A 99910-nucleotide genomic window follows, 5' to 3' on the forward strand; every position below is an offset into this window, starting at 1 on the left:
GCGACAAATTCCATTTCGGGCGTGATGATGCCTTGGCGTGCATAATGGAGCTGGGTTACGTTTCTGCCTGCTTTGGCGCGGCGTGGGCGGGTGATTTGGTTGAAACGCAGATGGGCGGTTTGCGGGTCGTGCGCGCGTTCGATGCCGTATTCGCTGGAAAGCTTGGGCAGGATTTCTGTATCGCCGCGTTCGTCCAGCCATGCGGTGCGGACGTGCGGCAAACCTTGTTTCAGGTCGATGTGTGCCGCCGGATCGCCGTATACGCCGCTGGTGTCATAGACGGGAATCGGCGGGTTGGCTTCCGTGCCTTGCGCCGTGTAGGTGTCGTCTTGACGGATTTCGCGCAAAGGCACGCGGATGTCGTCGCGGCTGCCTTGCAGATACACGCGTTCCGAGTTCGGATATTTGAAGCGGATGCCGATGTCTTCGCTCAAGTCGGCAAGCTCACGCGCTTCGTTGCCGGAGGTTTTGGCGGTTTTCTTTGGCGTAGTCATAAAAAATGCTCCTGTTTTCTCGTTTGAAAAGAAGAAACAGGAGCGTTTTGCTTTTTCAGACGACCCCATATCAAAAAAGGTCGTCTGAAAGACAGAATCCGTGAAAACTCCCCACGCAGGTATTATCCCGATCGGGTGTAAAGGGTATTTCTCAGCCGCCTGAACATCAGGCAGCACCCCTGTTTCGTAAGAGAAGGATTATAAACCACGATTGGGGTTTATTGGAAATCTTAACAGGATTGACATCGGTATTTTAAGGAATGAATTGCTTGAATATCGAGGGGATAGCTATATTGTGTTTCCATAAATCGAAACGTCGTCTGAAAAGCAGGACAACTTTTTCAGACGACGTTTGGTATGGCACAAATTTAGGATAACGGGTTCCGTTACCCTAAATCTACCGCTTATTTATTGTTCGGATGGGATTCCATCGGCGCAGACAAAGGCAGTTCGGGCATGGTGCGGGCGGAGTCGGAAACGCTGCCGGACAGTGTTTTCAGGAAGGCAACGATGTTTTCAGTTTCTTCCGGAGTCAGGTCTTTACCCAGCTGCGCTTTACCCATGATGGTAACAGCTTTGTCCAATTCCCAAACGCTGCCGTTGTGGAAATATGGATAAGTTTTGGCGACGTTGCGCAAGCCTGGTACGCGGAAGAAGAATTCGTCTTCAGCTTTTTTGGTTACGTCGGCACGGCCTTTGTCGTGTTTCGGATCTTCGATGAATTTCCAGTACGGTCCTTCAACCAAACCGAATTTTTGGAAGGTTGCGCCGCCGAGGTTGACGCCGCTGTGGCAGGCGATACAGCCGTTGTCCATAAAGGCGCGCACGCCTTTGCGCTCTTGCTCGTTCAGGGCGTTGACGTTGCCTTTGAGGTAGTCATCCCATTTGGTCGGTGTCAGCAGGGTGCGTTCGAATGCGCCCAGTGCGGCGGTAATGTTTTTGAAGGAAACTGCGCCGTCTTCGGGGAAGGCGGTTTTAAACAGTTCTTGATATTCGGGGATTTTGGCAATTTTGGCAGCGGCTGCTTCTTGTGAGTCGTTTGCCATTTCCACAGGGTTCACCAACGGTCCGCCGGCTTGCTCTTCAACGTCGGCCGCGCGGCCGTCCCAGAACTGCATGCCGAGCAAGGCGGCGTTTAAAGCGGTCGGGGAGTTGCGTCCGCCGAACTGTCCTTTATGACCTTGGCTGGTCGGCAGGTTGTCCACGCCTGCGGTGGCGAGGTTGTGGCAGGAGTTGCAGCTTACGGTATTGCCTTTGGAGAGGCGTGGCTCATACCATCATAATTGATGGCCGAGTTTGACTTGTTCTTCAGTAAACGGGCGCAGTTTCTGCATTTCTTCGGCACTCGGCAGCGGTTTGAAGATGCCTTGTGCGCGTTTGAGCAGCTCTTGATCTTCAGGAGAAGCATTGCTGTCAACGGCGGCTTGGGACGACGCTGCTGAGGCAGCCGAAGCAGCGTCAGGGGTCGTCTGAACGGCAGAGGCTTCGGTCGGGGCGGAAGCAGGTTTTTGTTCCTTGCTTTCCTGTCCGCCACAGGCGGCCAATGCGGATAAAACGGCAAGCGACAGGAGTAGTCGGGTGTTGCGGTAGTTCATGGCGTGTTCCTTTTTTGTAGTGGATATTATTATGAATAAGTACCGTTTCCGTTAATTGCCGTGATGGATGGCGGACGAAAATAGGGAGTGGTATTTCGCTTTATTTGCGTCCGTTTGATATGTCCGGCTTTTTTATCCCTGAAGTATAGACGGTAAGTACGGTTCGACCTTTGCTGTAAATCAACATCAATTTTTCAATAGTGATAGGCAATATATGCGATAGCTGCCTACATCTCCATGCGTTTTTCATGTTGAATAGGTCTCTATCGCTTGCACTGCCAAGCCGATTGGTTTAAATTAAACGACAATTTACCGTTGGAAGACATACAATGAAAATCACCGTCATCGGCGCAGGTTCTTGGGGTACAGCCCTTGCCCTGCACTTTGCCCGCCACGGCAACGAAGTCGCCCTTTGGACACGCAATCCCGAACAAGTCCGTACATTGCAGGCAGAACGTGAAAACAAACACGGCTTGCCCGGTTTCCCTTTCCCTGAATCCTTAACCGTTTACGCTGATTTGGGTGATGCACTCAAAGACAGCGGGCTCGTCCTTGTCGTAACTTCTGTCGCAGGTTTGAGAAGCAGCGCAGAACTCCTCAAACAACACAATGCCGACCATATCCCTGTCCTTGCCGCCTGCAAAGGCTTTGAACAAGACACAGGGCTATTGACCTTCCAAGTATTGAAAGAAGTATTGCCTGAGAACAAAAAAATCGGCGTGCTGTCAGGTCCGAGCTTTGCCCAAGAACTCGCCAAACAACTGCCTTGCGCCGTGGTTGTCGCCTCAGAAAATCAGGAATGGATTGAGGAATTGGTGCCGCAACTCAACACCAACGTAATGCGCCTTTACGGCAGCACGGACGTTATCGGCGTGGCTGTCGGCGGTGCCGTCAAAAACGTGATGGCAATCGCCACCGGTCTTTCCGACGGTCTCGAATACGGGCTCAATGCGCGTGCGGCGCTGGTGACGCGCGGTCTCGCCGAGATTACCCGTCTTGCCATGGCTATGGGTGCGCAGCCCAAAACCATGATGGGGCTTGCCGGCATCGGCGACCTTATCCTGACCTGTACCGGCGCGCTTTCGCGCAACCGCCGTGTCGGTTTGGGTTTGGCAGAAGGCAAAGAACTGCATCAAGTGTTAGTGGAAATCGGCCATGTTTCCGAGGGCGTCAGCACCATCGAAGAAGTGTTTAACACCGCTGTGAAATACCAAATCGATATGCCCATTACCCAAACCCTGCTGCAACTCATCCGCAAGGAAATGACCCCGCAGCAAGTGGCAGAAAGGCTCATGGAGCGCAGCGCGCGCTTTGAGTAAGATCGAACGGCAAAGGTCGTCTGAAAACATCAAGCTAAAAAGTTTCAGACGACCTCAAGATTCGGCAGCGATTGACATCCCTGCATCATCATCCTAATATCCTGACCGCCTGCCACCATGCGGCAATACGGAAGCCTATACATGAATCAATCACTCGACACCTTGGAAGTCAGCGTTTACCAGCTGGCCCAAAAATTTGAAACCCTTGTTGGTGAAAACCGCCGCCTTAATGAAGAAATCGACCGCCTCAAGCTCGAGCATGAACAACAAAAGCGCGAACACGAAGCCGCCGTTGACGAATTGAGCGAAGCGTTGCTCGTGCAAGTCGGCAAACTCAAAGAAGACCTTCAAGGCAAAATCGACAATCTTAATGCCGAAAAAGAACAATACCGCAGCGCGTTGGGGCAGACTGCAGAAAAAATCCGCCAGCTCATTTCCCGCCTGCCGCAAGAAACGCAATCATAAGGACACGCCATGAGTATCGAACAAGTCAGCCTCGACATCATGAATGTCAATTTCACCATCAACACCCCGAGTGAAGAAAAAGATACCCTGCTCCAAGCTGTTGATATGCTCAACAAAAAAAGTGCCGCCATCAAAGAGAGCGGACGCATTGTCGGCAGTGATAAAATCGCCATTATGACCGCGCTCAACGTTGTCCACGACCTCCTTAAAATCACACTCAAAGACGATTTGGCAATAGGTGAATTTGAGCGTAAAATAACCGACATGAACAACGCCTGCCAAAAAGCTTTGGCGCGGTTGGAACAAAACTGATTTTTCTTTTTCCCTGCGGTGTCCGCGAAGGCATATATTCCTTTGAACCAATAAGTTCGCTTAAGGTTGCCGGGAGTTGCAGTGGGCGCGAGCGTCTATCCTTAGATGCACCCGAAACTGCCCGAGGTGACCGCCTTGTCAACAAGGTTCAAGCGGATTCAGCCAAAACGGCTCTCGCGGGGATTCCCATATCAAGCCATGCCCGATTGCGGCATGGCTTTCATTTATCATCGGCTTCGACGTCGTCTGAAAAACCAAACTTAAAATCAAAAAACATATCCCGATATTTTGAATCAACAGCAATGTTTTCCAACCTAAAAACAACATTTCCCAATGCATAAAAACGCCATCATAGAAAAAACACTTTCAGACGACCCCAATCCGATTGACAAAAGCCAATCCCATCTTTAAAATTCACAACTTTCTATATCTATCTGGATTTCCACTATGAAAACCTTTTCAGCGAAACCCCACGAGGTGAAGCGCGAATGGTTCGTTATCGACGCCCAAGACAAAGTTCTGGGTCGCGTTGCAGCCGAAGTCGCACACCGTCTGCGTGGCAAGCACAAACCTGAATACACCCCCCACGTTGACACCGGCGACTACATCATCGTCATCAACGCGGACAAACTGCGTGTAACCGGTGCCAAATTTGAAGACAAAAAATACTTCCGTCACTCCGGCTTCCCCGGCGGTATCTACGAGCGTACTTTCCGTGAAATGCAAGAGCAATTCCCGGGTCGTGCTTTGGAACAAGCCGTAAAAGGCATGCTGCCTAAAGGCCCATTGGGTTACGCCATGATTAAAAAACTGAAAGTGTACGCTGGTGCAGAACACGCCCATGCCGCACAACAACCCAAAGTTTTGGAATTGAAATAAGGACACGACATGAACGGTAAATACTACTACGGCACAGGCCGCCGCAAAAGTTCAGTGGCTCGTGTATTCCTGACTAAAGGTACCGGCCAAATCATCGTAAACGGTCGCCCCGTTGACGAATTCTTCGCCCGCGAAACCAGCCGCATGGTTGTTCGCCAACCTTTGGTCCTGACTGAAAACGCTGAAGCGTTTGACATCAAAGTCAACGTTATCGGCGGCGGTGAAACCGGTCAATCCGGCGCTATCCGTCACGGCATCACCCGCGCCCTGATCGACTTCGACGCTGCGCTGAAACCTGCCTTGTCTCAAGCCGGTTTCGTGACTCGCGATGCTCGTGAAGTTGAACGTAAAAAACCAGGTCTGCGCAAAGCACGCCGCGCAAAACAATTCTCCAAACGTTAATTCGTTTTTGGAATCTCAAAAAGCCCTGCAATGCAGGGCTTTTTTGTGTGAAGCTCGTGACATCTAAGTATTGAAACTATTAAAAGAATAATGAAACCCTCTCCAAAAAATGGATTTCAATAAGTAGGAGATGCCTGTTTTTAAGATGCAGGTATGTAATAGAAATGTTTGGGATGCTGCTGTGAATTTTAATTTCATGAAGCTACATTTAATGAAGTGTTGTAAATTAACTAATATGAATAATAGAAAATGTACCGTTTATCCAAATAAACTAACGTTTATCTTACATTCTGAGCAATTTATTCAAAAAATTTCACTTCTTAACAGCATTTAATACTAAGGCTTGTATAATGCAAAGTGCTGACACACACTGCTCTTTTATCCCTTTTGGGCGGTGCAGCAAGTAAGACGTTTTCCCGCAATGTATTGGCCATTCATACTTCTCCCTTGGTATGAATGGTTTTTTTTATCTAAGTTTTTTATGTTGCCTTATGAAGATGAAGAGGTCATCTGAAATATATTTTCAGACGACCTTTGTGATTTTGTATCCCGCCTTATTTGAAAAATTGTCCGCAGCATGCCTTGAATTTTTTTCCTGAACCGCAGATGCAGGCTTGCTTCATTGTCGGGAGTGCAACGGTTGGATCAATAAAGTACCAGTATCCGTCAATATTGACGAATGTAGATAGTTCATGATGGCATGCCGTTTCAGCTCCATCTTGAAAATGGGCATTAAATTCAACTTGGGCGTGGCGTTTGCCGATGAGGGTATGGTGGATTACTTCTAATCCCAGCCAAAAGGTTCCTTGACTCCATTGCTGCATTTCTTCTTGATTCAGCAGATTTTGCTGGGAGGGAACTGTGGTGGCAACGATATAACCAATATTATGTAACACATAGGCACTGTATCTTGAGCGCATCAATTTTTCGGCAGTTTGCGGATGAGATTGATGAGTATGGAAAGGGTGGCAGCATTCAGCGTAGGGTAGGGAAGAAGAACATGGACAAGGGGTAGGGGGCATGGAGGATGTCCTATTAATGTTTTTATTTTATTGAGAGAATAAAAGTCTATTTGGCAAGTCGTCTGGAACAAAAAATATCCGAAATATTCATTTATTCGGTATTATTTATTGCGTAGGAACATTATTTTACAAGGTTTTTTGATACAATACCTTAGCTCCGTCCCGACAATGCCGGAATGCTATTCCTGCGTCCGCTCGGACGGTCTGCCATAAATAAAACAGTTATTTCCCGCCAAACATCAAGGCCGCCCGCTCTATGCACGAAACTTTTTCCCTCGCACCCATCGTTATCGTCCTCCTCGTTTCCGTCATTACGGTGATTTATTGCCGTAAATTCAACATTCCTTCCATGCTCGGTTATCTTTTGGTTGGTTTTATCGCCGGTCCGGGTATGTTGAAGCTGATTCCGCAAGGCCATGCTACTGATTATCTGGGCGAAATCGGTATCGTATTCCTGATGTTCAGTATCGGTCTCGAATTCTCCCTACCCAAGCTCAAAGCCATGCGCCGCTTAGTGTTCGGGCTGGGCGGTTTGCAGGTCATTGTGACCATGTTGTCGATTATCGGCATTTTGATGTTGATGGGCGTCAGCTTTAATTGGGCGTTTGCCGCAGCAGGGGCGATGACCATGTCGTCCACGGCAATCGTCAGCCGCATCCTGTCCGAGAAAACCGAATTGGGACAGCCGCACGGTCAAATGGCAATGGGCGTCTTGTTGATGCAGGATATTGCCGTCGTACCACTGATGATCCTGATTCCCGCGTTGTCAGGAAAGGGCGATGAAGGCAGCCTGTGGGCGGCGCTCGGTCTTGCCGGATTGAAAATGCTGGTCACGCTGGGCGTATTATTCGTCGTCGGTAGCAAGGTGATGTCGCGCTGGTTCAGAATGGTCGCCAAACGCAAGTCGTCTGAATTGTTCATGATCAACGTCTTGCTGGTAACCTTAGGCGTAGCTTATCTGACCGAACTGGAAGGCTTGTCGATGGCATTGGGCGCATTCGTCGCCGGTATGCTGCTTTCGGAAACGGAATACCGTTTTCAGGTGGAAGACGACATCCGCCCGTTCCGCGATATTCTGCTTGGTTTCTTCTTTATCACGGTCGGCATGAAACTGGATATCCAGGCTTTAATCGGCGGCTGGCAGCAGATTCTGATTTTGCTGGCAATCCTGCTGGTATTGAAAGCATTGGTCGTCTTTTTCATCGCTTTGCATATGAAGCATCCGATTGCGGACAGCTTGAAAACAGCCCTCTATTTAGCACAAGGTGGCGAATTTGGTTTTGTGATGTTAAACATCTCCAGCAAAATCAATATGGTGTCGCCAGAGCTGGAACAGGCGGCTACGGCAGCGATTCTGTTGTCCATGATTATCGCCCCATTTATCTTGGGAAGCAGCGATGCTATCGTCAGCCGTTTTGTCAAATCAAGCTGGGATATGAAGGCATTGGATTTGCACAGCATGTTGGTAGAAACCATGAGCAAATCCGACCACGTCCTGATTATCGGTTTCGGACGCGGCGGTCAGACCGTCGGACGCGTCTTGGCTCAGGAAAACATCCCCTACTTCGCCCTCGACCTTGATATCGGCAGGGTTCAGGTGGCGCGCAATGCGGGCGAGCCAGTTTCGTTCGGCGATGCCAAGCGGCGGGAAGTCTTGGAAGCCGCAGGTTTGGAACGCGCCAAAATGGTGGTTATTACCCTGAACAATATGCACGAAACTCAGCATGTTCTCGACAATATCATGTCCTTGCATCCGAGTATGCCTGTGTATGTTCGGGCGACCAATGACGATTACGTTAAAATCTTCACAGATATGGGCGCAGAAGAAGCAGTATCCGATACCAAAGAAACTAGCTTAGTGCTGGCAAGCTACGCCATGTTGGGCAATGGCGCGACATACAGCCACGTTTATCAAACCATTACCAACATCCGACACAGCCGCTACGCCTCTCTGGAAGGCTTGTTTGTCGGCAGCGATGATGAAAACGGATTCGGTGAAGAAGGCAAATCCATATGCCGCCACGCCTTCCCCCTGACCGGCGAAGCCTACGCCATCGGCAAGACCATCCGTGATTTGCCTTTGGATAACGCCGGCATCAAACTTCTATTTATCCGCCGAAACACAAGCAGGATAGAAAACCCCGACTTGGATTTCCAGCTTCAACCAAATGATATTTTGGTCGTCGCAGGCCGACAAGAGGAAATTATTTCTTTTGAAAACTGGAGTTTGCAAGGAAATACCTGATACACTGAAAAATAAAGCTTGCGTGGCGGATGCTTTTTTGATTTAATAGCGTCTTCGCAAATGCAGCGACAAGGGTGATTAGCTCAGTTGGTAGAGCGTCTGCCTTACAAGCAGAATGTCGGCGGTTCGACTCCGTCATCACCCACCAAGTTTCCTTTCATTGTTGCAAAACAATGATGCGCGGTGGTAGCTCAGTTGGTTAGAGTACCGGCCTGTCACGCCGGGGGTCGCGGGTTCGAGCCCCGTCCGCCGCGCCAAATTTCAAAAATACTGACATCGTCGGTATTTTTTATTTTCGGGTGATTAGCTCAGTTGGTAGAGCGTCTGCCTTACAAGCAGAATGTCGGCGGTTCGACTCCGTCATCACCCACCAAGTTTCCTTTCATTGTTGCAAAACAATGATGCGCGGTGGTAGCTCAGTTGGTTAGAGTACCGGCCTGTCACGCCGGGGGTCGCGGGTTCGAGCCCCGTCCGCCGCGCCAAATTTTAAAAATACCGGCTTTTGCCGGTATTTTTTACGTGTAAGAAACGAACGTGGAGAGGGCTGCTATTGGGCCTCAGGCGACATCTTATAGAGATTTCACTTTAAAGCAGGATAGGGTAGAGAAGTGGTCGGCTGTATAGAGAGTCTGCAGTTGATTACCTTGTGCTTTCGAACCTTAGTAAATCGTGTTCTCTTTGAGTTAAGGTGAGGTAACGTTGTTTTGGTTTGAAGTTAAACCATTGTAGGTTCTAATTTTGTTTAAGGTCGTCTGAAAAACAGAAATCCATACCGGATTATGCTTTTCAGACGACCTTTATGATTGGTAGGAACGATAGACTTTCCAAGCCTGACGTTTAACGCCACGCGGCGACAAACTCGTTCCAATGCTGCTTGTCCTGAGCCTGTCCGGTCAGGTAATGCTTCAGCCGTTTGACTTCCACTTCATACTCGTCCGCGTCCAAAGCGCCGCTCATCAGGCGGAAGCGCAAGAACATTAAATAAGTGTTTGCCGCATCGGTTTCGCAATAATCGCGGATGTCTTTCAGACGACCTGCGTGGAACGCCTCCCAAACTTTGCTGCCGTCCATGCCCAGTTTGCCAGGGAAGCCGCAAAGTTTCGCCATATCGTCCAGCGGCACATTGGCACGCGGTTGGTACAGGGCGAGCAGATCCATCAGGTCGCAATGGCGGTTGTGGTAGCGGCTGATGTAGTTGTTCCACTTGAAATCACGGCTGTCGCCGAAATCGCCCTCGCCCATATCCCAATAACGCGCCGCCGCAATGCCGTGTATCAGCGCGCGGTAATGCAGGACGGGCAGATCGAAGCCGCCGCCGTTCCAACTGACCAATTGCGGCGTATGGCTTTCGATAAGGTCGAAAAATTTGGCGATCATTTCCTCTTCGCTGTCGTGCATTTCGCCTATGGTGCCGACGTGGATTTTGTCCTGCCCCCAACGCATACAGCAGGAAATGGCGACTACTTGGTGCAGGTGGTGCTGCATAAAGTCAGAGCCGTTTTGGGCGCGGCGTTTCTGCTGGGCGAACAAGACCACCTCGTCGTCCGGCAAAGAAGCAGGCAGGTCGTACAACAGGCGGATGCCGTTCACATCAGGTACGGTTTCAATATCGAAAGCCAAAATCGGGGTCATGGGCGACTCCTCAAATTCAATCAAAACAGATTAAAACAGACAACAGGATAACGGCATTGTGGCATGTTTCCGCATTTATTGACAGTCAAATCACACCGCCGCCCCACCATTCCATCTGCCTGTACACCTACCCAAAACACCGTCAAAACAGTAAAATCCCCCTTTTATCCCAATTCGAACCATAAGCCATGCTCACCTTCCAACAAATCATCTTCAAACTGCAAACATTCTGGGCAGACAAAGGCTGCACCGTCATCCAACCTTTCGACATGGAAGTCGGCGCCGGTACTTCCCACCCCGCCACCTGCCTGCGCGCGCTCGGCCCAGAGCCTTGGTTTGCCGCCTACGTCCAACCCAGCCGCCGCCCCAAAGACGGCCGCTACGGCGACAACCCCAACCGCCTGCAACACTATTACCAATTCCAAGTCGCCCTCAAACCCGCTCCCGCCAATATCCAAGACCTCTATCTCGACTCCCTGCGCGAATTGGGCATCGACCCAAAAGTCCACGACATCCGCTTTGTTGAAGACGACTGGGAAAACCCCACCCTCGGCGCATGGGGCTTGGGCTGGGAAGTCTGGCTCAACGGCATGGAAGTGACCCAGTTCACCTACTTCCAACAAGTCGGCGGCATCGACTGCACGCCTGTACTCGGCGAAATCACCTACGGCATCGAACGCTTGGCGATGTACCTGCAAGGCGTGGAAAACGTCTATGACCTCGTTTGGGCAAAAACGCTGGACGGCAACACCGTCACCTACGGCGACGTGTACCACCAAAACGAAGTCGAACAATCCACCTACAACTTCGAATACAGTGATGCCGACTGGCTGCTGCGCCAGTTCAACGACTACGAAGCGCAAGCCAAACGCCTGCTCGCCGAAGAAAACGCCAGCCTCGCCCTGCCCGCCTACGAGCTTGTCCTCAAAGCCGGACACACTTTCAACCTCTTAGACGCACGCGGCGCCATTTCCGTTACCGAACGCGCCACTTACATCGGCCGCATCCGCGCCCTCAGCCGCACCGTAGCGCAGAAATACGTCGAAAGCCGCGAGAAACTGGGCTTCCCGTTGATTAAAAAATAACGATACGTCGTCTGAAACAGGTTTTCAGACGACCTTTATTGCGTATCCATTAATACAGGCCGTACGGCATATGCAGGATTTATAAGCAGCGCCTACGGACAAACAGAAAGTCTCACATGACAACCCAAACCCTTTTAATCGAACTCCTTACCGAAGAACTTCCCCCCAAAGCCCTGAATAATTTAGGCAACCACTTCGCCGCTTCTGTTGCCGAAGGCTTGGAAAAAGCGCAACTGATTGACGGCGCAGCCGAATATACCGCCTACGCCTCGCCGCGCCGTTTGGCCGTTCAAGTTAAAAACGTGAAAGCCGTTCAAGCCGATCAGAAAATCGTGAAAAAAGGCCCTGCCGTGGCGAATGCCATGAAAGATGGTGCGCCGACCAAGGCTTTGGAAGGTTTCGCACGCGGCGCAGGCGCGAAAATCGAAGACTTGACCATCGTCCACGACGGCAAGCAGGATGTGTACGCTTACGAATACATCCAAACCGGCAAACCGTTGGGCGAACTTTTGGAAGACATTATCAATCAAGCCGTTAAGAAACTGCCGATTCCGAAAGTAATGCGTTGGGGCAGCAGCACGTTTACCTTCGTGCGCCCCGTTCACGGGCTGATTGTGCTGCACGGCGGCGACATCGTGAACGTCAGCGTTTTGGGTCTGCAAAGCGGCAATCAAACCTTGGGACACCGCTTCCTGTCCAGCGGCGAAATCACTATTACAAACGCCGACAGCTACGCCGCACAAATGCGCGAGCAAGGCAAAGTCGTTGCTTCGTTTGCCGAGCGCAAAGCCGTGATTCAGACGGCTTTGAACGAGCAGGCAGGTCGTCTGAAAGCCACCGTAGCCGCCGATGAAGCCCTGCTGGACGAAGTGACCGCGCTGGTTGAATGGCCTGTGGTATTGGAAGCCGGTTTTGAAGAACATTTCCTCGCCGTGCCGCAGGAATGCCTGATTCTGACCATGCAGCAAAACCAAAAATACTTCCCGCTGCTCGACCAAAACGGCAAGCTGATGAACCGCTTCCTGCTGGTCTCCAACCTGCAAACCGAAGACCCGTCGCACATCATCCAAGGCAACGAACGCGTTTTGCGCGCGCGCCTGTCTGATGCCGAATTCTTCTACAAGCAAGACCAGAAAGCGACTTTGGAAAGCCGCCTGCCCAAGCTGGCAAACGTGGTGTACCACAACAAAATCGGTTCGCAAGCCGAACGCATCGAACGCCTGCAAAGCATCGCCGCCCACATCGCCAAAGCTTTGGGCGCAGATGCCGCCGCAGCCGAACGCGCCGCGCGTTTGGCGAAAGCCGACTTGGTGACCGAAATGGTCGGTGAGTTCCCCGAACTGCAAGGCACGATGGGCAAATACTACGCCCGCTTAGACGGCGAAACCGAAGAAATCGCCGAAGCCGTCGAGCAGCACTATCAACCGCGTTTTGCCGGCGACAACCTGCCGAACGGCAAAGTCGCCACCGCCGTGGCGCTGGCCGACAAGCTGGAAACCTTGGTCGGCATTTGGGGCATCGGCCTGATTCCTACCGGCGACAAAGACCCCTACGCCCTGCGCCGCGCCGCCTTGGGTATTTTGCGGATGCTGATGCAGTATGGTTTGGACGTAAACGAGCTGATTCAGACGACCTTCGACAGCTTTCCCAAAGGTTTGCTCAACGAGAAAACGCCGTCTGAAACCGCCGACTTCATGCAGGCGCGCCTTGCCGTGTTGCTGCAAAACGACTATCCGCAAGACATCGTCGCCGCCGTACTCGCCAAACAGCCGCGCCGTTTGGACGATTTGACCGCCAAACTGCAAGCCGTTGCCGCGTTCAAACAACTGCCCGAAGCCGCCGCGCTCGCCGCCGCCAACAAACGCGTGCAAAACCTGCTGAAAAAAGCCGATGCCGAGTTGGGCGAAGTCGATGAAAGCCTGCTGCAACAAGACGAAGAAAAAGCCCTGTATGCTGCCGCACAAGACTTGCAGCCGAAAATCGCCGCCGCCGTTGCCGAAGGCAATTTTCAGACGGCCTTGTCCGAACTGGCTTCCGTCAAACCGCAAGTCGATGCCTTCTTCGACGGCGTAATGGTGATGGCGGAAGACCCCGCCGTAAAACAAAACCGCCTGAATTTGCTGAACCGTTTGGCAGAACAGATGAACGCGGTAGCGGATATTGCGCTCTTGGGTGAATAATATATAGCCGTAAACAAAGGTCGTCTGAAAACGGACAAGCAGCTTTGCCCAACGTTTTCAGACGACCTTTTTGATTGTTTCAGGTTTGCGGTTGTGGGGTAGGTGGTAGGTAACGGATTTATAGTGGATTAACTTTAAACCAGGACGGCGTTACCTCGCCTTAGCTCAAAGAGAACGATTCTCTAAGGTGCTGAGGCACCAAGTGAATCGGTTCCGTACTATATGTACTGTCTGCGGCTTCGTCGTCTTGTCCTGATTTAAATTTAATCCACTATAATTAAACGTTGATTGACTATACATGATTGACTTTGAATGATTCAAACTCAAAGGGTCGTCTGAAAACGGATTTCAGACGACCCTTTCGCTATGTGGCAAACACGCTTGGAGGATTTGCGCAGATAGGCCTTAAACTTTGGTTTCTTCGGCTTGCTGTGCTTCTTGAGCGGTTTGTTCCGCCTTAATCGCTTCCAATGCGGCGAATTGTTCGGCGACACCTTGTTCAATTTTCGACAGGCTGGCGGATTTTGCTTCGTGGTAGGCTTCTTCTAAGGCGTAGCTGAAGCCGACATCGTCTGTGCCGCCGTGGCTTTTGATGACGATGCCGCGCAGGCCGAGCAGAATGGCGCCGTTGAATTTGCGCGGATCCAGTTTGCTTTTCAAGCCTTTCAGGGCGGGGAGGGCGGCGACGGCGGCCATTTTGTTGAACAGGTTGCGTTGGAATTCCTGACGGATGGCTCCGCTCATGAATTTGACCGCGCCTTCGATGGTTTTGAGCATGATGTTGCCGACAAAGCCGTCTGCGACAATCACGTCGGCTTCGCCGTACAGGACGCCGTTGCTTTCAATGTTGCCGATGAAATTCAGTTTGCTGCTTTTGAGCAGTTTGAAGGTTTGTTTGACGGTGTCCGTGCCTTTGATGTCTTCGGTGCCGACGTTAAGCAGGCCGACGCGCGGGCTGCCTTTTTGCGGGTAGAGGGCTTGGAAGAGTTCGTTGCCGATGATGGCGAACTGTACGAGCTGCTCAGGCGTGCAGTCGACGTTTGCGCCCAAATCGAGGGCGAGGGTCAGGTGTTCGCTGTCTGAGGGCAGGAACTTGGCGATGGCGGGGCGGTCGATGCCGGGAATGGTTTTGAGGACGAAGCGGGCGGTTGCCATGAGCGCGCCGGTGTTGCCGGCGGATACGGCGGCTTGCGCGTTGCCTTCTTTGACTTGGTTGATGGCAATGCGCATGGAGGAGTCTTTTTTATTTTTCAGGGCAAGCTGAGGGGCTTCGTCCATGCCGACGACTTCGGAGGCATGGAGTACGGTAATGCGCTCCATCGGCGCGTTGGCTGCGGAGAGGGCTTGGCGGACGGCGGATTCGTCGCCGACCATAATGAGGTGTACGTCTTGCTGCTGTTTCAAAAAGGCAAGTGCACCGGGGACGGTAACTGCGAGACCTGAGTCGCCGCCCATGGCATCTACGGCCAATGTAATCATGTTGTTCTCCGGTTTGTGCTGTGAAGCGGAAGAGGGACGGTGTCGGCTGCCTCTGTGGGTTTGTTCGGCTTCACAGTCGGTTTCAGACGACCTTTTTGCGATACGCGGTACGGGGTCGTCTGAAAAGGGGTGTATGTGTGGTCGTGGGCTTCGGATTGAAGGGTTGCGTTCCACATTCTAATGCGTTTTATGAAGATGCGCTGAAAAGAGGCAAAATCTCGTTTTGTCGGTGTTCTACGGATTTCGCTTTTACCGTTTCGGGAGAAGGCGGGCTTCTCCGTCGCGGGCTTATTTTTTGCCTTCGGCGGCAAGGCGGTTGTGTTCGTCGATGTCGAGTGCGTCCCAAGGGTAGTTGATCCACCAGTCTTCTACGGTAAGGCCGCTGAAGTAGGGGATGCCTTCGGGGATTTTGCCGACTTTGGCTTTGATTTTTTCGTGCAGGACGGCAACACCGATGGTGCCGAAATCTTCTTTTTGCAACTCGGTCAGGCAGAATTCCATGGTCACGCGGCTGTCGTCGACTTCATCGACTACGAGCACATTCTTGCCTTTCAACGCGTCAGGCACGGGGTCGAGCCATTGGACTTTTTTGACTTCTTCCGTTACCTGTCCTTCGTTGTCGCTGTCGTAATAGGCGGTGGTTACGGCGTAAATCGGGATTTCCAAAAAGCAGCGCAGCATACGGGCGGGGATGAAGCCGCCGCCGCCGATGGCGATCATGGCATCGTATTTGACGCCGGAGTTTTGGATTTTTTCCGCCAACGCTTTGATAACGCGGTGGATGTCGTCGTAGGTGTACCAGATTTTCTGTTTCATGGCGATTCCCGATTCAATGGGGTGTATCAGTTTGAACTGCAAGGATTTTGTGCTGCATTTTGAAGTATGAGCAGGCATGGAGTCGGGCAGTTCGGATGTAATGTAAAAAAGCCAGCATTGCATGGCAATATTCTGGCTTTTTCAGTCAGTCGAATAAGATTATTCGCCTTTGGCTTTCACTACTTTACGGCCGCGGTACATACCGTTGGGGGAAATGTGGTGCGGGCGGTGTACTTCGCCGGTTACGCTGTCAACAGACAGAGAAGGCGCGGTCAAAGCGTCGTGAGAGCGGTGCATACCGCGTTTGGAAGGGGATTTTTTGTTTTGTTGAACGGCCATTTCAAGCTCCTAGATAAATAAAACTGTGTCCTGATTAACTGCTTTTCAAACCTGCTAAAACAGCAAAAGGGTTGGGTTTGTCCTGATTGACTTGTTCCAGCGCGGCATTGTCGCAGTTTTCGTGGCGCGGGGAGAAGGGGAGCGACATTAGGATTTGGTCTTCCACCAACCCGCGTACGTCGAGTTCTTTCTCAATCGGCATGCCTTCCAACTCTTCGTCGGCAAGCATTGCTTCATCCAAGTCCTCTTCGTTGGCGAACAAAACAATACGGCTGGTTTCGTCGAGCGTAAACGGCATGGGGCGGATACATCGTTGGCAAATCAGCGGCATATCGGCTTTGACGTTCAAATCGAGAAACAAACGCTGCAGTCGGTCGCGTCCGCCGCTCAGCGTAAACGACACTTTGGTCTGTTTGTCGGCCGGATAATCGTGCGAACGGACTCGTTCGTCCAATTCCTCAAGCAGGAAGCTGCCTTGCAGGGTCTGCTTTTCGGAGGCGAAAACTTCTGGGTCAATCAAATTAGGGTCTGACATAAACGGGGTATGATATAATTTCGACAGTCTAACGTCAATATTTTTAAGCAAAATATGAGTGCAAAACTGCCTTTGATATTGGGTTCGGGTTCGGTGTTCCGCCGCGCGCAGCTCGAACGTTTGGGTATTGATTTTCAAACTGCCGCGCCTGATTTCGACGAAACGCCTGCTGCGGGTGAAAACGCGGCGGATACTGCCTTGCGTTTGGCGGAAGGGAAGGCGCGTTCGCTGGCGGCTCGATTTCCTGCCGCGTTGGTGATCGGCGCGGATCAAGTGGCGTGGTGCAATGACCGCCAGTTGGGCAAACCGATGAACGTCGCAAATGCACAACAAATGCTCAGGGATTTGAGCGGCAGAAAGATTGAATTTTACAGCGCAATCGTGCTTTTGAATACTGCTTCGGGACGCATTCAGCGCCATGTCGATAACACGTCGGTTGTGATGCGCGTGCTGACAGACGGGCAGATTGAGCGTTATCTGGCGCGCGAGCCGGATGCGGTTTACTGCGCGGGTGCGGCGAAGAGCGAGGGCTTGGGCGCGGCGTTGTTAGAGCGCATAGACAGCAGCGACCCGAACGCGCTTATCGGTTTGCCCATCTTCAAACTGGTCGAGTTTTTAAAAAACGAAGGCGTAGAAGTCATTTAGGTCGTCTGAAAACAGCCGTTTGACGGTTTCAGACGACCTTCCGTATAGGAAACACCATCATGTCCCCGATTCTTTACCTGATCCCCACCCCTTTGGGTGCGCCCGATACACCCTGCCTGCTGCCGCACGAACAGACGCAGATTACCGGATTGACCGATTTCGTGGTTGAGGCCGAAAAAACCGCCCGCGCCCATTTGAAACATTTGGGCATCACGACCCCCATCCGCGAGCTGAACCTGCAAACCCTCAACGAACACACCGACCTGAAAACCCTGCCCGAGCTTCTGAAACCTTTGCAGGAAGGGCGCAGCATGGGCATCCTCAGCGAAGCGGGTTGTCCCGCGGTTGCCGATCCCGGCGCGAATTTGGTGGCATTGGCGCACCGACACGGCTATGAAGTCCGTCCGCTGGTCGGCCCGTCCAGCCTGTTACTCGCGCTGATGGCGTCGGGGGCGAACGGGCAAAATTTCGCGTTCAAAGGCTATCTGCCGTCCGAGAAAAGCGAGCGTATTGCCGCTTTGAAGAGCTTGGAACAGCGTTCGCGCCAGCAAAACGAAACCCAACTTTTCATCGAAACGCCTTACCGCAACGACGCGCTGCTTGCCGATGCACTGGAAACCCTGCATCCTGAAACCCGTCTCTGCACCGCAACCGACCTGACTTTGCCGACGCAGGAAATCATCAGCCAAACCGTTGCCGCTTGGCGGAAATCGAAAACGCTGCCGAATTTAAAAAAACGCCCGACAATATTTGTGTTGCACGCAGGTTAGGGAAGTAGGGGCGGGCGGTTGGATGAATTAGAGCCCGCCATACTGGAAAAGGTCGTCTGAAACCTTCCAGATAAGGTTTTCAGACGACCTTTGTTTTATCTAAAGCTTATCCCTGCTTCAACATCATGCTGCCCATTTGACCCAGCCCATCGCCCAAGTCAGCAGAATCAATCCGCCGAAGACGATGCGGTAATAGGCAAACGGAACATAGTTTTTGCTGGACACGAATTTCAATAGCGATTTAATCGCCAAGAGGCCTGCCAAGAAGGCAGCGATGAAACCGACGGCAATCAGGCCGACATCCTGCAAAGTAAAGAGTTTGTAGTGTTTCAATACGTCATAGCCGGTGGCGGCAATCATCATCGGCACGGCGAGGAAGAAAGAAAATTCGGTCGCAGCTTTGCGCTCGATGCCCCACAGCATACCGCCCATAATCGTACTGCCCGAACGCGAAGTCCCCGGCACCAGCGCGCAGATTTGGGCGCAGCCGACCACAAGCGCGTCGATCGGGCGCATTTCGTCCACACTTTTGACTTTCGGTTTGATTGTGCTTTGGCGTTTTTCGACCCATAAAATAAAGAATCCGCCCAATACCAACATGGTGGCGACGGTAATCGGGTTAAACAGATATAATTTAATTTGTTTGCTAAACAGCAAACCTACGACTGCCGCTGGCACGAACGCGACGGCAAGGTTCAACACGAAGCGGTTGGCGGTGCGGTCTTTGCCCAGTCCGGATAAAACGGAGGTAAAACGTTGACGGTATTCAAAAATCACGGCAAGTACCGCGCCCAGTTGGATGGCAATTTCAAATACTTTGCCGTTGCTGTGGAAATTGAGCAGGTCGCCCAATACAATCAAGTGGCCGGTACTTGAAATCGGCAGAAATTCCGTTAAGCCTTCCACAATGCCCATAATCAGGGCTTTTAATAAAGTCAAAATGTCCATATTGCTTTCTTTTTTGGTTTTCAGACGACGTTTGCCCGTCTGGATTTCAGGATGAAGCGGTATCGGAATCGGAAAAATGCTGCGGTATGACGGTATTTGCCCCATCCCTTAGGAGTATCGTTTTTATGGATTTTACGCCACCCAAAACAAACAGACAGTTCGGAAACCGCCTGTTTTTTTGCGGTCATTCCGAAACTGCCTGGCTAAATTCCGTCAGCGCGCGGCTTTGCCGGAACGCTCTTGGCGGACTTTGTTAATCAGCTCGCCTATGATTTTCTGCCCATTCGCCCAATCGCTGCTGAATATGACCCGATATTTGCCGCCGACGATGACGTCCGGCGTGCCGTCGATACGGTAAGTCTCGGTCAGGCTTTGCATTTTTTTAGCGGCTGCGAGGCTCGCGGGTGCGTCGTATGCGGCAATCAGTTTTTTGCTGTCAAAGCTTTTTTGTGCCGCCGCCCAGCTTTTGAAAGTGGCGGTATCTGCCAAATTGATTTTCTGTTCGTGTACGGCTTTGAATATAGCGGGGTTTGCCTGATACTTCAAACCCGAAGCGTTAACCGCCGCGGCAACCCGCGCCAAGCCCAGCATTTCAGGCATCCAGACGACGTGTTCGGTACGCAGGTAAACGTCTTTCGGGAAAGTTTTGCTGTATGACAGTAAGACGGGATCAAAGTTTTGGCAATGTATGCAGAAATAGCCGAAAAATTCCAAAACTTCGATTTTGGATGCGTCTCGTTGCGGAATCGGTTTGTTCAAAACCGTGTAATCCACACCTTCGACCGCAGCCTGCGCGCTTGCGGAAAAGGCAAGCGCGAGGCTGAGGAGGACGGCTGCCGGTTTGGTTGTCCGTTTCATTGCCGCCTCCTTATTGTGCCGAACGCATCAGGCTGTTGATATTGTGTTTTTGCAAGTCTTTCTGAACGTTTTTCGCGGCTTCAGACGACATGCTGTTGCTTTGTACGCGGTAAACGGTTTTGTCGCCGTTGGTGCGCTCGACTACTTTGGACGAAATGCCCAGCATGGCGAGTTTGGCACGTTGCGCGTCGGCGCTGTTGCGGTCGGCGTACGAACCCATTTGCAGGATGACTTTTTTACCGCCTTCCGCAGTTTTGGCTTCGGCTTTGGCGTTGTCGGCTTTGGCGGTTTGTTTGTCCGCTTCGGCTTTTTTCACTTCTTTCGCCGCGCCTTTATTTGCTTCCTGACGGGCTTTTTCGATGCTGCCGCTGTTCAGGATTTGCTCGGGGGTCGGTTTGTTGGTTTTGGCCGTTTCGGTTTTCTTGGCTTCGGCGGCTTTCTTCTCTGCCGCTTTTTTCTCGGAAAGTTTGCGTTCGGCGCGCGCTTTTTGTTTGTCCGTCAACTCGGCTGCCTTTTTGGTTTTATCGGCGGCTTCTTTGTCGGCTTTTTCTTTTTCTGCGCGTTTTTTCGCAAGCTCTGCCTTTTTCTCGGCGAGTTTTTGTCTCAACTCGCGTTCGGCAGCGTCTTTGTCTTCTTTTTCAGCTTCGCGCAGGGCTTTTTCTGCTTCGCGGGCTTCGTCTTCCGCTTCATGGACGGCACGCTCTTTTTCCGCTTTTTCTTTGTCCGCGCGTTCTTTCTCGGCTTTGGCTTTATCTGCCTTTTCTTTCGCTTCTTTGTCTGCGCGTTCTTTTTCTTTGGCCGCCGCATCGTCGTCGGCTTCGCTGCGTTTCTGTTCGGGCTTGGCTTCTTCTGCCGGACGCTCTTTCTCTACGGGAACGACGACAGGCTGTTCTTCAGTCTCAGGCTTGGATTCAGGTTTGGATTTTTCCTGCGGCTTGAGGATTTCAGGCTCGGTTTGCTGTTTTTGAGGCTCGGTCGCGCCCTTGAAGGCGTTCGGTGTGTCTTGATTCAGAAAATACAGGATGCCCCCGATCACGCCGGTGGCGAGGATGAGGCCGAAGAAAAAGCCGAAAAGGCCTTTGCCGTATTGAGTGTTCTTATTCATGAGATACCTATATTGATGATGCCGTTCAGACGACCTTTTGGCGGCAGAGGAATCTGCTGCTGCCATCGGCAGGGACGGGTCATTTTATCAATATCCTTTATATTGGGCAAAAATGCGCCGTTTGTTTACATGGTTTTTACGAAAACCGCCGTGATGTTAGGACGCGCTGACAATTGACCGACGACAGGCTTCTTTTGCCCGAACAGAATACTCCGCATTGGACACACCAGCAAGATACCCGGCCCGTCTAAACTTTTATAGTGGATTAACTTTAAATCAGGACAAGGCGACGAAGCCGCAGACAGTACAGATCCGATTCACTTGGTGCTTCAGCACCTTAGAGAATCGTTATCTTTGAGCTAAGGCGAGGTAATACCGTACCGGTTTAAAGTTAATCCACTATACTTTGAATCTTCCGTTTTCAGTACCCAAGGTCGTCTGAAAAACCTTACAACGCGCGGCGGAAGCTGACGGCTTTCAAAACATGGCTTCTGCCGACTTCTTCATCGCCCGCCAAATCCGCCAATGTACGCGCCACGCGCATGATGCGGTGGAAGCTGCGGGCGGAGAGGGAGAGTTTTTCCAACAGGCTGCCCAAGGCTTCCTGCGCTTCTTTTTGGATGCGGGCGGACGTGTCGAGTTCACTGACGCTCAAGGCGGCATTCACTTTGCCTTGCCGCGCATATTGTTTGTCGCGGGCGGCGATCACGCGCGCCAACACGACGGCGCTGCTTTCCCCCGCTTCCTGCTGCATCAGTTCGGCAGCGGACAGGCTGGGGACTTCGATGGTCAAATCGATGCGGTCAAGCAACGGCCCGGAAATTTTACTGCGGTAACGCGCCACGCTTTCAGGCGTGCAGCGGCAGGGTTTGACGGGATGCCCGAGATAACCGCACGGACACGGGTTCATGGCGGCGACAAGCTGGAATTTGGCGGGATAGACGGCTTGGCGCGCCGCACGGGAAATGTGGATTTCGCCGTTTTCCAAAGGTTCGCGCAAAACTTCCAAAACTTTGCGGTCAAACTCGGGCAGTTCGTCCAAAAATAAAACGCCGTGATGCGCCAATGAAATTTCGCCCGGACGCGGGTCAGAACCGCCGCCGACCATGGCTGCCGAGCTGGCGCTGTGGTGCGGGCTGCGGAAAGGACGGTTGCTGTCGAGTTGTTGCTGATGATTGGGCAGGAGCGAACGCAACGCCCATACTTCGACCAATTCGTCTTCGGTCAAAGGCGGCAGAATGCCAGGCAGCCGTTGGGAAAGCATGGATTTGCCCGTTCCCGGCGGGCCCATCATCAAGAGGCTGTGTCCGCCCGCGGCGGCGATTTCCAAAGCAAGGCGGGCGGTGTGTTGACCTTTGACATCGATGAGGTCGGGCAGTTTGGCGTTTTCAGACGACCTCTGCGGGACTTGGCAGGCGGTTTGCGCCAAAGGTTCGATGCCGTTCAAATGGGCGGCGACCTCACCTAACGAACGCGCGCCGTAAACGGTAATGCCGCGCATCACGGCGGCTTGTTCTGCATTTTCCTGCGGCAGGACGAAAGAACGCCCAGCCTGCATGCCCTGCCACGCCATCGCCAACGCGCCGCGCACGGGGCGCAACATGCCGGAAAGCGCCAATTCGCCGGCAAACTCGTATTGCGCGAGCTTTTCAGGTGCGATTTGTCCGGATGCGGCGAGGATGCCCAGCGCAATCGGCAGGTCGAAACGTCCCGATTCTTTGGGCAGGTCGGCGGGGGCGAGGTTGACGGTGATTTTTTTGGCAGGGAAGTCGAAACCGCTTTGGATGATGGCGGCGCGCACGCGGTCGCGGCTTTCTTTGACTTCGGTGTCGGGTAATCCGACGATATTGAAATGAGGCAGGCCGTTGGCAAGGTGGGCTTCCACTTCGACCAACGGCGCATTCATGCCGCTCAAGGCGCGGCTGTAAACCAAGGCAAGCGACATGTTTCAGACGACCTTATTCGCCGGCTTCGGTTTGCTGTTTGATTTCGGCGACGGCTTCTTCGGCTGCGGCTTCGGCAGCTTCCAATGCAGTCTGCTCAGGCTCTTGCGCGGCTTCGAGTTTTGCCAGACGTTCTTCCAGCTCGACCAATTTGGTGCGGGTTTTGATCAACACCTGCTGCTGGATGTCGAATTCTTCGCGCGTAACCAAATCCATACGGTTGAACGCGCTGCCGAGCATGGCTTTGACGTTTTTCTCCATGTCTTTGGCGGGGCTGTTGGCGATGGTTTCGCTGATTTTTGCGCTGACTTCTTCAAAGAGTTGTTTGCCGAACATAATCCGTATCCTTTATATCAGAATATATAAAATCCAAGCGTATTGTATAAGGAAAAAGGTCGTCTGAAAACGGGCATTCTGCTGCCGCGCCTTTTCCCTTCCAAACATCGCCCGCGTGTAGCAAATGCCCGCAAAATCGCTCAATCTTGCGGGCATTTTTGAAACGGCTTTTGCCGCCTGTTTCGATATTCGGCGTATTTTAACGCTCGACGCGGGCATCAAAAATCGGCAGCCACCACGCACCGCCGGTAAAGCCTTTGCACGAGCCGGTAGTGTGTTCCTCGCTGCGGACGAAGCTCTTGCCGTCCCACACCGCCGCATTGCTTGTCCAGCAGTCGCCTATGCCGCGGCCTTTGAAGCTGCCGCTGAGGGTGGCTGTTTTCTCGTCGAATCCGCCGTGCCCGCCGTATACCATCGGCGGGAGCACTTGTTCGATTTTGGTCAACTCTTTATCGGCAATGGCATAGTAGCCGCTGGTTTGATAAGCACCGCCGATACAGATGGCCGAAATCAACACCTGACGATCGTTGAGCGGATGGACATACAGGCTGCGGTTCCAACCCATTTGCTCTTTATTATGCAGGGCGTAACAGTAATTATCTTCGCCTTCGGAAACGCGGTTGCTGTTGCGCAGCAGCTTCATGACGGCGCTGTGGCGCGGTGTGTCTTGCTCCAGTATATCGCCTGCTGTTTTCGGTACGGCAACGGCGCGGATGACGGGCTTAGGCTGCGGGCTGAGGACTGTCTGACTGCTGTTGCCTTTGCGTATCAGCGCGGAAGGCGTATTCAGACGACCTTGGAATTCGTCCGCTTTCAACATTGCCGCCGCCGCGCCTTTGTCGGACAAGTGCCATTCATATTTTCCCGCGCGGATGCTGATTTTGCTTTCTTTTTTCAATGCTTCGAGCAAGGCGTTGGTTTGCGCGCTGCTCAATTTGCCTGTGCCTTTTTTGTTCAACGCCAATTTGCCCAGTGATTTGCCGTTCAGTATCAATTCACTGCGGGCTGCCACACGGGCGAGTTGACGCTCATCGTCGTTAAACGGCAGCAGGGAAACTTCGCCGGCTACGGCGGCGTTCGCCCCCGCTTTTCGGGTAAACAAGATGGAAACCGGCGTTTCTGTTTCGTCCGCCTGATATCCGGCAAGACGGCATGTGCCGGTATTGTCGCAAGCGATGTCCCAGTCTTGGTAATTTTGATAAAAGCCTTGGGGCGGAGCGGCCAGTGCGGTGACGGGCAAAACAGCCAGCAGCCATTTTTTCATGATGTATTCCTTCAGTTTTATTTTATAGTGGATGGGTAAAAGATGGCGCGGCAAGGAAACACAGTGCCGCGCTGCTTTTTTTGTAAAACATATGATGCGTCGTTTGCCAAAAAGTTTTTGACTCGGGACGGCAAAGGTCGTCTGAAACTCCCTTTCAGACGACCTTTTTTAAGATATACAGGCTGCGTGTTTAATCATCGTTGTAATCGTAGTAATCATTGTACCAATCGCGGTATTTACGATAGTGGTGTTTATGTCTTTTGTAGCGTGCCTCACGGTAGTAAGGATCGTCATAGTCGTAATCATCACGATCGTAGCGGTAGTCGCGGTAACGGCGGTCGTACCAATAGTTGTCGTTGTCTTTCTGGTTCATTTTTTTATTTCGATAGGCGTATGCATTACCTGCCAAACCACCTGCTACCGCGCCGATGAACGCACTTTGTTCATCGTTACCCAATAGTCCGCCTAAAGCTGCGCCTGCTGCTGCACCGATAAGGGTAGCTTTTCTTTGGTTGTCAGTGCCCCTAGCTTCCGCATTGATGGAGGGGAGGCTGAGGCTGGCGGCGAGTAATACCGCCATAAGTGGTTTCATAGTCATTGTTTCGTCCTTTCGTGAAACACGGCAGGTGCCGGAGAATGGTCGGCATTATAGTCATTCTTTTGTTCGCCGTTCATTTTTCTGTAGAAAATTAGCGTAAACAAATGTTGTTTGTTGAGGCGCGATTGCTTGGTTGATGGATTGGAAGTCTTAACTATATTGGATTTGGCGGTAACAAAACGCCCCGAAGCCGGTATGCGGTTTCGGGGCGTTTGGGTTTCAGACGACCTGTACGGTGTCTGCAACACTTATTTGAAAAAGCCTATTCTTCAGGCAGCCGCCATACGGACAGAATGAATCCGCCCCAGATGACGACGAGTGCGATAATCATCATGATGATGGCTGAGGTACTCATTCTTTATCTCCTTGTTCATGTTCGTGTTCGTCTTTGACGTTGAAGTTTTGACCATGTTTCCAAGGCAGAAGCGACAGTACCACGGAGATGACAATCAGACCGATCGACATGCCCCAGCCGAAGATATTGAGGAAATCGCTGGGATATTTCGAGTAGTTTTCTTTAAGCAGGCCGATTGTGTCTTGGTACAACATATAGCCGAGCATGGCAACGGTAAAGATGACGCAGGCAGTCCAAATCGCGCCGACGCGGACGGAGGAGAGCGCGTTCAGGTGGTTGCGCAGCTCGGGCAGTTTGCGCAGGACGATGATGGCCAAAACATAGACGAAGCCGGCGGCGACGATGCCGTAGGTGTTGACGAATTTGTCCAATACGTCCAAAACGGGCAGGCCTGTGGTCGTGCCGAAGAGCAGGGTGGAGATAATGCCCATCGGAATGCAGACGAGCAGGGTAGCGTTGACGCGGCCGATGTTCAATTTGTCCTGAATGGCGGCAACGATAACCTCGACGATGGAAATCATCGAGGTAATGCCTGCGAATACCAGCGAACCGAAAAACAATACGCCGATCAGCGCCCCCATCGGAGCTTGGTTGATGATGGTCGGGAAGGCGATGAAAGCCAAACCGATGCCGCTGGAAGCCACTTCGCTGACGGCTTGCCCTTTCGCTTGCGCCATAAAGCCCAGCGCGGCAAATACGCCGATACCGGCGAGCAATTCAAAGCTGCTGTTGGCAAAGCCGACAACCAAGCCGGTACCGCCCAAGTCGGTTTTTTTCTTCAGATAGGAAGAGTAAGTCACCATGATGCCGAAGCAGATGGAGAGCGAGAAGAAAATCTGACCGTATGCGGCGACCCAGACTTTCGGATCGGAAAGTTTCGACCAGTCGGGCGTAAACAGCGCGTCCAAACCCTTAGCCGCTCCCGGCAGCGTCAGCGAGATGCCGACCATGATGATGAACATAATCAAAAGCAGCGGCATGAAGAACGACGATGCGCCCGCCACGCCTTTTTGTACGCCTAAAGCCATGATGATGCAGGTAAACAGCCATACGCCGATCAGCGGGCCGACGACTTTACCGACAAAATCCAAGCCCAAGGCTTCAGGACCTGCCATGTTCAAAAAGTCTTTAAAGAAAAACGCTTGCGGATCCGCGCCCCATGCGGCGTTCAGCGAGTAGTAGGCATAGCTTGCCGACCAGCCGATGATGACTGCGTAGTAGATACAGATGATGACGTTGGTCATCACGTTCCACCAGCCCACAGGCTCGAACCAGCGGCCGAGGCGGCGGAAAGCCAGCGGAGCGGAGCCGCGGTAGCGGTGGCCGATGGCGTAGTCGAGCAGCAGCAGCGGGATGCCGGCGGTCAAGAGCGCGACCAGATAGGGTAGGAGGAACGCACCGCCGCCGTTTTCGAAGGCGATGTAGGGGAAGCGCCAAATGTTGCCCAGGCCGACGGCAGAGCCGATAGCGGCAACCATAAACGCGCGGCGGTTGCTAAACGTCGCGCGTTCGTTTGTTTTGGAATCAGACACGTTGATACCTCTTGCTTTGATGTGGTATGAAAACAGCCGCTTGGCGGCTTACGGTTATAGAAATGAGGTCTGACAGGGGTAATGTCGTCTGAAAAAAACAGTCGGCTTGTGGCCTTTGTTTACAATCTATGGCTGTATCGTAAAAAAATTTAACAGGCTTGGCAAGCGGAAAACAGATTTAAGTTGCGTTTCGGGCAGTTCTGGGAATTTCAGACGGCCTTGCATTGCCCAAGGGCAGGGTGAGTTGCCGGATGTGGACGTTATTGTTTTTTGCGTTTAGGGCTTGTTGTGCAATTTGGTATGAATCCGAATACACATTCCTTTTTAAGGAATGACGTAAAAAATAAAAGGTCGTCTGAAAACCGATTTCAAAGTTTCAGACGACCTTTTATCTTTTCCGGAAAACCTAGCTTATCCTCTGCGCAATATGGCGTTGTTGACGTATTTTTGGATGCCGGTGGCAATAGCGTCGGCGCATTGGCGGCGGAAGGAGTCGCTGCCGAGCAGCCGCTCTTCGGTCGGGTTGGACAGGAAGGCGGTTTCGACGAGGATGGATGGGATGTCGGGCGCGCGCAGGACGGCGAAGTTGGCTTCGTCAACGCGGCCTTTGTGGAGTTGGTTGAGTTTGCCCAATTCGGTCAGGACGGAATGTCCGAGTTTGCGGCTGTCGCGCATGGTGGCGGTTTGGGTCATGTCGAGAATGGCGTTATCGACGCTGCGGTTGCCGCTTTTAAGGACGCCGCCGATGGCGTCGGCGTTGTTTTGGGTTTGGGCGAGGAATTTGGCGGCGGAGCTGGTCGCGCCTTTGGTGTTGAGCATATAAACGCCGGTACCGCGCGCAGACGGGCTGGTGAAGGCATCGGCGTGGATGGAGACGAACACGTCGGCATTGCGGGCGCGGGCTTTGGCGACGCGCACGCCCAACGGGATAAAGATGTCTTCGTTGCGGGTCATGTAAACGGTGTAGCCTATGCTTTCGAGGCGGTTTTTGGTTTCGCGGGCGATGGAGAGGACGACGTTTTTCTCTTTCAAGCCGCTGGGTCCGATGGCGCCGGGGTCTTCACCGCCGTGACCGGGGTCTAACATGACGACGGGACGGCGTCCGCCGCGGTTGGAGCGGGGAGGTGCGTCTTGGGCAATGTTCGTGCGATCGGTAGGACGTTGTGTCTGCAGGCGTTTCGGCGGGTTGCCGTTGAGCAGCGCCATCATCGGGTCGTTGGCATCGACGCCGTGCGGATAGAGGTCGATGACGAGGCGGTTTTTAAAGCCGCCGACCGGAGCAAGCGAGAAGACTTGCGGATGGGCGTTTTGCTTGAGGTCGATGACGACGCGTACGGTCGTCGGGGTGTTTTGTCCGGCGCGGATGCTGCGGATATAGGGGTCGTCGGGCAGGACTTTGCCGGAAATGCCTTGCAGGACGCTGTTGATGTTGGCGTTTTGGATGTCAACGACGAGCCTGCCGGGGTTTTCCAAGGCGAAATGCTGATATTGCAGGGCGCGCGAGCTTTCGATGGTGATACGGGTATAGGCATGCGAAGGCCAAATACGGGCGGCGACGAATTGGGCGGGCGGCGCGGCTTTGGCGAGGGCGGAGGCAATCGGCGTGAGGGTGAACAACAGTCCGGCAGTTTGGCGGACGACTTGTCTTCGTGTCAGTTTGAATTTAACCATGCTTCTAAACTTTTTTGTCCGTTGGCGGTGTGTGCGGTAGCGGTGCAGGCCCTGCCCTGCGCGGCGTGATTCAGGGATACGGTGATGTCTGCGGTCGGTGTGAACGCGCCGCCTTGTTGCGGCCATTCGATGATGCAGACGCTGTCAGGGGAGAACAGGTCGTCCAAACCCGCATCTTCCCATTCTTCGGGCGAGGCAAAGCGGTAAAGGTCGAAATGATGGAGCGTGAACGCTTCCAGCGGGTAGGATTCGACAATGGCGTAGGTCGGGCTTTTGACCGCGCCGGTGTGTCCGAGTCCGCGCAGGATGCCGCGCGTGAACGTGGTTTTCCCCGCGCCCAAATCGCCTTGCAGATGGATGACCAATGGCGCGCGCAGCGATTTTGCCCAACTTTCACCCAGCTTGAGTGTGGACTCTTCGTCGGGAAGCCGGCGGGAAAAGGTTGCGCCCTCGCTCATGAAATCAGCCTTGTCGTGTTCTAGAAACCTTAATTATGCTGGATTTACGGGCATTTGCAAACATAAGGGAGGATAAAGTTAGATAAAGATGTTCAATCGGCATCTTTGCCGTCTGCCGTCCAAACGCCGCAGAGGTCGTCTGAAAATACCGTTTCCGCACAACTCAAACCCTTTCAGACGACCCCGTCTCTGTTAAGCCTTGCGCCGAACGTGTACAATCCGCCCCATCATACCTAATCCGTACAAACCGCATCATGACTATCAGCAAACAACGCCCCATCGGCGTTTTCGATTCCGGCGTCGGCGGCCTGACTAACGTCCGCGCCCTGATGGAACGCCTGCCGATGGAAAACATCATCTACTTCGGCGACACCGCCCGCGTTCCCTACGGCACCAAATCCCGCGCCACCATCGAAACCTTCGCCATGCAGATTGTCGATTTCCTGCTGGAAAACGATGTTAAGGCGCTCGTCATCGCGTGCAACACCATCGCCGCCGTTGCCGGACAAAAAATCCGTCAAAAAGCAGGCAATATGCCCGTATTGGACGTGATTTCCGCCGGCGCGCAGGCCGCCCTGAACACCACGCGCAACAACAAAATCGGCATCATCGCCACCAATACCACCGTCAACAGCAACGCCTACGCCCGCGCCATCCACGCCCAAAACCCCGACACGCTCGTGCGCACGCAGGCGACGCCGCTGCTCGTGCCGCTGGTGGAAGAAGGCTGGCTTGACCATGAAGTAACCCGCCTGACCGTACGCGAATACCTCAAACCGCTTTTGGTGGACGACATCGACACGCTCGTCCTCGGCTGTACCCACTTCCCGCTGCTCAAGCCCCTAATCGGCAAAGAAGCGCAAAACGTCGCCCTGGTCGATTCCGCCATCACCACCGCCGAAGCGACCGCCCAAGCGCTCGCCCAAGCGGGCCTGCTCAACACTGAAAACGACAGCCCCGACTACCGCTTCTACGTCAGCGACATCCCCCTGCGCTTCCGTACCATAGGCGAACGCTTCCTCGGACGCAGTATGGAACAAATCGAAATGGTCTCGCTGGGATAAGGCATATCCCGCATACCAAAACGAGAGGTCGTCTGAAAACCCGTGTTTCGAGTTTTCAGACGACCTTTTTGCTATTGGTTTCAGTGATACAAGAAAGTTGAAAGGAAAAGAGAATTAAGAAAGATGTGATGTACAATTACATCCTAAATTGTTTTTGATGGAATAATTTTTTTGAAGGGAGAAATGATGAGTGTCCAAAAATTTATTGATGAAAGCAGAAATTTTTTTAAAGGAGAACAGTTTGATAAGGTAGAACAACGACTGAAGCAGGCTTGGCAAGAAATTATTGGTGAGGCTACACAGGTACAAATTCAAGAGCAAAACGATGTCCGGTATTGGTTGGGATGCTGTTCTTTTGAAAAGGCACAAAGAACTGAAAAAAATGAAAAAGTGATTCAACTGTTGAAAGAAGCAATTAAATATTTTCAGCAGCAGTTATCGCTTGCCAAAAAGCTGTGTAATACACAAGCTAGTATTGAAGAGCAGTATGCTTATGGTTGGCTGGGTCGTTGTTATTTGGAGCTGGCGATAAGGGAAAAAATTGTTGATACAACAAACATATGCCTTCATCAAGCTATTAGAAGTTATTATCATCAGCTAGATATCCTTAATAGATTGGAAAAAAAAGAGGATTTTGTTAAAGAACAAATTAAGGCTCAAAATTGGCTAGGTCATTGTTATTCTGAACAAGCAAAGCGAACACTAATTTCAGATAGAAGGATTAGGCTGATTAAGAAGGCTCTACAGTGTTATTCTCAACAATTGGATCTTATCAAACAAGCAGCAACAACCTTACGACCACATATCTTAGAACAAGCTCAGGCACATTCATGGATAGGCGGTGCCTATTTGGAATGGGCGCTACACACTAAAAATGTGGAGAGTGCGGAAGGGCTACTGAACAAAGCTATTGACCATCATAAACAGGAATTACAACTTTCTGGAGAACTTGATAATCAGGATAATCAGATAGATAAGCAAAACGGTATCATAGGGCAGATTTATGCTCAATATCACATTGGGTGTTGTTATTTCGAGCAGGCTAGAAGAGCGAAAGATGACACTCAAGCCGATGATCTTTTCCAAAAATCTGCCAAATTTTTTGAAAATGTACGCGATCAGATTGAAAATGTACGCGATCAGATTCCTGCGTTAATTGATTGGCCTAAAAAGAATTTTTTAGAGAGTTCTCTCAAACATTATCTAAAATATTTTGCCTATCGTGATCAAAAATGGGTGAAATATTTTAAGGATAAGAAAGAAGAAATAAAAGAACTTCTCTTTATTCCAAAGGCTAATGACCCTCGTTTAAGTAATGCTATTTCTACTATTTTGGCAGTCTTGAATATTCCAACGATAGAGTTAGGCTCTATTCCCTTAGCTCATTACACTTCTCCAATCGTGTGCCATAAATTGTTTGGTATTGGGGAAGAGATTAATCCATTGCGAATTGGTAGTTCTACCGATATGAATGATCCTTCAGAAGGTAAAACTTTGCTGGAGTTTTTGGATGTGCAGGATTTGGAGTTGGAAAATAAGGTGGATTATCCGACTTATAATGCCTTCTTCACTTGTTTTTCGAGTCGCGTCAATGATTTGAATCAGTTCCGTCTGTATGGCAAAGAAGATGGTATAGAGGCTTCAGGTTGTTGCCTAGTGGTTAATAAAAATGGGGATTGGTTAAAGGAGGTGGATCTTTCTTCTCCCTTTCGTAGCCTAGCTTCAACTCAAAAAGAACATGCAGAGAATGGGCTGCAAGATAAGAGTTCTCACAAGTTACCAGAGATTGAGCTCTCAATTTTTCAGTTTGAAAAGTTGCCACTTTATCAGATTGCCTATATTGCTTATGAGGATGAGTACATTTCTAGGGAAAAATGCGGAAGATGGTTTGAGATGCCGCATGGTAAGTTTGGCATTCGTTTGAAACCTATTGGAGATAATAAAAAGTGGCATGAATTCCGCTTGACTAAATTGGAAGAGGCATTGCAAGAATTAATGAATTTTCTCCATAATAAAAACAGTTTTGAAGAAGAGGATAAACAGATTTTGGAATATATCCGTTATTTGTTTAAAGACTTTGCTTTCCGAGATGAAGAAGAATTTCGATTGATGAAAATTGCGAAAATTGACGCAGAGGAAGTTAAATATTGTGATGTAAGCCAATCGGTCTTTATTCCTTATTCTGATATACGGGATATAGTGGATGAGGTAATTTTGGGTACGAATTACGAGAAGACCAGCAGAAGGCGTAAGGCGGAGGTGTTTCAATATCAGATGCGCAAGCTGTGTCCTGATGTGAAAGTATCTAGGTCGTCACTGCCTATTAATCCGCCACTTAGGTAAGTTTGTCTTAGTGGGAAATGTAAAAAGGTCGTCTGAAATTAAGTTTTCAGACGACCTTTTTAGTGTGTCAAACCGCTGTTAGGAAACAATTTCGCCTTGGGCGCGTTGTTTGTCGATGCTGCGGTTGATGTGCCATTGTTGGGCGATGGTCAGGAGGTTGTTGACTACCCAGTACAATACCAGACCTGCAGGGAAGAAGAAGAACATGGCTGAGAAAATCAGCGGCATGACTTTCATCATTTTTGCCTGCATCGGGTCGGTCGGCGGCGGGTTGAGGAATGTTTGGGCAAACATGGTTACCGCCATAATTACGGGCAGAATGTAGTAAGGGTCGGAGCGGCTAAGGTCGGTAATCCAGCCCAGCCAAGGAGCCTGACGCAATTCTACGGAGGCGAACAATGCCCAGTACAAGCCGATGAAGACGGGGATTTGCAACAGCATGGGTAGGCAGCCGCCCAGCGGGTTGATTTTTTCGTCTTTGTAAAGCTGCATCATGGCTTGCTGTTGCGCCATACGGTCGTCGCCGTATTTTTCTTTGATGGCTTGCAGTTTGGGCGCGGCGGCGCGCATTTTTGCCATCGAGCGGTAAGAGGCGTTGGTCAGCGGGTAGAGTACGGCTTTGACGATAATGGTCAAAACGATGATTGCCCAGCCCCAGTTGCCGATAATGTTGTGCAGTTGGTTCAGGAGCCAGAAGAGGGGGGAGGCGAACCAGTGTACTTTGCCGTAGTCTTTTGCCAGTTGCAGGTTGTCGGCGATATTGGCGATGACGGATGTGGTCTGCGGGCCGGCGTAGAGGTTGATGGAGGCTTCGGATTTCGCGCCGTTTTGGATGGCGGCAAGGGGAACGCTGACGCTGGTGCTGTACAGGTTGTCGTTGCGGCGTTTGATGTCGATACGGCAGTCGCCTGCGGCGCAAACGCTTTGTCCGCCTTTGGGTTGGAGAATCCAGGTGGACATGAAGTGGTGTTCAATCATGCCGAGCCAGCCGGTTTGGGTTTTGCGGGCGTATTCGGCTTCGTTTTTGCCTGATTTGGCATCGTCGTCCAAGTCGGAGAAGCTGACTTTTTGGAATTTGCCTTCGGGGGTGTAAACCACCGGGCCGACGAAAGAGCGGGTAAAGTAGCCTTGACCTTCGGGTTCGCTGCGGTCGCGTACGATGCGGTAGTCTGCGCTCAGGTTGGCGGGCTTGCCGCTGGTGTTGGTGATGTCGAAACGGACGTTGACGAGGTAACTGTCTTTGGTGAAAGTATAGACTTTGTCGATTTTCAGTCCGTTTGTTTCAGGCGCGCTCAGGCGAACTTCAACTTTGTCGCCGTTGAGACTGTATTCTTTTTGCGCTGCGGTAAAGTTGACGCCTTTGAGGATGTTGTTGCCTTGTGCATCCAAAAGCTCGGACTGGGCAACGTAGGTGTATTCTTTGCTGTCGTTAAACAGGGTGAAGGGTTTGTTTTCGTCGCCATTTGCTTTGTATTTGAGCAGGGTCATTTGACGCAGGTCGCCGCTTTTTTCGTCGATGACGGCTTTGACCGTGTCGGTCGTTACGGTAATCGGCGTTGCGGGGGCGAGTGCGGCTTCAGCGGCAGCGGTTGCGGCGGTTTGCTGCTGTTGCTGCGCGGCTTGTTGTGCCGGATTGGGTTTGGGGCTGGGGAAGAAATGTTCCCAGCCGGCAAAGATTGCCAGCGAAATGGCAAAAAATGCCACAAGTCTTTTAAAATCCATAAGAGATTCCTGGAATTGACGGGTATGTAATGGAGATGAAAACTGCTTCAGACGGCATTATATAGAAACCGACGGGAAATTAAAGGAAATCAAGTTATCCGAATGATTCGGATTACGGGACGGGGTCGTGTCCGTGTCCGCCGAAAGGGTGGCAGCGGGCGATGCGTTTGAGGGCGAGCCAGCCGCCTTTGAATGCGCCGTATTTTTTGACTGCCTCGACAGCGTATTGCGAACAGGTCGGGGTATAGCGGCAGCGCGGCGGTATCAGCGGGCTGACGGCGTATTGGTAAAAACGGATCAGCGCGAGGACGAATTTGGACAACAGGGTATTCATCAGCGTTTGCGCATAAGTTGCGCCAATTGGTTTCGGGCTTCGGCGGCATTTTGCCGGTTGAATGCCAGGCGGACGCGTACGACGAAATCATGTGGCGGCAGGCTGTTTTTGTTCAGCCTGAACCAATCGCGGATGACGCGCTTCATGTAGTTGCGTTCATGCGCGCGTTTCGCTGTTTTTTTGCTGACGACCAAGCCGAGCCGCGGATGGTTCAATCCGTTGTCGGCAGATTGGGAAACTTGCAGCAAATCGCGGCTGCGCCGGTTTTTGAACGCAAAAACGGATGAAAAATCATCCGTTTTTAATAAGCGGTACTGCTTTCCGAAGCGGTAGTCCAAAATTACACTGCCAAGCGTTTGCGGCCTTTGGCGCGACGGGCTGCCAATACTGCGCGGCCACCGCGGGTTTTGGAGCGGACCAGGAAGCCGTGGGTACGTTTGCGTTTGGTAACGGAAGGTTGATAAGTGCGTTTCATGATGTTTCCTAAAAAATCGGTAGATAAATAAACCGTGAATTACACTCTAATTTTCTGCTTTTGTCAATCTCGGTTGAGTAAATGGATATGGCGCGCGGGGTGATTCGGTTTGCGGATTCGCGTAGTGCTTTGTGGATAAAATTTCCGGCGGGTTGTGGATAAAGTTTGGCGGAGTGGGTATAATCGGCAATTCCTGTCCCTTTGTCGGGCGATAGGTCGTCTGAAAATGGTGGTGCGGATTTATCGTGATGATTTTCCAAAAATAATTTAATTGTATTTTCAGACGGCGTCCGGTTTGGTGGATAGGGTTTGTGCGGTATTTGCGACACTTTTCCCGTCGGGCTGAAACCGCATTTTCAAGGGCTGCAATTTCCGACGGTTTCTCTCCGTTTCTTTCCAACGATTTCCACGACTCGAGCTTATTCATGACGCTAGCAGAATTTTGGCCGCAGTGCCTCCGCCGACTTCACGATATTTTGCCTGCCGGGCAGTTCGCGCAATGGATTGCGCCCTTGACCGTGGGCGAGGAAAACGGCGTGTGGGTGGTTTACGGTAAAAACCAGTTTGCCTGCAATATGCTCAAAAGCCAGTTTGCCGCCAAAATCGAAGTGGTGCGTGCGGAATTGGCCCCGCAGCAGGCGGCTTTTGCGTTTAAGGCGGGCGCGGGGCAGCATTATGAAATGGCGGAAAATGCGGGGGCAGTTGCGCCTGAACAAGCCGCGTTGACGGAAGAAATGCCGAAAGCGGACGCGCAAGAATCTTTTTCGGACGGGACGTCGTCTGAAAACTCGGACAAACCCTCCGTTGCGAAAACAGCGGCGGACATTTTGGCGCAGCGCATGAAAAACCTGCCGCACGAAAGCAAACAGCCTGCCGCCGCGCCCGCAGAATCCAAAGCCGTTGCCAAAGCCAAAACGGAAGCGCAGCGCGATGCGGAAGAAGCGCGTTATGAGCAGACCAATCTGTCGCGCGACTACACATTCGATACCTTGGTAGAAGGTAAGGGCAACCGCCTTGCCGCCGCCGCCGCCCAAGCCATTGCCGAGAACCCGGGGCAGGGCTACAACCCGTTTTTCCTGTACGGCAGTACGGGTTTGGGTAAAACCCACTTGGTGCAGGCCATCGGCAACGAACTGCTGAAAAACCGTCCTGACGCCAAAGTGCGTTATATGCATTCAGACGACTATATCCGCAGCTTTATGAAGGCGGTGCGCAACAATACTTATGATGTATTTAAGCAGCAATACAAACAATACGACCTGCTGATTATCGACGACATCCAGTTCATCAAAGGCAAAGACCGTACGATGGAAGAATTTTTCTATCTGTACAACCATTTCCATAACGAGAAAAAACAGCTCATCCTCACTTGCGACGTGTTGCCTGCCAAAATCGAAGGCATGGACGACCGCCTCAAATCGCGTTTCTCATGGGGTTTGACTTTGGAACTCGAGCCGCCCGAGCTGGAAATGCGCGTGGCGATTTTGCAGAAAAAGGCAGAAGCGGCAGGTATCAGCATTGAAGACGAAGCCGCATTGTTTGTCGCCAACCTGATTCGTTCCAACGTGCGCGAACTGGAAGGCGCGTTCAACCGCGTCAGCGCCAGCAGCCGCTTTATGAACCGCCCCGTCATCGACATGGATTTGGCGCGCACGGCTTTGCAGGACATCATTGCCGAAAAACACAAAATCATTACCGCCGACACCATTATCGACGCGACTGCCAAATATTACCGTATTAAAATCAGCGATATACTCGGCAAAAAGCGCACACGCAACATTGCCCGTCCGCGTCAGGTCGCCATGAGCCTGACCAAAGAACTGACCACTCTCAGCCTGCCATCCATCGGCGACGCTTTCGGCGGACGCGACCACACAACCGTCATGCACGGCGTGAAAGCGGTAGCAAAACTGCGCGAAGAAGATCCCGAGTTGGCGCAAGATTACGAAAAACTCCTGATTCTGATTCAAAATTGAGTCAGAACCGGCTTTCAGACGACCCCTCTCTTAAAAGGTCGTCTGAAAACACAAATACACTTTGATTTTAACGGCGGCGAATCAACCATCTCGTCCGCCGAACCCGATTCAAAAACACCCGAAATAACCGATTCAAAAGGAATTGACCATGCTGATTTTACAAGCCGACCGCGACAGTCTGCTCAAGCCGCTGCAAGCCGTTACCGGTATCGTCGAACGCCGCCATACCCTGCCCATCCTCTCTAACGTCCTGCTCGAAAGCAAAGACGGTCAAACCAAACTCCTGGCGACCGACTTGGAAATCCAAATCAACACGGCCGGCCCGGAAAGTCAGGCAGGCGACTTCCGCATCACCACCAACGCCAAAAAATTCCAAGATATCCTGCGCGCCTTGCCCGACAGCGCCATCGTTTCGCTCGACTGGGCGGACAACCGCCTGACCCTGCGTGCAGGCAAATCACGCTTCGCCCTGCAAACCCTGCCTGCCGAAGACTTCCCGCTGATGAGCGTCGGCGAAGACATCAGCGCCGCGTTTTCCCTGTTGCAGGAGACTTTCAAAACCATGCTTTCACAAGTCCAATACAGCATGGCAGTACAAGACATCCGCTACTACCTCAACGGCTTGCTGATGCAGGTTGAAGGCAACCAACTGCGCCTCGTCGCCACCGACGGCCACCGCCTTGCCTACGCCGCCAGCCAAATCGAAGCCGAATTGCCCAAAACCGAAGTCATCCTGCCGCGCAAAACCGTTTTGGAACTCTTCAAGCTGCTGAACAACCCGTCCGAACCCATCAGCGTCGAGCTGCTCAACAACCAAGTACGCTTCCAATGCAACGGCACGACCATCGTCAGCAAAGTCATCGACGGCAAATTCCCCGACTTCAACCGTGTCATCCCGCTGGACAACGACAAAATCTTCCTCGTTTCCCGTACCCAACTTTTGGGCGCGCTTGAACGTGCCGCCATCCTTGCCAACGAAAAATTCCGCGGCGCGCGCCTGTTCCTGCAACCCGGCCTCTTGAGCGTCGTGTGCAGCAACAACGAGCAGGAAGAAGCACGCGAAGAACTCGAAATCGCCTACCAAGGCGGCGAACTCGAAGTCGGCTTCAACATCGGCTATCTGATGGATGTATTGCGCAACATCCATTCCGACGATATGCAGCTCGCCTTCGGTGATGCCAACCGCTCGACCTTGTTTACCGTACCGAACAACCCGAACTTCAAATACATCGTTATGCCGATGCGCATTTGATGCGGTTGTTTTGAAATGAATAAAAAGGTCGTCTGAAAACCAAACAGGTTTCAGACGACCTTTTTATGTGGCTGAACAACAGCGAAACAATCAGCTTTCGGATGTTTCCTGTTTTAAATCGACCAATCGCGTTCCCGCCAAGAAATCGTATAAAAACTGCCGGTCGGGGTTCAGCAGGGCAAAGCCCCACGGCAGGATGAGCCAGATAAGGGCGGCACCAAAGGCAGGTATGGGCGGGATGGCGAGCAGGTGGCGCAGGCCGGCGTAGGCGAGCAGGGGGATGAAGACGACGAAGATACACGACCAAATAAAGCGGATGCGCAGTTGCGACAATGGCGGCAGCGTACCGTTTCTGCCGTGCAGCCCGATTTTCCACGTCTGCATGGCGAGGGTGCGGCCGGTTTTCGTCCAGTTGGTTTTGAAGTAGAGCCACCAGCTTCCTACAAAGATAACGCAGGTAACCAAGCTGGAAAGGAGCTGGGAGACGGGGTTGAGGAAAATCGCGGCGATGCCGGCAAGGAGGGCGGCGATGGCGGTCACGGCGCCGGTCAGCAGCAATTCGTACATCAGGGCGGCAAGGCGGCGTTTGACGGGGGCGGGGGGAAGGGCGGTCATGGCGGTCTGCTCGGTAAAAAGGTCGTCTGAAAAACGGAATACTTGGTTCGGGCGAAACCGCCGCATCCGTTTTCAGACGACCTTTGTGTGGGAGGAATCAGCGGTGGGGGCGTTTTTGTCCGCGCGCCTGCTGGGCTGCCATCTGGTTCATTTCCTGACGGGTCGGGCGTTTTTTGAACATGGCGTGCGCTTCGTCAACCGAGCATTTTTGCGACAGGCAGACCAACGTTACCGCGTCTTTTTGGTGCTGACCGCCGCTGTGGTACATACGGCGCAGGTTGGCTTCGTTGATGCGGCCTTTTTCGGGGTCGATGTCGAATTTTTTCAGGCGCTCGATGAACTGGCGCTGTTGGCGGCGCGAAGTCCAGACAAAGCCGCCGGCGGCTGCGGCGACGATGATGACGGCAATCAGGATGGCGAGCGGCCATGAATCGACGATTAAGACGATGAGCAGGCTTAAAACGGCGGTGGTCAGCACGAGCAGGCCGCCGATGCGGAGTTTGGTTTGGTTGTCCATGAAGTTGTAGTTCCTTATCAAGGGTGGGAGGTCGTCTGAAAAACGGAGGCTGGTTTCGGAGAACCTGCCGCGTCGGTTTTCAGACGACCTTGAATCTCGTAATTAACGCTATTTTACAGTATTTTCGGAATGTGGTGGGAAGGTGGCAGCAGGTGGAGTTTCCTGCCGCAAAGTTAAAGAAAACGGGATTGTTTGTTTGCCGTTATTTCCATCCAGACAGAAATAACGGCAAGTTGTGCTTTTATGATTTCAATTCCTTATTATCACCACGCAGCGCGTTCCCTCATATCTTCCACCGCTTCCACCAACGCCGCCGCCAATGGCGGATCAAACGACGAGTGTCCCGCCTGAATCACGCGCAGTTCGGCTTCGGGGAGCGCCTGCGACAGTTCCCACGCGCTTTGCATGGGGGTGCATAAGTCGTAGCGTCCTTGTACGATGATGGTCGGGATATGTCGGATTTTGTCCGTGTTCGCCAAAATCGCTTTGTCGCCTTTCAGCCAGCCTTCGTTGACGAAATAATGGTTTTCCAAACGGGCGATGGCGAGCGATTGGTACGCGTCTTCATCGACGTCTTGCGGTTCGAAGCGGATCAGGTAGCTTTCCCAGTCTGCCCAGGCTTTGGCGGCTTTCAGACGACCTGTTTCATCTTCGCCGAACAGCATTTCGTGATACGCCGCAATCAGGCTGCCGCGTTTTTCTTCGGCGACGGGCGCGAGGAATTTCTGCCATTGCGCGGGATAAATCTGGCTGACGCCACCTGCTTCGTCCAGCCACGCCATTTCGGACGGGCGGCACAGGAATATCCCGCGCAAGACGAGTCCGGCAACGCGTTCGGGATGGGTTTCGGCATACGCCAGCGACAAGGTGCTGCCCCATGAGCCGCCGAACACCAGCCATTTTTGAATGCCCAGCATTTCGCGGACTTTTTCGATGTCGGCAACCAAATCCCAAGTCGTGTTGTCGTCGGTGCAGGCGTAAGGCAGCGAGTGGCCGCAGCCGCGCTGGTCGATGATGACGATGCGGAACACGTCGGGATTGAAAAAGCCGCGGCAGGCAGGCGATGCGCCCGCGCCCGGGCCACCGTGCAGGAAGATGACGGGCAGTCCGTCGGGATTGCCGGATTCTTCCCAATAGATTTGATGGATGTCCGATACTTGCAGCAGGCCGCTGCGGATGGGTTCGCGGATGGGGTACATGGTGTTTCTCCTGTTGTCTGACGTTGGGATTGTACCCATCGGGCAGGCAAACGACAAACGGCAAGGGGTCGTCTGAAATCCCCTTGCGCCGCCGCGTTTCCCGACCGCCCGACTATCCGCTATAATTCCCCGATACCCGCGCAACCGAAAGAATGAAATGAACAAAATCCTGATGACCGCCGCCGTGCTGCTTCTGTCCGCCTGCGGCTTCCATCTCAAAGGCATGGGCGGCACCGCACGCACGCTGCCGTATCCCGCTTGGCACATCCAAAACGCCTCCGTGATGCAGAAGGCTTTGGAAAACGCCCTGCGCCGCGTCGACGGCAAACCCGTTTCCGCCGCCGAAGCGCAAATGACGTTGAACATCAAGGGCATCGAAACCCGTCAGGACATCTACACCATCACCCGCGCCGCGCTGGTCAACGAATACCTGCTGACGCTGCGCGTCGAAGCCCAAGCCATGCGCAACGGCGAGCCAGTGGGCGAACCGATTACCGTCCTCGTCAATCGCACGATGGACTACAACGACAGCGAAGTGTTGGGCAAACAGGAAGAAAGCGAAACCATTTGGGCGGAAATGCGCGCCGACGCCGCCGACCAAATCGTCCGCCGCCTGACGTTCTTGAAAGCGTATTGATGGCGGTCATGAATATCGAACAGGTCAGCGCGGATATGCCGCTTTCGCCGCTGTACATCATTCACGGCGAAGAAGACCTGTTGCGCATCGAAGCCCTCGACACCCTGCGCGCCGCCGCCAAAAAACAAGGCTACCTCAACCGCGAAGTCTTTACGGCGGACAACGGCGCCGACTGGGACGAACTCCTGCAAAGCGCAGGCAGCGCGGGGCTTTTTGCCGACTTGAAACTTTTGGAAATCCACATTCCGAACGGCAAGCCCGGCAAAACCGGTGGCGACGCGCTGCAAACCTTCGCCGAACGCCTGCCCGAAGACACCGTTACCCTGATTCTGCTGCCCAAGCTCGAAAAAGCCCAAACGCAGGCAAAATGGTTCACCGCGCTCGCCGCCAAAGGCACCGTACTCGAAGCCAAAGCCATTAGCGCGCAAGCCCTGCCGCAGTGGATAAAGGGTCGTCTGAAAAAGGTCGGACTCGACATCGAACCCGACGCGCTTGCCCTGTTTGCCGAACGCGTCGAAGGCAACCTGCTCGCCGCCCGCCAAGAAATCGACAAACTCGCCCTGCTGCACCCGCAAAACCATACCGTCAACATCGCCGATGCCGAAGCCGCCGTCGCCAACGTCGCCCGTTTCGACGTATTCCAGCTCTCCGGCGCATGGATGAAAGGCGATGCCCTGCGCGTCGCCCGCCTTCTGGACGGACTCGAAGCAGAAGGCGAAGAACCTGTCTTGCTGCTGTGGGCGGTTGCCGAAGACATCCGCACCCTCATCCGCCTGACCGCCGCGCTTAAACAAGGACAGAGCGTACAATCCGTCCGCAACAGCCTGCGCCTGTGGGGCGACAAACAAACCCTCGCGCCGATTGCCGTCAAACGCATTCCCGCCGTCCGCCTGATCGAAGCGCTCAAAACCTGCGCCAAAATCGACCGCATCATCAAAGGCGCGGAAGACGGCGACGCGTGGACGGAGTTCAAGCAGTTGGTGACGGGGTTGGCGGTGTGAAGGTGTATATATCCGGGTTGCTTGCGGCGAGCACATCCTGTTATTAGAGCCTGCCCGGCATGATGAAGACCGGGGAGGGGTTGAAAACCCGACAAAAAAGAACATATTGAATGAGGCAGAAATCTTCCTGTTTCCGATAAATCGGCCATCCGCACATACACCCTCGTTTTCAGACGACCTTTCAAAGGAAAACCATGTTTCAAAACTTTGACTTGGGCACTGTCCTGCTCGCGATTCCGCCCGTCCTCCTTGCCCTGACCATACGCGAAGTCGCGCGTGGTTATACCGCCCTCCGTTGGGGCGACAGTACCGCCCAACAATACGGGCGGCTGACGCTCAACCCCCTGCCGCATATCGATCCGGTAGGTACGATCGTCGTCCCCATAATCAGCCTGCTGCTGACCCCGTTCGTTTTCGGTTGGGCGCGCCCGATGCCCATCGACCCGCGCAATTTCCGCGATCCGCGCCGCGCTTGGCGTTGGGTTTCCATTTCCGGTCCGATTGCCAATCTGATTTTGGCGTTCTTTTGGGGCTTTGTTGCCGCCTTTGCCGTTTACGCGCCCGAATCCTATCAGGAACCGTTGGTCCGAATGGCGCAATACGGCGTTATCGTGAACGCGATTTGGGTTGCTTTCAGCCTGATTCCCATCCTGCCTTGGGACGGCGGCATCTTTATCGATACGTTCCTGTCTGCCAAACAGTCCATGCAGTTTCGCAAAATCGAACCTTACGGAATGTGGATTGTCCTAATATTGATGTTCACAGGGCTGTTGGCAAAAATCATCCTGCCTATCGTTGCACTGATACAGACGGCTGTGTACCTCTTTATGACCTTGTTAATCTGAATCGTCTGCAAGACAGTAAAGAGGTTGTCTGAAACCTTAAACACACCCGCAGGGCGCATGATTGCGCCCTTTGTTTTACCTGTTTCCAAAGTAAATCTCATTGGAAACCCTGCTTAAAAATTGTACAATGGCAGCCCTTTCCATACGGCGGTTTGACCATGCGCATCGGCGGCTACATTATCGACAATCCCATTGCACTCGCCCCGATGGCGGGCATCACGGACAAACCGTTCCGCCGACTTTGCCGAGATTTTGGCGCGGGTTGGGCAGTGTGCGAAATGCTGACCAGCGACCCGACGCTTAGAAATACCAAAAAGACCCTGCGCCGCAGCGATTTTGCCGATGAAGGCGGTATCGTTGCCGTCCAGATTGCCGGCAGCGATCCGCAGCAGATGGCGGATGCCGCGCGTTACAACGTCAGCCTCGGGGCGCAGGTTATCGACATCAACATGGGCTGTCCCGCCAAAAAAGTCTGCAATGTTCAAGCCGGCAGCGCGCTGATGCAAAACGAGCCGCTGGTTGCCGCCATTCTCGAAGCCGTCGTCCGCGCGGTGGACGTTCCCGTTACCCTCAAAACCCGTTTGGGCTGGCACGACGACCACAAGAACCTACCTGCCATCGCCCGCATCGCCGAAGATTGCGGCATCGCCGCCCTTGCCGTCCACGGACGCACACGCACGCAAATGTATAAGGGCGAAGCGGCTTATGATCTGATTGCCGAGACCAAAGGTCGTCTGAACATCCCCGTCTGGGTCAACGGCGACATCACTTCGCCGCAAAAAGCCGCCGCCGTCCTCAAACAAACCGCCGCCGACGGCATCATGATAGGGCGCGGCGCACAAGGCAGGCCGTGGCTCTTTCGCGATTTGAAATATTACGCCGAACACGGCGTTTTGCCGCCTGCCTTGAGCTTGGCAGAATGTAACGCGACCATTTTGAACCACATCCGCGCCATGCACGCGTTTTATGGCGAAGTCGCCGGCGTACGCATTGCCCGCAAACACATAGGCTGGTACATCGACGAAATGCCCGACGGAGAGCAGACACGCCGGGACATCAACCGCTTGGACAGCGTAGCGGCACAATACGATACCCTTGCCGCCTATCTTGAGGCGCTTTCGGAGAAAACCGACCGCTGGGTGTGTGATTATCGTGAAGGGTAGGGCGTTTCAGACGACCTTTTTATTTTTGGGAAGTAAATATGAAATTAACGCCGCGTTTACAAAGCTTAGGTATTGCTGCGCTGTTGATGACAGGATACGGGTTTTATGCTTATGACTATAATTTGATAGCCTGTAAATTAATGGATCGCAATTGGAATGACGACAAGGGCAGGTGCATGAATCCCGATTGCCGTCAACATGATGCGTGTATGTTGAGTGCGTTTAAGAGTAGAGCGACATGCGAAACCATCCGTCCCGGTGACAGTTTGGACAAGGCTTGGTATGTACTGGGCGAACCTTGGTATGAGAAAAACGGGCGTTTCTTTTGGGATGATAAATATGGAGATCATGTAGCAGAAATCGAACCGGACGGAGAAAAGGTTGGCAAGATTACCTGCTTGGGGGAGTAGGTTGTGTGGACTGTAATCCGGCATGGTGAAGGCTTGATGGTTAATCTTCATTCATTCTTAAAGGCTGATGTGCCTTTCTACAGCCAACCTCCTTTAATACAAAAGGCTTCAGTATGACTTTTTGGCATGGCTTTTGGATTATTACCGGCGTGCATTTTTTGGCGTGCATGTCGCCCGGCCCTGATTTTGTACTCGTTTCGCAGCAGGCGTTGAGCCGGGGGCGGGCTGCCGGAATGTTGACCGCGCTGGGCATTGCGTTGGGATTCGGTATCCACATTATTTATTCCGTACTCGGCTTGGTCACGCTGGTGGCTCAGTCCGCCCCGCTTCTAACTGCGGTCAAAATTGGCGGCGGACTGTATCTGCTGTATATCGGCTATAAAGGTTTGCGCGCGAAAGCTGCGGGCGGGACGGTCGAAATCCGTAAGGACCATATGGCGGACGAACCGACACGGAAAACGATATGGCGCGGGGTGTTGTGCAATGTGCTGAACCCGAAGGCGGTCGTGTATATGCTGTCGCTGTTTACCGTCGTATTGTCGCCGGATACGCCGATGTGGCAGATGGGGGTTTACGGCGTATGGATGGCGCTGATGCTGTTCGTTTGGCTCGGCCTTGTCGCGCTGATGTTGTCCGCCCCTGCCGTGAGCAAACGTTTTCAGCGTTTCGGTCATTGGATAGACCGATTTTGCGGCGGGGCGTTGGCTTTGCTGGGGATTAAGGTTATCAGCGGGTAGCTTGGGTCGTCGGGCCAACAGGATGATTCTTATCCGGAAATGGCGGCAATATCAGGTCGTCTGAAAACACAGTTTTATCGAAATAAAAAACAATCTATTTAATTCAAACTCAACAAACGTCGTCTGAACCCCGTTTCAGACGACCTGTCATCTTTAAAAACAACGAAGGAGGATATGTTATGAAACAACCCATCCCCGATATTGCGCAATGCGTTGAACAGAATTTGCAACAATATTTCAAAGACTTGAACGGTACGGAGCCTTGCGGCGTGTACGATATGGTGTTGCACCAAGTGGAAAAGCCGATGCTTGCGTGCGTGATGGAACAATGCGGCGGCAATCAGTCCAAAGCGGCGGTGATTTTGGGGTTGAACCGCAATACGCTGCGTAAGAAACTGTTGCAGCACGGTTTGCTGTAAATATCGGTCTTGTTGCAAAGGGAGAAAACTGATGAAGCAGGAACTTCGCCATGACGGCGGTACGCGGGGGAAAACGTTGAACGTCCATTTCATCCTGCACGAGGATTTTGAAGTGCCGGGCGCGTATTGGGATTGGGCGCGGTCGCGCGGGCATCGTACGGCGTTGACTAAGGTTTATGAGTCGGAAGCGTTGCCCGAAAACGCGGACGGTATCGATTTTCTGATTGTCATGGGCGGGCCGCAGTCGCCCGATGAAGACAGGCAGGCTTTTCCGTATTACGACCCTGAAGCCGAGCTGCGCCTGATGCGTCAGGCGGTGGCGGCGGACAAGTACATTGTCGGCGTGTGCTTGGGCGCGCAGCTTTTATCCGTCGCCTACGGCGCACGGCACGGGCGTAGCCCGCACCGCGAAATCGGCGTGTATCCGGTCGAGTTGACGCAGGAAGGTTTGAACGACCCGCATACCGCCTTGTTGGGCGCGTCTTTCCTTGCGGGGCATTGGCACGGGGATATGCCCGGACTGACGGATGGGGCGGCAGTATTGGCGGCGAGCAAAGGTTGTCCGCGCCAGATTGTCCGCTTCTCACCCAAGCATTATGCGTTTCAGGCGCATTTGGAATTTGACCGCGCCGCCGTCGGCCTCTTGATTGCCGCCGACGGGCGCGAAAACTTGGCGGCGCAAAGCAGGACGCAGGCTTATGTGCAGCATCCTGATGAAATCGAGCGTTTCGATTTTACGCAGATGAACGCGAAACTCTTTGCCTTTTTGGATTCGTTGACCGAATCGGGGCAGGGTGGGGCGTGATGTCCCGCCTTTCATCAGTGCATCCTTTTATCCGACGACTTGAGCCATGATTTACCAAATACTCTCCTTATTGATTTGGGGCAGCTCGTTTATCGCCGCCAAATATACTTACGAGATGCTTGATGCCGCGCTGATGGTCGAGGCGCGGCTGTTGATTGCCGCGTTGATGGTGCTGCCTTCCTGTTACCGCCATTTCGGCAAGATTCCGCGCCGCGAGTGGAAGCCTTTGTTGTGTATCGCCTTTATCAACTACGTCGTGGTGTTGCTGCTTCAGTTTATCGGCTTGAAATACACGTCCGCCGCCAGCGCGATTACCATGGTCGGGCTGGAACCCTTGTTAGTAGTGTTTGTCGGTCATTTCGTTTTTAACGATAAAGCCAAGATTTACCACTGGATTTGCGGGGCGGCGGCGTTTGCCGGCATCGGGATGATGGTGCTGGGCGGTGCGGAAGAGGGCGGCGCGGTCGATTGGTTCGGCTGTTTGCTGATTCTGCTTGCGGGATTCGGTTTCGCCGGCGTGATACGGCCGAGCCAGCAGATGATTGCCCGCATCGGTGCGCCCGCATTTACTTCTGCTTCCATGGCGGCGGCGGCGGTGTTGTGCCTGCCGTTTTCGCTGGTGTTGGCTCAGAGCTATGAAGTCCACTGGTCGTGGGGCGGCGTGCTGTCGGTTTTGTATTTGGGGGTGGGATGCAGTTGGCTTGCCTATCTCTTATGGAACAAGGGCATGAACAAAGTTCCTGCCAATGTCTCCGGCCTCTTGATTTCGCTCGAACCCGTCGTCGGCGTCATCATGGCGGTATGGATTCTGGGCGAACATTTGTCCGCCGTGTCCGCTTTGGGCGTGTTCATCGTCATCGCCGCGACGTTTGTCGCAGGATGGCTGTCGAACAGAGGAAAGAATGCGTAAGGGGTCGTCTGAAAACGTCTAAATCAGGTTTTCAGACGACCTGAGAAGGTACGCGAGTATCTTGTTTTAATGTGGTTTTAAAAATATCAGGAGATTTTCGATGAAATATATGATTGCCCTGTTGCTTGCCGCTAGCCCCGTTTTGGCATCGGCTGCGCCCAATAACGACAAAGCTGCCGTCCAAGCAGCTATTGCCCAGTATTACAACCGACCGCTTGCGGCGCACAACTGTCAGCTTACTGAGCCGCCGAAAGACAGTGAGACAGCATCTGACAATATTATGTATTGTATGAAACCCGTTGCCGACCATAGCGTAACGCGCAACGGTAAAGCCACGCGCTATGTGTTGTACACGGGTTTTGCCTACGATATGAAGCTCAAAGTCAAACGGGACGCGCATGCTTCTTCGGGTCTGGCGGAATTGTTTGTTTTGGAAAAAACAGACGGAAAGTGGGCAATCAAACAACATGGAAGCGATGAAATCGGCGCATGGGGGGATGTGCCGGAGAATAAGGATTGGCGGTTTGTCCAAATGGGTGAGCAAAACTGGGGCTACACTGTCGAATCAGGCTATACGGGTCAGGGCGAAACGACGACCGGAGAAAATTTCCTGTTTACTGATAACAGCAACCGTGTCCGTAACAGCTTCATTAGCAACGGTAGAGATAATGGCGCACATTATGGCAATTGTGATGAATACAAAGGGCGGGAAAAACGCGATTGTGAAAACAGCTATGCCAGCATCGATGCGAAAATTACCTTGGACAAAAGCCGTCCTTCAGTCTCAGGCGTTTGGGCATTAAGCGCAACGGTGCAGGGGGTGGATGGCAAAAAACGTTATAAAAATCAGAAATATGCGATTCCTTACAACGGCAAGACACACGTTGCGCCGAAAAGCTATCCGCTCAATATTAAATATTGAGGCCGTTTGATTTTTTAACGAACCGCCGAACCCTGTCTCAAAAACAAAATCCCCATGAAACATACGCACAAACTTTGGATAGCCCTCATCCTCACCGGCATCGTCGGCGGCATGGTCGGCATTGCTTTGACGGAGCTTATGCACTTTATCCAGCACACGGCTTACGGTTACGGCACGGGCGGCGGGCATGTTTCCTTTCGGGAGGGCGTGGTTCAAACGTCGTCTGAACGCCGCATCCTCGTATTGATTTTGTGCGGCGTCGCGGTAGGGTTCGGCTGGTGGTCGCTCAAACGTTTCGGCAGACCGCAAATCGAAATCAAGGCAGCCTTGAAGCAGCCCTTGCAGGGGCTGCCGTTTTTGACCACCGTTTCCCATGCGCTGCTGCAAATCATCACCGTCGGACTCGGTTCCCCGCTCGGACGCGAAGTCGCCCCGCGTGAAATGACCGCCGCGTTTGCATCCGTCGGCGGCAGGCGTTTGGGTTTGGACGAAGATGAAATGCGCCTGCTGCTCGCCTGTGCATCGGGTGCGGGTTTGGCGGCGGTCTATAACGTCCCGCTCGCCTCCACACTTTTCATCCTCGAAGCCATGTTGGGCATTTGGACGCAGCAGGCAGTGGCCGCCGCATTGCTGACTTCCGCCACTGCCACCGCCGTCGCCCGCATCGGCTTGGGCGATGTGCAGCAATACCATCCCGCCCATCTCGATGTGAACATCCCGCTGCTGTGGTTTGCCGCCGCCATCGGCCCCGTTTTGGGCGCAACGGCGGTATGGTTTCAGCGCAGTGCCAAAAAATTTCCCCTCCTCAAGCGCAACGACCCGAAAATCATTCCTTTGGCGATTGCCTTGTTTGCCTTTATCGGCATCGTTTCCGTTTGGTTTCCCGAAATACTGGGCAACGGCAAGGCGGGCAACCAGCTTACGTTCGGCGGCATGACCGACTGGCGGTACAGCTTGGAAATGACCGCCGTCAAATGGTTCGTCGTCCTGCTCGCACTCGCCGCAGGCGCATACGGCGGGCTGATTACCCCGTCCATGATGCTCGGCAGCACCATCGTCTTCGCCGCCGCAGCCGCGTGGAACACCTTCTTCCCCGCCATGTCGTCTGAAAGTGCCGCCGTCATCGGCGCGGCGGCTTTTCTCGGCGTTTCCCTCAAAATGCCCCTAACCGCCATAGTCTTCATCCTCGAACTCACCTACGCCCCCGCCGCTCTGCTGATGCCTTTGTGCATCACGATGGCGGGCGCAGTGGCAACGGCAAGGAAAATGGGGTTTGAATAAGCAGGGCGGGGAAAAGTAGTTGTTTAAAAAGGATATAGTGGATTAACTTTAAATCAGGACAAGGCGACGAAGCCGCAGACAGTACAGATAGTACGGCAAGGCGAGGCAACGCCGTACTGGTTTAAAGTTAATCCACTATAAATGGCGGTAGCTGGCGGGGTGCCATATCGAGAGCAAGGTGAATCGGCTGTAAACGATGGCGGGATCGGAATTGAGAATGTCGCAGCAGAAAAAAAGGTCGTCTGAAAACTTGTTTTCAGACGACCTTTGCTTTGGGGATTATTTACCCGGCTGGGCTTCATAGTGGGGCGAATAAGGGCCGTACATGATGCCGTTCGTCGCGGACGCCGAAAGCAGGCGCGTGCCTGCAACTTGGGCAATATCGAATCCTTTGTCACCGACGGAGCTTGCAATCTGTTGGACGATTGCGCTCAACATTGCGCCGAGCAGGCCTTGTCCGGCAGTATTGTTGTTCTCGGTGCTGGAAGCCGTTGCAGAACCGTGCCACAACTCTTTTCCGGTTTTCGCGTCAACCAGTTTGGCTTCCGCCGTAACCCGGGTATCGCTTTGGATGAGTTGGTAGCTGGTGCCGTATTGGTTGATTTTTATATAGAGTACGGCATCCGCGCCGAAAATCCGATTGAGTTTTTCAAGGCTGACTTGATGGATGTCGTGCGCATTGTCCAGACCGTTTTGCTTGAAGGTTTCGGCCACTGCGGCAACCGGGAACACGTAATAGCCTGATTCTGCCAACGGTTGCGTGGAAGAGGCGAGCATCCCCGCACTTGCCTTGACTTCCGGCGATTCGTTTAAGGGGGGCAATACCAAAATGGAGCGGGGTTTGCTTTCCCTGAATGCGGAATAGTCGAAAGGCTGCGGCGCGGTAGCGGAACAGGCTGACAGTATGATAGCGGTTGCAGAGGCAAAAAGGGCGGTTTTCAGGCTGCTCATTTTCGGGCTCCTTTATTTTTCAACAGGAAGTCCATGAAGGCGGAAGATTCGGGGAACAGGCGTTTTTCGGTTTCGAAGTGTTCCGCTGCCGACTGATCCTGCCCCGCTTCGCTCAACAGCATTCCCAAATGGGCGTGTGTGCCGGGTGCTTCTTTTTTATTTTCGCTCCGGGTTTTCTGGAAATATTTTTCCATTGCGTCGATTTGTTCGCCTAGGGGTTTGCCGTCGCTTTTGAGGCGTTCGTAAACATCGGCATTGTTGTTTCCCCAATAATAAAGGGTCTGCTGAGGGTTGCCGCATGCGGCAAGCAGCAGGCAGAATGCGCCCAGGCAGCCTGTTTTGATGAGTTTGTCCATTTCAGACGACCTTTCAGCGGGCAGGCGTCCAAGCACCGCTTTCGATGCCGGCAACCAAATTATTGACTGCTTCGCGGATGGCCAGGTCCAATACTTTGCCGTTCAGCGTCGCATCGTAGCCCGCAGTGCCGCCAAAGCCGACGACTTCGCGGTTGGACAATGAAAATTCCCCTGCGCCCTGCGCTGAATAAACCACTTCGGAAGTGCGTACATCCACGACGTTCAACGCTACTTTGGCATAGGCGACTTGGGATTTGCCGCGTCCTAAAATCCCGAAAAGCTGATGGTCGCCGACATCCTTGCGGCCAAACTCGGTTACATCGCCGGTAATCACGTAATCCGCACCTTTAAGGGCTTGTGTTTTGCCGCCGATGCCCGCTTCCTGCTTCAGCGCGCTCAATTGTGTACGGCTGAGTACGTTGAAACGGTTAGTCTGTTGCAGGTGGGTCAGTAAAATGGTTTTCGCCTGACTGCCCAAACGGTCTTCACCGTCGGAAAATACGCCGCGCTGGTAAGTGGAGCGGTTGTCGAAGCTACCGATGGAAATAGGCGCGCGCGCACCGTGATAAGGGGTATTGTAGCTGCTGACTTTGACGGCTTCGATGGTTTTGGAAGACTCGGTCGCACAGCCGGCTGCCAAGGCCGCGGTTGCGAAAATGCAGAGGAATTTTCTGTACATATTTGATTACTCCTGGGTAACTCGGAATTTGGACTTTGTAGGGTAGATTATGCAATCCGACCGATTTTGCATTCTATGGCTGTTTGTTAATGTATGCAAGATTTAACTGTATGAAATTTTGAAACTATTTAAAAATGTTAAGTAGTTGGATATGCGAAAGTCGTCTGAAAACTTATGAACACGGTTTTCAGACGACCTTTTTTATCGAAAAATTGTCAACAATTTTTCCAGAAAACTGCTGCTAAAAAGCCGAAACTAGGGGATAATACCGCCCCTGAAAGTGTTTGTTTCCAGTTATAAATCTCTGTTTAAAAGGAATCCCCATGCCTTCCATCAAACGCGCCCTGATCAGCCTGTCCGACAAAAACGGCGCAGTCGAATTTGCCCAAACCCTGCACAAACTCGGTGTCGAAATCCTCTCTACCGGCGGCACGGCGAAGCTGCTTGCCGATGCGGGCGTTCCCGTGATTGAAGTCGCCGACTATACCGGTTTCCCCGAAATGCTCGACGGCCGCGTGAAAACGCTGCATCCGAAAATCCACGGCGGTATTTTGGGGCGGCGCGATTTGGGCGAACACGTCGCCAAGATGGAAGAGCACGGCATCGGCAACATCGACCTCGTGTGCGTCAACCTCTACCCTTTCGCCGCCACCATCGCCAAACCAAACTGCACGCTGGAAGACGCGATTGAAAACATCGACATCGGCGGCCCGACCATGGTGCGCTCCGCCGCGAAAAACTGGAAACACGTCGCCATCGTTACCGACACCGCCGACTTCCCCGCCATCGCCGCCGAAATGGAAGCCAATGGCGGCGCGTTGAGCGACAAAACCCGCTTCAATCTGTCGCGCAAGGCGTTCAGCCACACCGCCCAATACGACGGCATGATTTCCAACTACTTAACCTCGCTTTCAGACGACGTCTTGAGCGGCACGCCCGAAATCGGCGAATTCCCCAGCCAGTTCAACCAAAGCTGGATTAAAGTGCAAGACATGCGCTACGGCGAAAACCCGCACCAGCGCGCTGCGTTCTACCGCGATGTGTACCCCGCCGCAGGCAGCCTCGCCGCCTACAAACAACTGCAAGGCAAAGAATTGTCGTACAACAACATCGCCGATGCCGATGCCGCATGGGAAGCCGTCAAATCCTTCGATGCGCCCGCCTGCGTGATTGTGAAACACGCCAATCCGTGCGGCGTCGCCGTTGCAGCCGATACATTGACCGCCTACAAACTCGCCTACGCCACCGACACCACTAGCGCGTTCGGCGGCATCATCGCCTTCAACCGCGAAGTGGACGGCGAAACCGTCAAACAGATTACCGACAACCAATTTATGGAAGTCTTGATGGCGCCGAAATTTACCGCCGAAGCCCTCGAAATCGCCGCCGCCAAGAAAAACGTGCGCGTATTGGAAGTGCCTCTAGAAGCAGGTGCGAACCGATTCGAACTCAAACGCGTCGGCGGCGGGCTGCTGGTACAAACGCCCGACATCCACCGCCTCAACCGCGCCGATTTGAAAGTCGTCTCCAAACGCCAACCGACCGAGCAGGAATGGAACGATTTGCTGTTCGTCTGGAACGTCGCCAAATACGTCAAATCCAACGCCATCGTATTCGGCAAAGGCGGTCAAACCTACGGCATCGGCGCAGGCCAAATGAGCCGCGTGGACAGCACCCGTATCGCCGCCCGCAAAGCGCAGGACGCAGGCCTAGACTTAAACGGCGCGTGTGCCGCCTCCGACGCATTCTTCCCCTTCCGCGACGGCGTGGACGTCATCGCCGAACAGGGCATCAAAGCCATCATCCACCCCGCAGGCTCGATGCGCGATCAGGAAGTTTTCGACGCAGCGGACGAACACGGCATTGCGATGGTGGTAACGGGTGTTCGCCATTTCAGGCATTGATTCAAGTTTGATTGAAGCAAAGGTCGTCTGAAAAACCGTTTTCAGACGACCTTTTTGCATGGCGAGATAGGAAACGAATATACAAGATGAGCAAAAGGGTATCCCGATTGCCGTCATTAAGATGTAAAGCGGGGATGACGGGAAGGGTACTCTTGAGTTTAGTTTGCCGAATGGACGGATAGACGGGTTGTCCTGTTTATTGGTTCTCCCGTATCCATTTTTCCCAACGCTCGAACAGGGCGGGTTGCAGGGCGGCGATGACGGAGCGTTTGAAGACGTGTTCGCCGCTCCAGAAGTCGTCGCCTTCCAAAGTGGACAGGTTGCCGCCTGCTTCTTCAAAAATCAGCGCGCCGGCGGCGTAGTCCCACAGTTTTTGTCCGCCGTGGACGTAAACGTCGTAGCGTCCGCTGGCGAGGTAGCACCAGTCGAGTGTGCTGCTGCCCATGCTGCGGATGGTGCCGAATGGGGCGAGCGTGCTCATGCGGCTGGTGAGTTTGCCGGAGCGCAGGTATTTGATTTCGACGCCTGCGATGGCTTCGCTGAGTTTTTTGTCGACAGTGCGCAGGGGCAGTGGTGTGCCGTTGAGGTATGCGCCTTTGCCACGTTCGGCGTAGAAGCATTCGCCGCTGACGGGGTTATAGATGATACCGAGTTCGGCGCGGCCGTTTTTGACGAAGGCGACGGAAACGGCGAAATGGGGCAGTCCGTTGACGAAGTTGTTGGTGCCGTCTATGGGGTCGACGACCCACAGCCCGTCGGTATGCGCGTGCAGTTTCCAAAGGGTGGTTTGTTCTTGTACGCTCATTTCTTCGCCGAGCATGGGGCTGTCGATCAACAAGGGCAGGGCGGCGGCGAAGGCGGTTTGGGCGGCAAGGTCGGCTTCGCTGAGCATGGAGCCGTCTTCTTTGCGGTGCGACGGGGTATTCAGGAAGCGCGGCATGACTTCGGTTTGCGCGATGTGCCGGACGACTTTTTGCAATCGGTGTAACACTTTTTGTCCTTGTTTTTGCGGTTGGGGTGCGAAATCGTATAATCGCGTTATTATATCCGTTTTCACTTGAAGAACCATGTCCAGATTTTATCTGCCTGATGCTTTATATGCGGGGCAAGTCGTTGAACTGCCTGATAATGTTGTGCGTCATTTAAATGTTTTGCGCGTGCGCTGCGGGGAGGAGGTCGTTTTGTTTAACGGCAATGGCAAGGCGTATCCCGCGCGCTTGGATGTTTTGGAGAAACGCCGCGCCTGTGCGGAAGTGTTGCGCGAGGAGGAGAAGGACAACGAGTCGCCGCTGAAAATCACGCTGGTGCAGTCGGTATCGAGCGGCGAACGTATGGATTTTACTTTGCAGAAAAGCGTGGAACTGGGCGTAGTCGCGATTCAGCCGGTGATCAGCGAACGCTGCGTCGTGCGCCTGAGCGGCGAGCGGGCGGACAAACGGGTGGCGCGTTGGCAGGAAATTGTGGTGTCTGCCTGCGAACAAAGCGGCAGGAATATCGTGCCGGAGGTGCGCCCGCTGCTACCTTACCGCGAGGCTTTGAAACAGATGTCGTCTGAAACAACCAAGCTGTTGATGAGTTTGAACCGCGCCCAAAGTTTGCGTGCTGTCAAGCCGTTTTCAGACGACCTGATTTTTATGGTGGGGCCGGAAGGCGGCTGGACGGACGAGGAGGAGAGAATGGCGTTTGAGGCGGGATTCCAGTCGGTAACGCTGGGCAAGCGGGTGTTGCGGACGGAAACCGCTTCGCTGGCGGCGATTGCGGCGATGCAGACGCTTTGGGGGGATTTTGTGTAACCGAGGTCGTCTGAAAACGGGATAGGAAACGTAAATCCCTAGATAGTTTGAAAAGTCAGTTTTATTGAAATCATGGGTTTATATTTGTTTTTCAAGCCATTGCCTGCTTTACCTGTTTTGCGTCTTCGCGGCGTTGGGCAATTCATCCGTTTTCGCTTACAATAGCCGATTATCCGAATCAACGCTCAAAGGCCTTCACATGCAATACGCCAAAATTTTAGGTACCGGCAGTTATCTTCCCGCCAACCGCGTCAGCAACGACGATTTGGCGAAAAAAGTCGATACGTCCGACGAGTGGATTACCACCCGTACCGGCATCAAGTTCCGCCATATTGCAGACGAAGGCGAAAAAACCAGCGACCTCGCCGCCGAAGCATCGCGCCGCGCGCTGGTTGCTGCCGGTGTCGCTGCCGATGAAATCGATTTGATTATCGTGGCGACCGCCACCCCCGATATGCAGTTCCCATCCACCGCGACCATCGTTCAACAAAAGCTCGGTATAGAAAACGGCTGTCCCGCATTTGACGTACAAGCGGTCTGCGCGGGCTTTATGTACGCCTTGTCCACCGCCAATGCCTACATCAAAAGCGGTATGGCGAAAAAGGCTTTGGTCATCGGCGCGGAAACGTTCAGCCGCATCGTGGATTGGAACGACCGCACAACCTGCGTTTTGTTCGGTGACGGCGCAGGCGCAGTAGTGTTGGGCACGTCCGACGAAGCGGGCATCATCCACAGCAAACTCAAAGCCGACGGCAACTACCTCGACCTGCTCAACGTACCCGGTCAAATCGCCAACGGACAAGTTTGCGGCTCGCCCTACATTACGATGGATGGGCCGGGTGTGTTCAAATTCGCAGTCAAAATGCTCGCAAAAATTGCCGACGAAGTCATCAGCGAAGCAGGTTATACCCCCGATCAAATCGACTGGCTCGTCCCGCACCAAGCCAATAAACGCATCATTGACTCCACCGCCAAACACTTGGGTCTGGATATGGAAAAAGTCATCCTGACCGTACAGGAACACGGCAACACATCCGCCGCTTCCATCCCGCTCGCGCTCGATGTCGGCATCCAAAATGGTCAAATCAAGCGCGGACAAAACCTACTGCTCGAAGGCATAGGCGGCGGCTTCGCGTGGGGCGCGGTGTTGGTGAAATACTGATTTTTTGTTTGTTTCAAACTTATAGTGGATTAAATTTAAACCAGTACGGCGTTGCCTCGCCTTGCCGTACTATCTGTACTGTCTGCGGTTTCGTCGTCTTGTCCTGATTTAAATTTAATCCACTATAAAAGGTCGTCTGAAACTGCGCCGGTGCGGTTTCAGACGACCTTTTTGATGGATGCGTGTCCGTATAGTGAATTCAAGCAGGGGTTATCCATGTCGTTATTCCCGCGCAGGCGGGAATCCATTTTTGAATTGCAGCAATTTCTTTCCAAACAAAGATTTCTTGAGCTTGCCGATGAATTCCTGCCTGTGCGGGAAGGCAGACGGCAAGTGTCATATCAAAAGAAGATGATCAGCCCTATATCCGCTTAAAACTTAAAATATGAAAGGTCGTCTGAAAACCTGTTGCTTTGGTTTTCAGACGACCTTTCATCATTCAGACCTTATGAAAGTCCAAAAAATGCGCTGTTCGATCAGACACAGATGGAATTTGCCGTATGATTTTCCTGCTTCGTACAGAGTATTTATTTACCGTCCCGTGTACCGCCGAAACCGATATCGAAGGCCGAATTTTTGAGTTTTCCTGCAATCGAGTCGGCATTCGGACCAAAGACGCCCAGTTCGTAATTACCTGCCGGAGCATATTCCGGATTATCAGGATTGCCCGACCTGGCAACATCGACATTGCTTCGTACACCCATGACTTCCTGTCCGTCCAGATTGATTTTTTCGAGCTTGCCCTGTCTCAACATGATGTCTCCAAAATCTAATTGAAGCGAGGAAATTTTTCCATGGCCGGTACGTTCGTCGAAATCTATGGTGTATTCCAAAGAACCGGGACTTGTGCCGTAGCCAATAGTACCTTCTACAGGTTCGGTTCGTTCGTTAAAAGCATCGCCGTGATAAACCACCTTGCCCATTTTAGGCAAGGCTGACTCAAGTGTCGGGGTGCCGCTGATTTGGATATCTGTAACCTCTCCAGTGTAGCCGTTAGCTTTCAGCTTCGTTTGCGTAATGCCTGTAACTGTCGAGTAAGGCAGTTCGTAAATCCGCTTGGCACTTCCATCCGGCATGGTTGCCAACGTCAGCTTCGGCTCTTTGGGAGCGTTGCCTGCTGTCTGGTCTGTTGGCGGTTGGGTTGCAGGCGTTTGCGGTTTGGTGTTGTCTGCTGCTTGGGTTGTAGGTGAATCGCCGCTGCTGCCACCTGATTGATCTGCGGCCGGTGTGGTTGCAGGCGTTTGCGGCTTGGCGTTATTTGCTGCTTGGGTTGAGGGAGAGTCTCCACCGCTGCTGCCACAGGCGGCAAGTGCGACTGCGAGGATAGACAAAGAGAAGGCGCGTGATAGGTATGTCATGATATTTTCCCTAAGCTCGTTTATGGACAATGTAAAGGATAATGTAAAGATTTTCTTCGGGTGCGAAGATGTCCATTCTCTTATGTTTTTTATAATTTTTCAAGAAGTTATTTTGGATTTTGGTCAGTTTTTTGATAGGGGGTTAAGAGGGGAGTTTTTCATTTAATTACATTGAAGCAGGGAAGGGGAAAAGCTTTTTGTATGCGTCAATTTATTTTTCAAATGTCCAATTCAATGCTTGTAGATACTTCCTAGTTCTTTTCACGCAAAAAAGGTCGTCTGAAAACGTGCAGTTGCTTCAAACCGACACCGTTTCAGACGATCTTTTATTCATTATGGTTAAATTCTGCATAAATTATGATAAATCGGTATAATTGGAAAACTGATTATCCAATACATTTTTTCCTTAATATAAAAATAAAATGAACCATAATAAACATTACGGGACAATCGCCCATTGGTTCGGGGAAATGAGCCGCGGCTCCATTATTTGCGACGAATCTTCGCAACGCATCTTTGCCAACCGCCAATCCCTCCACCCCGATTATCAAGAACCTGAAACCGGACACCGTGTCAGCTTTCAAATAGAAACGGAAAACAACCGCGCCGTCGCAAGGGATGTCGAGCGCGTCAATCCAGGTTATAAAAACAATGACAGCGCGGTCATTACACTGACCGACTGGGATTGGTCGAAGAATGGTGGTTATGGAATGGATGTTTCAAACGAAGGGCAGCCGGTCTTTGTGCTGGGACAGTTTCTTGCCGACCAAACCCGTACGCCTCGGGCGGGCGACCGTCTTGAAGGCACGCTCCGCCGTCATCCCAACGGACAATGGCTGTTGGTCAATGCCGTTATCCGCAGTACGCCTGAGTCCGAACCCGAGCCTGAATCGATACACGCTGCGTCCGCCCAAAAAGCGCAAGGTCAAACCGTACACTTTTTCCGTCCGGAACACGGTCCTAAAGTTGAAGTCAAAATCGAGCAGCCGTTGGTTGCCGAAACCCGTTATCCCGCTCCGAAATCCGCCCAAAAGAATCTGTTGCCGCCCAATCAGGTCATGAGCGGTACGATTACTACATGGGATGATGCCAAAGGCTACGGTTTTATCCGTTTCGGTGACGAATCCCAAAATATTTTCTTCCACATCAGCGCGTACCATTACAATACCTGCCGTCCGCAAACAGGGCAGCGCGTCAGTTTCTACTGCAACCGCCCGATAGAAGGCAACCGCCAACAAGCCGTCAAGGTTGTCCGGCTGGGCGACGAAGCATTCCTGTTTGACGAATTGCCACCCGACTACAACAGGCTCAATATCGATATGCAGGCACTCCTGATCAACAGCGTCATCGCCGTCGTTTTCCTGACCGTTGTCGCCGTACTTTCCAATAAACTGTTTTTCATTTACGTCCTTATCAGTATCGCCGCCTTCATCCTCTATCAACAGGACAAGCAGACGGCGATGGAGTCCGCGCGCAAAATCAGACGTAAAAACGAATACCAAAACCGTATCCCAGAAAACAAACTGCACGCATTCAGCCTGCTGGGCGGCTGGCCCGGTGCATTGGTTGCGCGCGCCGCGTTCCGCCACAAAACCAAGAAAGTTCCTTTTGTTCAGATTTTCTGGCTGACAGTGGCAATAAATGTTGCCATTACCTATGCCCTGCTGATACATTACGCCGATAATCCTCTGACGAATTTTCTGAAAAACTAAACTGAAACAAAGGAATATCATGTCTTTTGCATTTTTCTTCCCCGGTCAGGGTTCGCAAAGCCTCAATATGATGGACGGTTTCGCAGGACAATCGGTCGTAAAAAACACCTTCGACGAAGCTTCCGCCGTATTGGGTCAAGATTTGTGGGCGATGATTAACGGTACGGACGCCGACCTCATCGGGCAGACCGTGAATACGCAGCCCATTATGCTGGCTGCCGGTGTTGCCGTTTACCGTGCTTATCTTGAAGCGGGCGGCAAAACGCCTGCCGTCGTTGCCGGCCACAGCCTCGGCGAATACACCGCACTTGTTGCTGCCGGTGCATTGGATTTTGCGGATGCAGTCAAACTCGTCCGCCTGCGCGCCGAACTGATGCAGTCTGCCGTACCGCAAGGCGTAGGTGCGATGGCGGCGATCCTCGGCTTGGAAGATGAGCAGGTTAAAGCCATTTGTGCAGAAGCCGCGCAAGGCGAAGTGGTCGAAGCCGTCAACTTCAATTCGCCCGGACAAGTCGTGATCGCGGGTAATGCCGCCGCCGTCGAGCGCGCCATGAATGCAGCCAAAGAAGCGGGAGCCAAACGTGCGCTGCCGCTGCCTGTATCCGTTCCTTCGCATTGCAGCCTGATGAAGCCTGCTGCGGAAAAACTTGCCGAAGCGCTCAAAACTGTTGAAATCAAACAACCGAAAATCCGCGTCATCCATAATGCCGATGTTGCCGCTTACGACGATGCAGAGAAAATCAAAGACGCACTCGTCCGCCAGCTTTACAGCCCTGTACGCTGGACGGAAACCGTCAACGCACTCGTTGCAGAAGGCATTGCCGAATCCGCCGAATGCGGACCGGGCAAAGTGTTGGCAGGTTTGGCAAAACGCATCAACAAAGAAGCCGTGTGCAGCGCTTTGACCAATTCTGAACAAGTCGCTGCCTTTATCGAAGCGCATTAAACTTGCCGCTTTTTGTGTTTCAGACGACCTTTCTTAATGAAAGGTCGTTTTTTAATGCCTGTCGGTTGTGTTTGGATAGGGAAGGGACTGGCAGCAGGAGGGTGTTTCTTATTCCAATCCACTATCAATTTATTTTGAACATTTAAGGTCGTCTGAAAAAACTTTACAGAAATAAAAATTGTTATTCATTTAAAAACAGCAATTTCGTCGCATCGGTAACTTCATTGCGATATAATCATAGGCTTTACCAATCCGACAGATTAATAAAATATTCAATCTGCATTAATCCGGAACACCGAGCCAATGATAGAAAAACTGACCTTCGGCCTGTTTACCCAAGAAGATTCGCGCAGCTTCATGCGCTTGATGGCTTACATCCGTCCTTATAAAGTCCGCATCATCTTTGCTTTAATTGCTATCTTCGGCGTTGCCGCCACCGAAAGCTACCTCGCCGCCTTCATTGCACCCTTGGTCAACCAAGGCTTCGCCCCGCCTTCCGCGCCGCCCGAACTCAATACAGCAGGCGGCATCGTCGCCACGCTGCAAAATTGGAAAGACCAATTTACCTACCTGATTTGGGGTACGCCCAATAAAGTCTGGGTCGTGCCGGTATTTTTTATCTTTTTAGTCATCATCCGAGGCATCAGCCGCTATGTCAGTACCTATCTCTTGACTTGGGTTTCCGTTATGGCAATCAGCCATCTGCGCCGCGATATGTTTGCCAAGATGCTGCAACTTTCTTCCAAATTCCATCAGGAAACCCCGTCCGGCACAGTTTTAATGAACATGGTGCAAATGGCGGAACAATCCATCAGCAACGCCAGCAATGTATTTATCGTGCTGACCCGCGACACCATGATTGTCATCGGTTTGGTCTGCGTCCTGCTTTATTTGAATTGGCAGCTCAGCTTGGTCGTCGCCCTGATGTTCCCGCTGCTGTCTTTGTTGTCCCGCTATTACCGTAATCGTCTGAAAGACATTATTGCGGGAGCGCAACTCAGTATCGGTACCATGAATAATGTCGTCAACGAAGTCCATCAAGGACACCGCGTGGTCAAACTCTTCGGCGGCCAACGTCAGGCTGCCGAACGCTTCACCGCTGTCAACGACACCATCGTCCGTCTCGGTAAAAAAATCACTCAAGCGACTGCGGCACGTTCCCCGTTCAGCGAACTGATTGCTTCGTTTGCTTTGGCCGTCGTTATCTTTATTGCCCTTTGGCAGAGTCAGCAGGGGCATACCACCATCGGCGAATTTATGGCATTTATCGTTGCCATGTTGCAAATGCTCAGCCCGATCAAAAACTTGGCGAACATCAGCATCCCCATGCAGACTATGTTTATTGCTTCTGATGCCGTTTGCCAATTCCTCGATACCGAGCCTGAAAAAGATAACGGTACAAAAATCCTGACCAATGTCGAAGGTCGTCTGAAATTTGATAACGTCGATGTCCGCTACCACACAGACGGTAAAAAAGCCTTGGACAGCTTTAATCTCGATATCCGCAAAGGCGAACGCGTAGCCCTGGTCGGCCGCTCAGGCAGCGGTAAATCTACTGCCGTCAACCTGCTTCCGCGTTTTGTCGAACCGAGCTCGGGCGCGGTTTATTTGGATGATGTGAATATCGAAGACATCAAACTCGACAACCTGCGCTCCCAGTTCGCCCTTGTTTCGCAAGATGTCTTTTTGTTTGAAGGCACGCTTTGGGAAAACGTCCGTTACAGCCGTCCCGATGCCACTGAAGAAGAAGTATTGGCAGCCCTCAAAGCCGCGAATTTGCAAGATTTGGTTGAAAGCTCGCCGCATGGTTTGAACCAACAGATAGGTGCAAACGGCAACCAACTCTCCGGCGGTCAGCGTCAACGTGTCGCCATTGCCCGCGCCATTCTGAAAGATGCCCCTATCTTACTTTTGGACGAAGCCACCAGCGCGCTGGACAACGAATCCGAACGCCTCGTCCAACAAGCCCTCGAACGCCTGATGGAAAACCGCACCAGCATCATCGTCGCCCACCGCCTGACCACTGTCGAGCAAGCCGACCGCATTATTGTCATGGACGACGGTCATATCGTTGAGCAAGGTTCCCACGATGAATTGATGGCGCAAAACGGCTACTATGCCATGCTGCGCAATATGCCGAAGCAGGCAGTGAATTAATCTTAACGGAACCCACTTTACTCGTTTTCAGATGACCTTAAAGCAAAACTTACTTTAAGTGTCTTCTGCTTTTATGTGAGATATATTTAAACCAATCAAAAGGGATAAAAATGAAACCTTTCATAAGCATAGGTATATTAACTTACAATAATCCAATATCCGAGATAGAAAGATGTTTGGAAAGTATTTTCAGCCAAACATACGGCATAGATAGCATAGAAGTTATCATCCGTAATCAGGGAAATAAAAAATTAGTTGAGCAAATTAAATCTTTAGCCGAAGGAAAAGGTTGGGAGATTAAAGTTTATCATGGGGAAAATATTGGGTTTGGTGCAGGACATAACCAAATTTTTTCTGAAATTTCAAAACAATCTACGGCATATCTTTGCATGAATCCGGATGGATTTTTACATGATGAAGGTCTCGAAAAATTAGTATCTTTCAGTCAAAAAAATGATTGGCACGGTATCGTAGAAGCAATACAAGAACCAATTATGCATCCCAAAACTTTCAACCCTAAAACAGGTTTGACTGATTGGTGTTCCGGTGCGTGTGTGCTTATACCGAACGCTATTTATCGTCAGATAAACGGTTTTGATGATGACTTTTTCCTGTATTGTGAAGATGTAGATTTATCATGGCGCGTCAAAGCCACAGGTTATCAGTGCTACACCTGTGCCGATGCCTTTTTCTTCCATTATGCAATGGACAGACAATCAAGAGAATCTGAAATTTGGCGTGCTGCAACTTTTCTTGCTTATAAATGGCGTTCTGAAAAATTCCAAGAAACAGCAATGAAAATGTGGCTTCAACATGTGGATATGAAAAAAAACGATCTATTGAAGCAGCTAGAGCACCTGTCTCAGCATTCCGTAACAGAAGTATTGAAGGCTAATCCGAATTTTAATAATGGCCTTTATTTTGCACAACCAATGTGGAGTTAAGCCATGAATCAGACCGTTTCTATCGTCATCCGTACTATGCCGGGAAGGGAGCATTTCTTAGATAAATGTCTTTTCATTTTGTCGGGTCAGCAATACCAAGATTTAGAGCCTATTGTCGTTGCGCAATGCAAAACAGATTCGGAATCTGTTGAAAAAATTGATGTGCTTATTGCGAAATGGAAAAAACATTTTCCTAAAATAAGTTTCCTGCACCACATTTCCGATACTGATGCGCGCGCCAAAAGTCTGAATATGGGCATGAAATATGCTTCCGGACGCTATCTTGCCTTTCTGGATGATGATGACAAAGTTTATCCGCATCATTATCAACAAATGGTTCAGGCTTTACAAAAAAGTAAGTTTTCATGGGTATATTGTGAAATTGTCAGAGCAGACTTTAATAAAGATGGTCAGTTAGTATCCCGTTCCTATCCTTTTAGGAGAGGGGACTATTCATTTCATGATCATATTAGGGGAAATTTTATCCCTATCCATGCCTTTGTTGTAGATAGGGAGCGAGCTAAAGATATAGGTTTCGTTAATGAGACTCTATGTAAGAATGAAGATTATGATTTTCTATTGCGGTTGGCATTTAAATATGAACCATTACATATCCCGAATTATAGTGCCGAATATTGCATTCGGTCAGACGGCACTAATACAGTCCTATCGCATGGAACATTAACCCATATAGAAGCGATACAAAAAAGACAAGAATGGGCAGAGGCAGACAGACAACTTTACCAACTAAAAACGGAACAATTCGGATGGTGGATTAAAGAAATTGATACTGCTTCGATTTCCAATCCCTCTTCCAACCATTTAGGCGGTCATGCTTCTGCAAAAGTCTACTTGTTAAAGATTTATCATTCTTACACTTGGAAAATTCTCCGCTTGGGTAAAAAAATCAATTGGCTTTTCAGGAGGCGTCCTAAAAAGAAAAACAGTATTCCGGAGACTGAAAGCTTGGCACGAGCTGAATTACTTAAGATCGTTTTTTCTCCAGCTTGGTTAATCTTAAGTCCTTTGTATTGTGTAGAGCAATTTCTAAAAAAAATACTCAAAAAATAAATTTCCACAAACTCATATTTCTTTTTTTATATTAAGGGATATGAAATGTGTCTTCAGACGACCTTTTTGCCTAAAGGTCGTCTGAAAGCAAAATCTCTTCTGATTAACCGCATCACATCTTAATCATGAATAAAACCATCATCCTAGCCGTTCCCTATATGTACGGGTTGGACAAGTGCATAGAGAAAAACCTGCGCTTCCACGGCTTCAATGTCATCAATCTCTGTTACGACGACAGGGACTCATACTATCCGCACATAGGCTGCCGTATTCTCGGTTTATATCATAAACACATTAAAAAAGACGGCGATTACAAGAAAAAACTGAAATATTCCCGCTACCGCAAGCAGATAGCCGAAAAACTGGCTTCCTTGGAAGGTGGCAAAGCAGACTACGCCCTTTGCATCCGCGCCAATATTTATCCCAAAGAAATCATCGCCGCTATCCGAGAGCACAGCAAGATATGCGTTAACTATCAATATGACGGTATCGACCGTTTTCCCGACATCATCGAATATTTGCCTTATTTCGACTGCTGCTGGGTGTTCAATAAAAACGATGTGGAGAAATACCCCCAACATCATTTTAAAGCAACCACCAATTTCTATTTCGATTTCCCGATTGAAAGAGAGGGGAGGGTGGAAGGTCTTTATTTTTTAGGAGGTTATGAAGAACGAAGAGAACATCAAATCTCCGTTTTTCTCGATGAAGCACGCAGGCTGGGGCTGTCTTTGGATTTCCACATCTACTGCAAAGACGACCGCGCAAGCAAAATTTTCGGCAACGACGGCATTACCTATTTGGACAGACAAAGCATCCTGAGCTTCGAGCAAAACCTGCAAAAGGTCAAAAACTGCCTGGCAATCGTCGATTTTGTCCAATTTGAAAATTACGGCCTGTCTTTCCGCGTATTCGACGCCCTGTGTTTCGACAAAAAACTGATTACCACCAATCAGGCCGTAGCGGAATGCGACTTCTACCATCCCGACAACATCTTCATTTGGAACGGAGAAAGCCTTGACGGATTGGAAGACTTTTTCAGACGACCTTACCATCCCGTTTCCGAAGAAATAAAAAACAAATACGCCTTCGGCAACTGGGTTCGCCGAATCCTCGACATATCAGACAAAGCATAAACAGACACCATGCCGACCGAACAAAAAACGATTATTCTGGGCATGCCCGCCGACAACCAAATCTACCGCGTCATCGAAGCCGCCCTAGAGTATCACGGCTTCAACGTCGTCAGCGTCGTCATGGACAACCTGAATTTCCGTTATCCCTCCCTTTCCTGCCGTCTGAAAATCAAATTCAGGCAACTGGTGCTGCGGGACAAAAACGCCAAAAAAGACTTTAAATCCGCCCAATTGATCCGAGACGTTGAAAACAAACTGGCAGCGTACGGCAGGGCGGATTACACCCTATTTATTCGCGGCGACATCTACTCGCCTGAGTTTCTGGATATGATTAAACGCCATACCCGTCCCGGCAATATGGTCAACTACCAATGGGACGGCATCGACCGTTTCCCCGCCATTTGGGATTGTGCCGACCGGTTTGACCGTATTTACGTTTTTGATCCCGACGATATGCGAAATCCGAAACATCCCTTCCTGCCGACCACCAACTTCTATTTCGACCACGATGTCAACCTGCCCGAAAACCCGCCCAACGATTTCTATTTCATCGGCTGGCATATACCCGAACGCGCCCCGATTATTTCCGCGTTCGGCAAAGCGGCTGAAACGATGGGCTGGAAGCTCGACTTCAATATCGGCTGTTTGAATACCAATGTAAAAAACCTCCGCCGTTTTTATCCTACGGAAAACATCAAAGTCTTCATCGGCATTAGAAGTTTCGCCGACAACATCGAAGCCGCCAAGCAGGCCAAAATCCTGATAGATTTCAAAACACCCGTTCACAACGGCCTCTCGTTCCGCCCCTTCGAAGCCCTCGGTTACCGCAAAAAACTGATTACCACCAACGCCGAAATCCAAAAATACGATTTCTACCACCCCGACAACATCTTCGTTTGGGACGGTAAAAGTTTGGGCGGTTTGGCAGAATTTGTCGCCAAACCCTATCGTGAGCTACCCCCCGAAATCTACCAAAAATACAGCTTCGGCAACTGGTTGCGCTATATTCTGGGCATACCGCCCCATCAAAAAATAACCCTGCCCGAATAAACGGAGAGGTCGTCTGAAATTTGCCGATATAGCAGATTGAAATAGGCAATTCCAGCACCGTCATTCCCGCGTAGGCGGGAATCTAGAGATTTGAGATTACGGTAATCTCTAAACATCTCTGAAAGATTAAGATCGGGATTCCCGCCTACGCGGGAATGACAGTACAGAGGTTTCTTATTTCTTATTTTGTTTCAGACGACCTCAAAAATTAGATTCATCACACTATTTATGCTATAAGGTCGTCTGAAATGAACAGACTCCATTCCCAAAACAAGGAAGTAAACATGAGCACACAAGATTTAAGCGGCAAAATCGCATTGGTAACAGGCGCATCGCGCGGTATCGGCGCAGCGATTGCCGACACGCTGGCGGCGGCAGGTGCCAAAGTCATCGGTACGGCGACCAGCGAAAGCGGCGCAGCGGCGATTAGCGAACGTCTGGCGCAATGGGGCGGCGAAGGCCGTGCATTGAATTCCGCCGAACCCGAAACCATCGAAAACCTGATCGCCGACATCGAAAAAGAGTTCGGCAAGTTGGACATTCTGGTCAACAACGCCGGCATCACCCGTGACAACCTCTTGATGCGTATGAAAGAAGAAGAGTGGGACGACATCATGCAGGTCAACCTCAAATCCGTGTTCCGCGCCTCTAAAGCCGTATTGCGCGGCATGATGAAGCAGCGCGCCGGCCGCATCATCAACATCACATCCGTCGTCGGCGTGATGGGCAATGCCGGTCAGACCAACTATGCCGCGGCAAAAGCGGGCTTGATCGGTTTCTCCAAATCTATGGCGCGCGAAGTCGGCAGCCGCGGCATTACCGTCAACTGCGTCGCCCCAGGCTTTATCGACACCGATATGACCCGCGCGCTGCCTGAAGAAACCCGCAAAACCTTCGAAGCGCAAACTTCGCTGGGCAAATTCGGCGAAGCGCAGGACATCGCGGATGCGGTATTGTTTCTCGCTTCCGACCAAGCGAAATACATCACCGGTCAAACGCTGCACGTCAACGGCGGTATGTTGATGCCTTGATTCGGCTTGGAAAATAAAGAAGGTCGTCTGAAAACGGATTTCAGACGACCTTTTTGTTTGCTTAGTCTGCTTGCAGCAGTTGTTTGTTGAGTTCCGCCTGTATCAGCAGGCCATGGGCGAAGTTGCGGCTGTCGGCGAGGATGAGTTTGCCGCCGTAGCGTTTGGCGATGGCGTCGGCGATGGAGAGTCCGAGTCCGGTGCCTTGCTGTTCCGTGCCGAGTATGCGGTAGAAGGCGTCGGTTACGCGGCTGCGTTCGGCGGCGGGAATGCCGGGACCGTCGTCTTCCACCCAGATGGTGAGGGTGGTCGGGGTCTCGCTGAAACCTATATCGATGCGGCCGCCTGTGGGGGTGTAGCGGATGGCGTTGTCGGTGAAGGTTTTGATGAGGGTGTAGATTTCGGTGTCGTCGGCTCGGATGCGCAGGTCGTTTTCGACGGCGACGCCGATGTCTTGCTGTTTGTTAAGGGCGAGGGGCATGAGTTCTTGCAGCACGCGGCGAAACTGGGCTTGCAGGCTGATGTCGGTCAGGTTGCGTTGGGTTTCGGAGCCTTGGGCGCGGGCGTGGGTCAGGAGCTGCTCGAGCAGGTGGCGGTTGCGCTGTATGCTTTGGAGGATGAGTCCGGTCTGTTCGCGGGCTTCGTCCGATTGGGGCAGCTTGGTGAGCCGTTCTGCCTGAAGGGAGAGGGCGGTCAGGGGGCTGCGCAGTTCGTGGGCGGCATCGGCGATGAAGCGTTGCTGGCGGCGGATGTTTTCGCCTGTGCGTTGCAGCAATTGGTTGATGGCGGTAACGAAGCCTTGTATTTCGCTGGGCACGCCTTCTCCGTCCAGCGGCGAGAGGTCGTCTGAACGGCGTTTGCCGAGTGAGGCGGAAAGGGTTTTGACGGGGCGCATGGCGCGGTAGGTGATCCATACGGTCAGCAGGATCATGAGGGGCAGGGCGATGAGCAGCGGGAGGACGCTTTGGTAGGCGGCGGTGGCTGCGAGGTCGTCGCGGTATTCGGTTTCTTGGAGTACGGCGATTTTGCCTTGCGGGGTTTGGCGGATGTAGGCGCGGTATTCGTCGTCATCATCGTCATCGTCGTCGTCATCAACGCTGCCTTTGATGGTGTGGAATCCTTCGCCGAGTGTGTCGGACAGGGGGACGGTGTCTTCTTGTCCGAAGGTTTGGATGAGGATGTGGTTTTCGCTGCCTATTTGTGTGTAGTCGGTGGTTTTGGGGTTGATATAGGCGGCGGTTTGGCGCAACAGGTCGTCCTGAAGCTCTTCGGCTTCATGGTAGGTTTGGTAATAGGAGAATGCGCCTGCGATGATGGACAAAGGCAGGAACATCAGTATCAGGGCGATGCTGATACGGACTTGCAGGGATTGTTTGAGGGTCTGGATAAAGTGATGCATAGTGTGTTTGGTGAGGCTGTTTTAGGTTTTGTTATAGTGGATTAACTTTAAAGCAGTACGGCGTTGCCTCGCCTTAGCTCAAAGAGAACGATTCTCTAAGGTGCTGAGGCACCAAGTGAATCGGTTCCGTACTATATGTACTGTCTGCGGCTTCGTCGGTCTTGTCCTGATTTAAAGTTAATCCACTATATTGATTATGGCATGGGCGGGCATGGATGCGCGGATTGGGGTTTCAGACGACCTCTTTGGCAACCAGCCAGCCTACGCCGCGTACGTTTTGGATGTGTTCTTTGCCGAGCTTTTTCCGTAGGGCGTGGATGAGGAAATCGACGGCGTTGCTCTCGACTTCTTCGCCCCAGCCGTAGATTTTGTCTTCAAGGTCGCTGCGGGAGAGGATGATGCCGGGGCGCATCATGAGCGCTTGAAGGACGGCAAATTCTTTGTTGCTCAGGAGGACGGGTTTGTTTTCTCCTTTGACTTCGACTTGGTAGGTGGCAGGGTTGAGGGTGAGCGCGCCGTTGGTCAGCAGGGTTTGGCTGTGGCCGCTGTGGCGGCGCAGGACGGCGCGCATACGGGCTTGCAGCTCCGCCATGTCGAAGGGTTTGACGATGTAGTCGTCGGCGCCGCCGTCCAGTCCGTTGAGGCGGCTGTGGAGGTCGTCGCGGGCGGTAACGATGAGGACGGGGGTTTGGCTGCCTTCGTGTCGGATTTGGGTGAGGACGTCCAACCCGTCTTTGCCGGGCAGGCCGAGGTCGAGCAGCAGCAAGTCGTAGTTCTGCGCCTGAAGGGCGGTAGAAACTTGGCTGCCGTTTTTGACCCAGTCGACGGCATAGCCGCTGTCTTTGAGGTTGGCGGCTATGGCTTGGGCAATCATATTGTCGTCTTCTGCAAGCAATACGCGCATGGTGTTCTCCTTAATCAGCGGGAAGGATAGCAGGGGAAAATTAGGAAGGGTTTAGCGGGAGGTCGTCTGAAAGGGGCGGCTGGTTTTCAGACGACCTTTTGTTGCTTTTCCGTACTTGATTGGGTTTCCTTCGGCGTGGGTTCTGCCGGGTATGGTGGACATTTTCTTCTAAAGGAATACTGCGTTTGAATGGTCTGCCGATTTTGCCAAAAGGTCGTCTGAAAACCCCGATTCCGTTTTCAGACGACCTTTTGTCTTTACAGCAACACAATATCGTACTGTTCCTGCGTGTAAGCAGTTTCGACTGCCAGCGAAATCGGTTTGCCGATAAAGTCGATGAGCATCGCCAGCGATTGTGATTCTTCGTCGAGGAAGAGGTCGATGACGTTGGGCGCAGCAAGAATGCGGAAGGACTGCACGTCGTAACGGCGGGCTTCGCGGACGATTTCGCGCTGGATTTCGTAGCAGATGGTCTGCGGCGTTTTCAGACGACCCCTGCCTTGGCAGGAGGGGCAGGGTTCGCAGAGGATTTGGCTGAGGTTTTCGCGCGAGCGTTTGCGGGTCAGCTCGACCAAACCCAAGCTGGTGAAACCGTTGAGGGTAACGCGGGTGCGGTCGAAGGCGAGGGCTTTGGCAAGCTCTTGCAACACGGCTTCGCGGTGCGCTTCCTGCGCCATGTCGATGAAGTCGATGATGATGATGCCGCCAAGGTTGCGCAACCGTAATTCGCGGGCGATGGTGTGGCAGGCTTCGAGGTTGGTGCGGAAGATGGTTTCGTCGAAGTTGCGCGCGCCGACGAAGCCGCCGGTGTTTACGTCTATCGTGGTCATGGCTTCGGTGGACTCGATGATCAGGTAGCTGCCGAAGTTGAGGTTGACGCGCGGTTGCAGGGCGCGGCTGATTTCCTGCTCGACGTTGTGGGTTTCAAATAGCGGGCGTTCGCCTTTGAACAACTCTATCCTGCCCAATGCGCCGTGAACATATTGCTCGGCGAAGCGGGTCATGCGGCGGTGGTTTTCGGTTGAATCGACCAGGATTTTTTGCGTGTCGAGGCTGAACATGTCGCGCAATACGCGCAGGCTCAAAGGCAAATCCTGATAAAGCAGGGTTTCCGGCGGCTGGATTTTTGCTTGTTCTTGAATGTGTTCCCAAACTTTGGTCAGGTAGTGGATGTCGGATAGAAGCTGCTCGTCGGTCGCGTTTTCGGCGTTGGTGCGGATGATATAGCCGTGGCACGCGTCTTCGGGCAGCAGGTTGGTCAGGCGTTCGCGCAGGCTGTGGCGTTCGGCATCGTCTTCGATGCGCTGGGAAATACCGATGTGGTCTTCCTGCGGAAGGTGGACGAGGAAACGCCCGGCCAGCGAGATTTGAGTGGAAAGGCGCGCACCTTTGGTGTTAATCGGGTCTTTGATGACTTGCACCAAAACCGACTGCCCTTCAAACAGCATGTGTTCGATGCGCTGGGTTTCGTCGGGGTTGCGGCGTTGTTCGAGGACATCGACGATGTGCAGAAACGCGGCGCGTTCCAAACCGATGTCGATAAACGCGCTCTGCATTCCGGGCAACACGCGGCGCACCACGCCCAGATAAATATTGCCGACCAGACTATGGCCGCTGTTGCGCTCTATATGCAGCTCGCAGATATTGTTTTCTTCCAACACCGCCACACGTGTTTCCTGCGGCGTAATGTTGACGAGCACGGTTTCGGGAGGACGGACGGCGTCCTTCGGGATGGGGATTCCTGAAAACATGGTTTTAGTTCCTAATTTTTAATAAGAAAAATAGTAGATTAAATTTGAACCAGACTGATGTTGCCCAAACCCGGAAATAATCGGCTGATTGTGTTGCTGTTCTGACTCAAATTTAATCTACCATCCGCTTGCCGTCGGTTTTATTGAAAATAAATGGCAAAAGCGGTTCGGATTGCCGTTTATCATACTTTAAAAACGGCGTTTTGGCACATGGGCGGCAGACAGCCCTTACGCCCCGAAAACAAAGATTCAGGCAAAATAGCCGATTTCAAGTATTGTAAAATAAACCATATGCCCATATAGTGAACCCCATTAGAACTCTGAAAACAATCATGCAAACCGTTACGATGTACACAGGCGCGTTCTGCCCCTACTGCACCATGGCTAAAAAGCTGCTGCATTCGCTGGGCGTCGCCGAAATCAACGAAATCCGCGTCGACCGCAGCCCCGAAGCCTTTGCCGAAATGCAGCAGCTTTCAGGCCAGCGCAGCATACCGCAAATTTTCATCGGCGATACCCACGTCGGCGGCTTCACCGATTTGTACGGCCTGCACCGCGAAGGCAGGCTGGATTCTTTATTAAACCCGTAACTTTAAACCCAACTAGGAAAACAAAATGAGCGAAGAATTGCAACCCGTATTCAGCATCGAACGCCTGTTCGTCAAAGACCTGTCTTTGGAAGTGCCCAATGCCCCCCAAATCTTTTTGGAACAAGGCGAGCCTGAAGTCGATATGCGCGTTTCCACCAACAGCGAGAAGCTGGAAGACGGCTACTACAACGTTGACGTAACCGTTACCGTAACCGCCAAACTCAACGCCGAACGCACCATGTTCCTCAACGAAGTAACCCAAAGCGGCATCTTCCGTCTGGAAAACATCCCTGAAGAAGACGTTCAACTGCTCTTAGGCGTAGCCTGCCCGAACATCCTCTTCCCTTACGCTCGCGAAGCCATTTCCACCAGCGTAACCCGCGCCGGCTTCCCGCCCGTACTGCTCGCTCCGATCAACTTCGAAGCCATGTACCAGCAACAACAAGAAGGCAACGCATAATCCGCGTTCCCTGTTTGTCAAAAGGTCGTCTGAAAAATGTTTCAGACGACCTTTTTTATGATTGTGAAAATGCCCTGCCGAATTTCATCTTGAATGGCATAGACATAAAATCTGTAACGTCATAAAATTCCAAACGTTTATTATTTATCGAATAAAAAGGTTACGATGAAAAAATATATTTTTGGGGTGTATGCTGCTTTGCTCGTGGGTAATGCAATATCTGCCGATTTTACAGGTAGTTGGGGGTATGTTCGTGATATTCCGGATGGTGTTTACGGTAAGTATTTCAATATTAAACAATCACCAAAATATATAATTACGGGTGAATGGCATGAAGGGCGTTCAGACGGTCCCGGTGGCAGCGGTAAGGTAAAGGGGTATGTGAAAAAAGGCGGAAAACTGTATTTGAGTTACTGTTCGGAAGGAGATAATTCTTGGTATACGCCTTGTCCGAAATATGAACAAGACAGGGGCTATTTCGTCAGATGGAATGGTGAGTTAGTTGAATACTATCGTCCATATGGAAAAGGGCAGGTATATAAAAAAGGTGAAATATTCAAGCGGCAGCAAGAAAGTGAACAGACTGAAGGTCAGGAGCAGCCTCAAGAGCGACAATCTTTGAGTCAACAAAAATTACTGAAAGAGCAAGAGTCTTTGCATCGGCAGGAGTTGTTGAAGGAACAAGAACTTTTACGTCAACAGGAATTGTTGAAAGAGCAGGAGTTTTTACGTCAGCAGGAATTATTGAAAGAGCAAGAATCTTTGCGTAAGCAGGAGTTATTGCTGCAACGGAAATCAGGTGGAGAAACTGAGTTGTTAAACGGACAGGAAATATTTAAAGAACAAGGAGGACAGGACGTATTCAAAGAGCAGGAGATGGCAGAAGGTCAGTGGACAGTTGAAAAACAGGAGTTGCCGCAAGGACAAAAAAATATCGAGTAATAGAGATACTCTAAAAAGGTCGTCTGAAAACCTAAATCCAAGTTTTCAGACGACCTTTTTTCTTTGCCGCACACTATTTCACAATATCCGACAGCGGCCAGCGCGGTTTGACGTTGAACGCCCCCGCGGGCTGCCGCTCCTGTAACCTCATTGCGCCGGCGAAGGCAATCATCGCGCCGTTGTCGGTGCAGTATTCCATGGGTGGGAAACAGACTTTGATTTTTTCTTCCACAGGCTTAGGCTTGCCTTTTTCAGACGGCTGTTTGACGCTCAGGTGGGAAAATTCGTCGCGCAGCTTCCAGTTTGCCCCGACGCCGCCCGCGACGACCAAAGTTCTGAAACCGGTATCCAACAAGGCTTTTTTGGCTTTGGCGGCGAGGACGTCGATCACCGCGTCTTGAAACGCGCGGCAGATGTCGTTGCGCGTTTGCTCGGGGATTTCGCCGCCGTTTTCGGCACGGACTTTTTCGACGGCGGTCAGCACGGCGGTTTTCAAACCGGAGAAGCTCATCTGCAAATCGTGCGAATGGAGCATGGGGCGCGGGAACGAGAAGGCATCGGGGTTGCCCTGCTTTGCGAGTTCGGACAGCTTTGCGCCGCCGGGGTAGGGCAGCCCTAAGAGTTTGGCGGTTTTGTCGAACGCCTCGCCCGCCGCGTCGTCGACGCTTTCGCCCAGCAGCGTGTAATCGCCGATGCCGCGCACCGCCATAAACTGCGTATGTCCGCCCGAAACCAGCAGGGCGACGAACGGAAATTCGGGTTTGTCGTCCGCCAAAAGCGGGGAGAGCAAATGACCTTCGAGATGGTGGACGGGAATGACGGGTTTGTTCAAGGCAAACGCCAAGGCGTTGGCATAGCCCGAACCCGCCAGAAGCGCGCCGCCCAAACCCGGCCCTTGGGTGTAGGCGACGGCATCAATGTCGTCATAGGAAACGCCCGCTTCCTGCAAACAGCCCTGCGTCAGCGGGACGACGCGGCGGATGTGGTCGCGGCTGGCAAGTTCGGGGACAACGCCGCCGTATTCAGCGTGCATCGCCATTTGGGTGTGAAGATGGTGCGCCAACAGGCCGCGTTCGGTGTCATACAGCGCAACGCCTGTTTCATCGCAGGATGATTCGATTCCGAGTACCAACATGGTTTGAGGTCGTCTGAAAATAAGGATGCGGTATTTTAACGGATTTCAGGTGGGCTTGGCTTGCTTGCGGTTAGGGAATATGCAGTGGTAGAGGCTATATCATATATATATGATACGGAGTTGGGTTTGCTATCCGGTTATACCGAGCATTTTTATTGTCTGAGCTTTTGTTGTTTAAATTTAATTGTATTAGGTATATGGGTTATACGTTGAGTCGAAGGGTTGTCGGCCATTTTGATTTTTGAATTTAATTAAGAGAAATATTGTTGCTTATATTTTTATATTTTATGATTTTTAATGCTTTAAAATACAAAAAAAATATTTTTTTGAAATAAAATTGCTGAATAATTGGAAAAAGTCTTGTTTAAAACAGGTAAAGAAGGTAATCTATGCCTCAATTTATCTGAATTTGAAAGCAATAACAATGACCCAACAATACCCTACCGACGATATTAAGATTAGAGAAGTCAAAGAGCTGCTGCCGCCGATTGCCCATTTGTACGAACTGTCGATTTCCGAGGAAGCGGCGGGGCTGGTACACCGCACGCGGCATGAAATCGCCGATTTGGTTCACGGCAAGGACAACCGCCTGCTGGTGATTATCGGTCCGTGTTCCATCCACGACCCCAAAGCCGCGTTGGAATACGCCGAGCGTTTGCTGGTGTTGCGCAAGAAATATGAAAAAGAATTGTTGATTGTGATGCGCGTGTATTTTGAAAAACCGCGCACGACGGTGGGTTGGAAAGGTCTGATTAACGACCCGCACTTGGACGGTACGTTCGACATCAACTATGGTCTGCGTCAGGCACGCAGCTTGCTGCTGACGCTGAACAATATGGGCATGCCCGCTTCGACGGAGTTCCTCGACATGATTACGCCGCAATATTACGCGGACTTGATTTCTTGGGGCGCGATTGGCGCACGGACGACGGAAAGTCAGGTACACCGCGAACTCGCCAGCGGCTTGTCTTGTCCGGTCGGTTTCAAAAACGGTACGGACGGCAATCTGAAAATCGCCATTGACGCGATTGGTGCGGCAAGTCATCCGCATCACTTCCTGTCTGTAACCAAAGCAGGGCATTCCGCCATTGTACATACCAGCGGCAATCCTGACTGCCACGTTATCCTGCGCGGCGGTAAAGAGCCAAATTACAGTAGCGAACACGTCAAATCGGCGGCGGAGCAATTAATAAAAGCAGGTTTGCCGCCCAGATTGATGGTCGATTTCAGCCACGCGAACAGCCGTAAAGATTACAGACGGCAGATGGAAGTTGCCCAAGATGTTGCCGCGCAACTGGAAAACGGCGAAGACAACATTATGGGCGTGATGGTGGAAAGCCATTTGGTCGAAGGCAGACAGGACAAGCCCGAAGTTTACGGGCAAAGCATTACCGATGCCTGTATCGGCTGGGACACTACCGAAGAAATGCTCGCGCTTTTGGCTGCGGCAAACCGTAAGCGGGTTGCGCCTTAAGCCGGTTTGAACGGCAAAAAAGAGGTCGTCTGAAAAGGCTGTGTGTGAACAAAAACAGACGGTTTCAGACGACCTTTTGTTTTTGTTTTGTATAAATTGTTTATTTACAATGGTTTCAGGGTGGCCTCCGGGTAAATTATCGTAGTTTAAACAGTCTTTACTTATCAGAAGACATATTAATGAAACCTTGTGAGATACTGCCTGCGTATTGTTTAACCCACTGATGGAGAATACAATATGAAAAAGGCTTTGACTAAAACCGTTACCTTGATTGCTATCGCTGCTTCTTTGAGCGCATGTGCAGGTATGAACCAAACCCAACGCAATACCGCTACTGGCGCAGTATTGGGTGGTGTAGCAGGTAACCTGATTGGCGGCGATACCGGATCTACTTTGGGGGGCGCAGCATTGGGCGGCGTTATCGGCAGCCAAGTTCATCACGGACATCGCTATCGTTAAGTAGTTCATTAATATCATTATGCAAACCGTTCCGATTGTTTCATTTGTCGGAACGGTTTTTGTTTGATGGAGTGGCCATGAGAAAAGGTCGTCTGAAACGAGGATTATCGTGTTTCAGACGACCTTTTAGTAATAAGAGGGATGGATGACTTATTGGCGGATGACTGCTTTGGCGATTTGATCCGCCATGCGTTTGCTTGCTCCTTGGTGCTTGCCGATAAACTCAAGGGCTTTTTGGGAGAAACGTTCTTTTTCCGATGGATTGGTAAGCCATAATGTGGTTTTTTCATACCATCTTTCAGCAGAACCAACCTGCTCTGCCGCCCCTGCATGGATGGCATCTTGGCATACAGCGGAGAAATTGTAGGTTGAACAGCCGAATAAGGTCGGTATGCCGCAGGAAATCGGTTCGATAACATTCTGACAGCCCGCATCCACAAGACTGCCGCCAACGAAGGCAATATCCGCAGCCAAATAATAGGCAAACAGTTCTCCCATGCTGTCTCCGATCCATATTTGCGTTTCTTTGTCGATAGGAAGGTTATCACTGCGATATTGCACACGGTAGCCCATATCTTCTGCAAGGGAAAAGGTCGTCTGAAAACGCTCGGGGTGTCGAGGGATAATCACCAGCAGTGCATCCCCTTTATAACGTTTCCATGCTTCAAGCAACATTTCAGCTTCGTCCTGACCTTTATAGAAACGGGTGCTGGCACACACGACGACAGGGCGGTTGCCGATCCGTTCTTTAAATGCGGCTGCAAGTGCTTTCATCCATTCGGGAAGCGATACATCGTATTTGGTATTGCCGCAGACATGGACATTGGAGGCACCAATCAAGTGCAGACGTTCTGCATCTTCGGCAGTTTGGGCAAAGCATCCGCTCAGGGTACGCATAGCAGGTTCAACCAAGCCGCGTATTTTCAAATATCCCCGTTGCGATTTTTCAGACAGGCGAGCGTTGGCAAGAAAAAGCGGAATCTGTTGTTTAGCACACATGTGCATCAGATTAGGCCAAATTTCTGTTTCCATCAAAATACCGAAACGAGGGGCATGGTCGTTTAAAAATTGCTCAACCCATTCTGGTTTGTCGTAGGGAATATAGCGGCATTGCGCATTGGGATATAGGGCTTGAGCAGTACACCTTCCGGTCGGTGTCATTTGAGTCAGTAATAAAGGGACATCTGGGAAATAGTTCTGTAATGCTTCGATGAGTGGCTGCGCAGCACGGGTTTCCCCGACAGAAACGGCGTGAATCCAAATCGGATGACGCACGGGCTTGCTCATTTTTTTGCCGAATCTTTCATCCCAGTGTTCCAAATAGGATGTTGATTTTTTAGCTCTCTTTTTTAGATAACGGCGGATAAACAAAGGAGCGATATGCCAAAGTTGATTGTATAACCAACGTATCATAATGATATTCCAAGATGTGATGGGCGTATAAAAAAGGTATCAGGAGGGGATTATAGACGATTCAATCTAAAACAGGACGGGATGAGCAGTCCCAAAGCTAATGAGAATAGCTGAATAGGGAGGCTAGTGATTTTGAAATACTTGATTTTGGGGTTAGTAGGAAATAGGTGTTGTTAGATAAGATTGACGAAATTAGAAAGATCATCATCTATGAGGATAGATGATTTTTGTCTAAATACAACACTTTTTTAACATGTTTCAGTTGTAGAAAGATGCGTGAAAGTTGGGGTATAGAGGTAAGAGATGGGAATTTGTGGATATATATATATGGAAAACATTCTTGTAGATAAAAATAGCCTCTAAAAACTTTATTGGTAAAATTTTAGTTTATTTTAAATTTAAATTGCTTTTTATATAAAAATTAGACATAAAATTGCAGAGTGTTATATATTTTTCTATTTGTTCCAGTTGTTAATATATTTTGAGTTATATATTCATGACAAATAATACGGTTAATAATTAATAATATAGAGAACGTGTTAAGCCATGATAAAAAAAAATAATAAATGAGAAGACAGGTGGTCCAATATAATACAATCATGTATAGATTGATTGGATTGTAAGTCAATCCATTATCTTGATTGTACTTATTTATTTGTTTTAGATGGATTGGATCGGGTACATTTTTTTGTAAGTATTGGATAAGTGGTGTGTATATTAGATAAGCGGCAAATATTTGTCAATCATAATATGCAAAACATATATTATCTTTGGTTCGATCTTTTCGATAACTATCATTATGTGTTTTTATCAGGGAGATAAAATATGAAACACAAAGCACACATGAATCGTTTTACCGCGCTCAATACGGCAATGTCCGTATCGTTTGCCGCTTTCGGTTTGTTTGCAGCATCTGCTGCTTCAGCTGAAAATTACATTAGTATCAGTAGTGATGCTGGTGTTCAACGTCCTAACTACAACAACGATGGCGCTACTGATCGTTTTGGTATGGCTATCGGTGTAAATACAAAGGCAACAGGTCATAGCGGTATCGCTATCGGTACCAGCACCACTTCTGCGGGTGAGTCTGCTACCGCTGTTGGTACTCTATCTAATGCAGACGGTATTGCCGCTACGGCCTTTGGCCAAGGTGCGCAAGCAGTTGGTAATGTAACGACTGCCGCAGGTCAAAAAGCTCGTGCAACTGCCCAAGGCGCAACTGCTTTGGGTACTGGTTCTGTAGCTTCTGCAATGTATTCTACTGCTACAGGCGCAGCATCTTCTGCGTCAGGTCAATCAAGTGTTGCTTATGGCTTGCAGTCTAAAGCTTCTGCTAATTCGGCAGTGGCTATTGGCTCTCGTGCGACAGCTCCTCATGCAGGTTCCGTTGCTTTGGGTGCAGGTTCTACAACTGCTGAAGCAGTAGGCACTAACAGTGCAACTGTAAATGGTGTGTCTTATAGTGGCTTTGCAGGTACCAATCCTCGTTCTACCGTTAGTGTTGGCTATGCGGGTGGCGAGCGCACTGTCACTAATGTTGCTGCTGGACGTATTAATGCAACCAGTACTGATGCTATTAACGGTAGCCAACTGTATCAAGTTGCTGCACGTACTCAAGGTAACTCTACTGCAATCACCAATTTGCAAAATCAAGTTAATGGTATTGGTAACCGCTTGAATGATATGGACAAGGATTTGCGTGCAGGTATTGCTGGTGCGACTGCGATTGCTTTCTTGCAACGTCCGAATGAAGCAGGTAAGAGCATGGTTTCTGCTGCGGTAGGTGGCTATCGCAATGAACAGGCTATTGCCGTGGGTTATGCTCATAACTCAGATAACAACAAATGGTCTGTTAAAACCGGTGTCAGTGTTAATACACGTAAAGACGTAAACTGGGGTGGTAGCGTAGGCTATCAATGGTAAGGCCTGAAGGGGTTTGTCGGTTCAGACGACCCCAGTTAAAGAATGATATCGATATAAAGGAAAAAACATGAAATTATCAATCATTTTGCCAGTTATCGCGGCATTGACTTTGGCCGCTTGTGGTAATTTAAGCAAGGTCAGCAAAGAAGGTACTACTGATAACCCTGTATGGCCTGATCCTGCTAAAACTACCTTCCGTCATGATGGTACTCAGCATGGTACTTGGCCGAATTGGGATAATGTCCGTCAAATCGAAGCAGGTATGAATAAAGACCAAATTTACGAATTGATCGGTCGTCCTCATTTCCAAGAAGGCTTATATGGTGTTCGTGAGTGGGATTATTTGTTCAATTACCGTGAAAATGGTGAGCATAAAACTTGTCAATACAAGATTTTGTTTGACAAAGACAAAAATGCTCAATCATTCTTCTGGTTGCCAGAAGGTTGCGGTCCTAAAAAGCCTGCTTCTGAAGTAGTTCGTGAAGTGATTATTCGTGAAGTGGCTCCTGCTCCTGCTGCACGTATCCGCCAGTAATAGTAATAGTTTGATTTTATGAATTAAAACCGAGTTTTGTTATTTTGCAAAACTCGGTTTTGTTATTTTGCCTTTCTAAATAGTAGTGTAATGGAATTCTGCATGGACAGCGGTTGTTTTATAATAATTCCTTAAAATTTGGTAAGGGACGTTTGTGTCATATTTTTCACAATGAAAAGCAAAGTTGAATAATATTAGAACGTCTTGATATGTTTTAAGCATAATGAATGATAAAATAAGCACACTCTTTGCAAAAAAAGAGAAAATAAGGAACGGATAGCAAACAATGAGTATCGGATTATTACGAGTTTTGGTTCAAAGCCAGACAATCAACAATACCCAGGCAGAGCATTACAATAATATATTGAAAACGGGGCAGGAAATCTTGCCCATGCTTTTTGCGGATAAGATTATCAGCCCAAGGTCTTTGGGCGAGTTGGTTGCGCGAGTTTTTAGTTATCCGCTATTGGATTTGCATTATTATCCACGTAACAATATTGTTATGGATGTCTTAACTGAGGAGCAGATGGTTCAAAATCGCTGCGTTCCGATTTTTCGTCGCGGCCGAAAGGTATATTTGGCGGTTTCAGATCCTACTCAAATCCAAAGTTTTCAAAAAATAGCTTTTGCTTCGGGAGTGACGGTTGATTTGGTTGTCGTCCCGGATGATCAGTTGAGTTCTTTGCTGGAGTGGTTAGGACAGCGTTCTACCACCATTTTAAAAGAAATTAGTGAAGAACAAGAAGCTGTTCAGCCCTCTCAGGCGCTTTATATTGACAACGAAGAGGCTGAAGATGGGCCTATTCCACGCTTTATTCACAAAACTTTATCAGATGCACTAAATGCAGGCGCATCCGATATACATTTCGAATTTTATGAACAAATGGCTCGTGTCCGTTTTCGTGTAGATGGACAGCTAAGGGAAGTGGTTCAACCTCCTGTTGCTGTACGCGGACAGCTGGCTTCACGCATCAAAGTAATGGCGCGTTTGGATATTTCGGAAAAACGCGTACCGCAAGATGGTCGTATTCAGATTGCTTTCCATAAACACGGTCGCCCCATTGATTTTCGTGTAAGTACGTTACCTACGCTTTTTGGCGAAAAAGTGGTAATGCGTATTCTGAATTCTGATGCAGCAACTTTAAATATTGACCAACTGGGATTCGAACCCTTCCAAAAAGAAATGCTGCTTGAGGCCATTCATCGGCCTTATGGCATGGTATTGGTAACAGGTCCGACAGGCTCCGGTAAAACCGTATCACTTTATACTTGCTTGAATATTTTAAATACAGAAGACGTCAATATTTCCACTGCAGAAGACCCGGCCGAGATTAATTTACCCGGCATCAACCAAGTCAACGTCAATGACAAACAAGGTTTGACTTTTGCTGCGGCGTTGAAATCTTTCTTGCGACAAGACCCTGACATTATCATGGTAGGTGAGATTCGGGACTTGGAAACCGCGGATATTGCCATCAAAGCGGCACAAACCGGACATATGGTGTTTTCAACGTTGCATACCAATAACGCGCCTGCGACCCTATCCCGTATGTTGAACATGGGGGTTGCCCCATTCAACATTGCCAGTTCCGTCAGCTTAATTATGGCGCAACGACTATTGCGTCGTCTGTGTTCGAGCTGTAAGCGTGAGGTTGAACGTCCTCCAGTTCCCGCATTAAAAAAAGCAGGATTTACAGATGAAGATTTAGCAAAGGATTGGAAACTCTACCGTCCTGTCGGTTGCGATAGTTGCCGTGGTAAAGGCTTCAAAGGCCGTGTCGGCGTCTATGAAGTGATGCCGATTACCGAGGAAATGCAACGTGTCATTATGAATAATGGTACGGAAGTTGATATTATGAACATGGCCTATAAAGAAGGCATGGTCGATTTACGCCGTGCAGGCTTATTAAAAGTTATGCAAGGTTTGACTTCATTAGAAGAAGTGATTGCTCACACTAACGATTAAACCATTGAATCGAAGAAACACGGGGACTTTTGTTTTCTTCATTCTTAAACATTAAACCAAGGGGTAACAAAATGGCTCAAGCAGAGCAAAAAAGAGGCTTATTCGCTCAAAAAAATAAAGGCAAACGTTTTACGTTTGAAGGTAAAAATACCAATACGGATCAATTAGTCCGAGGCGAAGTAGTCGCCAAAGACGAAGAAGAAGCGCGTAAAAAGCTCCAACGTCGCGGGATACGCCCTTTACGTATCAGTAAAGTAAAGGCAACTAAAAAGCGTCGTATTACTCAGGAAGACATCACTGTCTTTACCCGTCAACTTGCCACCATGATGAAAGCAGGTCTGCCTTTAATGCAGGCTTTTGAAATTGTCGCACGCGGACACTCCAACCCATCCATGACTGAAATGTTGATGCAAGTCCGTGCAGATGTGGAACAAGGTAGTGCATTGGGTAAATCATTTGCTAAATACCCAAAATATTTCGACCGCTTTTATTGCAATTTGATTGCGGCCGGAGAAACGGGGGGTGTTTTGGAAAGCCTGTTGGATAAACTTGCTGTATATAAAGAAAAAACACAAGCCATTAAGAAAAAAGTAAAAACTGCATTGACGTACCCAATTTCTATTGTGGTTGTTGCGGTTGTACTGATTTTCGTAATGATGCGCTGGGTTTTGCCTGCATTTAAAGAAGTTTACTCAAACATGGGGGCAGAATTACCGGGTATGACACAAACAGTCATGAATATTTCCGATTTTTTTGTGGAGTATGGCTGGATTATGATTATTGCAGTAATTGGCATTGGTTTTGGTGTATATAAACTACATCAGAAATCTCCTGAATTTCAAAAACGTGTAGATGCCATGGTTTTGCGTATGCCTATTTTTGGCTCTATTATTCGTAAAGCAACTATTGCACGTTGGGCTCGTACTACTTCTACCTTATTTGCCGCAGGTGTCCCTTTAGTAGAGGTTTTAGATTCTGTATCAGGTGCTGCTGGCAATATACTCTATGAAGAAGCAACGCAAGACATCCGTGCAAAAGTTACTCAAGGTCTCTCTTTGACTTCAAGTATGCAAAGTACGGATATGTTTCCGAATATGGTTATTCAAATGGCCGCTATTGGTGAAGAATCCGGATCCCTTGATGATATGCTGAATAAGGCTGCTGAATTTTATGAGGAAGAAGTTGATAACTCTGTATCACAACTATCTTCTCTGATGGAGCCGATTATTATGGTGGTTTTGGGCTCCATTATCGGTACAATCCTGGTAGCAATGTATCTGCCGCTGTTTAACCTCGGTAACGTAGTAGGTTGATATGTTGGAATCTTTGGATACATTAGCGCCATTTGCTATTCCATTAGCTGTCATTGTTGGTTTGTTAATCGGAAGTTTCCTTAATGTCGTCATTTACCGCGTTCCTGTCATGATGGAACGCGGTTGGACTCAGTTTGCAAAAGAGCATTTGCAACTTGAATTAACGGAAGAAGAGCAGCAACCGTTCAATTTGATGAAACCAGATTCCCGCTGCCCTAAGTGTCATGCTCCGGTAAAGGCTTGGCAAAATATTCCGATTGTCAGTTATCTGATGCTTGGCGGTAAATGTGGTTCGTGTAAAACGCCCATCAGCATCCGTTATCCCTTAATCGAATTATTGACCGGTATATTGTTTGGCGTAGTGGCGTGGCAATATGGTTGGACGATGGCTGCATTTGGCGGTTTGATATTGACTGCGTTATTGATTGCATTGACCTTTATCGACGCGGATACTCAATATTTACCTGACAGCCTTACCCTGCCGTTGATATGGCTAGGTTTGCTGTTTAATTTGAACGGCACATTCGTGCCATTGAAATTCGCCGTTTTAGGTGCAGTTTTCGGTTACATGAGCTTATGGTTGTTGTGCTTCATTTATAAGCTTTTGACTGGAAAAATCGGTATGGGTAACGGCGATTTTAAATTGCTGGCTGCTCTAGGTGCATGGCTTGGCATCGGCATTTTACCTGTATTGGTTTTTATGGCAGCATTAATCGGTCTGATTGGAGCGATTATCGGACGGGTTGCCAAAGGACAATATTTTGCTTTCGGTCCGAGTTTGGCCATTGCCGGCTGGATTATTTTGGTAGCTAATGAGCCGGTACATCATGCCGTAACTTGGTGGCTGACCAAATCAGGGTTTTAATATGACTTTATGGATAGGTTTGACAGGCGGTATCGGCAGCGGGAAATCTCAAGCAGCAAAAATCTTTTCTGATTTGGGTGTCCCGCACATTGATGCCGACGTCCTGAGTCGAAATCTGACGGCGGATAACGGTATAGCATTACCGGCTATCCGCCGTCTTTTTGGCGACAAGGTTTTTCATACCCAAAACAGTCTGAACCGTGCTGCTTTGAGGGATCTGGTTTTCAGACGACCTCAAGCCAAAAAAGAATTGGAGGAGGTGTTGCTGCCTTTGATTTTAAATGAAATCAAATCGGCAAAAACCCGCTATCCTAACGCAGCATACGGCATCATCGATGTACCTTTGCTGATTGAAAATCCGGAATTTTTAGCGGCTGTCGATAGAGTGTTGGTTATCGACGTTTCTGAAGCAACCCAAATTCTTCGCGTTCAGCAAAGAAGCGGTTTGAATACAGAAGAGATCAAGCGCATTATGAACACTCAGGCCAACCGCAAAACGCGGCTGCTCTATGCAGATGATGTCTTAGAAAATGAAGGGACTTTATCTGAATTGACTAAAAAAATTCAGGACTTGCATAGGTTTTATTTGGGATATTCCGGCAACTCGAAATTTGGTACATCATTGCCCTAACGTGAAATATCTTGAACAAAAGACAAAGCATAAATGATTTGTAAGGAACAAATAATGACTGAAGTAACGATTGTGAAATGTCCGACCTGTCAAACGCCGGTGATATGGAATGAAGAGAGTAAATACCGACCTTTTTGCAGTCAACGCTGCCGATTGATTGATTTAGGCGAATGGGCGCAAGAGAAATATACGGTTGCAGCGGAAGAAGATGATACTTTATCTGATTCAATGGTCGGAGGCTTACAATAAGCTGTATTTAATACGTTTTTGTGAGGCTATGCAGCCCCGCTTTTTTCTCCTTGGTAGGCATTTGCTTGGTAGGATGCCATTATGGTAATGGCTGTCCAAACTTATGTTTCAGACCAATGTCGGGCATTTTTCATGTCTTGTTCGATTTGTACTTTTAATTCGGCGATACTGTCGAATTTTTTTTCGTCGCGTAATTTGTGCAGAAAACGGACGTTCAGGCGTTGTCCATAAATGTTTTCATTGAAATCAAACAAATGGACTTCAAGTTTTTGGGCACGGTTGTTGCTGACAGTGGGGTTGAATCCGAAACTTGCCACGCCGCGTTTTGTGCCGAAAGTGCCGTCTGCTTCAACGACAAATACCCCGCTTAAGGCGTAATGGTGGGGAGGGAGTTGGATGTTGGCGGTGGGAGCGTTGATGGTGCGGCCGAGTTTTTTACCGTGTTTGACTTTGCCGCTTAAAGTGTAATCGTGTCCCAGCAGTTTTTTGGCATAGTCTAATCGACCGTCGGAAAGCGCATTGCGCACAGCAGTACTGCTGGTACGGATGTCTTCTACGATAACAGATGGGGTGCGATCGGTTTGAATATCCGGTTGTGCTGCCAAAAGTTCGAAATCGCCACGGCGACCTGCTCCGAAACGGAAGTCATCTCCAATCAGCAGATAACGCGTATTCAACGTCTTGCGTAAAAGCAGGTTGATAAAGTCTTGGGCATCCATATCAGCAAATGTTTGGTTAAACCGCAGCACCCAAACTGCATCGACACAGCCGGTTTGTTCAAGCAAATTTAGTTTGGTGCGCAAAGGGCTGATACGGTAGGGCTGTTTTTTACCGGTTTGTCGGGCAAAAAATTCTTTGGGTTGTGGTTCGAAGATAACGACGACAACTGGAAGCCCCCGTGCATCGGCTTCTTGCTTGAGTTTTTGGAGAATGTGTTTGTGTCCGAGGTGCACGCCGTCGAAATTACCGATGGTAACGGCACTTCCCTGAGGGAAGTCGGGCATGCGATGCTGACCGAGCCAGATTTTCATGAGTCATTTATGCGGTTCGTAAACGGACGGGTATTGTAAACGTTCTTGGTGTTTATATAAACCACAGGTCGTCTGAATATGTTTTCAGACGACCTGTGTCGTCTTTACCACCAAAACGGCGGACGGTAAAAAGGGTAGCCCCAAGGGTCGTAATAGTTGTAATAATAGCGTGCTTCTTGGAGTTGCTGCTGGGAGATGTGGTTTTGCCATGCCATTTTGTAGCAGGCTTGGAACATGGGGTCGGAAACTTTATCTATATATTTCAAGCGGAAGGATTTTTGCTGTTCTGTCGTTTGAACGGAGCGGTTGTCCGCCAGCTCGAACTGTTTTTGTATCAATCGGGCGGTTTCAGGGTCGCACTGAGCGGCCAAGTGGATTTGCAGGTTTTGTTCTTCCTGTTTCCGAGCCTGTGCGCGTGCGGCGAGTTGCTCCGGCGTGGCAGCGCAGGCAGTCAGGAAGACGAGGGTGGAGAGCGATAAAAAGCGTAATGGGTTCATGATGTTGCCCCTTTAAGGTGATGATAACCAATGTACGCTGACGGCTGGTCGAGTGCAAGGGGTAAATAGGTAAAGGTCGTCTGAAAACGGGTTTCAGACGACCTTTTTGTTTTGCCGCTTGGATGAAAAGGTTGGGTAAACAGTTTAACCTTTATTGAGTATCTGTTTGTTTTCGCCTTCGCGCCGCAGCTCTTTGGGGAGGACGAAGACGATGCTTTCTTCCGCGCCTTCGCCTTCGCGTATGGTTTCGTGTCCCCATTGCTGTATGGTTTGCAGGACTTCTCTGACTAAAACTTCGGGGGCGGACGCGCCGGCGGTTACGCCGACTTTGTGTTTGCCTTCGAACCATTCGCGTTGCAGGTGGCCGGCGTTGTCGACCATATAGGCATCGACGCCGCGTTGGGCGGCGACTTCGCGCAGGCGGTTGCTGTTGGAAGAGTTGGGCGAGCCGACGACGATGACGATGTCGCATTCTTCCGCCAATTCTTTGACGGCGGTTTGGCGGTTGGTCGTGGCGTAGCAGATGTCTTCTTTGTGGGGATTGCGGATGTTGGGGAAACGGGCGTTCAGCGCGGCGATGATGTCTTTGGTTTCATCGACGGACAGGGTGGTTTGGCTGACGTAGGCGAGTTTGTCGGGGTTTTTGACTTGCAGCCCGGCGACGTCTTCAACGGTTTCGACCAGCAGCATCCTGCCGGGCGGAAGCTGTCCCATGGTGCCTTCGACTTCGACATGGCCTTTGTGTCCGATCATGATGATTTCGCAATCTTGCGCGTCGAGGCGGGCGACTTCTTTGTGGACTTTGGTCACGAGCGGGCAGGTGGCATCGAATACGCGGAACCCGCGTTCGGCGGCTTCCTGCTGTACGGCTTTGGACACGCCGTGTGCCGAGTAAATCAGGATGGCGCCTTTGGGTACGTCGGCGAGGTCTTCGATGAATACCGCGCCTTTTTCGCGCAGGTTGTCCACGACGAATTTGTTGTGGACGACTTCGTGGCGGACGTAAACCGGTGCGCCGAATTCTTCCAGCGCGCGCTCGACGATGCTGATGGCGCGGTCAACGCCGGCGCAGAAGCCGCGCGGGTTGGCAAGGATGATGGTTTTTTGGGTCATGTGTATGGTCCGGATTTCAGACGACCTTATGGGTTGTCGGTTGTTGGTTCGTCAGTTGGTTTGGGTTGTTTTTTGTGGAACAGTCCGTCTAAAACCAATAAAACGGCACCGACGCAGATAAAGCTGTCGGCAACGTTAAACGCGGGATAATACCAATCCTTCCAGTAAAACAGTAAGAAATCAACCACATGACCGTGAATCAGTCGGTCGATGACGTTACCGAGCGCGCCGCCGATAATCATGGCTGCGCCGATTTTGCCGGAAAGGCGGAACTCGTCGCGCAGGATGGCGCGGGCGAGATAGGCGCTGATGACGAGTGCCAGCCCTAAGAAAAAGAATTTCTGCCAACCGCCTTGGTCGGCAAGAAAGCTGAACGCCGCGCCGGGGTTGTAGGCAAGGGTCAGGTCGAATAAGGAAGGGATGATATTGAGGCGCTCGCCTTCTTGGAAGTGGGCGAGGATTTCCCATTTGGTCAGTTGGTCAAGCGCGATGCCGACCAAAGCGATCAGCAGGTAGGCGGTTTTTTTGGAAAGGGAGGAAGACATTTGGTTGAAGCTGCCTGAATAAAAACAAAGCGGCTATTTTACCCGAAAGCGCAAAAGCCGTGTTTCAAAAGGTCGTCTGAAAACCTTTTATTACAGGCAAGACGCAGGGTTTTGCAGGGTTATCGCAAAACCGCGTAAACGCTGCGTGCAAAAACACTGTCATACGTAAAACAAGGTTTATTTGCTTGATAGGGTGTTGCCTTGCCGATAACATGGCGGCGTTTTTATATGCCTTCCCCGAAAGGATACAGTATGGCTAAAACAAAATCTTTACTGGCAACCGGCATTTTGGCGCTTTTCTCCGCCACCGCTTTCGCCGCTCCGCTTCCTGCCGAAATTTACCTTCCCGCAGGCGCGCATACGGTTAAAGCCGACCGTCAGGGCAACGGCGAATTCGAATACGAAGCCGAGCTGCCCGCACGCGGCAACCCGATTCCGTCTTTGGCGAAAAAAGTCATCGCCCACGCGCGCAGCAAAGGTTTTCAAGTGGTCGAATCTGAAATCAAACACGACGATGCCGATTTGAAATTCAAACGTGGCAGACAAGAATTGGACGTATCCATCGAAAACAAAGGACACGGCCGCATCGAATACAAAGCTGATTTGGACTTAGACAAACGCTAAATCAAGAAATACCGGAAAGGTCGTCTGAAAAGAGGTTTCAGACGACCTTTTTACATGGCGGCGTTAACAATTGTTTATGGTTTTTACAACATTTGTTTTATCCGTGAAAACCGTTCGGAAGAAAACACAGGTCGTCTGAAACCTCTTTTCAGACGACCTTTGCATAGGATTGGACAAATAGCATTCAATCAACAGGACAGGACGGATTCGTGCCGAAACAGAACAATACCGAATCATGCCGTATCGTTTTATTTGCCACCGAAATATTTTGTTTTACTGTAAAACACGGTAAAATCCGCGCTCAAAACAATATTGAGACAAAACAGTACCGAAGAGAATAAATGGTGTTGTCCGATCTCAAATAAAAAATATTGACGCAATCACTACAATACTACCGTTCACACATTGCAAAGATCATGAAAAAAACACTCTTACTCTTCTCCCTGCTCGCCGTGTCCGCAGCGGAAGCCGCCGACGTGCCGTCCGAGCCTCAAAACCAGCCTGCCCCCGAGTTGCAGGTCAAAACGGCAGAACCTGACCCCGTCGAAGCAGAAGCGGCCAAACCTGCTGCTGAAACGTCGTCTGAAAAAGTCGTCAACGTCGATGCCAAAACCCTGCTCGACAATCCCCAATTGCTTTCCCGCGCCATGTATTCCGCCGTTGTTTCGCGCAACATCGCGGGCATCAAAGTCGTCCTGCCGATTTACGAACAATGGCCGGGACACGATAAAAACATGGCGCTCTACGCACGCGGACTGGTTGCCCAAGACGACGGCAAAATGAAAGAAGCCATCGGGTATTACCGTCAATTTATCGCCGAAAACCCCGATGCCCCCGTCGTCCGCTGGCAGCTTGCCACCGCTTTGTTTGAAGACAAGCAAAACGAAGCCGCCGCCGACCAGTTCGACAAACTCAAAACAGAAGCCAACCTGCCCGAGCCGCTCGTCAAAGGCATCGAATCCTACCGCAAAGCATTGCGCGAGCGCGATTCGTGGAAATTCAACGCCGGCTTGAGCGTTACCCGCGAACAAAACATCAACCAAGCCCCCAGCCGCCGCACATACGGCAACTGGACCTTCCCCGAGCCTATCGACGCTACCGCCATCAACTACCAACTCGGCGCAGAGAAAAAATGGTCGCTGCCCAAAGGCTGGTACGTTACGGCAGGCGCGGACAATTACGGCAAAATTTATCCCGAACAAACCAAGTATAACGACGTAACCACCCGCTTTTCGGTAGGCGCAGGCTACGCCGACCAGCGCAACGACATCGGCTTGACCCCGTTCCACGAACGCCGCTTCTACGGCAACGACCCGTACACCTACTCCAGCGGTGCGCGCCTGCACATCAACCGCTGGTGGCAGCCTAAGCTGCAAACCTTGAGCGCCGTTGAAATGGGTCGTCTGAAAAATACCCGCCGCGCCCGTTCCGACAGCAACAACCGCCTGTTGAGCAATTCCGTCGTCTATTACCGAAACGCCCGCCAATATTGGGTCGGCGGTTTCGACATCTATCAGGAACGCAATAAAGAAGACAAATCGGACAGCTTCGACCGTTACAGCCTCCGTACCGCATGGGGGCAGGAATGGGGCAAAGGGCTGTCCACCATGTTGCGGCTGAGTGCGGCGCAACGCCGTTATCAAACGCCCAGCCTTTTGAGCGGTCAGGAAAACCGCCGCGATAAAGAAGCGGATATTTCGCTCGCCGTGTGGCACCGCGCTTTCCACTTCAAAGGCATCACCCCGCGCCTGACTGTCGCCCACCACAAAACATGGAGCAACGACAAATATAATGAATACGGCAAAACCAGAATGTTTGTCGAGTTCAGTAAAACGTTCTGATTGTGTTTGGTTTGAATAATAAAAGGTCGTCTGAAATTTTTCAGACGACCTTTAGCTTTTTTATTTGAGTAAGGGCATATTGTGTAAATTTTTGAAAGAATAAATCTAAAGTTATATTTCGATAGTTTACATTGCTGCTTGCCTAGCATTTTATTTTCAAAAGGATTTTGAAAATCTGATTCGGCAGACATGGTGGAATAGGGAATTGAATATTGAGAAACAAGGTAGGGCGGTCGGTTATTTTGACTGGTTTAGGGCGGGGTTTTCACTTACAATCAAACAAGGTTTACATATGGCAACACTCCGCCGCTTGATGCCAAGGTTGGTTGCAGACGTTTTTGTTTGATTTCACGGCATTGTGCGGATGTGTTTGTTTAGGCTTTTCGTTCATAAGAAAAACTAAAAAAAACAAGGAAAAACAATGCGCCGCTTACCAATTCTATCTCTCATCCTGCTTCCCGCTGTGTCTCACGCCGCTGATTTTGACGGCGCAACGCTCAGTCTGTTTTGGGGTGCGCCGTTCGCGTTGATTCTTTTGTCTATCGCGTTGGGGCCGCTCTTTTTCGCGCATACCTGGCATCACCATTTCGGCAAGATTACAGCGTTTTGGACGCTGCTGTTTTTGGTTCCGTTCGCCGTTGTGTTCGGTTTCGGGGCGGGTGTGCATACGGTTGCCCATGCGCTGGTTGAGGAATATATCCCGTTTATCCTGCTGCTTTTGGCTTTATACACGATTTCGGGCGGAATTTTGGTTTGGGGTAAGCTCAATGGTACGCCTGCGCTGAATACCGGGCTGCTGGCGGCGGGGACGGTGATGGCTTCCTTTATGGGGACGACCGGTGCGGCAATGCTGATGATTCGTCCGCTGCTTAAGGCAAACCATTACCGCAAGAATAAGGTGCATGTCGTTATATTCTTTATTTTTTTGGTGGCAAATATCGGCGGCGGCCTGACGCCGTTGGGCGATCCTCCGCTGTTTTTGGGTTTCTTGAAGGGCGTGGATTTCATGTGGACGGTGAAACACATGTTGATGCCCGTATTGATCAGTACGGTGGTGCTGTTGCTGGTGTTTTATATTATCGACAGCCGTTATCACGCGCGTGAAGCCAATGTGGAACAGATTCGGCAGGAAGAGGAGGCCGATGAAGATTTGCGTATTGCCGGTAAATGGAATTTTCTGCTGCTGGCGGGCGTGGTCGGTGCGGTTTTGCTGTCCGGCTTGTGGAAGCCTGATCATCCGGGGTTTGAGATTTTAGGCAGCCACTATGCGTTGCAAAACTTGGTGCGCGATGTGATTTTGCTGGTGCTGACCGTTGTTTCGCTGCTGATTACGCCCAAACAGGTCAGGGCGGGCAATGAATTCAATTTCGACCCGATTGCTGAAGTGGGCAAACTGTTTTTGGGTATTTTCATTACGATTTCCCCTGTTTTGGCGATTTTGAAGGCAGGCGAGGCGGGTGCGCTTGGGGCAGTGGTGTCGTTGGTGCATGATGCTTCGGGTAATCCGATTAATACGATGTATTTCTGGATGAGCGGTTTGTTGTCCGCCTTTTTGGATAATGCGCCGACTTATTTGGTGTTCTTCAATATGGCGGGCGGCGATGCTCAGGCGCTGATGACGGGGCATCTGTTCCATTCGCTGTTGGCAGTATCCATGGGTTCGGTATTTATGGGCGCGCTCACTTATATCGGCAATGCGCCGAACTTTATGGTTAAAGCGATTGCCGAGCAGCGCGGCGTGCCGATGCCGACTTTCTTCGGTTATATGATGTGGTCGGTGGGGGTATTGATTCCGCTGTTTATACTGCATACGCTGATTTTCTTCGTTTGGCAGTTGTTCTGATTCCTAAACTTCAAAAGGTCGTCTGAAAACCTGATTCTTATTGATTCGGTTTTCAGACGACCTTTTTACATTCTGCCAGGGATTAATTTGGGGCATCAATATCTTGTAATTTTATTGGAGGGCTGCTTTGCGTGGGATTCGGGGCAGGAAGCTGGAAAAAATCTGCGTAAATCTGACATAAGGCGGGCTGTTCCTGCTAAAATCAAACGTGTTACAGTTTTCATTTAATTGTTGTTTTCCGTAAGTAAGGCTTTACTTTCAGACGACCTTCCCCATGCTTTGCCATTTCAAACGTCGTCTGAAAAGTTGGAACATTTTATTCTGTTTAACTCATCACAAGTAATGCAAATCTATGATTAAAATCAAAAAAGGCCTAGACCTGCCCATCGCGGGCAGACCGGAGCAAGCCGTTTACGACGGTCCGGCCATTACCGAAGTCGCGTTGCTTGGCGAAGAATATGCCGGTATGCGCCCCTCGATGAAAGTCAAGGAAGGCGATGCCGTCAAAAAAGGCCAAGTGCTGTTTGAAGACAAGAAAAATCCGGGCGTGGTGTTTACTGCGCCGGCTTCCGGCAAAATCGCTGCGATTCACCGCGGCGAAAAGCGCGTGCTTCAGTCGGTCGTGATTGCCGTTGAGGGCGATGACGAAATCGAGTTCGAACGCTACGCGCCCGATGCGTTGGCAAACTTAAGCGGCGAAGAAGTGCGCCGCAATCTGATTCAATCCGGTTTGTGGACTGCGCTGCGCACCCGTCCGTTCAGCAAAATCCCCGCCGTCGATGCCGAGCCGTTCGCCATTTTCGTCAATGCGATGGACACCAATCCGCTGGCGGCAGACCCTGTGGTCGTGATCAAAGAAGCCGCCGAGGATTTCAGACGAGGTTTGCTGGTGTTGAGCCGCCTGACCGAACGCAAAATCTATGTTTGTAAAGCAGCCGGTGCGGACGTGCCGTCTGAAAACGCCGCCAATATTGAAACACACGAATTCGGCGGCCCGCATCCCGCTGGTTTGAGCGGTACGCACATTCATTTTATCGAGCCAGTCGGTGCGAACAAAACTGTTTGGACCATCAATTATCAAGACGTGATTGCGATCGGACGTTTGTTCGTAACAGGTCGTCTGAACACCGAGCGCGTGGTTGCTTTGGGCGGCCCGCAAGTCAACAAACCGCGCCTCTTGCGTACCGTTTTGGGTGCGAAGGTGTCTCAACTTACCGCCGGCGAATTGGTTGACGCGGACAACCGCGTGATTTCCGGCTCGGTATTGAACGGCGCGATTGCGCAAGGCTCGCATGATTATTTGGGACGCTACCACAATCAGATTTCCGTTATCGAAGAAGGCCGCAGCAAAGAGCTGTTCGGCTGGGTTGCGCCGCAGCCGGACAAATACTCGATTACGCGTACGACCCTCGGTCATTTCCTGAAAAACAAACTCTTCAAGTTCACAACAGCCGTCAACGGCGGCGACCGCGCCATGGTTCCCATCGGTACTTACGAGCGCGTAATGCCGCTGGACATCCTGCCTACCTTGCTTTTGCGCGATTTAATCGTCGGCGATACCGACAGCGCGCAGGCTTTGGGTTGCTTGGAATTGGACGAAGAAGACCTCGCTTTGTGCAGCTTCGTCTGCCCGGGCAAATACGAATACGGCCCGCTGTTGCGCAAGGTGCTGGAAACCATTGAGAAGGAAGGCTGATTATGGGCTTGAAACATTTTCTGGAAAAAATCGAACCGCACTTCCTGCCGGGCGGCAAACATGAAAAATGGTATGCCCTCTATGAAGCTGCGGCGACGATTTTCTACACATCCGGCGCGGTAACGCGCAAAGCGGCGCACGTCCGCGACGCGCTCGACTCCAAACGCATGATGATTTTGGTGTGGCTGGCTTTGTTCCCCGCCATGTTTTACGGTATGTACAACGTCGGCGCGCAGGCATTCGGTGCGTTAACGCCTGATTTACTGCAACAAAGCATCGCCAATGACTGGCACTACGCCCTTGCCAACGCTTTGGGCATCAATATGTCGTCTGAAGCGGGCGTGTTGGGCAAAATGCTGTTTGGCGCGATTTACTTCCTGCCGATTTACGCAACCGTATTTGTCGTCGGCGGTTTCTGGGAAGTTTTGTTTGCCACCGTACGCAAACACGAAATCAATGAAGGTTTCTTCGTGACTTCGATTCTGTTTGCCTTAATCGTTCCGCCTACGCTGCCGCTGTGGCAGGCTGCCTTGGGTATTACTTTCGGCGTGGTGGTTGCGAAAGAGGTGTTCGGCGGTACGGGTAAAAACTTTATGAACCCTGCGCTGGCAGGCCGTGCTTTCTTGTTCTTCGCTTATCCCGCCAATATTACCGGCGACACCGTTTGGACGGCAGTTGACGGCTATTCTGGCGCAACTGCGTTGGCGCAATGGGCGGCACACGGTTCGGAAGGTCTGAAAAACGCCGTTACCAATCAACCTATTACTTGGATGGATGCGTTTATCGGCAACTTGCCCGGTTCTATCGGCGAAGTATCCACTTTGGCGCTTTTAATCGGCGGCGCGTTTATCGTGTTTGCCCGCATCGCTTCTTGGCGCATCATTGCCGGCGTGATGATCGGTATGATTGCGATGTCTTCTCTGTTTAACGTTATCGGTTCAGACACTAACCCGATGTTCAGCATGCCTTGGTACTGGCATCTGGTCGTCGGCGGCTTCGCCATCGGTATGCTGTTTATGGCGACCGACCCTGTTTCCGCTTCCTTTACCAATGTCGGCAAATGGTGGTACGGCGCGCTAATCGGCGTGATGTGCGTGTTAATCCGCGTGGTCAATCCGGCTTACCCCGAAGGCATGATGTTGGCGATTCTGTTTGCCAACCTGTTTGCCCCGATTTTCGACTATTTCGTCGCACAAGCGAACATCAAACGCAGAAAGGCGCGCAGCAATGGCTAAGAAATTCGATAAAGACAGCTTCAGCGGCACGCTGATTGTGGTGTTGGCAGTCAGCCTGATTTGCTCGGTCATCGTGGCGGGCGCGGTTGTCGGCTTGAAACCGGTGCAGGAAAAACAAAAGGTTCAGGACAAGCAAAGCTACATCCTGAGTGTTGCCGGTTTGCTCGATAAAAATACCGACATCAGCAAAACCTTTGCCGACCGCATCGAGCAACGCGTGGTTGATTTGGCGACCGGCGAATATGTGAAGGACGCGCCGAAAGACTTCAGCGCGCGCGTTGCCTCCAAAGACCCCGCGCAAAGCATCCAAATCAAACCCGAAGACGATTTGGCAGGCATCAAAAGCCGCGCCAAATACACCGAAGTTTATTTGGTAAAAGGCGATGACGGCAAAGTCAGCCAAATCATCCTGCCTATGCACGGCAACGGTTTGTGGTCGGTTATGTACGGCTTCGTCGCCATCCAACCCGACGGCAACACCATCAACGGTATCACTTACTACGACCAAGGTGAAACTCCGGGCTTGGGCGGCGAAATCGGCAATCCGTTGTGGCAACAAAAATTCGTCGGCAAAAAACTCTTTGACGAACAAGGCAAGCTCGCCCTGCATGTTTCCAAAGGCGGAAGCTCGGACAAAGAACATGGCGTAGATGCCCTTTCTGGCGCATCGCTGACTTCCAAAGGCGTACAAGGCTCGTTTGCCTACTGGTTCGGCGAAAACGGCTATATACCCTACCTGAACAAATTGAAATCAGCAGGAGCACAATAATGGCTGATATGAAACGCTTGAAACATTTGATGTTTTCACCCTTTATCGACAACAACCCGATTGCCTTGCAGGTTTTGGGTATTTGTTCGGCGCTGGCGGTTACCACCAAACTTCAGACGGCCATCGTGATGGGTATTTCTGTCAGTTTGGTAACCGGTTTTTCCAGCTTCTTCATCTCGCTGGTTCGCAACTACATCCCCAACAGCATCCGCATTATTGTGCAGATGGCGATTGTCGCGTCGCTGGTTACGCTGGTTGACCAATTGTTGCAGGCCTATGCCTACGAATTGTCCAAACAGCTCTCCGTATTCGTCGGCCTGATTATTACCAACTGTATCGTGATGGGTCGTGCCGAAGCCTTCGCCATGAAAGAGCCGCCGCTGGAAAGCCTGGTGGACGGTATCGGTAACGGCGCAGGTTACGGCATGATGTTGATTATCATCGCAACCATCCGCGAGCTTATCGGTTCTGGCAAACTCTTGGGCTACACCGTTTTCCAAACCGTGCAGGACGGCGGCTGGTATCAAACCAACGGCCTCTTCCTGCTGGCACCGAGCGCGTTCTTCATCATCGGCTTTTTAATTTGGGGTTTGCGTACATGGAAACCCGAACAGGCGGAGGAATAAGACATGGAACATTATTTAAGCCTTTTTGTGAAATCCGTCTTCATTGAAAACATGGCGCTGTCCTTCTTCTTGGGCATGTGTACTTTTCTGGCGGTATCGAAAAAAGTATCCACCGCATTCGGCTTGGGCGTTGCCGTTACCTTCGTACTCGGCCTGTCCGTCCCTGCCAACCAGCTCGTTTACTCGCTGCTCAAAGACGGCGCGATTGTAAAAGGCGTGGATTTGACTTTCCTGAAATTCATCACCTTCATCGGCGTGATTGCGGCTTTGGTGCAGATTTTGGAAATGTTCTTGGACAAATTCGTTCCCGCCCTCTATAACGCGCTGGGCATCTACCTGCCGCTGATTACCGTAAACTGCGCGATTTTTGGTGCTGTTTCGTTTATGGCGCAACGCGAATACAACTTCGGCGAATCCGTCGTGTACGGCTTCGGCGCGGGTTTAGGCTGGATGTTGGCAATTGTCGCTTTGGCGGGCATCACCGAGAAAATGAAATATTCGGACGCACCCAAAGGCCTCAAAGGACTGGGCATCACTTTCATCTCCGCCGGCCTGATGGCGATGGCGTTTATGTCGTTCTCCGGCATCCAGTTATAAGAAAGGATTCGGCATGGAAATTATTTTAGGTATCGTGATGTTTACCGTCATCGTCTTGGCTTTGGCACTGATGATTCTGTTTGCCAAATCCAAGCTGGTGAGCGAGGGCGACATCACCATCAAAGTCAATGATGAAAAAGAGCTGACTATGCCCGCCGGCGGCAAGCTGTTGGGCGCGCTTGCCAGCCAAGGCATCTTCGTTCCCTCTGCCTGCGGTGGCGGCGGTTCGTGCGGACAATGCCGCGTTGTCGTGAAAAGCGGCGGCGGCGACATTCTGCCGACCGAGTTGTCCCACATCAGCAAACGCGAAGCACGCGAAGGCTGCCGTCTGTCTTGTCAGGTCAACGTCAAAACCGACATGGACATCGAAGTGCCGGAAGAAGTGTTCGGCGTGAAAAAATGGGAATGCACCGTCATCTCCAATGACAACAAAGCCACGTTCATTAAAGAACTCAAGCTTGCCATTCCCGAAGGCGAAGAAGTTCCCTTCCGCGCCGGTGGCTACATCCAAATCGAAGCCCCGCCGCACACCGTTGCCTACAAAGACTTCGACATTCCTAAGGAATATCACGAAGACTGGGACAAATACAATCTGTGGCAATACGTTTCCAAAGTGGACGAGCCGATTTTGCGTGCCTACTCCATGGCTTCATACCCTGAAGAAAAAGGCATCATCATGCTGAACGTGCGTATCGCCACGCCGCCTCCGCGCGTACCCGATGCGCCTCCGGGACAAATGTCGTCCTACATCTGGTCGCTCAAACCCGGCGACAAAGTAACCATCTCCGGCCCGTTCGGCGAATTCTTCGCCAAAGACACCGATGCCGAAATGGTATTTATCGGCGGCGGTGCAGGTATGGCGCCGATGCGCTCCCACATTTTTGACCAATTGAAACGTTTGAACTCCAAACGCAAAATCACCTTCTGGTACGGCGCACGCTCCAAACGCGAAATGTTCTATGTTGAAGACTTCGACCAACTCGCAGCAGAATTCCCGAACTTCACATGGCACGTCGCCTTGTCCGATCCGCTGCCGGAAGACAACTGGGACGGCTACACAGGCTTCATCCACAACGTGGTTTACGAAAACCACCTGAAAAACCACGAAGCACCGGAAGACTGCGAATTCTATATGTGCGGCCCGCCAATCATGAACCAGTCCGTCATCAAAATGCTCAAAGACTTGGGCGTGGAAGATGAAAACATCCTCTTGGATGACTTCGGCGGTTAAGTATTCGGCTTCAAAAACAAAAGGAAGAAACTGAGGTTTCTTCCTTTTTTTGTTTAGATAAAGATGAAGGTCGTCTGAAAACTGAACTGGCCCCCAA

98 protein-coding genes, 4 tRNA genes, 1 other RNA gene, 2 pseudogenes and 1 riboswitch (1 of these 106 running past the window's edge) are annotated in these 99910 nt (G+C 51.0%); of the genes and pseudogenes, 63 read left to right on the forward strand and 42 right to left on the reverse strand.

All coding sequences use genetic code 11. The features are described 5' to 3' along the window. A protein-coding gene (gene thiC / locus HMPREF2954_RS10230; RefSeq protein WP_045073155.1) for a phosphomethylpyrimidine synthase ThiC crosses the window boundary here: on the reverse strand, nucleotides 1–494 show its start. It extends 1408 nt beyond the left edge of the window; 494 of the gene's 1902 nt are visible here — the first part of the coding sequence; its start codon is at nucleotides 492–494; its stop codon lies beyond the left edge, outside the window. Between the two features lie 91 nt (nucleotides 495–585). Then, nucleotides 586–685: riboswitch (TPP riboswitch) on the reverse strand. Nucleotides 686–898: 213 nt separating this feature from the next. Further along, nucleotides 899–2089: pseudogene (locus HMPREF2954_RS10235) on the reverse strand (cytochrome-c peroxidase). Between the two features lie 329 nt (nucleotides 2090–2418). Between HMPREF2954_RS10235 and HMPREF2954_RS10240 the strand changes: the two are divergent. From HMPREF2954_RS10240 to rpsI, 6 genes are all read left to right on the forward strand, one after another. Next, entirely contained in the window at nucleotides 2419–3408 is a 990-nt protein-coding gene (locus tag HMPREF2954_RS10240) for an NAD(P)H-dependent glycerol-3-phosphate dehydrogenase (RefSeq protein WP_045073158.1), read from the forward strand. A gap of 141 nt (nucleotides 3409–3549) precedes the next feature. Continuing rightward, entirely contained in the window at nucleotides 3550–3873 is a 324-nt protein-coding gene (locus HMPREF2954_RS10245; RefSeq protein WP_045073161.1) for a hypothetical protein, read from the forward strand. Between the two features lie 9 nt (nucleotides 3874–3882). Further along, nucleotides 3883–4185, forward strand: coding sequence for a cell division protein ZapA (locus tag HMPREF2954_RS10250; RefSeq protein ID WP_003744050.1), 303 nt, complete (start codon nucleotides 3883–3885; stop codon nucleotides 4183–4185). Nucleotides 4186–4192: 7 nt separating this feature from the next. Beyond that, a non-coding RNA gene (gene ssrS, locus HMPREF2954_RS10255) (6S RNA) lies at nucleotides 4193–4372 on the forward strand. Nucleotides 4373–4632: 260 nt separating this feature from the next. Beyond that, the gene (rplM, locus tag HMPREF2954_RS10260) at nucleotides 4633–5064 is read left to right on the forward strand and encodes a 50S ribosomal protein L13 (RefSeq protein ID WP_003744049.1); all 432 of its coding nucleotides are present in this window, start codon (nucleotides 4633–4635) and stop codon (nucleotides 5062–5064) included. Between the two features lie 9 nt (nucleotides 5065–5073). Then, on the forward strand, nucleotides 5074–5466 hold the full coding sequence (rpsI, locus tag HMPREF2954_RS10265) for a 30S ribosomal protein S9 (protein ID WP_003744048.1): 393 nt from the start codon (nucleotides 5074–5076) through the stop codon (nucleotides 5464–5466). Nucleotides 5467–6020: 554 nt separating this feature from the next. Here the strand turns inward: rpsI and HMPREF2954_RS11940 are convergent. Beyond that, complete coding sequence (locus HMPREF2954_RS11940; protein ID WP_082054510.1) at nucleotides 6021–6488, reverse strand: YchJ family protein; 468 nt, start codon at nucleotides 6486–6488, stop codon at nucleotides 6021–6023. Nucleotides 6489–6744: 256 nt separating this feature from the next. On the opposite strand from HMPREF2954_RS11940, the gene HMPREF2954_RS10270 reads away from it, so the two are divergent. From HMPREF2954_RS10270 to HMPREF2954_RS10290, 5 genes are all read left to right on the forward strand, one after another. Continuing rightward, nucleotides 6745–8733: a monovalent cation:proton antiporter family protein gene (locus HMPREF2954_RS10270; protein WP_045073165.1), complete on the forward strand. Its 1989-nt coding sequence runs from the start codon at nucleotides 6745–6747 to the stop codon at nucleotides 8731–8733. A 72-nt stretch (nucleotides 8734–8805) separates the two neighbouring features. Beyond that, a tRNA-Val gene (locus tag HMPREF2954_RS10275) sits at nucleotides 8806–8881 on the forward strand. 32 nt (nucleotides 8882–8913) lie between these two features. After that, a tRNA-Asp gene (locus HMPREF2954_RS10280) sits at nucleotides 8914–8990 on the forward strand. A gap of 40 nt (nucleotides 8991–9030) precedes the next feature. Then, nucleotides 9031–9106, forward strand: a tRNA-Val gene (locus HMPREF2954_RS10285). 32 nt (nucleotides 9107–9138) lie between these two features. Continuing rightward, a tRNA-Asp gene (locus HMPREF2954_RS10290) sits at nucleotides 9139–9215 on the forward strand. A gap of 355 nt (nucleotides 9216–9570) precedes the next feature. On the opposite strand, the gene HMPREF2954_RS10295 is transcribed toward HMPREF2954_RS10290, so the two are convergent. Beyond that, nucleotides 9571–10365 (reverse strand): 3'-5' exonuclease, encoded by a 795-nt coding sequence (locus HMPREF2954_RS10295; RefSeq protein ID WP_003744040.1) that lies wholly within the window; start codon nucleotides 10363–10365, stop codon nucleotides 9571–9573. A gap of 188 nt (nucleotides 10366–10553) precedes the next feature. On the opposite strand from HMPREF2954_RS10295, the gene glyQ reads away from it, so the two are divergent. Both glyQ and glyS read left to right on the forward strand, forming a co-directional pair. Then, the gene (glyQ, locus tag HMPREF2954_RS10300) at nucleotides 10554–11450 is read left to right on the forward strand and encodes a glycine--tRNA ligase subunit alpha (protein ID WP_003744037.1); all 897 of its coding nucleotides are present in this window, start codon (nucleotides 10554–10556) and stop codon (nucleotides 11448–11450) included. 116 nt (nucleotides 11451–11566) lie between these two features. Continuing rightward, nucleotides 11567–13630 carry a glycine--tRNA ligase subunit beta gene (gene glyS, locus HMPREF2954_RS10305; protein WP_045073167.1) on the forward strand — a complete coding sequence of 688 codons (2064 nt, stop codon included), beginning with the start codon at nucleotides 11567–11569 and terminating at the stop codon, nucleotides 13628–13630. Between the two features lie 405 nt (nucleotides 13631–14035). On the opposite strand, the gene plsX is transcribed toward glyS, so the two are convergent. The 5 genes from plsX to HMPREF2954_RS10325 all read right to left on the reverse strand — a co-directional run bounded on the left by plsX (nucleotide 14036) and on the right by HMPREF2954_RS10325 (nucleotide 16799). After that, nucleotides 14036–15109: a phosphate acyltransferase PlsX gene (plsX, locus tag HMPREF2954_RS10310; RefSeq protein WP_045073170.1), complete on the reverse strand. Its 1074-nt coding sequence runs from the start codon at nucleotides 15107–15109 to the stop codon at nucleotides 14036–14038. After that, nucleotides 15106–15285, reverse strand: a complete 180-nt coding sequence (locus tag HMPREF2954_RS11945; protein ID WP_082054511.1) for a hypothetical protein — start codon at nucleotides 15283–15285, stop codon at nucleotides 15106–15108. Before HMPREF2954_RS11945 ends, plsX begins: the two co-directional genes overlap by 4 nt. 112 nt (nucleotides 15286–15397) lie before the next feature. Next, nucleotides 15398–15925 (reverse strand): phosphoribosyltransferase, encoded by a 528-nt coding sequence (locus HMPREF2954_RS10315; protein WP_029609809.1) that lies wholly within the window; start codon nucleotides 15923–15925, stop codon nucleotides 15398–15400. Nucleotides 15926–16084: 159 nt separating this feature from the next. Then, nucleotides 16085–16264 carry a 50S ribosomal protein L32 gene (gene rpmF / locus HMPREF2954_RS10320; RefSeq protein WP_003744026.1) on the reverse strand — a complete coding sequence of 60 codons (180 nt, stop codon included), beginning with the start codon at nucleotides 16262–16264 and terminating at the stop codon, nucleotides 16085–16087. A 34-nt stretch (nucleotides 16265–16298) separates the two neighbouring features. Then, the gene (locus HMPREF2954_RS10325; protein WP_003776445.1) at nucleotides 16299–16799 is read right to left on the reverse strand and encodes a YceD family protein; all 501 of its coding nucleotides are present in this window, start codon (nucleotides 16797–16799) and stop codon (nucleotides 16299–16301) included. Nucleotides 16800–16853: 54 nt separating this feature from the next. On the opposite strand from HMPREF2954_RS10325, the gene HMPREF2954_RS10330 reads away from it, so the two are divergent. Next, nucleotides 16854–17444, forward strand: a complete 591-nt coding sequence (locus HMPREF2954_RS10330) for a Maf family protein (protein ID WP_045073173.1) — start codon at nucleotides 16854–16856, stop codon at nucleotides 17442–17444. A gap of 59 nt (nucleotides 17445–17503) precedes the next feature. Beyond that, nucleotides 17504–18214, forward strand: a complete 711-nt coding sequence (locus HMPREF2954_RS10335; protein ID WP_070689120.1) for an SAM-dependent methyltransferase — start codon at nucleotides 17504–17506, stop codon at nucleotides 18212–18214. Between the two features lie 123 nt (nucleotides 18215–18337). Here HMPREF2954_RS10335 and HMPREF2954_RS10340 read toward each other — a convergent pair whose 3' ends face one another. The 11 genes from HMPREF2954_RS10340 to tsaE form a co-directional block, all read right to left on the reverse strand. Beyond that, nucleotides 18338–19162 carry an undecaprenyl-diphosphate phosphatase gene (locus HMPREF2954_RS10340; RefSeq protein WP_039408878.1) on the reverse strand — a complete coding sequence of 275 codons (825 nt, stop codon included), beginning with the start codon at nucleotides 19160–19162 and terminating at the stop codon, nucleotides 18338–18340. 213 nt (nucleotides 19163–19375) lie between these two features. Further along, entirely contained in the window at nucleotides 19376–20020 is a 645-nt protein-coding gene (locus HMPREF2954_RS10345; protein WP_045073178.1) for a thiol:disulfide interchange protein DsbA/DsbL, read from the reverse strand. A gap of 10 nt (nucleotides 20021–20030) precedes the next feature. Continuing rightward, nucleotides 20031–21125: an SPOR domain-containing protein gene (locus HMPREF2954_RS10350; protein WP_045073181.1), complete on the reverse strand. Its 1095-nt coding sequence runs from the start codon at nucleotides 21123–21125 to the stop codon at nucleotides 20031–20033. A gap of 448 nt (nucleotides 21126–21573) precedes the next feature. After that, a complete protein-coding gene (locus tag HMPREF2954_RS10355; RefSeq protein WP_045072448.1) occupies nucleotides 21574–23070 on the reverse strand; it encodes a YifB family Mg chelatase-like AAA ATPase in 1497 nt (498 codons plus the stop codon). A 13-nt stretch (nucleotides 23071–23083) separates the two neighbouring features. Next, nucleotides 23084–23404: an accessory factor UbiK family protein gene (locus tag HMPREF2954_RS10360; protein ID WP_009312789.1), complete on the reverse strand. Its 321-nt coding sequence runs from the start codon at nucleotides 23402–23404 to the stop codon at nucleotides 23084–23086. Nucleotides 23405–23603: 199 nt separating this feature from the next. Continuing rightward, nucleotides 23604–24668 (reverse strand): DUF1176 domain-containing protein, encoded by a 1065-nt coding sequence (locus HMPREF2954_RS10370; RefSeq protein ID WP_045072444.1) that lies wholly within the window; start codon nucleotides 24666–24668, stop codon nucleotides 23604–23606. Between the two features lie 190 nt (nucleotides 24669–24858). Next, the gene (locus HMPREF2954_RS10375; protein WP_045072442.1) at nucleotides 24859–25266 is read right to left on the reverse strand and encodes a YMGG-like glycine zipper-containing protein; all 408 of its coding nucleotides are present in this window, start codon (nucleotides 25264–25266) and stop codon (nucleotides 24859–24861) included. A 262-nt stretch (nucleotides 25267–25528) separates the two neighbouring features. After that, nucleotides 25529–25621 carry a methionine/alanine import family NSS transporter small subunit gene (locus tag HMPREF2954_RS11955; RefSeq protein WP_016687493.1) on the reverse strand — a complete coding sequence of 31 codons (93 nt, stop codon included), beginning with the start codon at nucleotides 25619–25621 and terminating at the stop codon, nucleotides 25529–25531. Then, nucleotides 25618–27153 carry a sodium-dependent transporter gene (locus HMPREF2954_RS10380; protein WP_045072441.1) on the reverse strand — a complete coding sequence of 512 codons (1536 nt, stop codon included), beginning with the start codon at nucleotides 27151–27153 and terminating at the stop codon, nucleotides 25618–25620. The genes HMPREF2954_RS11955 and HMPREF2954_RS10380 overlap by 4 nt, the downstream gene beginning before the upstream one ends. A 411-nt stretch (nucleotides 27154–27564) precedes the next feature. Further along, entirely contained in the window at nucleotides 27565–28824 is a 1260-nt protein-coding gene (locus tag HMPREF2954_RS10385; protein WP_045072440.1) for an N-acetylmuramoyl-L-alanine amidase, read from the reverse strand. Further along, complete coding sequence (gene tsaE, locus HMPREF2954_RS10390; protein WP_045072439.1) at nucleotides 28806–29282, reverse strand: tRNA (adenosine(37)-N6)-threonylcarbamoyltransferase complex ATPase subunit type 1 TsaE; 477 nt, start codon at nucleotides 29280–29282, stop codon at nucleotides 28806–28808. The genes HMPREF2954_RS10385 and tsaE overlap by 19 nt, the downstream gene beginning before the upstream one ends. A 105-nt stretch (nucleotides 29283–29387) precedes the next feature. Here tsaE and HMPREF2954_RS13315 point away from each other — a divergent pair, with 105 nt between their 5' ends. The 3 genes from HMPREF2954_RS13315 to HMPREF2954_RS12550 all read left to right on the forward strand — a co-directional run bounded on the left by HMPREF2954_RS13315 (nucleotide 29388) and on the right by HMPREF2954_RS12550 (nucleotide 32689). After that, nucleotides 29388–29519, forward strand: coding sequence for a hypothetical protein (locus HMPREF2954_RS13315; protein ID WP_267894564.1), 132 nt, complete (start codon nucleotides 29388–29390; stop codon nucleotides 29517–29519). Between the two features lie 17 nt (nucleotides 29520–29536). After that, on the forward strand, nucleotides 29537–30346 hold the full coding sequence (murI, locus tag HMPREF2954_RS10395; protein ID WP_003779418.1) for a glutamate racemase: 810 nt from the start codon (nucleotides 29537–29539) through the stop codon (nucleotides 30344–30346). A 186-nt stretch (nucleotides 30347–30532) separates the two neighbouring features. Beyond that, nucleotides 30533–32689 carry a hypothetical protein gene (locus tag HMPREF2954_RS12550; RefSeq protein WP_070689121.1) on the forward strand — a complete coding sequence of 719 codons (2157 nt, stop codon included), beginning with the start codon at nucleotides 30533–30535 and terminating at the stop codon, nucleotides 32687–32689. A gap of 78 nt (nucleotides 32690–32767) precedes the next feature. Here the strand turns inward: HMPREF2954_RS12550 and yidC are convergent, their stop codons facing one another. The 4 genes from yidC to rpmH form a co-directional block, all read right to left on the reverse strand. Beyond that, nucleotides 32768–34411, reverse strand: a complete 1644-nt coding sequence (gene yidC / locus HMPREF2954_RS10405) for a membrane protein insertase YidC (RefSeq protein ID WP_045072437.1) — start codon at nucleotides 34409–34411, stop codon at nucleotides 32768–32770. A gap of 112 nt (nucleotides 34412–34523) precedes the next feature. Continuing rightward, on the reverse strand, nucleotides 34524–34745 hold the full coding sequence (gene yidD / locus HMPREF2954_RS10410; RefSeq protein WP_045072436.1) for a membrane protein insertion efficiency factor YidD: 222 nt from the start codon (nucleotides 34743–34745) through the stop codon (nucleotides 34524–34526). Then, a complete protein-coding gene (gene rnpA / locus HMPREF2954_RS10415; protein WP_003758090.1) occupies nucleotides 34745–35083 on the reverse strand; it encodes a ribonuclease P protein component in 339 nt (112 codons plus the stop codon). Before rnpA ends, yidD begins: the two co-directional genes overlap by 1 nt. Before the next feature lie 2 nt (nucleotides 35084–35085). Beyond that, nucleotides 35086–35220 (reverse strand): 50S ribosomal protein L34, encoded by a 135-nt coding sequence (gene rpmH / locus HMPREF2954_RS10420; RefSeq protein WP_002214728.1) that lies wholly within the window; start codon nucleotides 35218–35220, stop codon nucleotides 35086–35088. 425 nt (nucleotides 35221–35645) lie between these two features. On the opposite strand from rpmH, the gene dnaA reads away from it, so the two are divergent. Next, nucleotides 35646–37196 (forward strand): chromosomal replication initiator protein DnaA, encoded by a 1551-nt coding sequence (dnaA, locus tag HMPREF2954_RS10425; protein WP_045072435.1) that lies wholly within the window; start codon nucleotides 35646–35648, stop codon nucleotides 37194–37196. 148 nt (nucleotides 37197–37344) lie between these two features. Next, nucleotides 37345–38448, forward strand: coding sequence for a DNA polymerase III subunit beta (dnaN, locus tag HMPREF2954_RS10430; RefSeq protein ID WP_045072433.1), 1104 nt, complete (start codon nucleotides 37345–37347; stop codon nucleotides 38446–38448). 90 nt (nucleotides 38449–38538) lie between these two features. Here dnaN and HMPREF2954_RS10435 read toward each other — a convergent pair whose 3' ends face one another. From HMPREF2954_RS10435 to pip, 3 genes are all read right to left on the reverse strand, one after another. Next, complete coding sequence (locus tag HMPREF2954_RS10435) at nucleotides 38539–39063, reverse strand: RDD family protein (RefSeq protein ID WP_070689130.1); 525 nt, start codon at nucleotides 39061–39063, stop codon at nucleotides 38539–38541. A gap of 97 nt (nucleotides 39064–39160) precedes the next feature. Then, entirely contained in the window at nucleotides 39161–39580 is a 420-nt protein-coding gene (locus tag HMPREF2954_RS10440; RefSeq protein ID WP_045072431.1) for a hypothetical protein, read from the reverse strand. A 263-nt stretch (nucleotides 39581–39843) separates the two neighbouring features. After that, nucleotides 39844–40779 (reverse strand): prolyl aminopeptidase, encoded by a 936-nt coding sequence (pip, locus tag HMPREF2954_RS10445; RefSeq protein WP_045072429.1) that lies wholly within the window; start codon nucleotides 40777–40779, stop codon nucleotides 39844–39846. Nucleotides 40780–40936: 157 nt separating this feature from the next. Here pip and HMPREF2954_RS10450 point away from each other — a divergent pair, with 157 nt between their 5' ends. The 11 genes from HMPREF2954_RS10450 (at nucleotide 40937) to HMPREF2954_RS10500 (ending at nucleotide 49909) form a co-directional block, all read left to right on the forward strand. Next, nucleotides 40937–41416 (forward strand): LPS-assembly lipoprotein LptE, encoded by a 480-nt coding sequence (locus HMPREF2954_RS10450; RefSeq protein ID WP_003767304.1) that lies wholly within the window; start codon nucleotides 40937–40939, stop codon nucleotides 41414–41416. Then, nucleotides 41416–42417: a DNA polymerase III subunit delta gene (holA, locus tag HMPREF2954_RS10455; RefSeq protein WP_070689122.1), complete on the forward strand. Its 1002-nt coding sequence runs from the start codon at nucleotides 41416–41418 to the stop codon at nucleotides 42415–42417. The genes HMPREF2954_RS10450 and holA overlap by 1 nt, the downstream gene beginning before the upstream one ends. Nucleotides 42418–42611: 194 nt before the next feature. Next, a complete protein-coding gene (locus HMPREF2954_RS10460) occupies nucleotides 42612–43262 on the forward strand; it encodes a site-2 protease family protein (protein WP_003741178.1) in 651 nt (216 codons plus the stop codon). Nucleotides 43263–43420: 158 nt separating this feature from the next. Further along, entirely contained in the window at nucleotides 43421–44425 is a 1005-nt protein-coding gene (dusB, locus tag HMPREF2954_RS10465; RefSeq protein WP_045072425.1) for a tRNA dihydrouridine synthase DusB, read from the forward strand. Between the two features lie 38 nt (nucleotides 44426–44463). Further along, nucleotides 44464–44835, forward strand: a complete 372-nt coding sequence (locus HMPREF2954_RS10470; protein WP_003776673.1) for a hypothetical protein — start codon at nucleotides 44464–44466, stop codon at nucleotides 44833–44835. Nucleotides 44836–44948: 113 nt separating this feature from the next. Beyond that, nucleotides 44949–45572, forward strand: a complete 624-nt coding sequence (locus HMPREF2954_RS10475; protein ID WP_045072422.1) for a LysE family translocator — start codon at nucleotides 44949–44951, stop codon at nucleotides 45570–45572. Nucleotides 45573–45751: 179 nt separating this feature from the next. Continuing rightward, nucleotides 45752–45991 (forward strand): Fis family transcriptional regulator, encoded by a 240-nt coding sequence (locus HMPREF2954_RS10480; RefSeq protein ID WP_003761869.1) that lies wholly within the window; start codon nucleotides 45752–45754, stop codon nucleotides 45989–45991. 31 nt (nucleotides 45992–46022) lie between these two features. After that, on the forward strand, nucleotides 46023–46796 hold the full coding sequence (locus HMPREF2954_RS10485) for a glutamine amidotransferase-related protein (protein ID WP_045072420.1): 774 nt from the start codon (nucleotides 46023–46025) through the stop codon (nucleotides 46794–46796). Between the two features lie 46 nt (nucleotides 46797–46842). Beyond that, entirely contained in the window at nucleotides 46843–47706 is an 864-nt protein-coding gene (locus tag HMPREF2954_RS10490) for a DMT family transporter (RefSeq protein ID WP_003761865.1), read from the forward strand. A gap of 100 nt (nucleotides 47707–47806) precedes the next feature. Further along, complete coding sequence (locus HMPREF2954_RS10495; protein WP_045072419.1) at nucleotides 47807–48628, forward strand: hypothetical protein; 822 nt, start codon at nucleotides 47807–47809, stop codon at nucleotides 48626–48628. A gap of 54 nt (nucleotides 48629–48682) precedes the next feature. Continuing rightward, nucleotides 48683–49909, forward strand: a complete 1227-nt coding sequence (locus tag HMPREF2954_RS10500) for a chloride channel protein (protein ID WP_070689123.1) — start codon at nucleotides 48683–48685, stop codon at nucleotides 49907–49909. 279 nt (nucleotides 49910–50188) lie between these two features. On the opposite strand, the gene HMPREF2954_RS10505 is transcribed toward HMPREF2954_RS10500, so the two are convergent. From HMPREF2954_RS10505 to HMPREF2954_RS10515, 3 genes are read right to left on the reverse strand one after another with little or no spacing between them, the layout of a single operon-like run. Further along, nucleotides 50189–50851 (reverse strand): DUF799 domain-containing protein, encoded by a 663-nt coding sequence (locus tag HMPREF2954_RS10505; RefSeq protein ID WP_372338598.1) that lies wholly within the window; start codon nucleotides 50849–50851, stop codon nucleotides 50189–50191. Nucleotides 50852–50856: 5 nt separating this feature from the next. Beyond that, nucleotides 50857–51216 carry a DUF4810 domain-containing protein gene (locus HMPREF2954_RS10510; protein WP_039406100.1) on the reverse strand — a complete coding sequence of 120 codons (360 nt, stop codon included), beginning with the start codon at nucleotides 51214–51216 and terminating at the stop codon, nucleotides 50857–50859. A 13-nt stretch (nucleotides 51217–51229) separates the two neighbouring features. Further along, the gene (locus HMPREF2954_RS10515; protein WP_045074279.1) at nucleotides 51230–51895 is read right to left on the reverse strand and encodes a CsgG/HfaB family protein; all 666 of its coding nucleotides are present in this window, start codon (nucleotides 51893–51895) and stop codon (nucleotides 51230–51232) included. A 323-nt stretch (nucleotides 51896–52218) separates the two neighbouring features. On the opposite strand from HMPREF2954_RS10515, the gene purH reads away from it, so the two are divergent. After that, on the forward strand, nucleotides 52219–53799 hold the full coding sequence (purH, locus tag HMPREF2954_RS10520; protein ID WP_045074277.1) for a bifunctional phosphoribosylaminoimidazolecarboxamide formyltransferase/IMP cyclohydrolase: 1581 nt from the start codon (nucleotides 52219–52221) through the stop codon (nucleotides 53797–53799). 196 nt (nucleotides 53800–53995) lie between these two features. On the opposite strand, the gene HMPREF2954_RS10525 is transcribed toward purH, so the two are convergent. Next, nucleotides 53996–54790 (reverse strand): inositol monophosphatase family protein, encoded by a 795-nt coding sequence (locus tag HMPREF2954_RS10525; RefSeq protein WP_036492236.1) that lies wholly within the window; start codon nucleotides 54788–54790, stop codon nucleotides 53996–53998. Nucleotides 54791–54866: 76 nt separating this feature from the next. Here HMPREF2954_RS10525 and HMPREF2954_RS10530 point away from each other — a divergent pair, with 76 nt between their 5' ends. Both HMPREF2954_RS10530 and HMPREF2954_RS10535 read left to right on the forward strand, forming a co-directional pair. Then, a complete protein-coding gene (locus HMPREF2954_RS10530) occupies nucleotides 54867–55592 on the forward strand; it encodes a 16S rRNA (uracil(1498)-N(3))-methyltransferase (protein WP_045074274.1) in 726 nt (241 codons plus the stop codon). A gap of 199 nt (nucleotides 55593–55791) precedes the next feature. Continuing rightward, the gene (locus HMPREF2954_RS10535) at nucleotides 55792–56754 is read left to right on the forward strand and encodes a beta-ketoacyl-ACP synthase III (protein ID WP_045074272.1); all 963 of its coding nucleotides are present in this window, start codon (nucleotides 55792–55794) and stop codon (nucleotides 56752–56754) included. 22 nt (nucleotides 56755–56776) lie between these two features. Here the strand turns inward: HMPREF2954_RS10535 and HMPREF2954_RS13125 are convergent. Together HMPREF2954_RS13125 and HMPREF2954_RS10545 are read right to left on the reverse strand one after the other, a co-directional pair. Continuing rightward, nucleotides 56777–56887, reverse strand: a pseudogene (locus HMPREF2954_RS13125) (IS5/IS1182 family transposase); the annotation flags it as partial. A gap of 394 nt (nucleotides 56888–57281) precedes the next feature. Continuing rightward, a complete protein-coding gene (locus HMPREF2954_RS10545; RefSeq protein ID WP_045074269.1) occupies nucleotides 57282–58112 on the reverse strand; it encodes a factor H binding protein domain-containing protein in 831 nt (276 codons plus the stop codon). A gap of 422 nt (nucleotides 58113–58534) precedes the next feature. On the opposite strand from HMPREF2954_RS10545, the gene HMPREF2954_RS10550 reads away from it, so the two are divergent. The 8 genes from HMPREF2954_RS10550 (at nucleotide 58535) to fabG (ending at nucleotide 68159) form a co-directional block, all read left to right on the forward strand. Continuing rightward, nucleotides 58535–59824 (forward strand): DUF1294 domain-containing protein, encoded by a 1290-nt coding sequence (locus HMPREF2954_RS10550; protein ID WP_045074266.1) that lies wholly within the window; start codon nucleotides 58535–58537, stop codon nucleotides 59822–59824. 19 nt (nucleotides 59825–59843) lie between these two features. Next, a complete protein-coding gene (fabD, locus tag HMPREF2954_RS10555; protein WP_045074264.1) occupies nucleotides 59844–60770 on the forward strand; it encodes an ACP S-malonyltransferase in 927 nt (308 codons plus the stop codon). Between the two features lie 303 nt (nucleotides 60771–61073). Further along, nucleotides 61074–62927 carry a lipid A export permease/ATP-binding protein MsbA gene (gene msbA / locus HMPREF2954_RS10560; protein WP_045074261.1) on the forward strand — a complete coding sequence of 618 codons (1854 nt, stop codon included), beginning with the start codon at nucleotides 61074–61076 and terminating at the stop codon, nucleotides 62925–62927. 110 nt (nucleotides 62928–63037) lie between these two features. Further along, nucleotides 63038–63871, forward strand: a complete 834-nt coding sequence (locus HMPREF2954_RS10565) for a glycosyltransferase family 2 protein (protein ID WP_045074259.1) — start codon at nucleotides 63038–63040, stop codon at nucleotides 63869–63871. Between the two features lie 3 nt (nucleotides 63872–63874). Next, nucleotides 63875–64942 (forward strand): glycosyltransferase family 2 protein, encoded by a 1068-nt coding sequence (locus tag HMPREF2954_RS10570; protein WP_045074257.1) that lies wholly within the window; start codon nucleotides 63875–63877, stop codon nucleotides 64940–64942. A 125-nt stretch (nucleotides 64943–65067) separates the two neighbouring features. Further along, nucleotides 65068–66078: a WaaS/CpsH family glycosyltransferase gene (locus HMPREF2954_RS10575; protein ID WP_045074254.1), complete on the forward strand. Its 1011-nt coding sequence runs from the start codon at nucleotides 65068–65070 to the stop codon at nucleotides 66076–66078. Nucleotides 66079–66087: 9 nt separating this feature from the next. Beyond that, nucleotides 66088–67128: a WaaS/CpsH family glycosyltransferase gene (locus HMPREF2954_RS10580; protein WP_045074252.1), complete on the forward strand. Its 1041-nt coding sequence runs from the start codon at nucleotides 66088–66090 to the stop codon at nucleotides 67126–67128. 284 nt (nucleotides 67129–67412) lie between these two features. After that, nucleotides 67413–68159: a 3-oxoacyl-ACP reductase FabG gene (gene fabG / locus HMPREF2954_RS10585; RefSeq protein ID WP_003684588.1), complete on the forward strand. Its 747-nt coding sequence runs from the start codon at nucleotides 67413–67415 to the stop codon at nucleotides 68157–68159. Between the two features lie 61 nt (nucleotides 68160–68220). Here fabG and HMPREF2954_RS10590 read toward each other — a convergent pair whose 3' ends face one another. The 3 genes from HMPREF2954_RS10590 to HMPREF2954_RS10600 all read right to left on the reverse strand — a co-directional run bounded on the left by HMPREF2954_RS10590 (nucleotide 68221) and on the right by HMPREF2954_RS10600 (nucleotide 72210). Beyond that, nucleotides 68221–69555 carry an ATP-binding protein gene (locus HMPREF2954_RS10590; protein WP_045074249.1) on the reverse strand — a complete coding sequence of 445 codons (1335 nt, stop codon included), beginning with the start codon at nucleotides 69553–69555 and terminating at the stop codon, nucleotides 68221–68223. A gap of 232 nt (nucleotides 69556–69787) precedes the next feature. Next, a complete protein-coding gene (locus HMPREF2954_RS10595) occupies nucleotides 69788–70459 on the reverse strand; it encodes a response regulator (protein WP_003755102.1) in 672 nt (223 codons plus the stop codon). 257 nt (nucleotides 70460–70716) lie between these two features. After that, nucleotides 70717–72210: an Rne/Rng family ribonuclease gene (locus HMPREF2954_RS10600; RefSeq protein WP_045074246.1), complete on the reverse strand. Its 1494-nt coding sequence runs from the start codon at nucleotides 72208–72210 to the stop codon at nucleotides 70717–70719. A gap of 332 nt (nucleotides 72211–72542) precedes the next feature. On the opposite strand from HMPREF2954_RS10600, the gene grxC reads away from it, so the two are divergent. From grxC to HMPREF2954_RS13320, 3 genes are all read left to right on the forward strand, one after another. After that, nucleotides 72543–72800, forward strand: a complete 258-nt coding sequence (gene grxC, locus HMPREF2954_RS10605) for a glutaredoxin 3 (RefSeq protein WP_003741129.1) — start codon at nucleotides 72543–72545, stop codon at nucleotides 72798–72800. A 25-nt stretch (nucleotides 72801–72825) separates the two neighbouring features. Then, on the forward strand, nucleotides 72826–73260 hold the full coding sequence (gene secB / locus HMPREF2954_RS10610) for a protein-export chaperone SecB (RefSeq protein WP_003755109.1): 435 nt from the start codon (nucleotides 72826–72828) through the stop codon (nucleotides 73258–73260). A 165-nt stretch (nucleotides 73261–73425) separates the two neighbouring features. Further along, the gene (locus HMPREF2954_RS13320) at nucleotides 73426–74202 is read left to right on the forward strand and encodes a hypothetical protein (protein ID WP_321178166.1); all 777 of its coding nucleotides are present in this window, start codon (nucleotides 73426–73428) and stop codon (nucleotides 74200–74202) included. Nucleotides 74203–74275: 73 nt separating this feature from the next. Here HMPREF2954_RS13320 and tsaD read toward each other — a convergent pair whose 3' ends face one another. Continuing rightward, nucleotides 74276–75337: a tRNA (adenosine(37)-N6)-threonylcarbamoyltransferase complex transferase subunit TsaD gene (gene tsaD / locus HMPREF2954_RS10620; RefSeq protein WP_070689125.1), complete on the reverse strand. Its 1062-nt coding sequence runs from the start codon at nucleotides 75335–75337 to the stop codon at nucleotides 74276–74278. 424 nt (nucleotides 75338–75761) lie between these two features. Between tsaD and aroG the strand changes: the two genes are divergently transcribed. Both aroG and HMPREF2954_RS10630 read left to right on the forward strand, forming a co-directional pair. After that, nucleotides 75762–76811, forward strand: a complete 1050-nt coding sequence (aroG, locus tag HMPREF2954_RS10625) for a 3-deoxy-7-phosphoheptulonate synthase AroG (RefSeq protein WP_070689126.1) — start codon at nucleotides 75762–75764, stop codon at nucleotides 76809–76811. Between the two features lie 237 nt (nucleotides 76812–77048). Then, nucleotides 77049–77270: a glycine zipper 2TM domain-containing protein gene (locus HMPREF2954_RS10630; protein ID WP_003741122.1), complete on the forward strand. Its 222-nt coding sequence runs from the start codon at nucleotides 77049–77051 to the stop codon at nucleotides 77268–77270. Between the two features lie 150 nt (nucleotides 77271–77420). On the opposite strand, the gene waaA is transcribed toward HMPREF2954_RS10630, so the two are convergent. Beyond that, nucleotides 77421–78683 (reverse strand): lipid IV(A) 3-deoxy-D-manno-octulosonic acid transferase, encoded by a 1263-nt coding sequence (waaA, locus tag HMPREF2954_RS10635; protein ID WP_070689127.1) that lies wholly within the window; start codon nucleotides 78681–78683, stop codon nucleotides 77421–77423. Nucleotides 78684–79508: 825 nt separating this feature from the next. Between waaA and HMPREF2954_RS10640 the strand changes: the two genes are divergently transcribed. The 7 genes from HMPREF2954_RS10640 to yacG all read left to right on the forward strand — a co-directional run bounded on the left by HMPREF2954_RS10640 (nucleotide 79509) and on the right by yacG (nucleotide 86165). After that, nucleotides 79509–80606, forward strand: coding sequence for a YadA family autotransporter adhesin (locus HMPREF2954_RS10640; RefSeq protein ID WP_070689128.1), 1098 nt, complete (start codon nucleotides 79509–79511; stop codon nucleotides 80604–80606). A gap of 67 nt (nucleotides 80607–80673) precedes the next feature. Then, nucleotides 80674–81141, forward strand: a complete 468-nt coding sequence (locus tag HMPREF2954_RS10645) for an outer membrane protein assembly factor BamE (protein WP_045074232.1) — start codon at nucleotides 80674–80676, stop codon at nucleotides 81139–81141. 286 nt (nucleotides 81142–81427) lie between these two features. Further along, a complete protein-coding gene (gene pilB, locus HMPREF2954_RS10650; protein ID WP_045074229.1) occupies nucleotides 81428–83107 on the forward strand; it encodes a type IV-A pilus assembly ATPase PilB in 1680 nt (559 codons plus the stop codon). Nucleotides 83108–83178: 71 nt separating this feature from the next. Next, complete coding sequence (locus tag HMPREF2954_RS10655) at nucleotides 83179–84420, forward strand: type II secretion system F family protein (protein WP_045074227.1); 1242 nt, start codon at nucleotides 83179–83181, stop codon at nucleotides 84418–84420. Nucleotide 84421: 1 nt separating this feature from the next. After that, a complete protein-coding gene (locus tag HMPREF2954_RS10660; protein ID WP_045074225.1) occupies nucleotides 84422–85285 on the forward strand; it encodes a prepilin peptidase in 864 nt (287 codons plus the stop codon). Nucleotide 85286: 1 nt separating this feature from the next. After that, a complete protein-coding gene (gene coaE / locus HMPREF2954_RS10665) occupies nucleotides 85287–85916 on the forward strand; it encodes a dephospho-CoA kinase (protein WP_045074222.1) in 630 nt (209 codons plus the stop codon). 54 nt (nucleotides 85917–85970) lie between these two features. Further along, nucleotides 85971–86165 carry a DNA gyrase inhibitor YacG gene (yacG, locus tag HMPREF2954_RS10670; protein ID WP_045074220.1) on the forward strand — a complete coding sequence of 65 codons (195 nt, stop codon included), beginning with the start codon at nucleotides 85971–85973 and terminating at the stop codon, nucleotides 86163–86165. A gap of 101 nt (nucleotides 86166–86266) precedes the next feature. Here yacG and ribF read toward each other — a convergent pair whose 3' ends face one another. The 4 genes from ribF to lspA form a co-directional block, all read right to left on the reverse strand. Continuing rightward, the gene (ribF, locus tag HMPREF2954_RS10675; RefSeq protein ID WP_039405471.1) at nucleotides 86267–87196 is read right to left on the reverse strand and encodes a bifunctional riboflavin kinase/FAD synthetase; all 930 of its coding nucleotides are present in this window, start codon (nucleotides 87194–87196) and stop codon (nucleotides 86267–86269) included. 104 nt (nucleotides 87197–87300) lie between these two features. Beyond that, nucleotides 87301–87693, reverse strand: a complete 393-nt coding sequence (locus tag HMPREF2954_RS10680) for a hypothetical protein (RefSeq protein ID WP_045074216.1) — start codon at nucleotides 87691–87693, stop codon at nucleotides 87301–87303. Between the two features lie 144 nt (nucleotides 87694–87837). Then, nucleotides 87838–88806, reverse strand: a complete 969-nt coding sequence (gene ispH / locus HMPREF2954_RS10685; RefSeq protein WP_045074214.1) for a 4-hydroxy-3-methylbut-2-enyl diphosphate reductase — start codon at nucleotides 88804–88806, stop codon at nucleotides 87838–87840. Between the two features lie 26 nt (nucleotides 88807–88832). Further along, complete coding sequence (lspA, locus tag HMPREF2954_RS10690) at nucleotides 88833–89351, reverse strand: signal peptidase II (protein WP_045074212.1); 519 nt, start codon at nucleotides 89349–89351, stop codon at nucleotides 88833–88835. 252 nt (nucleotides 89352–89603) lie between these two features. Here lspA and HMPREF2954_RS10695 point away from each other — a divergent pair, with 252 nt between their 5' ends. The 9 genes from HMPREF2954_RS10695 (at nucleotide 89604) to nqrF (ending at nucleotide 99813) form a co-directional block, all read left to right on the forward strand. Further along, nucleotides 89604–89975, forward strand: a complete 372-nt coding sequence (locus HMPREF2954_RS10695; protein WP_003762680.1) for a hypothetical protein — start codon at nucleotides 89604–89606, stop codon at nucleotides 89973–89975. A gap of 416 nt (nucleotides 89976–90391) precedes the next feature. Continuing rightward, on the forward strand, nucleotides 90392–91816 hold the full coding sequence (locus HMPREF2954_RS10700) for a surface lipoprotein assembly modifier (protein ID WP_045074210.1): 1425 nt from the start codon (nucleotides 90392–90394) through the stop codon (nucleotides 91814–91816). 421 nt (nucleotides 91817–92237) lie between these two features. Then, nucleotides 92238–93659, forward strand: coding sequence for a sodium:proton antiporter (locus HMPREF2954_RS10705; protein WP_003755974.1), 1422 nt, complete (start codon nucleotides 92238–92240; stop codon nucleotides 93657–93659). A 352-nt stretch (nucleotides 93660–94011) separates the two neighbouring features. Continuing rightward, entirely contained in the window at nucleotides 94012–95355 is a 1344-nt protein-coding gene (locus HMPREF2954_RS10710) for a Na(+)-translocating NADH-quinone reductase subunit A (protein ID WP_045074208.1), read from the forward strand. 2 nt (nucleotides 95356–95357) lie between these two features. Next, nucleotides 95358–96590 carry an NADH:ubiquinone reductase (Na(+)-transporting) subunit B gene (locus HMPREF2954_RS10715; protein WP_045074205.1) on the forward strand — a complete coding sequence of 411 codons (1233 nt, stop codon included), beginning with the start codon at nucleotides 95358–95360 and terminating at the stop codon, nucleotides 96588–96590. Further along, on the forward strand, nucleotides 96583–97359 hold the full coding sequence (locus HMPREF2954_RS10720) for a Na(+)-translocating NADH-quinone reductase subunit C (RefSeq protein WP_045074203.1): 777 nt from the start codon (nucleotides 96583–96585) through the stop codon (nucleotides 97357–97359). Before HMPREF2954_RS10715 ends, HMPREF2954_RS10720 begins: the two co-directional genes overlap by 8 nt. Next, nucleotides 97359–97985 (forward strand): NADH:ubiquinone reductase (Na(+)-transporting) subunit D, encoded by a 627-nt coding sequence (locus HMPREF2954_RS10725; RefSeq protein ID WP_003755984.1) that lies wholly within the window; start codon nucleotides 97359–97361, stop codon nucleotides 97983–97985. The genes HMPREF2954_RS10720 and HMPREF2954_RS10725 overlap by 1 nt, the downstream gene beginning before the upstream one ends. A gap of 3 nt (nucleotides 97986–97988) precedes the next feature. Next, on the forward strand, nucleotides 97989–98582 hold the full coding sequence (gene nqrE, locus HMPREF2954_RS10730; protein WP_003755986.1) for an NADH:ubiquinone reductase (Na(+)-transporting) subunit E: 594 nt from the start codon (nucleotides 97989–97991) through the stop codon (nucleotides 98580–98582). A gap of 13 nt (nucleotides 98583–98595) precedes the next feature. Further along, nucleotides 98596–99813, forward strand: coding sequence for an NADH:ubiquinone reductase (Na(+)-transporting) subunit F (gene nqrF / locus HMPREF2954_RS10735; protein ID WP_003741084.1), 1218 nt, complete (start codon nucleotides 98596–98598; stop codon nucleotides 99811–99813). The last annotated feature ends 97 nt before the right edge of the window (nucleotides 99814–99910 follow it).

Origin of the sequence: Neisseria sp. HMSC067H09 (genome assembly GCF_001814135.1) — a bacterium.
Taxonomy (GTDB): domain Bacteria; phylum Pseudomonadota; class Gammaproteobacteria; order Burkholderiales; family Neisseriaceae; genus Neisseria.

Excerpts from the sequence above, each read along its gene's own strand:
- HMPREF2954_RS10570 (WP_045074257.1), top strand. The coding sequence starts at position 63,875 with ATGAATCAGACCGTTTCTATCGTCATCCGTACTATGCCGGGAAGGGAG.
- HMPREF2954_RS10250 (WP_003744050.1), top strand. The coding sequence starts at position 3,883 with ATGAGTATCGAACAAGTCAGCCTCGACATCATGAATGTCAATTTCACC.
- holA (WP_070689122.1), top strand. The coding sequence starts at position 41,416 with ATGGCGGTCATGAATATCGAACAGGTCAGCGCGGATATGCCGCTTTCG.
- HMPREF2954_RS10475 (WP_045072422.1), top strand. The coding sequence starts at position 44,949 with ATGACTTTTTGGCATGGCTTTTGGATTATTACCGGCGTGCATTTTTTG.
- rpsI (WP_003744048.1), top strand. The coding sequence starts at position 5,074 with ATGAACGGTAAATACTACTACGGCACAGGCCGCCGCAAAAGTTCAGTG.
- nqrF (WP_003741084.1), top strand. The coding sequence starts at position 98,596 with ATGGAAATTATTTTAGGTATCGTGATGTTTACCGTCATCGTCTTGGCT.
- lspA (WP_045074212.1), bottom strand. The coding sequence starts at position 89,351 with ATGTCTTCCTCCCTTTCCAAAAAAACCGCCTACCTGCTGATCGCTTTG.
- plsX (WP_045073170.1), bottom strand. The coding sequence starts at position 15,109 with ATGATTACATTGGCCGTAGATGCCATGGGCGGCGACTCAGGTCTCGCA.
- HMPREF2954_RS10565 (WP_045074259.1), top strand. The coding sequence starts at position 63,038 with ATGAAACCTTTCATAAGCATAGGTATATTAACTTACAATAATCCAATA.
- tsaD (WP_070689125.1), bottom strand. The coding sequence starts at position 75,337 with ATGTTGGTACTCGGAATCGAATCATCCTGCGATGAAACAGGCGTTGCG.
- HMPREF2954_RS10335 (WP_070689120.1), top strand. The coding sequence starts at position 17,504 with ATGTCCCCGATTCTTTACCTGATCCCCACCCCTTTGGGTGCGCCCGAT.
- HMPREF2954_RS10355 (WP_045072448.1), bottom strand. The coding sequence starts at position 23,070 with ATGTCGCTTGCCTTGGTTTACAGCCGCGCCTTGAGCGGCATGAATGCG.
- HMPREF2954_RS10645 (WP_045074232.1), top strand. The coding sequence starts at position 80,674 with ATGAAATTATCAATCATTTTGCCAGTTATCGCGGCATTGACTTTGGCC.
- dnaA (WP_045072435.1), top strand. The coding sequence starts at position 35,646 with ATGACGCTAGCAGAATTTTGGCCGCAGTGCCTCCGCCGACTTCACGAT.
- HMPREF2954_RS10360 (WP_009312789.1), bottom strand. The coding sequence starts at position 23,404 with ATGTTCGGCAAACAACTCTTTGAAGAAGTCAGCGCAAAAATCAGCGAA.
- HMPREF2954_RS11940 (WP_082054510.1), bottom strand. The coding sequence starts at position 6,488 with ATGCCCCCTACCCCTTGTCCATGTTCTTCTTCCCTACCCTACGCTGAA.
- HMPREF2954_RS10630 (WP_003741122.1), top strand. The coding sequence starts at position 77,049 with ATGAAAAAGGCTTTGACTAAAACCGTTACCTTGATTGCTATCGCTGCT.
- HMPREF2954_RS10705 (WP_003755974.1), top strand. The coding sequence starts at position 92,238 with ATGCGCCGCTTACCAATTCTATCTCTCATCCTGCTTCCCGCTGTGTCT.
- nqrE (WP_003755986.1), top strand. The coding sequence starts at position 97,989 with ATGGAACATTATTTAAGCCTTTTTGTGAAATCCGTCTTCATTGAAAAC.
- HMPREF2954_RS10590 (WP_045074249.1), bottom strand. The coding sequence starts at position 69,555 with ATGCATCACTTTATCCAGACCCTCAAACAATCCCTGCAAGTCCGTATC.
- murI (WP_003779418.1), top strand. The coding sequence starts at position 29,537 with ATGACTATCAGCAAACAACGCCCCATCGGCGTTTTCGATTCCGGCGTC.
- HMPREF2954_RS10330 (WP_045073173.1), top strand. The coding sequence starts at position 16,854 with ATGAGTGCAAAACTGCCTTTGATATTGGGTTCGGGTTCGGTGTTCCGC.
- ribF (WP_039405471.1), bottom strand. The coding sequence starts at position 87,196 with ATGAAAATCTGGCTCGGTCAGCATCGCATGCCCGACTTCCCTCAGGGA.
- tsaE (WP_045072439.1), bottom strand. The coding sequence starts at position 29,282 with ATGAGCGAGGGCGCAACCTTTTCCCGCCGGCTTCCCGACGAAGAGTCC.
- dnaN (WP_045072433.1), top strand. The coding sequence starts at position 37,345 with ATGCTGATTTTACAAGCCGACCGCGACAGTCTGCTCAAGCCGCTGCAA.
- HMPREF2954_RS10340 (WP_039408878.1), bottom strand. The coding sequence starts at position 19,162 with ATGGACATTTTGACTTTATTAAAAGCCCTGATTATGGGCATTGTGGAA.
- HMPREF2954_RS10325 (WP_003776445.1), bottom strand. The coding sequence starts at position 16,799 with ATGTCAGACCCTAATTTGATTGACCCAGAAGTTTTCGCCTCCGAAAAG.
- ispH (WP_045074214.1), bottom strand. The coding sequence starts at position 88,806 with ATGACCCAAAAAACCATCATCCTTGCCAACCCGCGCGGCTTCTGCGCC.
- HMPREF2954_RS10370 (WP_045072444.1), bottom strand. The coding sequence starts at position 24,668 with ATGAAAAAATGGCTGCTGGCTGTTTTGCCCGTCACCGCACTGGCCGCT.
- HMPREF2954_RS10550 (WP_045074266.1), top strand. The coding sequence starts at position 58,535 with ATGAACCATAATAAACATTACGGGACAATCGCCCATTGGTTCGGGGAA.
- HMPREF2954_RS10245 (WP_045073161.1), top strand. The coding sequence starts at position 3,550 with ATGAATCAATCACTCGACACCTTGGAAGTCAGCGTTTACCAGCTGGCC.
- HMPREF2954_RS10725 (WP_003755984.1), top strand. The coding sequence starts at position 97,359 with ATGGCTGATATGAAACGCTTGAAACATTTGATGTTTTCACCCTTTATC.
- HMPREF2954_RS10295 (WP_003744040.1), bottom strand. The coding sequence starts at position 10,365 with ATGACCCCGATTTTGGCTTTCGATATTGAAACCGTACCTGATGTGAAC.
- pilB (WP_045074229.1), top strand. The coding sequence starts at position 81,428 with ATGAGTATCGGATTATTACGAGTTTTGGTTCAAAGCCAGACAATCAAC.
- rpmH (WP_002214728.1), bottom strand. The coding sequence starts at position 35,220 with ATGAAACGCACTTATCAACCTTCCGTTACCAAACGCAAACGTACCCAC.
- HMPREF2954_RS10680 (WP_045074216.1), bottom strand. The coding sequence starts at position 87,693 with ATGAACCCATTACGCTTTTTATCGCTCTCCACCCTCGTCTTCCTGACT.
- HMPREF2954_RS10495 (WP_045072419.1), top strand. The coding sequence starts at position 47,807 with ATGAAATATATGATTGCCCTGTTGCTTGCCGCTAGCCCCGTTTTGGCA.
- HMPREF2954_RS10350 (WP_045073181.1), bottom strand. The coding sequence starts at position 21,125 with ATGAATAAGAACACTCAATACGGCAAAGGCCTTTTCGGCTTTTTCTTC.
- HMPREF2954_RS10480 (WP_003761869.1), top strand. The coding sequence starts at position 45,752 with ATGAAACAACCCATCCCCGATATTGCGCAATGCGTTGAACAGAATTTG.
- HMPREF2954_RS10700 (WP_045074210.1), top strand. The coding sequence starts at position 90,392 with ATGAAAAAAACACTCTTACTCTTCTCCCTGCTCGCCGTGTCCGCAGCG.
- dusB (WP_045072425.1), top strand. The coding sequence starts at position 43,421 with ATGCGCATCGGCGGCTACATTATCGACAATCCCATTGCACTCGCCCCG.
- yidD (WP_045072436.1), bottom strand. The coding sequence starts at position 34,745 with ATGAATACCCTGTTGTCCAAATTCGTCCTCGCGCTGATCCGTTTTTAC.
- HMPREF2954_RS10450 (WP_003767304.1), top strand. The coding sequence starts at position 40,937 with ATGAACAAAATCCTGATGACCGCCGCCGTGCTGCTTCTGTCCGCCTGC.
- HMPREF2954_RS10710 (WP_045074208.1), top strand. The coding sequence starts at position 94,012 with ATGATTAAAATCAAAAAAGGCCTAGACCTGCCCATCGCGGGCAGACCG.
- HMPREF2954_RS10715 (WP_045074205.1), top strand. The coding sequence starts at position 95,358 with ATGGGCTTGAAACATTTTCTGGAAAAAATCGAACCGCACTTCCTGCCG.
- HMPREF2954_RS10575 (WP_045074254.1), top strand. The coding sequence starts at position 65,068 with ATGAATAAAACCATCATCCTAGCCGTTCCCTATATGTACGGGTTGGAC.
- aroG (WP_070689126.1), top strand. The coding sequence starts at position 75,762 with ATGACCCAACAATACCCTACCGACGATATTAAGATTAGAGAAGTCAAA.
- HMPREF2954_RS12550 (WP_070689121.1), top strand. The coding sequence starts at position 30,533 with ATGAGTGTCCAAAAATTTATTGATGAAAGCAGAAATTTTTTTAAAGGA.
- HMPREF2954_RS10545 (WP_045074269.1), bottom strand. The coding sequence starts at position 58,112 with ATGACATACCTATCACGCGCCTTCTCTTTGTCTATCCTCGCAGTCGCA.
- HMPREF2954_RS10460 (WP_003741178.1), top strand. The coding sequence starts at position 42,612 with ATGTTTCAAAACTTTGACTTGGGCACTGTCCTGCTCGCGATTCCGCCC.
- HMPREF2954_RS10640 (WP_070689128.1), top strand. The coding sequence starts at position 79,509 with ATGAAACACAAAGCACACATGAATCGTTTTACCGCGCTCAATACGGCA.
- HMPREF2954_RS10485 (WP_045072420.1), top strand. The coding sequence starts at position 46,023 with ATGAAGCAGGAACTTCGCCATGACGGCGGTACGCGGGGGAAAACGTTG.
- glyS (WP_045073167.1), top strand. The coding sequence starts at position 11,567 with ATGACAACCCAAACCCTTTTAATCGAACTCCTTACCGAAGAACTTCCC.
- HMPREF2954_RS10500 (WP_070689123.1), top strand. The coding sequence starts at position 48,683 with ATGAAACATACGCACAAACTTTGGATAGCCCTCATCCTCACCGGCATC.
- rpmF (WP_003744026.1), bottom strand. The coding sequence starts at position 16,264 with ATGGCCGTTCAACAAAACAAAAAATCCCCTTCCAAACGCGGTATGCAC.
- HMPREF2954_RS10530 (WP_045074274.1), top strand. The coding sequence starts at position 54,867 with ATGTCCAGATTTTATCTGCCTGATGCTTTATATGCGGGGCAAGTCGTT.
- secB (WP_003755109.1), top strand. The coding sequence starts at position 72,826 with ATGAGCGAAGAATTGCAACCCGTATTCAGCATCGAACGCCTGTTCGTC.
- HMPREF2954_RS10375 (WP_045072442.1), bottom strand. The coding sequence starts at position 25,266 with ATGACTATGAAACCACTTATGGCGGTATTACTCGCCGCCAGCCTCAGC.
- HMPREF2954_RS11945 (WP_082054511.1), bottom strand. The coding sequence starts at position 15,285 with ATGTGGAACGCAACCCTTCAATCCGAAGCCCACGACCACACATACACC.
- HMPREF2954_RS10695 (WP_003762680.1), top strand. The coding sequence starts at position 89,604 with ATGGCTAAAACAAAATCTTTACTGGCAACCGGCATTTTGGCGCTTTTC.
- yidC (WP_045072437.1), bottom strand. The coding sequence starts at position 34,411 with ATGGATTTTAAAAGACTTGTGGCATTTTTTGCCATTTCGCTGGCAATC.
- HMPREF2954_RS10385 (WP_045072440.1), bottom strand. The coding sequence starts at position 28,824 with ATGGTTAAATTCAAACTGACACGAAGACAAGTCGTCCGCCAAACTGCC.
- HMPREF2954_RS10600 (WP_045074246.1), bottom strand. The coding sequence starts at position 72,210 with ATGTTTTCAGGAATCCCCATCCCGAAGGACGCCGTCCGTCCTCCCGAA.
- HMPREF2954_RS10580 (WP_045074252.1), top strand. The coding sequence starts at position 66,088 with ATGCCGACCGAACAAAAAACGATTATTCTGGGCATGCCCGCCGACAAC.
- HMPREF2954_RS10655 (WP_045074227.1), top strand. The coding sequence starts at position 83,179 with ATGGCTCAAGCAGAGCAAAAAAGAGGCTTATTCGCTCAAAAAAATAAA.
- HMPREF2954_RS10345 (WP_045073178.1), bottom strand. The coding sequence starts at position 20,020 with ATGAAACGGACAACCAAACCGGCAGCCGTCCTCCTCAGCCTCGCGCTT.
- glyQ (WP_003744037.1), top strand. The coding sequence starts at position 10,554 with ATGCTCACCTTCCAACAAATCATCTTCAAACTGCAAACATTCTGGGCA.
- pip (WP_045072429.1), bottom strand. The coding sequence starts at position 40,779 with ATGTACCCCATCCGCGAACCCATCCGCAGCGGCCTGCTGCAAGTATCG.
- HMPREF2954_RS10720 (WP_045074203.1), top strand. The coding sequence starts at position 96,583 with ATGGCTAAGAAATTCGATAAAGACAGCTTCAGCGGCACGCTGATTGTG.
- msbA (WP_045074261.1), top strand. The coding sequence starts at position 61,074 with ATGATAGAAAAACTGACCTTCGGCCTGTTTACCCAAGAAGATTCGCGC.
- HMPREF2954_RS10240 (WP_045073158.1), top strand. The coding sequence starts at position 2,419 with ATGAAAATCACCGTCATCGGCGCAGGTTCTTGGGGTACAGCCCTTGCC.
- HMPREF2954_RS10515 (WP_045074279.1), bottom strand. The coding sequence starts at position 51,895 with ATGTACAGAAAATTCCTCTGCATTTTCGCAACCGCGGCCTTGGCAGCC.
- HMPREF2954_RS10510 (WP_039406100.1), bottom strand. The coding sequence starts at position 51,216 with ATGGACAAACTCATCAAAACAGGCTGCCTGGGCGCATTCTGCCTGCTG.
- fabG (WP_003684588.1), top strand. The coding sequence starts at position 67,413 with ATGAGCACACAAGATTTAAGCGGCAAAATCGCATTGGTAACAGGCGCA.
- HMPREF2954_RS11955 (WP_016687493.1), bottom strand. The coding sequence starts at position 25,621 with ATGAGTACCTCAGCCATCATCATGATGATTATCGCACTCGTCGTCATC.
- fabD (WP_045074264.1), top strand. The coding sequence starts at position 59,844 with ATGTCTTTTGCATTTTTCTTCCCCGGTCAGGGTTCGCAAAGCCTCAAT.
- HMPREF2954_RS10535 (WP_045074272.1), top strand. The coding sequence starts at position 55,792 with ATGCAATACGCCAAAATTTTAGGTACCGGCAGTTATCTTCCCGCCAAC.
- HMPREF2954_RS10470 (WP_003776673.1), top strand. The coding sequence starts at position 44,464 with ATGAAATTAACGCCGCGTTTACAAAGCTTAGGTATTGCTGCGCTGTTG.
- HMPREF2954_RS10440 (WP_045072431.1), bottom strand. The coding sequence starts at position 39,580 with ATGGACAACCAAACCAAACTCCGCATCGGCGGCCTGCTCGTGCTGACC.
- coaE (WP_045074222.1), top strand. The coding sequence starts at position 85,287 with ATGACTTTATGGATAGGTTTGACAGGCGGTATCGGCAGCGGGAAATCT.
- purH (WP_045074277.1), top strand. The coding sequence starts at position 52,219 with ATGCCTTCCATCAAACGCGCCCTGATCAGCCTGTCCGACAAAAACGGC.
- yacG (WP_045074220.1), top strand. The coding sequence starts at position 85,971 with ATGACTGAAGTAACGATTGTGAAATGTCCGACCTGTCAAACGCCGGTG.
- rplM (WP_003744049.1), top strand. The coding sequence starts at position 4,633 with ATGAAAACCTTTTCAGCGAAACCCCACGAGGTGAAGCGCGAATGGTTC.
- HMPREF2954_RS10595 (WP_003755102.1), bottom strand. The coding sequence starts at position 70,459 with ATGCGCGTATTGCTTGCAGAAGACGACAATATGATTGCCCAAGCCATA.
- HMPREF2954_RS10490 (WP_003761865.1), top strand. The coding sequence starts at position 46,843 with ATGATTTACCAAATACTCTCCTTATTGATTTGGGGCAGCTCGTTTATC.
- waaA (WP_070689127.1), bottom strand. The coding sequence starts at position 78,683 with ATGATACGTTGGTTATACAATCAACTTTGGCATATCGCTCCTTTGTTT.
- HMPREF2954_RS10435 (WP_070689130.1), bottom strand. The coding sequence starts at position 39,063 with ATGACCGCCCTTCCCCCCGCCCCCGTCAAACGCCGCCTTGCCGCCCTG.
- HMPREF2954_RS10315 (WP_029609809.1), bottom strand. The coding sequence starts at position 15,925 with ATGAAACAGAAAATCTGGTACACCTACGACGACATCCACCGCGTTATC.
- HMPREF2954_RS10270 (WP_045073165.1), top strand. The coding sequence starts at position 6,745 with ATGCACGAAACTTTTTCCCTCGCACCCATCGTTATCGTCCTCCTCGTT.
- HMPREF2954_RS10660 (WP_045074225.1), top strand. The coding sequence starts at position 84,422 with ATGTTGGAATCTTTGGATACATTAGCGCCATTTGCTATTCCATTAGCT.
- grxC (WP_003741129.1), top strand. The coding sequence starts at position 72,543 with ATGCAAACCGTTACGATGTACACAGGCGCGTTCTGCCCCTACTGCACC.
- HMPREF2954_RS13320 (WP_321178166.1), top strand. The coding sequence starts at position 73,426 with ATGAAAAAATATATTTTTGGGGTGTATGCTGCTTTGCTCGTGGGTAAT.